General features: G+C 60.0%; 93 protein-coding genes, 5 tRNA genes and 3 riboswitches (1 of these 101 running past the window's edge). Of the genes, 39 read left to right on the top strand and 59 right to left on the bottom strand.

Annotated features, from left to right (window positions below; translation table 11 throughout):
* Together AB5Y86_RS19890 and AB5Y86_RS19885 are read right to left on the bottom strand one after the other, a co-directional pair.
* Positions 1–2028, bottom strand: partial view of an ABC transporter permease gene (locus AB5Y86_RS19890; protein ID WP_368193940.1) — the 5' portion only. Its footprint begins 420 nt before the window's first position; 2028 of the gene's 2448 nt are visible here — the first part of the coding sequence; the start codon lies at positions 2026–2028; its stop codon lies off the left edge, out of view.
* 36 nt (positions 2029–2064) lie between these two features.
* The gene (locus tag AB5Y86_RS19885; protein ID WP_021229711.1) at positions 2065–2760 is read right to left on the bottom strand and encodes an ABC transporter ATP-binding protein; all 696 of its coding nucleotides are present in this window, start codon (positions 2758–2760) and stop codon (positions 2065–2067) included.
* Between the two features lie 56 nt (positions 2761–2816).
* Between AB5Y86_RS19885 and AB5Y86_RS19880 the strand changes: the two genes are divergently transcribed.
* Positions 2817–3428 carry an arylesterase gene (locus tag AB5Y86_RS19880; RefSeq protein ID WP_368193882.1) on the top strand — a complete coding sequence of 204 codons (612 nt, stop codon included), beginning with the start codon at positions 2817–2819 and terminating at the stop codon, positions 3426–3428.
* A gap of 182 nt (positions 3429–3610) precedes the next feature.
* Here AB5Y86_RS19880 and AB5Y86_RS19875 read toward each other — a convergent pair whose 3' ends face one another.
* Both AB5Y86_RS19875 and AB5Y86_RS19870 read right to left on the bottom strand, forming a co-directional pair.
* Entirely contained in the window at positions 3611–4555 is a 945-nt protein-coding gene (locus tag AB5Y86_RS19875) for a chemotaxis protein CheV (RefSeq protein WP_005335238.1), read from the bottom strand.
* Positions 4556–4694: 139 nt separating this feature from the next.
* Entirely contained in the window at positions 4695–7691 is a 2997-nt protein-coding gene (locus AB5Y86_RS19870) for a glycosyl hydrolase family 18 protein (RefSeq protein WP_368193939.1), read from the bottom strand.
* A 149-nt stretch (positions 7692–7840) separates the two neighbouring features.
* A riboswitch (cyclic di-GMP riboswitch) is annotated at positions 7841–7923 on the bottom strand.
* 293 nt (positions 7924–8216) lie between these two features.
* Between AB5Y86_RS19870 and AB5Y86_RS19865 the strand changes: the two genes are divergently transcribed.
* Positions 8217–10406 carry an ExeM/NucH family extracellular endonuclease gene (locus AB5Y86_RS19865; RefSeq protein ID WP_368193881.1) on the top strand — a complete coding sequence of 730 codons (2190 nt, stop codon included), beginning with the start codon at positions 8217–8219 and terminating at the stop codon, positions 10404–10406.
* 171 nt (positions 10407–10577) lie between these two features.
* Here AB5Y86_RS19865 and AB5Y86_RS19860 read toward each other — a convergent pair.
* The 8 genes from AB5Y86_RS19860 to AB5Y86_RS19825 all read right to left on the bottom strand — a co-directional run bounded on the left by AB5Y86_RS19860 (position 10578) and on the right by AB5Y86_RS19825 (position 19586).
* A tRNA-Ala gene (locus tag AB5Y86_RS19860) sits at positions 10578–10653 on the bottom strand.
* Between the two features lie 34 nt (positions 10654–10687).
* Positions 10688–10763 (bottom strand) — tRNA-Ala (locus tag AB5Y86_RS19855).
* A gap of 48 nt (positions 10764–10811) precedes the next feature.
* Positions 10812–10887: transfer RNA gene (locus tag AB5Y86_RS19850), tRNA-Ala, on the bottom strand.
* A gap of 65 nt (positions 10888–10952) precedes the next feature.
* Positions 10953–11028, bottom strand: a tRNA-Ala gene (locus AB5Y86_RS19845).
* Between the two features lie 28 nt (positions 11029–11056).
* Positions 11057–11132: transfer RNA gene (locus tag AB5Y86_RS19840), tRNA-Ala, on the bottom strand.
* A 790-nt stretch (positions 11133–11922) separates the two neighbouring features.
* The gene (locus AB5Y86_RS19835) at positions 11923–13839 is read right to left on the bottom strand and encodes a glycoside hydrolase family 19 protein (protein WP_368193880.1); all 1917 of its coding nucleotides are present in this window, start codon (positions 13837–13839) and stop codon (positions 11923–11925) included.
* Between the two features lie 79 nt (positions 13840–13918).
* The gene (locus AB5Y86_RS19830; protein ID WP_368193879.1) at positions 13919–16900 is read right to left on the bottom strand and encodes a M66 family metalloprotease; all 2982 of its coding nucleotides are present in this window, start codon (positions 16898–16900) and stop codon (positions 13919–13921) included.
* Between the two features lie 73 nt (positions 16901–16973).
* On the bottom strand, positions 16974–19586 hold the full coding sequence (locus AB5Y86_RS19825; protein ID WP_368193878.1) for a glycosyl hydrolase family 18 protein: 2613 nt from the start codon (positions 19584–19586) through the stop codon (positions 16974–16976).
* A gap of 99 nt (positions 19587–19685) precedes the next feature.
* A riboswitch (cyclic di-GMP riboswitch) is annotated at positions 19686–19773 on the bottom strand.
* Positions 19774–20145: 372 nt separating this feature from the next.
* On the opposite strand from AB5Y86_RS19825, the gene AB5Y86_RS19820 reads away from it, so the two are divergent.
* A complete protein-coding gene (locus AB5Y86_RS19820; protein ID WP_368193877.1) occupies positions 20146–20766 on the top strand; it encodes a hypothetical protein in 621 nt (206 codons plus the stop codon).
* The gene (locus AB5Y86_RS19815; protein ID WP_368193876.1) at positions 20660–21328 is read left to right on the top strand and encodes a diguanylate cyclase; all 669 of its coding nucleotides are present in this window, start codon (positions 20660–20662) and stop codon (positions 21326–21328) included. Before AB5Y86_RS19820 ends, AB5Y86_RS19815 begins: the two co-directional genes overlap by 107 nt.
* 130 nt (positions 21329–21458) lie before the next feature.
* Here the strand turns inward: AB5Y86_RS19815 and AB5Y86_RS19810 are convergent, their stop codons facing one another.
* Positions 21459–24053 (bottom strand): glycosyl hydrolase family 18 protein, encoded by a 2595-nt coding sequence (locus tag AB5Y86_RS19810; protein ID WP_368193875.1) that lies wholly within the window; start codon positions 24051–24053, stop codon positions 21459–21461.
* A gap of 102 nt (positions 24054–24155) precedes the next feature.
* Positions 24156–24243, bottom strand: a riboswitch (cyclic di-GMP riboswitch).
* A gap of 234 nt (positions 24244–24477) precedes the next feature.
* A complete protein-coding gene (locus AB5Y86_RS19805) occupies positions 24478–27933 on the bottom strand; it encodes a NahK/ErcS family hybrid sensor histidine kinase/response regulator (RefSeq protein WP_368193874.1) in 3456 nt (1151 codons plus the stop codon).
* A gap of 215 nt (positions 27934–28148) precedes the next feature.
* Here AB5Y86_RS19805 and AB5Y86_RS19800 point away from each other — a divergent pair, with 215 nt between their 5' ends.
* Genes AB5Y86_RS19800 through AB5Y86_RS19790 form a run of 3 tightly spaced genes read left to right on the top strand, consistent with a single transcriptional unit; the run spans position 28149 to position 30139 of the window.
* Positions 28149–28697 carry a DUF2975 domain-containing protein gene (locus AB5Y86_RS19800; RefSeq protein WP_368193873.1) on the top strand — a complete coding sequence of 183 codons (549 nt, stop codon included), beginning with the start codon at positions 28149–28151 and terminating at the stop codon, positions 28695–28697.
* A 7-nt stretch (positions 28698–28704) separates the two neighbouring features.
* Positions 28705–28914 carry a helix-turn-helix transcriptional regulator gene (locus AB5Y86_RS19795; protein ID WP_005335250.1) on the top strand — a complete coding sequence of 70 codons (210 nt, stop codon included), beginning with the start codon at positions 28705–28707 and terminating at the stop codon, positions 28912–28914.
* Positions 28915–28921: 7 nt separating this feature from the next.
* The gene (locus AB5Y86_RS19790; protein ID WP_368193872.1) at positions 28922–30139 is read left to right on the top strand and encodes a hypothetical protein; all 1218 of its coding nucleotides are present in this window, start codon (positions 28922–28924) and stop codon (positions 30137–30139) included.
* A gap of 76 nt (positions 30140–30215) precedes the next feature.
* Here the strand turns inward: AB5Y86_RS19790 and AB5Y86_RS19785 are convergent, their stop codons facing one another.
* Entirely contained in the window at positions 30216–31370 is a 1155-nt protein-coding gene (locus AB5Y86_RS19785) for a 3-phenylpropionate MFS transporter (protein WP_139436754.1), read from the bottom strand.
* 423 nt (positions 31371–31793) lie between these two features.
* Between AB5Y86_RS19785 and AB5Y86_RS19780 the strand changes: the two genes are divergently transcribed.
* Positions 31794–32225 (top strand): universal stress protein, encoded by a 432-nt coding sequence (locus AB5Y86_RS19780; RefSeq protein ID WP_368193871.1) that lies wholly within the window; start codon positions 31794–31796, stop codon positions 32223–32225.
* Between the two features lie 77 nt (positions 32226–32302).
* Here the strand turns inward: AB5Y86_RS19780 and AB5Y86_RS19775 are convergent, their stop codons facing one another.
* The 4 genes from AB5Y86_RS19775 to crp form a co-directional block, all read right to left on the bottom strand.
* Positions 32303–32938: a murein L,D-transpeptidase catalytic domain family protein gene (locus AB5Y86_RS19775; RefSeq protein WP_100645221.1), complete on the bottom strand. Its 636-nt coding sequence runs from the start codon at positions 32936–32938 to the stop codon at positions 32303–32305.
* A gap of 174 nt (positions 32939–33112) precedes the next feature.
* Positions 33113–34219 (bottom strand): porin, encoded by a 1107-nt coding sequence (locus AB5Y86_RS19770; protein ID WP_043820833.1) that lies wholly within the window; start codon positions 34217–34219, stop codon positions 33113–33115.
* A gap of 337 nt (positions 34220–34556) precedes the next feature.
* On the bottom strand, positions 34557–35357 hold the full coding sequence (locus tag AB5Y86_RS19765) for a putative RNA methyltransferase (RefSeq protein ID WP_158111354.1): 801 nt from the start codon (positions 35355–35357) through the stop codon (positions 34557–34559).
* 125 nt (positions 35358–35482) lie between these two features.
* Positions 35483–36121, bottom strand: coding sequence for a cAMP-activated global transcriptional regulator CRP (gene crp / locus AB5Y86_RS19760; protein ID WP_005335304.1), 639 nt, complete (start codon positions 36119–36121; stop codon positions 35483–35485).
* Between the two features lie 300 nt (positions 36122–36421).
* Here crp and AB5Y86_RS19755 point away from each other — a divergent pair, with 300 nt between their 5' ends.
* Both AB5Y86_RS19755 and AB5Y86_RS19750 read left to right on the top strand, forming a co-directional pair.
* Positions 36422–36826 (top strand): OsmC family protein, encoded by a 405-nt coding sequence (locus tag AB5Y86_RS19755; protein WP_368193938.1) that lies wholly within the window; start codon positions 36422–36424, stop codon positions 36824–36826.
* 93 nt (positions 36827–36919) lie between these two features.
* Positions 36920–37216, top strand: a complete 297-nt coding sequence (locus tag AB5Y86_RS19750; protein WP_368193870.1) for an MliC family protein — start codon at positions 36920–36922, stop codon at positions 37214–37216.
* Positions 37217–37357: 141 nt separating this feature from the next.
* Here AB5Y86_RS19750 and AB5Y86_RS19745 read toward each other — a convergent pair whose 3' ends face one another.
* From AB5Y86_RS19745 to AB5Y86_RS19735, 3 genes are read right to left on the bottom strand one after another with little or no spacing between them, the layout of a single operon-like run.
* On the bottom strand, positions 37358–37891 hold the full coding sequence (locus AB5Y86_RS19745) for a DUF4136 domain-containing protein (RefSeq protein WP_368193868.1): 534 nt from the start codon (positions 37889–37891) through the stop codon (positions 37358–37360).
* Between the two features lie 16 nt (positions 37892–37907).
* Positions 37908–38777 (bottom strand): phosphoribulokinase, encoded by an 870-nt coding sequence (locus AB5Y86_RS19740; RefSeq protein WP_005335299.1) that lies wholly within the window; start codon positions 38775–38777, stop codon positions 37908–37910.
* A gap of 52 nt (positions 38778–38829) precedes the next feature.
* The gene (locus tag AB5Y86_RS19735; RefSeq protein WP_005335298.1) at positions 38830–39054 is read right to left on the bottom strand and encodes a YheU family protein; all 225 of its coding nucleotides are present in this window, start codon (positions 39052–39054) and stop codon (positions 38830–38832) included.
* A 97-nt stretch (positions 39055–39151) separates the two neighbouring features.
* Between AB5Y86_RS19735 and AB5Y86_RS19730 the strand changes: the two genes are divergently transcribed.
* Complete coding sequence (locus AB5Y86_RS19730) at positions 39152–40303, top strand: membrane-associated sensor domain-containing protein (protein WP_368193867.1); 1152 nt, start codon at positions 39152–39154, stop codon at positions 40301–40303.
* Here the strand turns inward: AB5Y86_RS19730 and AB5Y86_RS19725 are convergent.
* From AB5Y86_RS19725 to AB5Y86_RS19715, 3 genes are all read right to left on the bottom strand, one after another.
* The gene (locus AB5Y86_RS19725) at positions 40282–41268 is read right to left on the bottom strand and encodes a hydrolase (protein WP_159158309.1); all 987 of its coding nucleotides are present in this window, start codon (positions 41266–41268) and stop codon (positions 40282–40284) included. The two genes, AB5Y86_RS19730 and AB5Y86_RS19725, sit on opposite strands and share 22 nt — an antisense overlap.
* A gap of 66 nt (positions 41269–41334) precedes the next feature.
* Positions 41335–42234 carry a chemotaxis protein gene (locus tag AB5Y86_RS19720; protein ID WP_005335289.1) on the bottom strand — a complete coding sequence of 300 codons (900 nt, stop codon included), beginning with the start codon at positions 42232–42234 and terminating at the stop codon, positions 41335–41337.
* A 153-nt stretch (positions 42235–42387) separates the two neighbouring features.
* A complete protein-coding gene (locus tag AB5Y86_RS19715; RefSeq protein WP_213390553.1) occupies positions 42388–43047 on the bottom strand; it encodes a hypothetical protein in 660 nt (219 codons plus the stop codon).
* Positions 43048–43086: 39 nt separating this feature from the next.
* On the opposite strand from AB5Y86_RS19715, the gene AB5Y86_RS19710 reads away from it, so the two are divergent.
* Positions 43087–43290, top strand: a complete 204-nt coding sequence (locus AB5Y86_RS19710; protein WP_005335287.1) for a YheV family putative zinc ribbon protein — start codon at positions 43087–43089, stop codon at positions 43288–43290.
* Between the two features lie 143 nt (positions 43291–43433).
* On the top strand, positions 43434–44105 hold the full coding sequence (gene slyD, locus AB5Y86_RS19705) for a peptidylprolyl isomerase (RefSeq protein ID WP_005335286.1): 672 nt from the start codon (positions 43434–43436) through the stop codon (positions 44103–44105).
* A 161-nt stretch (positions 44106–44266) separates the two neighbouring features.
* Here slyD and AB5Y86_RS19700 read toward each other — a convergent pair whose 3' ends face one another.
* The 13 genes from AB5Y86_RS19700 to glyA form a co-directional block, all read right to left on the bottom strand.
* Positions 44267–45208, bottom strand: a complete 942-nt coding sequence (locus tag AB5Y86_RS19700) for an ABC transporter permease (protein ID WP_019445927.1) — start codon at positions 45206–45208, stop codon at positions 44267–44269.
* A 4-nt stretch (positions 45209–45212) separates the two neighbouring features.
* Complete coding sequence (locus AB5Y86_RS19695; RefSeq protein ID WP_005349514.1) at positions 45213–46187, bottom strand: ABC transporter permease; 975 nt, start codon at positions 46185–46187, stop codon at positions 45213–45215.
* 98 nt (positions 46188–46285) lie between these two features.
* Complete coding sequence (locus AB5Y86_RS19690; protein WP_368193866.1) at positions 46286–47842, bottom strand: ABC transporter substrate-binding protein; 1557 nt, start codon at positions 47840–47842, stop codon at positions 46286–46288.
* A 70-nt stretch (positions 47843–47912) separates the two neighbouring features.
* The gene (locus tag AB5Y86_RS19685; protein ID WP_100654430.1) at positions 47913–49637 is read right to left on the bottom strand and encodes an ABC transporter ATP-binding protein; all 1725 of its coding nucleotides are present in this window, start codon (positions 49635–49637) and stop codon (positions 47913–47915) included.
* Between the two features lie 487 nt (positions 49638–50124).
* Positions 50125–50619 (bottom strand): phosphatidylglycerophosphatase A, encoded by a 495-nt coding sequence (locus tag AB5Y86_RS19680; protein ID WP_005349509.1) that lies wholly within the window; start codon positions 50617–50619, stop codon positions 50125–50127.
* Positions 50616–51575 (bottom strand): thiamine-phosphate kinase, encoded by a 960-nt coding sequence (gene thiL / locus AB5Y86_RS19675; protein ID WP_139461171.1) that lies wholly within the window; start codon positions 51573–51575, stop codon positions 50616–50618. The genes AB5Y86_RS19680 and thiL overlap by 4 nt, the downstream gene beginning before the upstream one ends.
* Positions 51576–51632: 57 nt before the next feature.
* A complete protein-coding gene (gene nusB, locus AB5Y86_RS19670) occupies positions 51633–52046 on the bottom strand; it encodes a transcription antitermination factor NusB (RefSeq protein WP_005343514.1) in 414 nt (137 codons plus the stop codon).
* Between the two features lie 14 nt (positions 52047–52060).
* Positions 52061–52531: a 6,7-dimethyl-8-ribityllumazine synthase gene (gene ribE / locus AB5Y86_RS19665; RefSeq protein ID WP_005338866.1), complete on the bottom strand. Its 471-nt coding sequence runs from the start codon at positions 52529–52531 to the stop codon at positions 52061–52063.
* A gap of 203 nt (positions 52532–52734) precedes the next feature.
* The gene (ribBA, locus tag AB5Y86_RS19660) at positions 52735–53844 is read right to left on the bottom strand and encodes a bifunctional 3,4-dihydroxy-2-butanone-4-phosphate synthase/GTP cyclohydrolase II (RefSeq protein WP_368193865.1); all 1110 of its coding nucleotides are present in this window, start codon (positions 53842–53844) and stop codon (positions 52735–52737) included.
* 149 nt (positions 53845–53993) lie between these two features.
* Positions 53994–54647 carry a riboflavin synthase gene (locus tag AB5Y86_RS19655; RefSeq protein ID WP_368193864.1) on the bottom strand — a complete coding sequence of 218 codons (654 nt, stop codon included), beginning with the start codon at positions 54645–54647 and terminating at the stop codon, positions 53994–53996.
* Positions 54648–54702: 55 nt separating this feature from the next.
* A complete protein-coding gene (ribD, locus tag AB5Y86_RS19650; RefSeq protein WP_368193863.1) occupies positions 54703–55812 on the bottom strand; it encodes a bifunctional diaminohydroxyphosphoribosylaminopyrimidine deaminase/5-amino-6-(5-phosphoribosylamino)uracil reductase RibD in 1110 nt (369 codons plus the stop codon).
* A gap of 97 nt (positions 55813–55909) precedes the next feature.
* On the bottom strand, positions 55910–56359 hold the full coding sequence (nrdR, locus tag AB5Y86_RS19645; protein WP_005338880.1) for a transcriptional regulator NrdR: 450 nt from the start codon (positions 56357–56359) through the stop codon (positions 55910–55912).
* A 150-nt stretch (positions 56360–56509) separates the two neighbouring features.
* A complete protein-coding gene (glyA, locus tag AB5Y86_RS19640; RefSeq protein WP_005338884.1) occupies positions 56510–57763 on the bottom strand; it encodes a serine hydroxymethyltransferase in 1254 nt (417 codons plus the stop codon).
* A 324-nt stretch (positions 57764–58087) separates the two neighbouring features.
* On the opposite strand from glyA, the gene AB5Y86_RS19635 reads away from it, so the two are divergent.
* On the top strand, positions 58088–58372 hold the full coding sequence (locus tag AB5Y86_RS19635) for a hypothetical protein (protein WP_043822853.1): 285 nt from the start codon (positions 58088–58090) through the stop codon (positions 58370–58372).
* A gap of 48 nt (positions 58373–58420) precedes the next feature.
* Here AB5Y86_RS19635 and torS read toward each other — a convergent pair whose 3' ends face one another.
* The gene (torS, locus tag AB5Y86_RS19630) at positions 58421–61246 is read right to left on the bottom strand and encodes a TMAO reductase system sensor histidine kinase/response regulator TorS (protein ID WP_368193862.1); all 2826 of its coding nucleotides are present in this window, start codon (positions 61244–61246) and stop codon (positions 58421–58423) included.
* Positions 61247–61316: 70 nt separating this feature from the next.
* Between torS and torT the strand changes: the two genes are divergently transcribed.
* Complete coding sequence (gene torT / locus AB5Y86_RS19625) at positions 61317–62363, top strand: TMAO reductase system periplasmic protein TorT (protein WP_368193861.1); 1047 nt, start codon at positions 61317–61319, stop codon at positions 62361–62363.
* Between the two features lie 37 nt (positions 62364–62400).
* Positions 62401–62805: a GFA family protein gene (locus AB5Y86_RS19620; RefSeq protein ID WP_005338893.1), complete on the top strand. Its 405-nt coding sequence runs from the start codon at positions 62401–62403 to the stop codon at positions 62803–62805.
* Between the two features lie 35 nt (positions 62806–62840).
* On the opposite strand, the gene torR is transcribed toward AB5Y86_RS19620, so the two are convergent.
* Entirely contained in the window at positions 62841–63554 is a 714-nt protein-coding gene (gene torR, locus AB5Y86_RS19615) for a two-component system response regulator TorR (protein ID WP_042080622.1), read from the bottom strand.
* Between the two features lie 145 nt (positions 63555–63699).
* On the opposite strand from torR, the gene torC reads away from it, so the two are divergent.
* The 5 genes from torC to AB5Y86_RS19590 all read left to right on the top strand — a co-directional run bounded on the left by torC (position 63700) and on the right by AB5Y86_RS19590 (position 71127).
* Entirely contained in the window at positions 63700–64866 is a 1167-nt protein-coding gene (gene torC / locus AB5Y86_RS19610; protein ID WP_368193860.1) for a pentaheme c-type cytochrome TorC, read from the top strand.
* Positions 64867–64893: 27 nt separating this feature from the next.
* Positions 64894–67386 (top strand): trimethylamine-N-oxide reductase TorA, encoded by a 2493-nt coding sequence (gene torA / locus AB5Y86_RS19605; protein ID WP_368193859.1) that lies wholly within the window; start codon positions 64894–64896, stop codon positions 67384–67386.
* A gap of 99 nt (positions 67387–67485) precedes the next feature.
* Positions 67486–68154: a molecular chaperone TorD gene (gene torD, locus AB5Y86_RS19600; RefSeq protein ID WP_368193858.1), complete on the top strand. Its 669-nt coding sequence runs from the start codon at positions 67486–67488 to the stop codon at positions 68152–68154.
* Positions 68155–68161: 7 nt separating this feature from the next.
* Positions 68162–68530, top strand: a complete 369-nt coding sequence (locus tag AB5Y86_RS19595; protein ID WP_368193857.1) for a hypothetical protein — start codon at positions 68162–68164, stop codon at positions 68528–68530.
* A 188-nt stretch (positions 68531–68718) separates the two neighbouring features.
* A complete protein-coding gene (locus tag AB5Y86_RS19590) occupies positions 68719–71127 on the top strand; it encodes an EAL domain-containing protein (RefSeq protein WP_228023491.1) in 2409 nt (802 codons plus the stop codon).
* Between the two features lie 57 nt (positions 71128–71184).
* On the opposite strand, the gene AB5Y86_RS19585 is transcribed toward AB5Y86_RS19590, so the two are convergent.
* Positions 71185–71466 carry a hypothetical protein gene (locus AB5Y86_RS19585; protein WP_225315392.1) on the bottom strand — a complete coding sequence of 94 codons (282 nt, stop codon included), beginning with the start codon at positions 71464–71466 and terminating at the stop codon, positions 71185–71187.
* 167 nt (positions 71467–71633) lie between these two features.
* Between AB5Y86_RS19585 and acs the strand changes: the two genes are divergently transcribed.
* The 4 genes from acs to accC all read left to right on the top strand — a co-directional run bounded on the left by acs (position 71634) and on the right by accC (position 76169).
* Positions 71634–73580 (top strand): acetate--CoA ligase, encoded by a 1947-nt coding sequence (gene acs, locus AB5Y86_RS19580; protein ID WP_368193856.1) that lies wholly within the window; start codon positions 71634–71636, stop codon positions 73578–73580.
* A 288-nt stretch (positions 73581–73868) separates the two neighbouring features.
* Positions 73869–74318 carry a type II 3-dehydroquinate dehydratase gene (gene aroQ, locus AB5Y86_RS19575; RefSeq protein ID WP_042060050.1) on the top strand — a complete coding sequence of 150 codons (450 nt, stop codon included), beginning with the start codon at positions 73869–73871 and terminating at the stop codon, positions 74316–74318.
* A 36-nt stretch (positions 74319–74354) separates the two neighbouring features.
* Positions 74355–74813 carry an acetyl-CoA carboxylase biotin carboxyl carrier protein gene (gene accB, locus AB5Y86_RS19570; RefSeq protein WP_139443126.1) on the top strand — a complete coding sequence of 153 codons (459 nt, stop codon included), beginning with the start codon at positions 74355–74357 and terminating at the stop codon, positions 74811–74813.
* A 15-nt stretch (positions 74814–74828) separates the two neighbouring features.
* Complete coding sequence (gene accC / locus AB5Y86_RS19565) at positions 74829–76169, top strand: acetyl-CoA carboxylase biotin carboxylase subunit (RefSeq protein ID WP_005338910.1); 1341 nt, start codon at positions 74829–74831, stop codon at positions 76167–76169.
* 359 nt (positions 76170–76528) lie between these two features.
* Here the strand turns inward: accC and AB5Y86_RS19560 are convergent, their stop codons facing one another.
* The 8 genes from AB5Y86_RS19560 to AB5Y86_RS19525 form a co-directional block, all read right to left on the bottom strand.
* Positions 76529–77449, bottom strand: coding sequence for a L,D-transpeptidase family protein (locus AB5Y86_RS19560; protein ID WP_005338927.1), 921 nt, complete (start codon positions 77447–77449; stop codon positions 76529–76531).
* Between the two features lie 511 nt (positions 77450–77960).
* Complete coding sequence (locus tag AB5Y86_RS19555; protein WP_368193855.1) at positions 77961–79202, bottom strand: tetratricopeptide repeat protein; 1242 nt, start codon at positions 79200–79202, stop codon at positions 77961–77963.
* An 11-nt stretch (positions 79203–79213) separates the two neighbouring features.
* The gene (locus AB5Y86_RS19550; RefSeq protein ID WP_005343441.1) at positions 79214–79849 is read right to left on the bottom strand and encodes an energy transducer TonB; all 636 of its coding nucleotides are present in this window, start codon (positions 79847–79849) and stop codon (positions 79214–79216) included.
* 16 nt (positions 79850–79865) lie between these two features.
* Entirely contained in the window at positions 79866–80273 is a 408-nt protein-coding gene (locus AB5Y86_RS19545) for a biopolymer transporter ExbD (protein WP_005338933.1), read from the bottom strand.
* A 67-nt stretch (positions 80274–80340) separates the two neighbouring features.
* Positions 80341–80868 carry a MotA/TolQ/ExbB proton channel family protein gene (locus tag AB5Y86_RS19540; RefSeq protein WP_005338936.1) on the bottom strand — a complete coding sequence of 176 codons (528 nt, stop codon included), beginning with the start codon at positions 80866–80868 and terminating at the stop codon, positions 80341–80343.
* A 10-nt stretch (positions 80869–80878) separates the two neighbouring features.
* Positions 80879–82252 carry a MotA/TolQ/ExbB proton channel family protein gene (locus tag AB5Y86_RS19535; RefSeq protein ID WP_042054929.1) on the bottom strand — a complete coding sequence of 458 codons (1374 nt, stop codon included), beginning with the start codon at positions 82250–82252 and terminating at the stop codon, positions 80879–80881.
* A complete protein-coding gene (locus AB5Y86_RS19530) occupies positions 82249–83013 on the bottom strand; it encodes a DUF3450 domain-containing protein (protein ID WP_368193854.1) in 765 nt (254 codons plus the stop codon). The genes AB5Y86_RS19535 and AB5Y86_RS19530 overlap by 4 nt, the downstream gene beginning before the upstream one ends.
* Before the next feature lie 108 nt (positions 83014–83121).
* A complete protein-coding gene (locus AB5Y86_RS19525; RefSeq protein ID WP_368193853.1) occupies positions 83122–85647 on the bottom strand; it encodes a TonB-dependent receptor in 2526 nt (841 codons plus the stop codon).
* 739 nt (positions 85648–86386) lie between these two features.
* Between AB5Y86_RS19525 and AB5Y86_RS19520 the strand changes: the two genes are divergently transcribed.
* The 5 genes from AB5Y86_RS19520 to AB5Y86_RS19500 all read left to right on the top strand — a co-directional run bounded on the left by AB5Y86_RS19520 (position 86387) and on the right by AB5Y86_RS19500 (position 92650).
* The gene (locus AB5Y86_RS19520; protein WP_031227629.1) at positions 86387–87412 is read left to right on the top strand and encodes an ABC transporter permease subunit; all 1026 of its coding nucleotides are present in this window, start codon (positions 86387–86389) and stop codon (positions 87410–87412) included.
* A gap of 109 nt (positions 87413–87521) precedes the next feature.
* The gene (locus AB5Y86_RS19515; protein ID WP_021230406.1) at positions 87522–88565 is read left to right on the top strand and encodes an ABC transporter permease; all 1044 of its coding nucleotides are present in this window, start codon (positions 87522–87524) and stop codon (positions 88563–88565) included.
* 149 nt (positions 88566–88714) lie between these two features.
* Positions 88715–90532, top strand: a complete 1818-nt coding sequence (locus AB5Y86_RS19510; RefSeq protein ID WP_368193852.1) for an extracellular solute-binding protein — start codon at positions 88715–88717, stop codon at positions 90530–90532.
* A gap of 31 nt (positions 90533–90563) precedes the next feature.
* The gene (locus AB5Y86_RS19505; RefSeq protein WP_368193851.1) at positions 90564–91622 is read left to right on the top strand and encodes an ABC transporter ATP-binding protein; all 1059 of its coding nucleotides are present in this window, start codon (positions 90564–90566) and stop codon (positions 91620–91622) included.
* Positions 91619–92650, top strand: a complete 1032-nt coding sequence (locus tag AB5Y86_RS19500) for an ABC transporter ATP-binding protein (RefSeq protein WP_368193850.1) — start codon at positions 91619–91621, stop codon at positions 92648–92650. Before AB5Y86_RS19505 ends, AB5Y86_RS19500 begins: the two co-directional genes overlap by 4 nt.
* A 101-nt stretch (positions 92651–92751) precedes the next feature.
* Here the strand turns inward: AB5Y86_RS19500 and AB5Y86_RS19495 are convergent, their stop codons facing one another.
* Positions 92752–93363: a YitT family protein gene (locus AB5Y86_RS19495; protein ID WP_005349421.1), complete on the bottom strand. Its 612-nt coding sequence runs from the start codon at positions 93361–93363 to the stop codon at positions 92752–92754.
* A gap of 243 nt (positions 93364–93606) precedes the next feature.
* On the opposite strand from AB5Y86_RS19495, the gene AB5Y86_RS19490 reads away from it, so the two are divergent.
* From AB5Y86_RS19490 to AB5Y86_RS19470, 5 genes are all read left to right on the top strand, one after another.
* A complete protein-coding gene (locus AB5Y86_RS19490; protein ID WP_368193849.1) occupies positions 93607–94986 on the top strand; it encodes a UDP-glucose/GDP-mannose dehydrogenase family protein in 1380 nt (459 codons plus the stop codon).
* The gene (locus AB5Y86_RS19485) at positions 94983–95996 is read left to right on the top strand and encodes an NAD-dependent epimerase (protein ID WP_368193848.1); all 1014 of its coding nucleotides are present in this window, start codon (positions 94983–94985) and stop codon (positions 95994–95996) included. The genes AB5Y86_RS19490 and AB5Y86_RS19485 overlap by 4 nt, the downstream gene beginning before the upstream one ends.
* A 110-nt stretch (positions 95997–96106) precedes the next feature.
* The gene (locus AB5Y86_RS19480; RefSeq protein ID WP_368193847.1) at positions 96107–96712 is read left to right on the top strand and encodes a DUF2076 domain-containing protein; all 606 of its coding nucleotides are present in this window, start codon (positions 96107–96109) and stop codon (positions 96710–96712) included.
* Between the two features lie 204 nt (positions 96713–96916).
* On the top strand, positions 96917–97105 hold the full coding sequence (locus tag AB5Y86_RS19475) for a hypothetical protein (protein WP_043822919.1): 189 nt from the start codon (positions 96917–96919) through the stop codon (positions 97103–97105).
* Between the two features lie 155 nt (positions 97106–97260).
* Positions 97261–98118, top strand: a complete 858-nt coding sequence (locus AB5Y86_RS19470) for a lytic transglycosylase domain-containing protein (RefSeq protein WP_069556333.1) — start codon at positions 97261–97263, stop codon at positions 98116–98118.
* An 8-nt stretch (positions 98119–98126) separates the two neighbouring features.
* Here AB5Y86_RS19470 and AB5Y86_RS19465 read toward each other — a convergent pair whose 3' ends face one another.
* Complete coding sequence (locus AB5Y86_RS19465) at positions 98127–98690, bottom strand: YgjV family protein (protein WP_368193846.1); 564 nt, start codon at positions 98688–98690, stop codon at positions 98127–98129.
* Between the two features lie 57 nt (positions 98691–98747).
* Entirely contained in the window at positions 98748–99323 is a 576-nt protein-coding gene (locus tag AB5Y86_RS19460) for a Crp/Fnr family transcriptional regulator (protein ID WP_368193845.1), read from the bottom strand.
* Positions 99324–99565: 242 nt separating this feature from the next.
* Between AB5Y86_RS19460 and ettA the strand changes: the two genes are divergently transcribed.
* The 4 genes from ettA to glnE all read left to right on the top strand — a co-directional run bounded on the left by ettA (position 99566) and on the right by glnE (position 106325).
* Entirely contained in the window at positions 99566–101233 is a 1668-nt protein-coding gene (ettA, locus tag AB5Y86_RS19455; protein ID WP_368193844.1) for an energy-dependent translational throttle protein EttA, read from the top strand.
* Positions 101234–101326: 93 nt separating this feature from the next.
* Entirely contained in the window at positions 101327–101656 is a 330-nt protein-coding gene (locus tag AB5Y86_RS19450) for a hypothetical protein (RefSeq protein ID WP_005343410.1), read from the top strand.
* Between the two features lie 264 nt (positions 101657–101920).
* Positions 101921–103264 (top strand): NCS2 family permease, encoded by a 1344-nt coding sequence (locus AB5Y86_RS19445; protein ID WP_368193843.1) that lies wholly within the window; start codon positions 101921–101923, stop codon positions 103262–103264.
* Between the two features lie 187 nt (positions 103265–103451).
* Positions 103452–106325, top strand: a complete 2874-nt coding sequence (gene glnE, locus AB5Y86_RS19440) for a bifunctional [glutamate--ammonia ligase]-adenylyl-L-tyrosine phosphorylase/[glutamate--ammonia-ligase] adenylyltransferase (RefSeq protein ID WP_368193842.1) — start codon at positions 103452–103454, stop codon at positions 106323–106325.
* An 88-nt stretch (positions 106326–106413) separates the two neighbouring features.
* On the opposite strand, the gene AB5Y86_RS19435 is transcribed toward glnE, so the two are convergent.
* From AB5Y86_RS19435 to AB5Y86_RS19405, 7 genes are all read right to left on the bottom strand, one after another.
* On the bottom strand, positions 106414–106944 hold the full coding sequence (locus AB5Y86_RS19435) for a GNAT family N-acetyltransferase (protein ID WP_368193841.1): 531 nt from the start codon (positions 106942–106944) through the stop codon (positions 106414–106416).
* 95 nt (positions 106945–107039) lie between these two features.
* Entirely contained in the window at positions 107040–109241 is a 2202-nt protein-coding gene (locus AB5Y86_RS19430; RefSeq protein ID WP_368193840.1) for a glycoside hydrolase, read from the bottom strand.
* Positions 109242–109349: 108 nt separating this feature from the next.
* Positions 109350–110114, bottom strand: coding sequence for a DUF2861 family protein (locus tag AB5Y86_RS19425; protein WP_368193937.1), 765 nt, complete (start codon positions 110112–110114; stop codon positions 109350–109352).
* Positions 110114–110761 (bottom strand): response regulator transcription factor, encoded by a 648-nt coding sequence (locus AB5Y86_RS19420; protein WP_201911167.1) that lies wholly within the window; start codon positions 110759–110761, stop codon positions 110114–110116. Before AB5Y86_RS19420 ends, AB5Y86_RS19425 begins: the two co-directional genes overlap by 1 nt.
* Positions 110758–112140: a DUF3404 domain-containing protein gene (locus AB5Y86_RS19415; RefSeq protein WP_368193839.1), complete on the bottom strand. Its 1383-nt coding sequence runs from the start codon at positions 112138–112140 to the stop codon at positions 110758–110760. The genes AB5Y86_RS19420 and AB5Y86_RS19415 overlap by 4 nt, the downstream gene beginning before the upstream one ends.
* Before the next feature lie 145 nt (positions 112141–112285).
* Entirely contained in the window at positions 112286–114448 is a 2163-nt protein-coding gene (locus AB5Y86_RS19410) for an AsmA family protein (protein ID WP_368193838.1), read from the bottom strand.
* Positions 114449–114580: 132 nt separating this feature from the next.
* Entirely contained in the window at positions 114581–115087 is a 507-nt protein-coding gene (locus AB5Y86_RS19405; RefSeq protein WP_368193837.1) for an NUDIX domain-containing protein, read from the bottom strand.
* Between the last annotated feature and the right edge of the window lie 256 nt (positions 115088–115343).

Here is a 115343-nt window from a genome sequence, read left to right as displayed (position 1 = left end):
AAGCCGCGCAATCAGGTCATCCACATCGATAAGGCTCACCGTGGGGTGGCGGCGGATCAACTCCACCTCGGCAGTGCGCCCCGCCTCGGGCAGCCGGTAGCTGCCAAGCCAGGTACGGGAGAAGGGTGCCAGCAGATCCTCGGAGAAGATCATGTAGAAGTTGGGCCGCATATTGTCCCACTTGATGCTGCGCAAACTGGTGACCCTGGCGCCAAAGCTGCGCCCCTCGATGGTAAAGGCGAGCATGTCCCCCAGCTTGATATCGAGTCGCTTGGCCAACTCGTTATCCACCGACACCTCGCCGGGGCCGGCGAGCCATTTCCCGGCAACCAGCTTGTTGTCGGTTGGCAGGGTTGCCGTGGTGGTGAAGTTAAGCTCCCGATCGACCCCTTCGCGGCCACTGCTGGCCCCCTCGCCCACCGCCTCACCGGCGATATGAGTCAGCCTGCCACGCACCATGGGATAGAAGTCGGAGGTGGTGGCCCCGGCCGCCGCCAGTTCGCTCAGGATCCCCTCCCGCTCGTTCTCGGCCACATTGACCAGAAAACGGTTGGGCGCATCGACGGGAAGACGGGCCGAAAACTCATCCAGCAGATCGACCCTGGCCGCCCAGAGCAAGCCAAACAGCATCAATGCCAGCGCAAAGCCCGCCAGCTGAAACAGGCCGCTGCTGCGCTCGCGCGACAGGTGGGCCAGCGCCAGCCGCAAGGCATGAGGCCCGCTCACTTTCGTCCCCAGCCGCAACATCAGCGCCGCCAGCAGGGCCAGCAGCCCCATCAGCAAGCCCATGCCACCCACCAGACCCAGCGCCAGCCGCACATCGGCGGTAAAGCCCCAGACCAGCGCAAACAGCCCGAACAGGCCGACCGGCAGGGCCAGCCAGGGGGGAATACCCGCCTCCAGCTCCCGGCGCAATACCCGCAGCGGCGGCACTTTCAGCAGCCGCAAGAAGGGCACAAAAGCGAGCAGCAGGGTGATAAAGAGCGCCACCGCCACCCCCAGCGCAAAGGGGCGCCAGGAGGGGGGCGGCAGATCCGGCGGCAGCAGGTCCCCCAGCAGTTGCAAGGTGATCCACTGCATGGCTGTGCCCGCCACCAGACCCAGCAACGCACCAATCAGCGTCAGCGACAGCAGCAGGGTTCCCATCAGTTGCCAGAGCGAGCGACGAGATGCCCCCAGGGTTTTGAGCAGCGCCACCATATTGGTCTGGCGCTCGGCAAAGTGGCGCACCGCAATCCCCATCGCCAACGCCCCCAGCAACACCCCGCTTAGCGAGGCAAGCCGGAAGAAACGCTCGGCATTGGCCAGCGAGCGGCCCACCTGGGATTCGCTGTCATCCGGTTTGATCCACTTCTGTCCGGCCTGCAACTGCGGCAGCAGCCACTGTTCGTAACGAGCCAGCGATTCCCGTGGCCCCTTGAACAGATAGCGCCACTGCTGGCGACTGCCCGGCAACAGGGCGCCGGTCGCCTCGATATCGGCACTGTGGATCAGCGCACGCGGCGCCAACAGGAAGGGGCTGAAGCCCTGATCGGGCTCCTCGCCAAGCAGGCCTGCCACCTTGAGCACCGTATTGCCCACCTCCAGCTCATCCCCCGTTTTAGCCTTGAGCAGCTGCATCACCCGGGCGGAGAGCCAGATCTCGCCGGGAGCCGGGGCGCGGGCAGGTTCCAGAGTGAGCTTGCCGTAGAAAGGGAAACCGTCGGGCACCGCCCGAATGGAGGCAAGCTGCAGCGCGTCGCCGTGAAACAGCATGCTGTTGAAGCTGACGGTGGTCTGCACCGCCAAGCCATCCTGTTTCGCTCGGGCCAGCCAGCCATCCGGCAGCGCAGCGGCAGTGCGCAACACCCGATCCGCTCCGATAAAGTCGCGGCCCGACGCCTTGAGTCCGGCATCGAGCCGATCCGCCACCAATGCCACACTCAAGACACACGCCACGCTAAGCGCTAGCGCCAGCACAAACCAGCGCAGCTCGCCGCTGAAACCTTCCCGGCGCAGCAGTCGCCATCCCAATCGCCACTGCATCATCCCTTGCATCTCCCGCCTGACCCGCAGCTCACCCCGTTACACCACATCATGGGCCACCTCGCGATCCAGCCGACCCGCCGTCATGACCACTTGCCGCTGGCAACGCTCGGCCAACTGATGGTCATGGGTTACCACCACCAGCGTGGTGCCGTGCTTGCGATTGAGTTCAAACAGCAGCTCGATCACCTTCTCGCCGGTCTTGCTGTCGAGGTTGCCGGTCGGCTCGTCCGCCAGCAGCAGACTGGGGCGGGTCATAAAGGCACGGGCGATGGCCACCCGCTGCTGCTCACCACCGGAGAGCCGTGGCGGCAGATGGTGCAACCGCTCGCCAAGCCCGACAGCCGCCAGCAGTTCACGGGCTCTTGGCTCGCAATCCCGCTCGCCGCGCAACTCGGCGGGCAGCATCACATTCTCCAGCGCCGTCATGGTCGGGAGCAGCAGGAACGACTGGAACACAAAGCCGATCTGCTCGGCGCGCAATCGGGCCCGCCCCTCCTCATCCAGCTCACCAAGGGATTTGCCGAGGATCTCGATCTCCCCCTGACTCGGCAGATCGAGCCCGGCCAGCAATCCCAGCAGGGTGGACTTGCCGGAGCCGGAGGCACCGACCAGAGCCACCGTCTCGCCACTATTGACTTGCAGATCGATCCCTTCAAGGATGGTGAGGCTTTCCTGGCCGAGGCGAACCGATTTGCCGAGGCCCTTGACGACAATAATGGGGGTTGAACTCATGCTCTGTATCCTTTGTTCCAATCCCTTGATGACAATCCATAGCGGGAGTTGAATTGATGGTGCGTATTCTGTTTGTCTTGTTAGTTGGCCTTGGCAGCCTGCTCTCGTCGGCTCAGGCCCAGACCCTGCTGGTGCTGGGAGACAGCCTGAGCGCCGGCTATCAAATGCAGGTTGAGCAGAGCTGGCCTGCCCTGCTCAACCAGAAATGGCAGGAGGAGGGGGGAAAACACACCCTGCTCAATGCCAGCATCAGCGGTGAAACGACACAAGGGGCGCTGGCCCGTCTGCCCGCTCTGCTGAAGGAGCACAAACCGGACTGGCTGCTGATCGAACTGGGAGGCAACGACGGCCTGCGCGGCTTCGCACCGACCATTACCCGCCAAAATCTGGCCAGCATGATCGCGCTCGCCAAGGAGCAGCAGACCCGTGTGGTGTTGACCCAAATCCAGCTGCCCCGCAACTACGGTGCCCGCTATCTGCGCCAGTTCGAACAGATCTTTCCCGAGTTGGCCCAGGCTAACGATCTGCCCCTGCTGCCCTTCTTTATGGATGATATTGCGCTGCGCCCTGAACTTATGATGAACGATGGTATTCATCCCACCCCGGCGGCCCAGCCCCAAATCCGCGATAAAGTCGCCCGCTTTATGGAGCCGCTGCTCAGCCAATAAGCCCGCCGTCTATCGCCAATATCCCATAACCAAGCATCCCGCCGAAATCGGATGTTTTGGGCAGTCGACGATCTCTGCGTGGCACCTTGATTCAACCAATCCATCGCCAATACCCAATAACAACACATCCCGCCGAAGCGGGATGTGTTGTTATTGATTTAGCATAACCGGCAGGCAGCTTCTCAGCTTTCCAGCACCTGACGCAGCCGCTCCTGGGCCACGCCGACCAGCAAGTCGGGCTGGAATTTGGAGATAAAGCGGTCGCACCCCACCTTCTTGACCATGGCTTCGTTGAAGTTGCCGCTCAGGGAGGTGTTGAGGGTGATAAATAGGTCAGACATACGCGGATCGCTGCGTACCTCGTGGGTCAGGCGGTAGCCGTCCATCTCCGGCATTTCGGCATCGGTGATCATCAGCAGGATCTCGTCGGTCACCTTCTTGCCAGCATCGCACCACCCCTTGAGCAGGGTCAGCGCCTGCAAACCATCCTGACACTCGATCACCTCAAGCCCAAGCTGGCCCAGGGTCTCGCGCACCAGATTGCGGGCGGTGCTGGAGTCATCGACGATCAGCACTTTGCGGCCATGCATCTCGGGCAGGATCTCCCGATCCAGCACCTCTTCGGAGATGCGGATGTCATAGGTGATGATCTCCGCCAACACCTTCTCCACATCGATGATCTCGACGATCTGATCCACTCCATCTTCGGGAATGCGGGTGATGGCGGTGAGGTAGTTGGCACGCCCGGCAGAGCGCGGTGGCGGCAGTATATCCTTCCAGGTCATGTTGACGATGTTGGCCACCTGCCCCACCAGAAAGCCCTGAATGGTACGGTTGTACTCGGTGATGATGAGGTTGGATTCACTGTCGATGGGCATGGGACGCATGCCGATGGCGCTGCGCAGGTTGATCACCGGGATCGAGGTACCGCGGATATTGGCTACCCCGCTGATATTGTGATGGGAGCCCGGCATCTTGCTCAGATGGGGCAACTTGACCACTTCCCGTACCTTGAAGACGTTGATGGCGAACATCTGACGGGTGCCGAGACGAAACATCAACAACTCAAGGCGGTTTTCACCCACCAGTTGAGTTCGTTGATCAACGGAATCCAATATACTCGCCATACGCTGATATCCATCTGATTATTAATCGACTCTATTATAGAGGCTGCCCGCCAGGAAAGGCAGGCGCATTTTCAACCAGAGCGACCAACCAGACAAAAAAAGTGAGGCCGAAGCCTCACTTATCTCATTGATTTTAAAATCAATAGCTACAGACAGACTTCCAGCTGCCATCGGTTGCCTTGGGCTCGCTGCTGGTCCACCAGTTCGCCTGCCACACTACCTTGTTATGGGTAATGCGATCGCCGCCATTGGCATGATCCCCCTGCGGCCAGCTCGGATAGGCCTTGTAGGCCGCCGGATTGACGTTCTGGCTGCTGCAGCTGGTGCCCGGATTCTCGCCGCCACCCGAGCCCAGCACGGCCTCCGGCAGGGTCGGGAACTCGGCCTTGAGACCAATGGTCTGGCTGCCGCTGATGATGCGCATACCGCTCGGTACGCCAGCGGCGGGCAGGTAGTAGGTCATGGCGACTTCAATCTCGGCCCCCGGTGCCAGAGTCTGCCATCCCGGCAGGTTCATGGCGACCTTGTGGAAGTCCTTCTCATTGGCAATGCCTTCCGAATTGTCGTTGCCACCGCTCTCCACCACTTTCAGGCCCATGCCACTCTGATCCGTGATGGTGTCAGAGGTGGAAGTGGGCACCAGAAACTCGATGCGCGCGCCGCCCGGAATAGTCTGGGTCGACTTGTTGACCAGCTTGAGTTTCGGGTTGATCGGGTAGTTGGAGTCCCCTTCCTTGAAGCCGGAGAGGCTGATCTGGATGTCGAGCTGGGTGCTCGGCGCGGCCAGATCGTTTTGCTTGGTGTTGTACGGAGTTGCCTTGGCAAACTTCTCATAAGCCAGGGTGGTCAGGGTACTGCCCATGCCGTACTCGTTCTTGGCCGGATCGAAGGCGTAATCACCCGCCATCTCCCAGAACATCACGCCACCCAGACCGTGCTTGATGATGTAGTCGAGCTTGTGGCCCATGGACTCTTCATCTTCGGTTGAGAGGAACACCTTCTTCTCTTCGTTCCACAGCCAGGGCGCGTGGGCCTTCTCATCGTAGTAACGCACATACTTGCCCTGCATCACGTGAGCCGGATTGTTGGGATCCAGACCCCAGGCAGTGCCATAACTCGGCAGCGTGGTGATGCCGAGGCTGGCTGCATGCTCCAGGTTTTTGGCATGCCACATGGGCACGGCGCCACCGCCGATCTCTTTGCCGTTCTTGTCCAGATCATGCCAGATGTTGTCGATGCCGACCGCCCCGTTGCCGCACGGAATGGTGCTGCCACCAGTGCCCGGCTGGCACTCGTTCTGGCTCGGCAGGGCTGCCTTGCCACCCAACCCGTGACTGCCACCGCTTACCCCCTGCCAACCGCGGGTGTAATAGGGCACGCCAACGTTGATCTTGCCAGCCGCCAGCGCACCGCGGAAGTAGTGGGCAGACCAAGCGGCGTTGAGGTAACCGATACCGCCAAACTGGGTCTGGGTATAGACGCCCCAATGGGAGAGCTCGGGGTCAGCATTGTTGTCGAACAGGGCCGCGTTGTGACCGACAAAGTGGTTCCAGGCGCCGTGGAAGTCATAGGTCATCAGGTTGACGTAGTCGAGATATTGGGTGACCTGGAAGTTCTCCATCCCGCGCAGCAGATAGGCCGAGGCCGGTGAGGCGATGGTCAGCATATACTTGCGGCCATCTTCGTTACCAGCGTTGTCGAGCCGCGCCCGCAAGGTCTTCATCAGCACCTCGTAGTTGGCAAACAGCTTGGCCCGGCACTGGTTGGAGAGCGGGAAGTCGTTGGGATTGCCCGCATCCTTCATCGAGGTGGGGTATTCGTAGTCGATATCGACCCCGTCAAAACCGTACTGGCGGATAAAACTCACCGCCGAGTCAGCCAGGGTGTTGATACCGGCAGTATTGACCGAGCAGTCCCCCTTGGTAGTGGCGGTGTAGAAGCCGCGGGTATCGGCCCAGCCGCCGACCGAGATGAGGGTCTTCACGTCCGGATACTGCTTCTTGTATTTCGACAGCAGGTTGAAGTGGCCCTTGTAGGCAAATTCAGGATCCATCTCGGCACTCGGCACGCCATCCCAGGTCATCTTGGTGGCTGCATCGTCCACCTTGATGGTGTGGCTCTGCTCATCCACCGCCGCGAAGGCGTAGTTGATGTGGGTGATCTTGTTCCATGGAATATCGCTCACCAGATAGGCGGGCAGGCCGTTCTTGCCGGTGCGCCAGGAGGTGAAGTAGCCGATGACCCGGCGGGCATGGTCATCCCCCATGCACTCGTAGCCATCCGGGCGATAGATCTGGCGAATGTCACAAGAGAGGTTGCCACCGGTGGGCGGCAGCGCGGCCTCCTCGACATTGACGGTCACCGCCGCCGACTCACCGCTCAGATTGGTCTTGTCAGTGGCCACCAGCTTGAGGGCGGCACTGCCTTTGGCATCCGGTGTCCAGTTCACCTGCCAGGGGGCAGTGGTATCTTCGCCCACCTTCTTGCCGTCGACATAGAGCTCGACTTTGGCCACATCGTTGTTGGCATCGGTGACGTTACCGCTCACCGCCACACTGCGACCCAGCGTCATCTTGGCTCCATTGGCCGGGCTGCTGATGCTCGCCTTGGGCGCCTCTGGCGCGACCACGGCGGCGACGTTGAAGCTCGAATCCGCTTCGCTCAGCACTTTGCCATCTTTATCCAGCGCGCGAGCCTTGAGGGTATGGGCCCCCACTCCGGCGGCGCTCCAGCTGGCACTCCAGGGCGAGGTGTTCGCCGTGGCGACCAGCGTGCCGTCGACAAGATATTCCACCCGGGCCAAGGCCGTTACCGGGCCGCTCAAGGTCACCGCCAGCGCCACACTGGTACCTTCGTTGAAGCTGGCACCAGCAGCCGGTGAGCTGACTGCCACACCGAGCGCAGGAGGGGGCACCTCGCCACCATAGGGCTTCCAGGCATCGGCCCAGACTACACCTCCCCCCGGCTCATAGTGATAGGGGGATGCCCCGCACCAGCCTGAATAGGGAAATTCTTTGCACTCGTAGAGGGCACCGACGTTGCTGACGATATCGCCAGCCTTGTAGGCAGTACCGGATTTATAGGCGGGATAAGCGGCCTGAGCCCAGGCGGGCGCAGCCGCAAGGGCGACCAGCATGGCAAGCCTGCTGGGTCTGAAGAGCTGTTGCATATTGTTATCTTCCTTGTTTTGTCTTGGCATTGGTCACCAAGGCAAAGAACGATCGCAACCTGCATGATGGGCGCAGACAACTGGCAATGGACCGGCCACAAAAACCACCCCTCACCCAGGGAAACCCCGCTATCTGGATCCACGATCGAGACCGGAAGCATTGCGCCCCGACATCACTGCCGGTTTGCCCTTTACCTGGGTTCCGTGAGGAACGAACCCAGTATAGGAAGGCGACAAGATCCCCTCAATCTTTATTCTCAAAGAGAATTATCCCCTGCCACGAAAGCGTCATGATCACAGGGTTAGAATTGATTGAATTATCAAAAAAATCATACTGTTACTGGGATCATAAAAACGCTTTTCCTCATCTTCCCAGATTCGTTTAATGTGCGTTGGCTCACTGGTATGACATGCCAGAAATGTGACAATGCGCGCCCTTGGTCAACGAGCCAAGGCTATGGAATCACTGGCAAAAATAAAAAAGGAACACCTATGAAAGGTACTCGTACCCTGCTGTCGCTGGCCGTGGGGCTGGCGCTTGCATCCTCAGGCGCCCATGCGGCATTTGTCTGCCCGTCCGATCCGGCTCAACTCACCCCCATCCCGACCATTCAGGGCACAGGCTCCGCCAGCGCGCTGGCCACCCAGACCGTGACCGACAAGAACGGCAATGTGACCGGTAAAATCAGCACGGGCACCTTCAACGTTCGCGGTATCGTGACGACGCTGGGCCAAAGCCTGACCAAGGGTTTCTATCTGACCGACCCGGTGGGCGATGGCAATCCGGCCACCTCTGATGGCATCTTTGTCTATCTGAACGACAAGGACTTCGCGACCAAATATAAAGACATCAAACCGGGGAGCGAAGTCTGTCTGGAAGCACAGGTGCAAGAATTTTACGGCGGCACCCAGCTGACCCCGTTAGTCGACAAGGCCACCAAAAAAGCCCACTTGCAAGTCACCGCACAAGGGCTGAATGTGCCGACCAGCGTACTGCAGGTCAATGAAGGGGAGACGCTGGCTCAAGCGCTCAATCGCCACGAAGGGATGCGGGTACGTCTCGACAGCAGCAGTGACCTGCACCTGATCCGCAACTACGGCTTCGACTACAAGGTCTATCGCAACAACGTAGAGTTGGCCCACAAAACCCCGCTGATCAAACCGACCCAACTTCATGTTGCCAACAGTGCGGACGCTGTCGCACTAGCCACCAAAAATGGCAGCAACCGTCTGGTGGTTGAGTCTGATTACAAAGCACTGGATGGCGTACTGCCCTGGTTCCCGAGCTGGGATGCCGATCAGGGATATCTGCGCATCGGTGATCAACTGACCGGGCTGGAGGGGGTAATCGTCTATAACAAGGATGCCTTCCGTCTGGTAGTACCGAGCGATATCACCCTGACTGCCGGCGCCCTGCTGCGCAGCCCTGAAGAGGATCGTCAAGACGCGCCGGCTCGCCTCTCTGGCAGCGATCTGCGGATCGGCAGCTTCAACGTGCTCAACTACTTCACCAGTCACTCCAGCATCGGCGGCGCACTCAATATCCTGTGCAAGGATCAAGCGGATGCCGACAACGCCAAAGGTTGCAACCGGGGTGCCAAGAGCCAGCCCGAGTTCGAGAAGCAGCGCACCAAGATCGTCAATGCCATCACCGCAATGGATGCCGATCTGCTCGGCCTGATGGAGATGGAGAACAACGGCTTCGAGGATAACTCGGCCCTCCACAATCTGGTGACCCGCCTCAACGAACAGCAGAAGGATGCGAGCAAACACTACGCCTATGTGCGTCTGCCGGTAACTGCCCTTACCGATGGCAAGTTCTTCGGCGGCGACGCCATCATGGTGGCGATGATCTACCGCCCTGCCCTGCTCACCCCCAGCGGAGATGCCAGCGTCATCAAGCTGCCGGAGCAGCGCTACACCACTGGTGGTGTAGCCAAGACAGCTGGTCAGCGCGATTCTCTGGTTCAGACCTTCACCCTCGCCAAGAGCAAGGAGCCGCTGACACTGGTGGTCAACCACCTCAAATCCAAGGGGTCAGGCTGCTACGAAAATGGCGATGGCAAGACAGAACCGGCCGACCTGCAGGGTAAGTGCACCGAGTTCCGGGTCTCTGCCGCCAAGGTGCTGGGTGAGGCGGTCAGCAAACTGCCGGGCCAGGTGCTGCTGGTGGGCGACTTCAACTCCTACGCCAAGGAAGATCCGATCCGGGTGCTGACCGACTACAACCCGGCCACCAGCGAGCGGAAGATCGTATCGGCCTCCCACACCTTTATCGGTGAGCAGTCCTATGAACAGCTCGGTCGCGAAGTGACTCGCAGCTACGGCCTGATCGATCTCAACGTCAAATTCAACAAGGAGAAAGCCATCTCCTACAGCTACGACGGGGAGCTGGGCACCCTGGACTATGCCCTCGCCAACCCGGCGCTGGTCAGCAAGGTGGCAGGTGTCGCCGACTGGCACATCAACTCCTTCGAAAGCTCCCTGTTCGAATACGGCAGCAAGTACACCGGCTCCCTGCTCAAGTCTGACAACCCCTTCAGTGCCTCCGACCATGATCCCATCATCGTCGACCTGAGACTGGAGAGCGATGCCACCAAACCGGACACCTCCTCAGGCGGTGGTGCACTGGGACTCGGCCTGCTGGCCCTGTTACCGCTGGCCTGGCGACGTCGCCGTTAACCACAAGCGCATCTGAATAGTGCAAGCAAAGCCCGCGACTCTCGCGGGCTTTTTCATTCAGGTCATTGGATGTACAAATGAAAGGGGCGGACGTATGGAGAAAATAAATGATGGAGAAAACAAAAAGGCCACCGCGATGCGGTGGCCTTTTTGTTTCTTGTAACAAGAATTTGGTGGAGCTACGCGGGATCGAACCGCGGACCTCTTGCATGCCATGCAAGCGCTCTCCCAGCTGAGCTATAACCCCGATTTGTGTGAATGACCAGCAGTCACTCTTAATTTGGTGGAGCTACGCGGGATCGAACCGCGGACCTCTTGCATGCCATGCAAGCGCTCTCCCAGCTGAGCTATAACCCCAAATTCGGTACTGAATGAATGGTTCTGGCGGCCATTCATCCTAAATAATGGTGGAGCTACGCGGGATCGAACCGCGGACCTCTTGCATGCCATGCAAGCGCTCTCCCAGCTGAGCTATAACCCCACAAAGGTCGGCTTGGGTGATACACACCACACTGCCCTGGGTATTCAATAAAACAATCAAGAATCTGGTGGAGCTACGCGGGATCGAACCGCGGACCTCTTGCATGCCATGCAAGCGCTCTCCCAGCTGAGCTATAACCCCTTTGATTCCAGATTGTTCGAGGAGAATTTGGTGGAGCTACGCGGGATCGAACCGCGGACCTCTTGCATGCCATGCAAGCGCTCTCCCAGCTGAGCTATAACCCCAACTCACCTCGGCGCTGACGAAGTTATCTCCGGCAACGGAGGCGCATGATAGGCATCACCCGCTTTGCTGTCAACCCTAAAATAACCGCGACTGATTCGTTTAGTCAAAATTGCAGCAGTTCGCTGTTTTTACCAGCAAGGCGCGTGCTATCTCTCTGTTTTATGTCACAAATCGGCTCAAGCACCTATACAGGAGAGGCCGTGCAGCAAGCCTCTTTCCCCGTGCAACGCCCCCCGCTCTCAGACCTCTCTATGCTGGCTGGTAATCAGCTTCTCCCCCGTCACCTCGGGAAAGCCTTTCCATAAAGGGCATTGCATTTGAAAACCCTTTCCATGATTTTTGTAAATTTACAACACAGAAAGTTGATCTGGCTCACAAATGACCATAGGATCAAACCGTGACCCAGGTCACACACCATAACCATAAATGACAGAGCGATGAGGTAAACCATGTTTGAGAATCTGGCAGTCCTGTTCCACCTGCGCGGTGCAACCACCAAGAACGGCGTTGTAGAGAAAGATGCCTATGCCCCCTCCACCCGTGAATACTACTTCCGCTACGGCAAGTAATTGCTGAAAGCCTTTCACGGAAAATGTAATAAAAAAACAACACACATCATCACACAGCCCTCTCGAGGCGCTGTCCTGTCCGGGCCAGATGTTCCACGGCCAAACCTGAACTCCACCAAACAAGAATGGGGCCCGCAGGCCCCATCTTTTATTGCTCCGGATTGTCATTGCACTGGATAGTGCGCTGGCTAATCGGCAAGCCTTGTAACCCTGAAACGGCTCAGAGTTTGATCCAGGCATCGGCCCAGGCCGTACCCTTGCCCGGCTCATAAGCCCAGGCAGCACCTGCACACCAGCCGGTGTAGGGGTGCGGTTTGCACTCGTAGCTGGCACCACCGTTGCTGACCCGCTCACCCGCCTTGTAGGGAATCCCCTCTTTATAGGCCGGATAGTCAGGCGGCGTTACGCCCCCCTCCTCCCCTTTCACCAGCAGGCTATGGGTAGTGCTGCGGCTCAGATTGCCTTCATCTGTGACCGTCAGTTTGATGTCCAGTTTGGTATCGCTGGCCGGCGTGGGCAGAGTCAACTCCAGCGTCACCTGATCCAGCGCAGGCGCAGAAGCTCCAGCCGGGATAGTCCAGGCATAGGAGAGCGGCTTGCCTTCCGGATCGCTGGAGTGCTGGCCGGAGAGAGTCACCTTGCTGCCACCTTCGGCCTGCGCCGGGCCAGTGATATTGGCCACTGGTGGCAGGTTGGTGCCACCGCCGTTATCCTCGATCACCACCTCCGGATAGAAGTGCTGAACACAGCGGCTGTAATCCCCTGCCTTGAAGGCGCTGAAGCGGGTCTGGTAGCCCACCAGCTTGCAAGCGTAACTCTTGCCGCCGTTGGGGTTCTCTGCCACATAGCTCCAGTCCTGCTCCCAATAGATGGGCAAGGCACCGGCGCCATTGTCGTCAAACACCTTCATGTTCTTGCAACCCAGCACCTCGTCGGATGGCACCGCCACTCCGAGGTAGTTGGCAAACTCGCGGTAGTAGTTGATGCGGTTCTGGGACTGGGCGTGCTCGACCGGGCCGCCGCACTCCACCCCACCGTTGATGATCTGGGTGGTGACCCCGAAGCCCGGCACCAGACCGTTCTGCTTGTCATGGTCATTCGGCTGCCAGGTGCCATCGATGACATGGAGCATGGAGGGCTTGGGCGGCTGCGGATAGGTATAGAAGAACACCGCGCTGGCGAGGTTCAGCCAGGTGTCGGCCACCAGATCTGGCCGGTCGAGCAGGGTGCGCACCGTACCGAACATCGCCTCGGAGAAGGGGCCGTAGTTGTAGTTGTAGGAGAGCTGCTTGGCGCCGCGGCCAAAGTAGCTCTTGAACTCGCCATTGTCGAACGTACCGCACGGCCACTGCTGACCCTGCCACACATCGGGGCGGCACTCGGCGTTGTAACCGCCGCGCATGGTCTCATTCCATCCCATCTCGCGCACGTAGACCAGCGCCTGACGCCACTCGGCCTCCGGGCGCCAGTTTTCATGGCCGCCGGTCTCCTGGGCGAAGTGAGCGAACATGGTCGCCAACGTCTTGCGGCAGATAGCATCGGCATCGCGGCCATCGCTGTAGTCGCTGCACAGGGCCGAGAACTTGGCCGCCGCCTGCAGCAGGCCGCGATAGGTGTACTCGGGGGCGCGCAGCGGGAACAGGTAGTTGAACTGGCTCTCGCTCAGCAGGCTTTCGACCCGCTTGACGTTGCCCGGGTTGTCGGCACGGCCCGGCTGCACCGCCTCGACTACCAGATTGTCCCGGGTAGCGATGGAAGCCTTGACCGCTTCCATCGCCGGGAAGTCGGTCAGCGCCTTCTCTTTGGCATCCAGCTCGGCCTGGCTCATATAGACGGGGGTGGTGCTGCCATCCGGCGGGGTAGGTGTCGGCGGATTGGGTTTGTCATCGCCACCGGTGTCCGGCGGGGTCACTTCCCCTTCGCCGACAAGCTTCCACGGGGTATCCCACTCATTGGCGGCCGCCATGCCGGGAGTCTGACCCGGGTTGACCCACCACTTGGCCTCGAAAACCTGGCCGTTGTAATTGACCTGGCTACCGCCCGGATAGGATTTGTTGATGTCGTATGCCTCGGCCGCCCACAGGTGGCCGCTCAGCATCATGCTGGCAAGCAGAAGGGTGATGCGGTTTTTTTTCATTATTGTTGCTCTCTATGGTTTTGTGGCAAAAGGCAGAACCCGCCTGAACAGGCTCCGCCATCTTCATCATGGACTCAACCTAGGGGCAGCTTGCCGCCCCGACATCCAGCCAGACATCGTGCTTGCCCGGCTCGTTGCCTTGAGTCCACCACTTGGCCTTCCACTGACGGCCATTGTGGTTGGTCAGCTCACCGCCGTTGTAGGCAACGGTAGCGCTCCAGCCCAGATCAACCTGACTCGCCAGCGCCCACTGATCGGAGGCGCGGCTCGGTTCATTGCCCTGAGTCCAATACTTGGCACGCCATACCAGCTGGTTGTGGCTCACCTTGTCGCCGCCGTTGTAGACCTTGCCGGCCTGCCATGCGGGAACATTCGCCGCTTCCGGATCTGTGGTGTTGCAAGAGCCATCGACCACGGGCGCCAGCGTCAACACGACACGCCCTTCGCTCTGGTGTACCCCGTCCGAGACGCTCACACTCAGCTCATGTTGCTCGCTGGTGGTGACAGCTGGCGGTTGCAGACGCAGGTTGGCACTGGTCTCGCCTTCCGCCTGCCAGCCCGCCGGGAAGTGCCAGCGGTATCTGAGTGCATCCCCCTCGGGATCGCTCGCCTCGGCAGTGATGGTCAGCCACTCACCGCCGATGCCGCCGAGTTGTGCCGGCACGGTTACTACCGGAGGCTGGTTCTCAACCACGCCCTGCTCCAGCGGCCGCCCGTTGACGGTAAAGGAGAGGGTCTGCTGCGGTGGCAACAAGCTCTGCTGTACCAGTGTCTGGCCACGGCACTGGATAGTGGCGCGACCGGGCTCGCTGGCGGTGGGCAGGTTGATGTGGAACTTGTTCATGACGCTACTGGCCGCTCTGTGATTGGCCAGCCTGAAGCGCTGCAGACCATCGCGGGTCTCCACCTGCAACTGGCAGTCATTGCCGGACAGGGTGCTGCTGTCATCCGGGTAGGTGAAGCCGTAGGCGCCGTGCAGCGCCGGATAGATGTAGCTGCGCAGGGCTCCTTGCGGATCGTAATAGCCCACCAGGGTGGTCACCGGCACGCCGAATTGCTCGGGCTTGCGCGCAACCTTGGTATCGATGAGGGAGACCTCCACCCAGCTCTGGCCATCCGAGGTGAAGCTCTTCTTGAAGCCCCGGTTCACCACAATTTCCTTGCCGTTGATAAAGAGGCGACTGTTGTAACCTGCCCCGTGATCGATGGTCAGACTGCGTCCCCGGTTGTCCGCAGAGGCAACCGGCACCCGGATATCACGAGTCCAGCGACCGTCCCACATGGCGACCCTGACCAAGCCGTAATCCGCCAGCAGGGCACTCAGTCCTGCCTCGCTCAGGGCATCCATGGGGGCATCGACCTTCTCGATCCCCTCGATTGTGTGCTGATAGGGCTCCATCCTGGCCGTCGCACTGTTCCACTTGCTAAAGCCGGTGGCCGAGTTGGCATCGAACACCGCCTTGCTCTCCAGAAAACGCTGTATAATGGCGGCCGAATTGGGGGTATAGAGGGTGAAACGGTTGGCGCCGGAGAGAGGGCGGCCGCCCGCCATCGCATCGTGCCCAAACTTGCGGCCATCGAACGGTGGCTGGCACTGGCCATCCAGACAGGCATCCTCATTGGTGCGGGTCGGCGAGAAGTTGGGGATGAAACGGTGTTTGTCACTGTCCCAGCCCCAACTGGAGTTGAGCTGATCGGCACTGCGATGAACCGAGCCGCGGAAACCATCTACATAGTGGCCAAGGCCGAAGTTGTGACCCACCTCGTGGCTGAACTCGTTGCCCAGCGAATCATCCAGCGTGACGATGCCACCGCCACCGGAACCACCGTGCACCTGAACCCCATTGGCATACTTGCCGCGACTGTTGTGCGCCGTCAGCTGGGCCACCACAAAGGGATGGCTCCCCTCCCCTTCACCGGCACTGCTGTTGATGCCGTAGTTAGCATTGTCGATGCCGTGGGAGATAAGCTCCTTGCCGATGCGCTGGCGCATGGTGCCGCCATGCCAACCCCCCTCGCTCGGGTCAAAATCGGTCAGCAGGGTGCCATTGGGCAGCATCACCTCAGGCAGGGAGAGCGGTGCATACTGACTGACGATCAACCGGCTGGCCGGGATGGTCTGGAAGTATTCGCGATGTGCCTCCTTGTCATTGGCAAAGGCAAAGCGATCCCGTGGCGGGGTGAGCATGCCGATGTCGATGGTGTGCAGCAGCAGCTCGCCGGGGGCGCCGACCTTGATGTCACGCAGTTCACCACTGAGATTGCCCTGACGAACGGAGAGGTTCAGTCCGGGCTGGATCCACTCGGCAGGCAGCTCGCCGCTCCAGGTATTCGCTGCATAGGTGATGCGGTTGTTCTCCAGCTCCCCCTCGCGGAACCACTGCCCATTGGCAAACTTGAACTGCAGGGTCTGGCCACGGGAGACGGTCACCTGCCGCTCGCCATAGAAAATTGTCGAGTTGTAGCCTGCGCTGGAACGCAAGCGCACCATCTTGCCCTCCAGCTCCGGGCTCACGGGCAGGTAGATATCCCGAACCCAGCGGCCGTCGGCGGTCTGGATCTCCACCAGCGCTCGACCAGTCAACCGATCCTTGAGGAAGGCGCCGCTCTTGTCGTTCAGTTTGGCCAAATCAGCACTGCTGCTGATGACGGCTGTGGTGCCGCTCTCTGGGATGAAGCTCACTCCCCCTTCGGGAACCCCCGCGAGGTGGTAGACAGTCTCGGGCAGCGCCGATGGCGGTGACAAGGTCAGGGTGCCCAGCAGCGTGCCACTGCCGTCACGGGCCTCCACCGTCATCGGGGTCACCCCATCGGCCTGGAGCGGTTTCACCAGCAGCAGGCTCTTGCGCAGGCTGGTCAGGATGGGTTGGCGATCCCCCTCCTTGGGATGAGACGGCAGGATCTGGCTCTGGGCAAACTGCACGCTGGCAGCCAGACTGCCGGTCAGATCGCTTTGCGGTGTCGTGTCATTGAATATCAGGTGCGAGGTGGTGGCAGACAGGGGGCCAGCCGCCAGGGTTGCCATGATGAGGGCAGCGATTCGGGTCACATTTGTGGTCATTGTCGGGTTCTCGTTCATATTGCTACCGGGAATGAGGGGCATGTCGCCATGCCCCGTCATCGGTGAGGAGGCCTCAGTTACAGCTTGCTGCCCCGATATCCAGCCAGACATCGTGCTTGCCCGGCTCATTGCCTTGAGTCCACCACTTGGCCTTCCACTGACGGCCGTTGTGGTTGGTGAGATCCCCGCCGTTGTAGGCAACGGCTGCGTTCCAACCCAGATCAACCTGACTCACCAGCGCCCACTGATCGGCGGCGCGGCTCGGTTCATTGCCCTGAGTCCAGTACTTGGCACGCCATACCAGCTGGTTATGGCTCACCTTGTCACCGCCGTTGTAGACCTTGCTGGCCTGCCATGCGGGAACGTTGGCTGCTTCCGGATCTGTGGTGTTGCAAGAGCCACCCTCACCGCCTTCGTTGATCGGGGTAACGGTGAGGCGGGTTGCCGCGTTGGCGTCGAGTGCGCCATCGGAGACGGTCACAGAGAGGTCATAACCGGTTTCGACATCCACCGCCGGGCCGGTGACCACCAGGGTGGAGCTGTTCTGGCCGGTCGCCGTGATACCGGCAGGCACTTGCCACTGGTAGATCAGCTCGTCGTCGTTGGGGTCGGATGCCTTGGCGGTGATGGTCACTTGCTTGCCCTCTTCCACCTTGACGCTGGCAGGCAAAGTCACCACCGGAGGCAGGTTGGGCTGCGGCGCCTTGTTGGTCACCACCACCTGATCCCTGGCGGTCAGTTGATGGTCATCGGTCACCGTCAGCTCGAACACCAGATTGATGTCGGCGGACACTGCATCGAGTACAACCCGGGCCTTGGCCTGAGTGGCATCAAGCAGAGCGGCCTGCGGGCCGGAGACCTGCTTCCAGCTATAGGTGAGGGTGCCATTTTCCGGGTCGTGAGAAGCGGAGCCATCCAGCGTCAGGGTAGCCGGGCCGGTCACCGCCACATCGCTGCCCGCGTTGGCTACTGGCGGCTTGTTGGCTGGCGGAGTGACCCCTTCACCGTGACCGAGACCTTCATGCATGGCGTTGAGGATGTCACCGTTGTCGGCATCGATCTCCCAGGAGAAGAGCCCGCCCAGCTTGTTGGCCAGCACGTATTGGCCTTTCGCCTTGACCGAGCGCTCGTCGTCATAGGTGATCAGCTCGCCGGTGGAGGGCTTGAACAGGGTGGCCGCTTCGGCAGTCTCGTCGTAGTTGTACTCCCAGCCTGCGCCCATATGGCTGTTGACGATGTGGCGATAATCCAGCACGCCATCTTCCCAGGTGCCTTTGATCTTGCCGGTGGCGGTGCCGGTGAAGGGATCGTTGCCCTGATATCCGCTCACCCCTTTCCAGCCGCGACCGTAGGCGGCGGCACCGATCACCAGCTTCTCGGAGTCGACCCCTTGCGCCAGCAGTTGCTGTACCGCTGCATCAGTGTTGTAGCGCTTGTTGGCCGAGCCGTTGGTAGCCTGATAGAGGTTGGCCTGATGACCCAGGGAGGTATTGCTCCAGGCACCGTTGTAGTCGTAGCTCATCACGAAGAGGTGATCCATGTACTGCTGGGCAGCCTTGTAATCCACATCCTCAATCTTGTCGTAACCGGCACCGATGGCGGAGGTGAGCTGATAGGTGCGACCGGTCTCGGCCTCCAGCTCGTCGAGCATGGCGCGCAGATCCTTCATGATCAGCACATAGGTTTCCCCATCTTTGGTCTTGTCCCCCAGATTGGGGTTGGCACCGTCGCCGCCCGGGAACTCATAGTCGATATCGACACCGTCGAAGAACTTCCAGGTCTGCAGGAACTCCTTGACCGAGGCGACGAACACGTCACGCTTGGCCTTGTCATGCATGAAGAAGAAGGGGTCGGAGAGGGTCCAGCCACCGACGGAGGGGAGGATCTTCAGGTCCGGATAGGCCTGTTTGAGGGCCATCAGATTACCGAAGTTGCCCTTGTAGGGCTCATCCCAGGCAACCAGTGACCCCTGCCCTTTTTGCAGCGCGGCCCAGGGATCGTGAATGGCGACCTGGAAATCCTTGCGCCCGGCGCAGGCTCGTTGCAACGCCTGGAAGCTGCCGGCAATCTCTTTGAGGCTGTCGTTGAGGCCATCACCGCCACAGATCGGGGTGAAGCCATAGAGGATATGGGTCAGGTTCTGGGCCGGCAGCTTGTCCACGGTGAAGTTGCGATCATAGACCCCCCACTCCACATAGTAGGTGCCGACCACCTTGCCGGACTTGTTGACATAGGGTTTGTTATTCTCCCGCAGGGCAGGCTTGAGCGGTGCAAGGTGGCTGCCATCGGTATCGGCGACCACGATCTCCTTGGCATCAGACAGGGTGCAGCCATCGCCGTTGCACAGCGCGACCTGCATCTGATAGCGGCCCCCCTTGTGCACCTTGAAGGTGGCGGTACCCGCGGCGGAAGAGGGACCGGACCACACCTCCTTGCCATCCAGCAGCACCTTGGCACTCTGGCCGATATCGCCGTTCCAGATATTCCAGGTGACGGTCACATCGGCGCCATCCTTCACCTTGACCAGCTCGTTATAAGCGGTCGCGGACTGGTTGACTTCGACGATGGCAAACTTGGTGGGGCCCCAACCGATGGCGGGTTTGCCGGGAGCTGCCGCATAAGCGGCGGAGGAGGCGAGCAGGGTGCCGACCATCATGGCCAGCAGTGCAGGTTTTGGACTTAGCATATTGCTTTCCTTTTCGTTATTGGAAAAACGAAAGGGCAACGCAACACGACAGGTGACACAAAAACGGCCACCCCTTGGCAAAGGCAGCCTGCATTCTACTGTGGTGGCCCCGCTATCCTAGGTCGTCTTGACCCTTAGACCGGAAGCTTTGCGTCCCGACTTTTCAATCGGTTTGCCCTTGTCACAACGTTATTTCTGGCGATAAATAATCGCTGATTGACTGTAGGGTAATTCTGATAAGTAAGCAAATCGGACCATTGCCAGCCCACCAGTTACCAACCCTGACAATTACCCACTTTCAAGGAATTAATGTTTAAAAAACAGCCGGATATGCAGACCTAATCTCATCACCTCCAACCAGATACCTCACACCATTTTTTTGATCTGCATCACACCAAATTGAGAAAAATCAATGAGTAAGAACAATATGCGACAAAAGACCCATCTGTATCGCAACTAATGAATTTATAATCGTCGCTTTGCATGGCCAGCAGGTGTCTTCATGCCCAGCGAATTGCCCTCACGCACCCGGTTATCCAGATACGACAAATTTGTTCGTTTGACGATTTATGCCTTGCCACTGGCCGGGATGATCTGGCTTATCAACAGCCTCAATGGCTGGCAAAGGGCGCCGCTTGCCAGCACCTTGCTAGTCCAGAGCTACCTTGTCTGCACCTTCTGGCTCTATCGCCACTACCGCTACCATCTGCACCGCCAGTGGCAGCATCTGAGTGAGGCGCTCAAGATCAACGAAACCACCGCCGAACTGGCCCGCAACTCGGCGCAATACCAGACCGAAGAGGCCTTTCTGGAGGATCTGCTCAGACGAGCCGTGATGTTGATCCCGGGGGCCGAGATGGGCTGCCTGATCAAGCTGCTGCCGGGCACAGGCATGTTGAGGTATGAAGCAGCCATCGGCATGGATCTGGTGAAACTGCGGCGAATCAATCTGCCGCTGGAGCACACCTTTCAGTACAAGCTGACTCAGGGGCGCTGCAACAAAACACTGCTGATCAACGACCTGTCGAAGATAAATGCCACCATGCCCCTGTCCGAACAGGACAGAGAGCTGCTTGCTGGTCAACTGCACCGACCTGCCCATCCAGGCCACGCTGGCGACCCCGATCCATATCGATGGTCAGCTCTACGGCATGATCAATATGGACAGCAGCAAACGTAATGCCTTTACCCGCTACGACAGCCACCTGATGGCGATCCTGGCGCGGGATATTCGCCACGCCATCACCATCTATCAGCAGTCCCGCCGCATCTATCAGCTGGCCAATACCGACCAGCTGACCGGGCTCGCCAATCGCCAGCAATTCGAACTCGCTCTGCAAGCACAGCCGGAAGGCACCCTGCTGCTGATCGACATGGATAATCTCAAACAGCTCAATGACAGCAGTGGCCATTTGGCCGGTGATCAGGCCCTGCGCCTTATCGCAGACGGCATACGCCAGCATTTTGGTCAGGGGGTGATTGCCGCCCGCTTCGGCGGGGATGAGTTTGTGCTGCTCACCACTCTGACACCGACCGAACTGCAACAGGCGATGGCCAGGCTGACGGCCATGCTGGCCAACGCCTCCCCCACTATCTCGTGCAGCATGGGGATGGCCCCCTATCGCGGCGACTTTGCCGCCGCGTTTGCCAGAGCCGATGCCGACATGTATCAACACAAGCGGCACCACAAAGAGCAGCGTGCGGCACCGATGCCAGCTATCGGGGAGAGCATTAATCACTAGTTCGGAAGGGCTGCTTTGCAGGCACAAAAGAGAAGCTGGGTGGGGAAACCGGTTGGCAGACCCGCCAGAATGTGGCGAAGCGGGGAGAAAAAACGGGGCATGACTGGCATGCCCCGCCACCATTCAATGCTTATTTACAACTGGCGGCTCCCATATCCTGCCAGACGTCGTGTTTGCCGGGCTCATTGCCCTTGGTCCAGTACTGCGCCTTCCACTGACGGCCGTTATGGGTGGTGAGCTCGCCACCGTTGTAGGCCACATTGGCATCCCAACCCAGTTGCACCTTGCTCACCAGCAACCACTGATCCGCGGTGCGGCTAGGCTCGTTGCCCTGGGTCCAGTACTTGGCCTGCCACACCAGCTGATTGTGGCTCACCTTGTCGCCGCTGTTATAGGTGCTGGCCGCTTTCCAGACTGGCCAATTGACCGCATCCGGATCGGTCGCCGTGCAACCACCGCCGCTGCTGGCCGGTTTGACCGTCAGACGGGTTGCCGCGCTGGCATCCAGCCCGCCGTCGGAGACGGTGACGCTCAGGTCATAGCCGGTGTCGCTGGTTACGCTCGGGCCGGTGACCACCAGAGTGGCGCTGTTCTGACCCGTTGCGGTGATGCCTGCCGGCACGCTCCACTGATAGGTCAACGGATCACCATTCGGATCAGAGGCGGTCGCCTTGATGGTCACCTGCTTGCCCGCCTCCACAGAGGCCGTTGCAGCTACACTCACCACCGGCGCCAGATTGGCCTGCGGCGCCTTGTTGGTCACCACCACCAGATCCTTGGCACTCAACTGCTGGTCATCGGTCACTGTCAGCTCGAACACCAGATTGATGTCGGCAGTCACCGCATCGAGTACAACACGGGCCTTGGCCTGAGTGGCATCAAGCAGGACAACCTGCGGCCCGGAGATCTGCTTCCAGCTATAACTGAGAGCGCTATTTTCCGGATCGTGGGAGGCCGAACCATCCAGCGTCACCTCGGTCGGACCGGTCACCTTGAGGTCACTGCCCGCGTTGGCCAGCGGCGGCTTGTTGGCTGGTGGAGTCGTTCCCTCGCCGTGGCCCAGCCCCTCGTGCATGGCGTTGAGGATGTCGCCGTTGTCGGCGTCGATCTCCCAGGAGAAGAGGCCACCGAGCTGGTTGGCCAGCACATACTGCCCCTTGGCCTTGACCGAGCGATCGTTGTCATAGGTGATGAGATCGCCGGTCGCCGCCTTGAACAGATAGGGCGCCTCGGCCACTTCGTCATAGCCCTTCTCCCAGCCAGCCCCCATCCGGTTGTTGACGATGTCGCGGTAATCCACCACCCCATCCTCCCAGGTGCCTTTCACCTTGCCGGTCGCCTTGCCGGTGAAGGGGTTGTTGCCCTGATAACCGCTCACCCCGGTCCAGCCACGGCCATACATGGCGGCCCCGACCACCAGCTTGCCCGGTTCAACCCCCTGCGCCAGCAGCTGATTCACCGCCTTGTCGGTGGTGTACTTGGTTGCGGGATCCCAGCTTGCCGCATAGAGGTTGGTCTGGTGACCCAGCTCGGTGTTGCTCCATGCGCCGTTGTAGTCGTAGGTCATCATGAAGATGTGATCCATGTAGGGCTGGGCCGCCTTGTAGTCCACATCCTGGATCTTGTCGCCCCCCGCCCCGATGGCCGAGGTGAGCTCATACTGGCGACCGGTCTCGGCCTCCAGCTCGTCGAGCATGGCACGCAGCTCCTTCATCAGGGCCACATAAGTGGCCCCATCGCTCGGGCTGCCCAGTTTCGGGTTGGCGCCCTGTCCGCCCGGGTACTCCCAGTCGATATCCACACCATCGAAGAACTTCCAGGTCTGCAGGAACTCTTTCACCGAGCCGACAAACACATCGCGCTTGGTTTTGTCACCGAGGAAGTAGAAGGGGTCGGAGAGGGTCCAGCCGCCGACCGAGGGGAGGATCTTGAGGTTCGGATAGGCCTGCTTGAGCGCCATCAGGGCGCCAAAGTTGCCCTTGTAGGGCTCGTCATGGGCAGTGAGGTTGCCTTGCGGCATCTGGATGGCGGCCCAGGGATCGTGCATCGCCACCTTGAAGTCCGCCCGGCCGGCACACGCCCGTTGCAGCGCCTGGAAGCTCCCTTCGATCTCCTTGAGGCTGTCGTTGAGGCCATCCCCGCCGCAGATGGGGGTGAAACCATAGAGGATATGGGTCAGGTTCTGGGCCGGGATCTTGTCCACCGTAAACTTGCGACCATAGACCCCCCACTCCACATAATAAGTCCCCACCACCTTGCCGGACTTGTTGGCGTAGGGCTTGTTGTTCTCCTGCAGCGGCGCCTTGAGTGGCGCCAGATGGCTGCCGTCGGTATCGGCAACCACGATCTCCTTGGCATCAGAGAGGGTACAGCCATCGGCGTTGCACAGCGCCACCTGCATCTGGTAGCGCCCCCCTTTCTTCACCTTGAATTTGGCGCTGCCCGCTGCGGCCGAGGGGCCGGACCACACCTCCTGACCATTGAGCAGTACCTTGGCTCTCTGGCCCAGATCGCCGCTCCAGAGGTTCCAGTTCACCTCCACATCGGCGGCATCCTTTACCTTGACCAGATTGTTGTAGGCAGTGGCCGCCTGATCGACTTCAACGATGGAAAACTTGGTGGGGCCCCATCCGATGGTGGGCTTGCCGGGCGCCGCAGCATAAGCGGACGAGGCGCAGCACAGACCGACCGCAAGGGCCAGCATGGTAGGCTTTGGACTTAGCATTTTTATATTTCCCTATTTCGTTATGTTGGCAACGAAAAGGGCTACGCCCTGACAGGTAACGCAGACGGCAGTGCGGCCTCTTGGCAAAGGTGCACAACAACCTGTGGTGGCCCCGCTATCTCAAGTACGGCTCATCCCTGGACCGGAAGCTTTGCGTCCCGATCTTGCGATCGGTTTGCCCTTCGGTTACTTCATTTGCGATGCAAAAAATCGCATCCCGACTATAGAGTGAGCCAATCCGGTCTGCCACTGTCGGCGTTCACCGACAGTGGCAAGTCAATGCACTAACTGGCAGCCATTACGCAGGAAGATGAAGATATCTTCGCCAATAAATCTCTGTTTTCGGCATTCATCCATGACCAGGGTCCACGGGATCATTGCGCGGTTTTGTGAGCAGGTTCACGGCTAGCCGCCCCGGCTGCGGCTAGCGCAGCAGCAGGCTGTTCATCAGGGCCCGCAGTTTGAGCGGTTTGACCGGTTTGCTGATGTAGCCATACCCCCGCTCGCGGATCTGCGCCTGCAACTCGCTCTTGCGATCGGCACTGATGATGATGCCCCCCAGCTCGTCGCCACACACTCGTTGCAGGGCAGCGAGCGCCTCCAACCCGGTCTTGCCATCGTCGAGGTGGTAGTCAGAGAGCACCAGTCTCGGCACAAACCCCTCTGCTACCAGCTCCTCGGCTTCGGCCAGATCGACGGCGCAGCGCACCTCGCAGCCCCAACGGCCGAGCAGTGTGCTCATGGCGGTCAGAATGTCCCGCTCGTTGTCGATACAGAGCACGGCTACACCTTCCAGCTGGCTGTCACGCACCACCGGCGCCGCCAGCTGATGGGCCGTGACCGGCCGGGTCGCCAGATTGAGGGTCACCGCAAAGACCGACCCCTTGCCCGGCCAGCTCTGCAATGTGAGCTGATGACCGAGCACCTGCGAGATGCCGCGGGCGATGGCAAGCCCCAGACCCAGCCCCTGCTCCTTGGCGGTACGGGAGTGATCGAGACGGGAGAACTCGTCAAAAATAGCCTCCTGCTTGTCTTGCGGGATGCCGGGGCCGTTATCCCACACCTCGATGCGGATCTTCTCCCCCATCCGGCGGCAACCAAGCAGCACCCTGCCGCCCGGGTTGTAGCGAAACGCATTGGTGAGGAAGTTTTGCAGCACCCGGCGCAGCAGCCGCACATCGCTGTGTACCGCATGCTTGCTCTCCACCACCGAGAAGTGGATCCCCCCCGCCTGGGCCAGCACGCCAAACTCCGCCTTGAGGTTGTCGAGCAGATCGCGCAGGGCAAAGTCGAGCTTCTTGGCCTTGAACTTGCCCGCTTCGAGCCGCGAGATATCGAGCAGATCGGTGATGAGATCCTCGGTCGCCCCCAGCGCATCATCGATATGGCGGGCAATGCGGGCCTGCTCGCCAGCATCGGGCAACATCTCCAGCAGAGAGGAGGTAAACAGCTTGGCGGCATTGAGGGGCTGGGTCAGATCGTGGCTGACCGCCGCCAGAAAACGGCTCTTGGATTGATTGGCCCGCTCAACCTGCTGGTTCACCAGCAATAGTTGGCGGTTGAGTTCGGAGAGCTCGCGGGTGCGCTCGGCCACCCGAGCCTCCAGATGTTCGTTCGCTTCGCGCAGCACCCGCTCCGCATCGCGAAACGGGGTGATGTCGGTAAAGGTCATGACGAAACCACCGGCGGGCATGGGGTTGCCCTGCATCTCGATCACCCGCCCATCCGGGCGCTCCCGCGCCGAGATATGGGCGCTACCCCGCTTCATAAAGGCGACCCGCCGTGCCACGTGATCCTCGATATCGCCGGGGCCACAGAGCCCCTGCTGGGCGTTGTAGCGGATGATCTCTTCAATGGGGCGCCCTGCCTGAATAAGCCCCGGCGGATAGTGGAACAGCTCGATGTAGCGGCGGTTCCAGGCGACCAGCCGAAGCTCCCTGTCCACCACCGAGATCCCCTGCCCGATATGCTCGATCGCCCCCTGCAACAAGCCTCGGTTGAAGCGAAACACGTCGGAGGCCTCATCGACTATGGTGGCGATCTCCTCGAGCTGCATGTTGCGCCCCTGCAGGGCCGAGGCGAGCACCAACCGCGCCGACGAGGTACCAAACACCCCCGCCAGCAGCCGCTCGGTGTGGGCAATCAGCTCGGCCGAAGCCTGCATCTGGGGCGCAAGGGTGCCGCCCCGCTCTCCGGCGAAGCGACCAAAGGCACGCTTGACCCGGCTTGAGCCGACAAAACGGGCCGCCAGCATCTCCAGCTCCTTGACCGAGACCCGCGCCTGATAGAGGGCGGCGGTATCGCGGCTCGGCTTGCCGACAAAGTTGGCCGCCTGCAGCCGCTCGCTCACCGCAGGGCGCGACAGCAGCGAGCCTGCCACATAGCCGAGCAGGTTGAAGAGCAGGCTCAGGAAGATGCACCAGGCCCCGAGACTCAGCTCGCGAAACGCGGGCCAGTCCGGCGGCGCCAGCAGCTCGGCCAGCGGTGAACCGGCCAGCAGCCCGCTCTCCACCAGCAGGGTCACGAACCAGAGGCTAACCCCGAGGCTCAACCCAAGATAGACCCCCTTGCGATTGCCGTGACGCCAGTAGAGGCCGAGCAGCAGGGCTGGTGCAAACTGGGCCACCGCGCCAAAGGAGAGGTAACCGATGCGCGACAAGCTGGTGAGATCGCCGAGCCAGAGGTAGAGCCCCCAGGCCGCCAGCAAGATCAGCAGGATGGCGCCACGGCGCACCTGCAACAGCAGCCGTACCAGCCGCTCGTCGCGCCCCTGCCGCCAGAAGCGCCGCAGCAGCACCGGCAGCACCAGATCGTTGCTCACCATTATCGCCAGTGCGATGGTGCAGACGATCACCATGCCGGTGGCCGCCGAGGTGCCGCCGAGAAACGCCAGCATCGCCATGCCATCGAACCCGAGTGCCATCGGCAGGCTGATCACATAGGTGTCGGAGGCCATATCGACACCCACCCACTGCTTGCCCGCCAGGGCCAGCGGCCAGATAAAGAGCCCCATCACGAACAGGTAGAGCGGGAAGATCCAGCGCGCCCAGTGCAGGTCCTGTCCCTGATTGTTCTCCACCACAGTCACATGAAACTGGCGCGGCAGGCAGATAACAGCGCACATCGCCAGCACCGTGTAGATGGCAAGCTCCAGCAGGTTGCCGGGGCTCACCGCCACCACCTGCGCAAAGAAGTCGCGGGTCACCTGCTCGTGAGCTTCGCCCGGTTTGCTCAGGATCAGCCAGAGGGCGAAGCCCCCCACCGCGATAAAGGCCAGCAATTTGACCACCGACTCGAAAGCGATGGCCACCACCATCCCCCTGTGGTGCTCGGTGGCATCGAGATGGCGGGTGCCGAACAGGATGCTGAACAGCGCCAGCAGCAGGGTGACCCCGAGCGCCAGCTCGCTGGTATTGCTGGTCGGGCTGATGCCGCCACTGTTGACCATCAGCAGATCCAGCCCGGTGACGATGGCTTTGAGCTGCAATACCAGATAGGGGAGGATCCCCATGATGGCGATGAGGGCGATCACCATGGCGAGCCGCTGGGATTTGCCGTAACGGGCGGCGATAAAGTCGGCGATGGAGGTGATGTGCTCGCGCTTGGCCACCAGAATAAGGCGGGCCAGCAGCCGCCAGCCAAACAGAAAGACCAGCATGGGGCCAAGGTAGATGGGCACCGGCGACCAGGGGGATTCACTCGCCTGCCCCACGGTGCCGAAGAAGGTCCAGGAGGTGCAGTAGACCGCCAGCGACAGGCTGTAGAGCAGCGGTTGCCCCTTGAGACGGTGCCGTTTGTGCTTGTCTGCCACGAAGGCGATCAGAAACAGCAGCCCCAGATAGGTGAGCGACAATCCGATCAGCAGCCATCCCTGGTGCATCGATAACTCCTTGTCCATGTTGAGTTTTTGTATACAGCCTCGCCAGTCTAGAGAGGCAGCAGCCAAAAGTCATCCCCTTCGGACAGATTGAAATTATCGTTTTTCAATAAGTTTTATCTTGACTGTATATCGTAAAACAATAAACATTGCCGATGTGAATATTGATAAACGATAAACTTTACCTTTCAGATAAAACCATCACAGTGAGGAATGAGATGATCTCCAACAAACTCGAACGCTCGAGCATGCTGATCGAATGGCTGCTACTGCTGGCACTGCTGGCGACCCCTTTGATCACCTTGCTCGAGGTGTGGACCCCCTTCGGTGGCGCCGATTTTCTGCAGGAGAAGCTCAACACCATCTTGAGCCGCCCCGGCATCCATCCTGCCGACTATCCCCTTAACTTCTCCACCCGGCTGCTCGGCACCCTGGTGCAGCTGTTGCCGGATCTGGTCTTTATGATGATGCTCTGGCAACTGCGTCAGCTGTTTCGTGGCTACCGCGCCGGTCTGCTCTTCACCTTCGAGCAGATCCGCCGCTATCGGCAGATCGGAGTGCTGCTCTGTGCAACCTTCCTGGTCGAGTTGACCCTGACCCCCTTGCTGGATACGGTGCTCACCATGAGAGGTCCGGAAGTACTCGGTACCATAGCGCTTAGTACCTCAGATTTTCGGGTACTGCTGGCGGGACTGATCGTACTGGCGCTGGCGCTGGTCATGCGCGAGGCCAAACTGTTGGCCGATGAACAGCAACTGACGGTGTGAGGAACGTATGCCCATTATCATCCGCCTCGATGCCCTGCTGGCCGAGCGCAAAATGACCGCCCGCGAGCTGGCCCAGCGCATCGACATCACCGAGGCCAACCTCTCGATCCTCAAGAATGGCCACGCCAAGGCGGTGCGCTTCTCCACTCTGGAGGCCATCTGCCGTGAACTCAAATGCCAGCCCGGCGATCTGCTGGGCTACGAGCAGGAGCGCTAACCCTCTTATGAGTCGTCATATCACCCTGTTTGCCCTGTGGCTGCTGCCGCTGTGGGCCTGCGCTGGCAATGACGCGGACGGCCCCCGCTACCTTATCGAGCAGGGCGCCAGCGCCAATGTGCTGCAAGTGCGCCTCACCATGCAGGGCAAGCCTCCCTTTACCCTGCTCCCCGCTCGTCAGTTGCCGGGCAGTGCCACGCCGGTTTCCCCCACGCTGGTCTGCCTTGCAAACAACCAGCCGGTTGCCCTCAACCAGCCCTTCTCCTGCAAGGAGATCGGCTGGCAAATCACGCTCACACCGGCTCCGACAGTGGGTGCTGATGCCTCGGCCCAACAGTCGCTGCTGTTCGCTCCCAACCAGTGGCTATTGACCGAATGGGGTAACTTTGTGCGCCAGATGGGGAACCACCTAGGGGAGGTCTGTCTGCCGGATGGCAGCTGCCAACCGCTGTCGGATGTCAACCAGCCGCCGTTGATCCTGCCGTTTGGTATGGACACTGTGCCCGTCACCAAGCCGGATCCGCGGCTGGTGCTGAGCCATGACGAGACCGCCAACCAGCTCGATCTGCCGGCCTTGCAGCAGCAACTGAATGAGATCATCGACTATCTGGCCTTCCAGCTCGATGTGGATCCGCCCACTCATCCATGGCAACTGGTGTGGCTGGGGCGGGATGTGGCGACCCGCTCCCTCGGCGGCGCCGCCGGAGATCAGGTGTTTGTCGCCAACTACCCCACCGAGGCTGGCAAGCCGACGCCACAGGCCCCCTTGCGCCTGCTGCGCACCTCGGCCCACGAGGCGGTGCATATCCTCAGCGCTCGCCGCGCGGCTCCACAACCCACCTGGGTCAACGAAAGCCTCGCCGAGTACCTCGCCATCAAGGCGCTGCGCCGCTTTCGGCTGCATCAGGTCACGGCGGTCAACGAGCTGGCCGAGCGGGGAAAACAGCTGCCCCATAGCGAGAGCGGCCTCTATCGGGCAGCTCGCGAGGTGCTGGCGGGCGAGCGCTCCTACTACCCGCTCTTTTACGTTAAGGGGAGCGCCTTCTGGGAAGTGCTGGAGCGGGAGCTGCAGCACAATGACGTGACGCTGGCCCAACTACTGCCCCAATTGGGCTGGCTGCCGGATGGCCGCTTTGATGCTGCATCCAATGAACTGCTTGCTGGCACCATCGGCTCGGATACCTGGCGCCGCCTCAGCCGCCTCTATCTGGGCGAACAGCAGTAACGCGCAAACTGCAGCAACGAAAAAGGGAGAGCCGTGGCTCTCCCTTTTGTTAGGTGATGATTCAAATAGACAAATATCAGGCCGGAGCCCTCTCCTGCGCAGACGGCGCAAAGGGGCGCAGCCGCAGGAAGAACACCGGCAAGACCACCAGCACCATCAGGAAGAAGATGCCGCCGCCGAGAGGCTCGAACAGCACGCCGCAAAGTGCCATCAGGGCCGCCACCGTCATGCCGAGGCCAAGGGCCGCATAGAGCGCCTGGGTCGGGATCAACTGCTCGGCGGGCAGCTGGCGAGTCATAAAACGCACCGCCCCCAGATGACTCATGCCAAACGTCACCGAGTGGAGCAGCTGCCCCAGCACCAGCACCCACAACTCGGTCGAGGCACCCAGCAATACCCAGCGCACAACACAACCGATGGCACCTGCGATAAAGAGACTCTGGGCGCCAAAGCGCTGCAAGAAACGCTTGTCGGCGGCAAACATACAGATCTCCGCCACCACCCCGAGCGCCCAGAGATAGCCGATGATGGTGCCGCTATATCCTTGCGCCTTCCAGTAGATGGCGCTGAAACCGTAATAGGCGGCGTGGCTCCCCTGCAGCAACGCCGTCAGCAATAGGAAACGGCGCACCGGTGCGCTGCGCAGAGTCGCCAGCAAGGACGCCTTGGCCCGCTCGCCCTGACTATCCTGTGGCGCCGGATAGAGCGGCAGCCAGCTGAGCAGCAGCATCAGCGCCAGCCCCGCCACCATGGTGTGCAAAATCCAGTCACTACCGAAGTTGCCCACCAGCGCCCCCACCAGGGTAGAGGCGACAATAAAGGCAAACGAACCGCACAGCCGCACCTTGCCGTAATCGAGGTGCGCCTGCACCACCATGCGGGTCGCCAGCGCCTCCCCCACCGGCATCAGGGTCGGATAGATAAAGTTCGCCAGCAGGGTCAAGCCCACCAGCCACCAGAGGTTATGACTGAGATAGAAGCCGAGAAACGCCAGCAGACTGAGCAGGGAGAGCAATCGGGTAACCGGCAGCAGATGGCCCGCCCCTTTGATCTGCCCCATCACCATCAGGTTGCCGGCAAAGCGGATCGCCATCCCCGCCCCCAGCAGAAGACCAATCATCTCGGCGCTGACGCCCACCCCCTCCAGCCAGAGCGACCAGAACGGCAAGTAAGCACCGTAGACAAAATAGAAGGCGCCGAAAAAGAGCGCTAACCAGGAAAACGCGGGCATAGATCCTCTGCAACCGGATGACGGGAGCAGAATGATAACCCATCCGCCCCCACAGATCCCGATGGAAACCCCGCGAAGAAAACGAAAAAACTTCAATAAAATTGAACTATTACCGAAGAGGTGGGGTCTACTTGGTAACACCTCTTCCTGGTTAGTGTTGCAATCCTTCCACCCGCCCATGGCGGGTTTCTTTTTTGCTGAATGAATATAGTCAGGTCAGACCGATGCGCAGCATGGTCAGCATTATCCTCGCAGGGGTGAGGAGAGCACGTATCACCTGATTTATACCATGCATTGATCGCGGCGGGCGGAGAAAACATCTCGCATCTCCATTTTGCGACAGGGTCGAGGGTTATTTGCGGTCGGATCGTTATGATCGAGTAAAGATTCAATAGCACCCCAATCAGTAGAGGAGACTGCATTATGCCATCGATCAAGACTCTGCTCTGTCCAGTCGATTTTTCCCAAATGTCTCGCGCGGTACTCGACTATGCCGTTTTCATGGCACAGAGCCATCAGGCCCAACTCAAGCTGATCCACGTGGTTGATCAACTGCACGGTTTCGACAGCTACAAGATCCTGCATATGACGGCCATCGAGATCACTCACGAGATGGAGCGTCAGGCCAGAACCCAGCTCAAAGAGCTGGTTGCCACCCTGCCGATCCCAGCCACCTTTGATATTCGCTTTGGTCGCGCAGCCGATGAGATCGTCATTCAGGCCAAGGAGAATGAGGTTGAGCTGATCGTGATGGGCAGCCACGGCCGCTCCGGTATCAGCCATCTGTTGGTAGGCAGTGTCGCCGAGTCTGTGGTGCGTCATGCACCCTGTCCGGTACTGGTGGTGCGCCAATAACGCGCCACGTTTAGTGTGAAAAGCGTAACAAACAAGGCCAGCGATTGCTGGCCTTGCGTTTTCTGGTGTTGTGCCCGCTAGCCGTGGGCGTAGATGACACTCCCCCCCTTGATGGTATCTATGATGGCTCTGGCCTGCTCCTTGGGCAGGGCGGGGCAACCCCAGCTGCGGCCCAGTTTGTCATATTTGCGCAGATGGGTCGGGCTGGCATAGGCGGCGCCGTGTACCACGATGGCACGCTTGCGGGCATTGCAGTTTTTACCCGGTGACAAGCCATCGAGTCGCAGCGAATAGCCATGCTTGCCCTGATAGGTTTCCGCCGTGCGATAGACGCCAAGAGAACTTTGGCGGGAGTTGAGCTGGTTAGAGAAGCGTTCAGCATCCAGTTCACCTGAGTTCCGGCCATGGCTGACCCAGGTGTGATAGAGCAGCTTTTGGCGCTTCATATCGATGACAAACAGTCTGCGCTGGGTGGATGGCTTGCTGTAATCGATGATAGTGAGAATGGGTTTGCGTTTGTGGCGCACGGTTTGATAACTGTTGAGAGCCTGACGAAAGGTCTGTTTATCCAGCTTGCCGGCCAGACCCAGTTGACGATAGAGGCTCTGATCCCAGCTGGCATCTGCCGTGCTGCTCCAGATAAGCGATATCAACAGCAGTGGCAACAACAGCCACCCGCGTTGCCAGTCTATGTTCCCGCGCGCTTGTCTCATCCGTGAATATCTCCTTGTCACTCCCTGTCAACGGCGCGGATATTGTCATCAATCCGCTCGATAGTTATATGCAAGGTGCTGAAAAGGCGCAATAAAAAAACCGGCCGCAGAGCGGCCGGAAGTCATTCAAACAGTAGACATTGGTATCACAGGGTATAACTGACTTCCAATTACTTAGAAGTTGTACTGCAGGGCAACCGCGACTACGTCGTCGGTGTTCTTGCCCAGAGAGTTGGTGGACTTGCCATCTACGGAGTCCAGCAGGTTCAGCTTGTAATCAACATAGGCGTTGAAGTTCTCGGTGAAGTTGTACCAGGCACCGATAGATACGTACTCGGTGTAGGTATCATCGATACCGCGAGCGGAGTCTTTCACGTCAGTGCGCAGGTAGGCCAGAGAAGGCTTGAACTTGCCGATGGTGTACTGGGCAACGGCTTCGTAGCCATCCATCTTCTCGGCGTAGCCGTTGTTGACGAACAGGTGGTCTTCACCGTGGGAGTAGGTTGCAGCCAAGTAGAGGTCGCCAGTTGCATATTTGGCGCCGAAGCCCATCAGCTTGGCATCCTTGTCGCCACCGAAGGCGGCGTAGCGAGCTTGCTCGTCAGTCTTGCCAGCCTGGTTATAGGCAGCACCCAGGCTCAGGCCCATATCGAAATCGTAGTTGGCAGATACTGCGAAGCCTTCAGCAGAACCTTTGCTATTCCAGCTTTCGCCGTTATAGGTGTTGCCGTTGAAAGATTCAGTGATTGCACTGCGACCGGCGTTTTGCGGATCGTTGTTACCGGTGAACTGGGCACCCAGGGTCAGACCCTGATAGGTGTAGATGTACTGGGCCAGACCGTTGGTACGGCCGGTGCCGAATACTTCGGTATCTTTGCCCAAGCCGTCACCGCCCCACTCAGGCAGGACGTCGGTATAGTTGTTGACGGCCTTGGTGAAGAGGCCATCCTGACGACCATAGCTGAATGCGCCGAAACGGTCGTGCTTGATGCCGGCATAGGCATAACGCAGCTCGTCGTTGTCAGAACCGGAAGTCGGCAGGTTGTACTCGGCAAAGCCGAACGCCTTCATCTCGGGAGCAATCTTGGTCTCGCCAGCAACGTGCAGACGGAAGTAGCTCTGGTCACCTTCGGAACCGTTGTCGTCAGTACCGTAGTAAGCACCTTGTGCACGGCCGCCGATTTCCAGCTTGGTATCGTTCTGGTTGTAAACGGTAGCAGCATGGGCGCCGCTCGCCAGCAGCAGGCTGGAGATGGCAATAGTCAGTGCAGACTTCTTCATATGCGTTATTCCTCTGATGTAAACACTTCCGAACTTGTTGTCGGTTCTGTGAAATCGGAAATGGTCCGATAGCCACACGGTAGGCGTCCCAACCTTGACTGGGCCTGAATCCATCGTTGTTTAATTGAGGTGACGAGGTCGTTATCAAGACTGGGTGTGACGGTTTTTGACAAGATAAAAAGAGATTAAATTCAATGAATTATTTTCTAGTGACTTTTTTGACATCAAGGCTGTTCTGAGCAACAAGGTCGATGGCTCAAGTTGTGAGCTAGATCACGTAGGGGAGAATGGGGGCGGGGAAAAAACGTGGGGAGACTTGCAAGGCTCCCCCCAGTGATCAGATGGGCTTTTGCCACAGGGTCAGCAGCAGATCCTGTTCCAGTTCATTCGGGCCCTGTTGAGCGAAAGCGTGACGCTGCTCACCGGTTGCCCGCCAGCCAAGACGGCTGGTCTCCAGAATAAAGCTGCGCATGGCCTGATCCATGGTGAGGCTGAACTGGCAGCGTTGTTGAGTCACCGGATTGAGGCCGCCGAGGGTTGGCCAGCTGAGAGGGTGTTCCATGCTCACCGGATTGAGGCTGACCCGCAGTTGCCACTGATGACGGGGGCCGGGCTGCAGATAGAGCAGATAGCCACCGGGCGCCAGCCAGCTGACCAGCTGCTCGGTCTTGACCTTGAGATCGTTGACCAGCAGCACCTGAGCAGAGCCCGGTTGCAGCGGCGCGCGAGCGGGATCGGCAATGACAAACTGGCCGTCCGGCTGCGCTTTTTTGGCGGCAAAGATGGTGTTCTTGGCGATATCAACCCCAGCAAACTGCCAGCCGGGCAGGCGCTCTGCCAGCGCGCGGCAGTAGTAGCCTTCACCGCACCCAAGATGGATCAGCTCTTGTGGGGCCAGCGGAGCGAGCAGGCTGGCCATGGCCTCGACCAGCGGCAGTTGGTGGCCGGCTTCCAGGAAATGGTGCTTGGCGCGCATCAGGGCGCGGCTGTCGCTGTCTTTGGGGTTTTTCTTGCCGGGGATGAGATCCAGATAACCTTCCGGTGCCGGATCGAAGTGATGCTTGTTGTCGCAATAGCGCCCTTGGGAGGCTTCATGAAGATGGAGCGGACTGCGGCAGCGGGGACATTGAAGGTGCATAGTAACTCTCTGGGCGAATGCCGGAACAGTGAAGGGCGTTCGGGATTATAGGGGAGAGGATCAAAAAAGGCTGCCGTAGCAGCCTTTTTTATCCCAAGGCCTCAGTCAGGCCTGCGGACGGGTCATCAGCGAGTGCCAAATACCACAATGGTCTTGCCGTGAGCAGAGATGAGCTCCTGCTCTTCCAGCATCTTCAGGATGCGGCCCACGGTTTCACGAGAGCAGCCGACGATCTGGCCGATCTCCTGACGGGTGATCTTGATCTGCATGCCATCCGGGTGGGTCATGGCATCCGGCTGTTTGGCCAGGTTGAGCAGGGTCTGGGCGATCCGGCCGGTCACATCCAGGAAGGCGAGGTTACCCACTTTCTGGCTGGTGTGTTGCAGGCGCTTGGCCATCTGGCCAGAGAGACGCATCAGAATGTCCGGGTTGACTTGGATCAGCTGGCGGAACTTCTTGTAGGAGATCTCTGCCACTTCGCAAGAGCCTTTCGCTCGAACCCAGGCGGAGCGCTCGGGGTTCTCGTTCTCCTCGAACATCCCCATCTCGCCCAGGAAATCACCCTGGTTCAGATAGGAGAGGATCATCTCTTTGCCCTCATCGTCCTTGATCAAGACGGCCACAGTGCCCTTGACGATGTAGTAGAGGGTCTCCGCTTTTTCACCCGCATGGATCAGGGTGCTCTTGGCGGGATACTTATGAATGTGGCAGTGCGACAAGAACCATTCCAGGGTGGGATCGCTTTGCGGTTTGCCAATGACCATGAGAATTCCTCTGTAGTGTCTTTTTATGGACTTGTGCGTCCGGGCAAGCTGCCAATCTTGCCATTCCTTGTATTGGTCGCAGTAGGATAAGAGCCTTTGCCTGTGCTGACAAGGCTTTGCGGGCTTTTGACAGAGCCCTTTGAGTAATGCCTGCTGCGCCGCTTCGGCCATTCTAGGGAAGATAGAGGTCGGAGATGTTGATTTTGATCTATTTCCATCCCAACTCCCCCTGTTCGGCAGAGATAAGCGACTGGGTTATGCTAGGGATCCATCATCATGATTAACAGGAGAGAGTGCGAGATGAAAGCCAAGGTCAGCTGGGTGGAAGGGATGAAGTTTGTGGGTGAGAGTGAATCTGGTCACAAGGTGATCCTGGATGGTGCCAACCCCGGTGAGGGGGCCAGCCCGATGGAGATGATCCTGCTGGCGGTCGGTGGCTGCAGCTCCATTGATGTGGTTTCCATCCTCGAAAAAGCGCGCCAGTCGGTGACAGCATGCCATGTCGATGTCAGTGGCGAACGGGTCGATAGCGTGCCCCGGGTTTTCGAGAAGATTAATCTGCACTTCGTGGTGAAGGGCAAGGGATTGGCAGAGAAACAGGTGGCCAGAGCGGTGGATCTGTCGATGGAGAAATACTGTTCTGTTTCCCTGATGTTGGAAAAAGCGGTACAAATTACCCATAGTTATCAAATTGTTGAAGCTTGATAACGATTGTTTCGCTGGTACCCTGGCATAAGGCCGTTACGTAAGGCCACTGCACAAGGCCATGACATAAAGCCATTACATAAGGAAAGTGCAATGAAAAAATTGATCGCTCTGCTTCCCCTTTTGGGCCTGGCGGCGTGCAGCAGCCCGCAACCTACCCAGTATCAATACAGCCAATACCAGTGTGGTGAAGAGATGCTGGCCGTTACCTATGATGCCCAGGCTGAGATGGTGCAGTTCCCCTATGCCGGGGTTTACCACAAGCTGGCGCGTGTGGAGTCAGAGTCTGGCGCCAAATATTCTGACGGCCTGACCACCTTCTGGAATCAGGAGAAACAAGCTCTTCTCACCCAGAAAGGGGTCACACTGCTGACCTGTACGCTTAAATAAGTGACCACAGATAGCTGAAGGTGTGCGGCTTTGTGCCCGAGTCTGGCCTAGGCCGGATTGGGTCAAGAGGTTGAGACCACAAAAAACGGCTTGCCGGGAGGCAAGCCGTTTTTATATCCATCCCTTATCACTAAACAAGCGCTAGTTGGTGGGGACGCGATTGAGCAGCTCGGTCGCGAGCTGCTGGCTAAGCGCCTGACGCTGGTTGTCTGCAATGCTCACGTCGCTGGTCAGCTGGATGATGCTGCTCCAGACAGCTTTCTGGGTTTTGCGATCGAGCAGCACGATGGCCAGCGACCCTTTGCGCTGGTTGGCCGAGGCATATACCCCGGGCGTCATGCCAAGACGGGCGAAAATCTCGCCGTCACTCATATCCTTGCCGCCCGCGACGCCGATGGCGACCCACAGATCCGCCTCGTCAAGCGGTGCACTCTGCCACCCCTTGCCATTGAGCTCCCGGCTTACCGCCTGCTGCATCGGCTCCAGCCACCCTTCCGCCAACTCACCGGCAAATTGATACTGTTCGGCCAGGGCGTAGCGCGGGGTTGCACCATAGGTCCAGTTGCCCATCGGGCGAACCAGCATGGTGCCGGACTCCAGCGTGGGGGCCGCCGGCCCGCTGCTGCAACCGCCAAGCAGGGCGAGCAGTGCCACAGAGAGATAAGCAAGCCGCATCGTGAACTCCTTTGAATCAGGTTATTTTGCCGGTTTCGATCAATTGCTGGATGAGCGGGCGCAGGATCAGCTCCATCGCAAAGCCCATCTTGCCACCCGGCACCACTATGGTGTTCATCCGCGACATGAATGAGCCATCGATCATCGACAGCAGGTAGGGGAAATCCACCTGCTTGATACCGCGAAACCGGATCACCAGCATACTCTCGTCCAGACTCGGGATCACCTTGGCGCTGAAGGGGTTGGAGGTATCCACCGTCGGTACTCGCTGGAAGTTGATATGGGTGCGCGAGAACTGCGGGGTGATGAAGTTGATGTAGTCATCCATGGAGCGAACGATGGAGTCGGTCACTGCCTCGCGGGAATGCCCTCGCTCCGAGGTATCCCGGATCAGCTTCTGGATCCACTCCAGGTTGACGATGGGCACTACGCCTATCAGAAAATCCACGTGGCGCGCCACATTGTGATCCTCGGTGACCACACCGCCGTGCAGCCCTTCATAAAACAGCAGATCGGTATTGCTGGGCAGATGCTGCCAGGGGGTGAAGGTGCCGGGCATCTGGTTGAAGGGCACCGCCTCGTCAAAGCTGTGCAGGTAGCGGCGATACTGGCCATTGCCATCCTGCCCATAGCCCTGGAAAAAGCTCTCCAGCAGCCCGAAGTCATTGGCCTCAGGGCCAAAATAGCTGATATGACGCCCCTGTTCGCGCGCCTTGCGGATCGCTACATCCATTTCCGGTCGGGTGTAGCGGTGAAAACTGTCACCTTCCACCACAGCCGCGGTATATCCCAGTTGATGGAACATGGAGCGAAAGGCGTTGGTGGAGGTGGAGGTGCCGGCACCGGACGAACCGGTAACAGCAATAATGGGGTGCTTGGCCGACATGGGATTCTCTCTTCCTTGGGAATTCCGTTATAAGGTCCGGATTGCGGTTGGGTCAAGACTGCTCGATGAAGCGGTCTTTCATCACGATATTCACCGATTCGTGCAGCTCGCTATAGACGATGACAGCTTTGCCTTGCTGTAATTGTTCTCTCACTGCATCGACTTTGACGCCAAGTGGTACATCCTGTTCTCCATATTCTGTTCCCTCCTGCAACACAAAGTGTTCGATCAGGTTGGTCAGGGTGTCGCCGTCCAGTTCTTGCCAGGGAATGATCATTTAAAGGTCTCACAGCAAAAGAGGTGATCGTCAGGCTATTGTTGTGTTGAATCCCGCGAATGCAATCACTTTTTACCTTTTCACCGGAGTCTGAGAGATGTTGTCTGAAGCGCAGCGCAGCGCGCCGTTAACCCTGACTGAGCATCTGGACAGCGCACGTCGAGAGGCGATTGCCCGAGGCATGGTGTGGTTCTGGTTATTGAACTGGCTGGTGGTGTTGTTTCTTTCGATACGCTATGAGGTTTACAGCCAGGTCGGGCTCGCCAGTGATGACAGCTTGCCCTGGCGCTTTCAGAGTGAGCTGGCCCTGGTCATGGTGGTGCTATTGCTGCTACCTGTTGTTAGCCTCTTTTGTGACCATCTGCAGGACCGTCTCTGGTTACGGATGGCTGCACTGGTGATGGTGCTATGGGGCGGACTCTGGACGCTGCACATCTACACGATTGGTCAGGTGGAGCTGCGGGGAGGAGTCAGCTATGCCAACGGGATCATGCGGCTCAACCTGCTGGCCGCGCTCATCGCGTTTTATCCCGATCGCAAGGTGTTGTATGGCTATCTCTTGGGCCCGATGACGGTGGGTGTGGGGTTGGAACTCTTTTTACGCGTCGATTTTCTCCAGATTTACCTGCTCGGCGTGTTGTTTGGCGTGATTGCGCTGGAGGTCGGCCGTCGCATGCTGCACCGCTGGTTTGAGCTGGCGATCATGCGAGAGCATGAAAATCTGATGCTGCTGCGCCAACTTGATCTGCTCGCCAAGCAAGATCCTCTGACCGGTGTCGCCAACCGGCGGCATTTCAATATCGAGCTGGATCGCGCGTTGGCCCATAGCCAGGAGAGCGGCGCTCCGCTATCGCTCATCCTGATCGATGTGGACTATTTCAAGCGCTTCAACGACCACTATGGCCATCAGGTAGGGGATATGTGCCTCAAGGAGGTGGCACAAGCGCTCAACCGTGCGGTACGCACACCATCTGATCTGGTGGCCCGCTATGGCGGGGAGGAGTTTGTGCTGCTGCTGCCCAATACCGACCGTCAGGCGGCGGCCAGCGTGGCGCAGCGGCTGCAAGATGGCTTGGCCATCCTGCGGCTGGAGCATCTGGCGTCCGATGTTGCCCCCTGGGTGACGGTGAGTCAGGGGATTGCCAGCAATGTGTCCGGCGAAGGGGCGAGCCAGTTGCTGGAGCGGGCCGATCAGGCGCTCTATCGGGCCAAGGAGTCGGGACGCAATCAGTTCTGTGTTGCAGAGTGACTATGTTCGGCAATCCAGCGACTGATCCGTTCATCCAGCCAAAACCGTGGCCGCCAGGGCGTGCCGTGCAGAAAGCCGACATGGCCGCCACGCTGGCTCAACTCATAGCGCACCGTGGGCGAGAGTTGCTCTGGCCGGGGAATGACCGCGCGTGACATAAAGGGATCGTCGGCGGCGTGCAGGATAAGGGTAGGGATGGGGATCTGAGCCAGCAGCGGTAGTCCCGAGCAGCTCTGGTAGTAGTGGTTGGCGCTGTGAAAGCCGTGCAACGGCGCGGTAACCAGCTCGTCAAAATCGCGCAGGGTGGCAATCTGCTCCACTTGTCGAGGTTGCCAGCGTTCACTCGCTTTCTGCTGCTGGCTGATCTTGTTGAGCAGGTTGCGGCGCATGGTGCGTAGCAGATAGTTCTGATAGACCTTCGAGAAGCCCTGATTGACCCGCTCGGCGCAGCTCGCCAGTTGCAGCGGGGCCGAGACCACCACCGCCGCTTTCAATGCCGCAGGACAGCCCCGCGCCAGCAGATTGACCAGCATATTGCCACCCAGTGAAAAGCCGATGGCGATCAGCGGTTTGCCCGGGAAGCGCTGGCTCAGCTCGGCAATCAGCTCCTGCGCATCACCGATGGCGCCGGAGTGATAGGCCTGCAGGTGGCGATTGGGCTCGCCACTGCAACCGCGAAAGTGCATCAGCACGGCCTCTCTGCCCTCTTGCTGCAGGTGGGCGAACAATCCCTTGGCGTAGTGGGAGTGAATGCTTCCCTCCAGCCCGTGAAACACCACTATCAGCGGCCGTTCATCAAGGCTGACTTCCCCGCTCCAGGCGAGGTCGACAAAGTCCCCATCCTGCAGTTCAAACCGCTCCGCCACAAAACGGGCAGGGGGGCGGCGCAGCCATTTGGGCAATATGGTCTGCAGATGAGGATTGCGTGCCCACCAGGGGGCGTGGAAGTGGCTCTCGGTCAGCATGGGGTCAGTCGGTCTGGGTCGAAGATAAGGAGGACGGGAGGCGTGTTCCTCCCGCCAGTCATTGGCTTATTTCAGCAGGCGATCGTGATGTTCGGCACCGCGCAGCATGGCCTGGATCAGCTCATTGGCCTCGAACTTGGTCAGCGCCTCATGAGCACCCACCTGATGGGCTCGCTCCACACTGATCTCGCTGGAGAGGGAGGTGTGCAGGATGATGTAGGCCCCCGCCAGTTTGCTGTCGCTCTGTACCTCGAAGGCCAGCTCGTAGCCATCAAGCCCCGGCATCTCGATATCGCTCACCAGAATGTCGATCGGGGTCTTCTGGCTCGCCCGCGTTTGCATCAGGGTCAGTGCATCCTTGCCATTGGTGCAGACTTCATAGGGGATATTGATGTAGTCGAGGGCGGCCATCAGCTGACGGCGGGCGACCGAAGAGTCATCAACCAGCAGGATCCGCATCGGCTTGATCCGTTCCCGCTGCACATCGGTTAGCACCGGATAGAGGTGGCTCGGATCATCCGGATAGACCCGGGAGAGGATCAGCTCCACATCCAGCAGCTGGATCAGCTGGTCATTGACCCGGGTCACACCGGTTACGAACACATTGTGGCCGAGGGAGGCGGGTGGCGATTCGATATCGCGCCAGTTGCACTCGGTGATCTTGTCGATGCCCCGTACCAGAAAGCCCACCAGGGTGCGGCGGCAGTCGGTAATGATGATGAAGCAGTGGGGCATCTCCTCCTTGCTGATGGGGCGATAGCCCACCGCCATCGCCATGTCGATCACCGGAATGGTGGAGCCGCGCATATTGGCAGCCCCTAACACGGTCGGGTGCGAGTGGGGCATTGCCGTCAGCTGGGTGTAGGGCACTATCTCCTTCACCTTGAGGGTACCGATGGCAAAGGATTGTTTGGCTGAAAGGTGAAACAGCAACATGCCCTGGGATTGATTGGCTTTGCTCGTCATGGCAGATGTCCTGTTGGTCGAAACGTTGGCAGTCACTTCAGGCCTCTAGCATAAAGGATTACGGGGGGAATGGCCCTTCCTTGTTAACGACCATCTGGCAAAAAACTGGACTCATTCAGCCAATTTCGTTGGCGCACTCACATCGGCGTCCGGTTATTGATCACCATCTTCGCCAACGCCCCACTGCTGGCAGGCAGCTTGCAATGCGGTCTCATCGGCATAACCCAGCTTGCTGGCCACCTGCGCGGGTTTGCTGCCGCCCTTGAGCAATCTGAGCGCCTGCAGCAGTTGCCACTGTTGTTGCAATTCACTCCCTTCCACCGGCGCATCGGCTTGTTGTGCCCACAGTTGCAGAGACTCAGGCTGGCCATTGGCCAGCGCTTGCCAGCAGGCTTGCAGCTCACCGTGACCCTGCTGGCTGATGGCACACTGTTGCAGCTCATCCAGGATCACCTGCAGTCGCTGACCGTAGGCCCCTTGCCACTCTTTTGGACGTTGCCACCGGGCAAGCGAGTCGAGCAGGGCATCGAGCAGAGGCGTGGCCTGCAGCCAGCCAGCCTGCTGCGGCTGAGCCACGCGCAAAGAGACGCTCAGCTGATCGTACTCGCAACCGCTGAGGGGGCTGAAGGCAGCGAGGGCATCGGCGCAGAGCCAGAAGCTGCTGCCGGCCGGCAGCAACAGCTCATGTTGGCCCAGTCTCAGCAGCGCAGCGCCCCGGGTGATCCGCAACAGCTGCCCGACCGGAGTTCGTTTGCGGTTGCCGGCGTGCAGGCCCTGGCAGGAAAAATGGTGATACTCGATGGCGTGATGCATGTAAAAACCCTGATATGATGCTGCCTGGAGGTAACAAATATGGAAACCAGACGTAAAAAACGCTTCATTGCCGGTGCTGTCTGCCCGGCGTGCGGCAAGTTGGACAACATGATGCTGTATCTGGAGCATGGAGTCGAGAAGGTGACCTGTGTCGCCTGTGGCGATACCCAGGTACAAACGCCTGCCGAGGTCGACAAGCAGACTCGCGAGGCGGAAGAGGTGATCGGGGTGTTTCGCCCCTGATAAGGGAACGGCGGGTGGAATGCGGGTCTCCTCGCTGACGCTGTTGCCGTTTTTTTCGTCACTCAGTGGCGCCGCACGGCATATGCGCGGCCCGCTTTTTAGGGTATTCTGAGCCCGTTTTTTTCTATCCGCAGGATCCTGACATGAAAGTAGCTCCTCTGAGCGTGGTTACGCTGGAATACACAGTCACCGACGAGCACGGTGAAGTCATCGACAGCACTGTCGGCAAAGAGCCGCTGGTCTATCTGCACGGCACCCGTTACCTGGTCTCAGGCCTGGAAGCCGAGCTGGAAGGTCGCGCGGTAGGTGAAGCCTTCGAAGTGACTCTGGCACCTAGCCAGGCCTACGGCGAATATGACGAGACACTGGTACAAGAAGTACCGGGCGAGCTGTTCGACGGCATGGAAGTCTCCGAAGGGGATACTTTTGTGGCTGAAACCGACGATGGCCACCGTCCGGTGACCGTGGTTGAAGTGTCTGAAGAGTTCGTCAAGGTAGATGGCAACCATCCGCTGGCTGGCGTGACTCTGGGCTTCAAGGTCGAGATCAAGGACGTGCGTGCTGCCACTGCCGAAGAGCTGGCTCACGGCCACGTTCACGGTGCCGGTGGTTGCGGTCACGATCACGGTCATGACCACGATCACGGCGGCTGCTGTGGCGGTCATGGTCACGACCACGATGAGGAGCATGGCCAGGGCGGTTGCTGCGGCGGTGCTGGCCACGGTCACGATCATGGCCATGACCACGGTGATGACCATGGTCACGGCGGCTGCTGCGGTGGCGGCGGTTGTGGTGGCAAGGGCCATCACCACTGATCACGGCCATGCCGATGATAAAAAACCGCATCAAGCGGGCATCAAATAAGAAGAGGGAGGCACTGCGCCTCCCTCTTCTTTAGCTTTTTGCCCTACACAGTTAAGCTCAAATTACCTGAGCTTGTCTGCACAGAAATCTTCCCAACGCTCTGATTTTCTATTCACCCTTTGTAGATCTTGGGGTTAAACACATCCCGCAGCCAGTCGCCCAGCAGGTTGATGACCAGCACCAGCACCACCAGACAGATGCCCGGGAAGGCGGTGATCCACCAGGAGCCGGAGAAGATGTAGTTGAAGCCGACGCTGATAAGCGAACCGAGCGAGGGCTGATCAACCGGCATCCCCAGACCAAGGAAGGAGAGTGCAGCTTCACTCATGATGGCGTTGGCTACCTGCACGGTGGAGATGACCAGAATGGGCGACAAACAGTTGGGCAGAATGTGGCGGAACATGATGCGCGGGGCGCGGAACCCCATCACCTTGGCCGCCTCCACATACTCCTTCTTCTTCTCCGCCAGCACAGAGGCGCGCACAGTACGGGCGTACTGCGGCCACTCTGCAATACCGATGATCACCACCAGCATCATGATGGCGAACTTCGAGTAGAACTCGGAGCCAAAGGTTGCCTGAAAGATGGCGGAGATGATGATCGCCACCATCATGGTGGAGAACGACAGCTGCACATCGGCAAAGCGCATCAGCAGGTTGTCGATACGACCACCGAAGTAACCGGCAATCAGACCGATGACGATACCGAGCACCAGCTGCAGCGCCACCGCAAACAGGCCGATGGTGAGGGAGATACGGGCGCCATAGAGGATGGTGCTCCAGATATCCCGCCCCTGGTTGTCGGTGCCGAGCCAGAAACGCTCCTCGCCGCCTTCGAGCCAGGAGGGGGGCAACTCGGCATCCATCAGATCAAAACTGGTCTGGTCATAGACGTTGTGCGGGGCGAGCCAGGGCGCCAGCAGCGCCGCCAGCACAAATACCACGAACACCGCAAAGCTGAACATGGCTACCTTGTCCCGCAGGAAGTAGTAGACGATGTCAGAGTTCTTGAAACGTGCCCAACGGCTTGGGCTTGCAGTTACAGCATTAGTCATGCGCTTACCCCTTGGCAGTCAGGTTAACGGTCGGGTTGATCAACCCGTAGAGCAGGTCGACCAAGGTATTGGTCACCACGAAGATCAGTCCCACGAAGATGACGTAGGCGGTGATGAGGGGCGTATCGACCCGGTGGATCGCTTCAAGAAACAGGAAGCCGGTACCCGGCCACTGGAACACACTCTCGGTCAGAATGGTGTAGGCCACCATGGTGCCGATCTGCACCCCGCCGACGGTAATGACCGGCAGCATGGTGTTCTTCAGAGCATGCTGATAGTAGACCTTGTTGTTGTCCAGCCCCTTGGCGCGGGCGAACTTGACGTACTCGGAGGAGAGCTGCTCCAGCATCTCAGAGCGCACCAGCCGGATAAACAGCGGCAACATGATGGAGGAGAGGGACACCGCCGGCAGGATCAGGTGCAGGATGCCATCCCAGGTAAAGAAGCCCGACTCCCAGCCCAGCAGGTTACGGGTCTCGCCGCGGCCATAGGCAGGCAGCCAGCCCAGCTGGATGGAGAAGAGGTACATCAGCATGATGGCGGTCAAAAATACCGGGATCGAGATGCCGATACTGCTCCCCGCCATGATGATCTTGGTGGGAATGCTGCGCGGGCGGATCGCCGAATAGACACCGAGTGGAATGGAGACCACCACGATGATGAGCGCGGCAGCAAACACCAGCTCAAGGGTAGCCACCAGCTTGTCGAGGATCACCTCGAGAGCGGGTCGCTTGAAGAAATAGGAGGTGCCCAAATCCCCATGCACCGCATTTTTCAGAAAGCGGCTGTATTTGATGAGGAAGGGATCGTTAAGGCCCATCTTCTCGCGCAACTCGTGACGCTGGGCTTCGGAGACGGATTGTCCCACCAGCTCGCGCAACGGGTCACCCAGGTTATCCTGGATGGAGAAGGCGACCAGGCTGATGACGAACATCACTATCACGGCCTGATAGAACCGTTTCAGCAGGAATGTAAACATGCTTGTCCTTCTACGTGGCCTGTGTCGTGGCACAGGCTTCTGTTAGTGGACGGAGTGGCCAGCTGACCACCCCGCCCCGTCCTTCCTTAGCGCTTCTCTTACTTGCTGACCACCAGGTCACCCAGGTAAGGGAAGTTCATCACGTTGACCACCGGCTTGATGTCGACGTTTTTCTTGGCGCCATAGGCCAGATCTTCCCAGTGCAACGGCACGTAGGCAGCATCTTCGATCAGCATGGCTTCGACCTTTTTCAGCATCTCGGCACGCTTGGCCGGATCGGTCTCGGCGTTGGCATCCATCACCAGCTTGTCAGCTTCGGCGTTGGCATAACCAGCGCAGTTGTACTGACCCATACCGGTCTTGGCATCCTTGGTGAAGGTCAGGAACTCGAAGAAGTTCGCGGTATCTTCGGTGTCGGAGTGCCAGCCAATCAGCTGCATGTCCGCGGCGCACTTGTCAAACTCGGGCCAGTACTGGGCCACCGGCATGGTCTTCAGATCCACCTTGATGTTGATCTTGGCCAGCATGGCGGAGACAGCCTGGGCAATCTTGACGTCGTTGACGTAGCGGGCAGCCGGGGAGATGAAGGTCATCTTGAAGCCTTTCTCGTAACCGGCCTCCTTCATCAGCTCCTTGGCCTTGGCCAGATTATACTGGGGCACCAGCGCCTCGTTGTGACCGGCATAGCCTTTCGGGCTCAGCTGGCCAGCAGGGGTACCGAAGCCCTTGTTGATCTTCTCGACAATGCCCACCTGGTTGATGGCGTAGTTGATGGCCTGACGTACACGCTTGTCTTTCAGCGCCGGGTTGGTGTTCTGGTTCAGCTCGATGATGATGGCGCGGGTACCGGACAGGGTAACCAGCTGGGAGTCCTTGCCATTCTTCACGCGCTCCAGATCGTTCGGCGCAACCGGATAGATCATGTCCACGTCGCCACCCAGCAGGGCTGCAACACGGGTCGCATCTTCCTTGATGGGCACCACGGTCAGGTTCTCAACGTTACCCTTGGAGGCCTTGTCCCAGTAGTTGGCGTTGCGGGCATAATCCAGCTTCACACCCTGCTCGCGGAACTTGACGGTGAACGGGCCAGTACCGGAGACGTGGGTAGAGGCATAGGAGTCGCCGTTTTTGACGATCTCGGCCTTGTCTTTGCCCGCTTCGGTCTTGCCGGTGTAGAACTTGGAGTCCATCGGGAAGATGTAGGTGACGGTCTGCAGCACCAGCGGGAACGGCTTGGCGGTAATCAGATCGACGGTGTAGTCATCGACCTTCTTCACTTCGCTGATGGGATCGAAGATCGCCTTGAAGTCGACGGAGGATTTCAGGCGGTTGACGGTCCACACCACGTCGTCGGCGGTGAAGTCGTTACCGGAGTGGAACTTGACCCCTTTGCGCAGGTGGAAGCGGACGGTCTTGTCATCGACACGCTCGAACTTCTCGGCCAGACGGGGCTCGAACTGCAGGTCCTGGGTGTAACGCATCAGGGGATCGAATACCAGGTGCGACATCTCCAGGGTCTGACCGGAGAGCTGCTCCTGCGGATCCAGCGAAGTGGCGTCAGAAGCGACACCTACCTTGATATCAGCGGCTGAGACACTGAAGGCGAAACCGGCGGCAAACAGCGCCAGGGCAATCTTGGACAATCCTTTCTTCATCTTGTTCTCCATGCTTTTGGCTTTCTTATGACACTTTTTTTGACAAGCAGACCGGCGCACCGGCGCTCTCCTAGCTTGCGATTTCCAGCCCCTCGCGGGACATTCCCTTGAACTCCGGCATGAGGGAGATCAGCTTGCGGCTGTACTCATGCTCGGCATTGGTAAAGAGTTTCTCGGTCTCGGCCACTTCCACCAGATGACCATGCTGCATCACCCCGATGCGGTCGCACATCTGACGGATCACCGGCAGATCGTGGCTGATAAACAGCATGGTGAGCTTGAGCTCCTGCTGCAGATCCTTGAGCAGGTTGAGGATCTGGGCCTGCACCGACACATCCAGCGCCGAGGTCGGCTCGTCGCAGATGAGGAAGCGCGGGCGAGTGGCCAGGGCGCGGGCAATGGAGATACGCTGACGCTGGCCGCCGGAGAACTCGTGGGGGTACTTGAGGCCAGCACCACGACCGAGACCCACATGATCCAGCAGATCGCCGACGATCCCCTCGATCTGGCTCTCGCTGCTTGCCAGCTGATGGAAGCGGATCGGCTCGGCAATGATGTCGCGTACCTTCATCCGCGGGTTCATCGAGGAATAGGGGTTCTGGAACACCATCTGCATCTGGCGACGCAACGGGCGACGCTCGCGCTCGCTCTTGAGAGCGGTCAGATCGATCCCCTCGAAGAAAATCTTGCCGGTATCAGGCGGATAGAGACCGGTGATGGCGCGGGCAATGGTCGATTTGCCGGAGCCCGACTCCCCCACCAGACCGAAGGTTTCACCCTCGAAGATCTCGAAGCTGATGTTGTTGCAGGCGCGTACATACTGGCGGCGGCTCGGGAAGATGGAGTCCTTGGTGACGAACTTCAGATCGACGTTCTCCACCCGCAGCAGCGCCCCTTCATAGGCACGCTCGTCCTGACTCTGGCCGAGCCAGTGGGTCTTGAGGTCGATATTGGTATCCGGCGCACTGGCATCCTCGATATAGGAGACCAGCGGGAAGCGCACCAGCTTCACATCGGAACGGGGGACCGCCGAGATGAGGCTGCGGGTATAGGGGTGATTGGGGCTGCCCAGCACCTGTTCGGTCAGGCCGAACTCTACCAGATCGCCGCGATACATCACCGCCACCTTGTCGGTAACGTTGGAGACAACGCCCATGTCGTGGGTCACCAGCATACAGCCCACCTGACGCTCTTTGCAGAGGGCGCGGATAAGCTGGAGGATCTGATCCTGAATGGAGACGTCGAGCGCCGTGGTCGGCTCATCGGCGATGATCAGCTCCGGATCGCAGGAGAGCGCAATGGCGATAACCACCCGCTGACGCATGCCACCGGAAAACTGGTGCGGATACTGCTTGATGCGCAGCTCCGGCTGCGGAATACCCACCGCCCCCATCAGCTCCAATGCCTTGGCAAAAGCGGCTTCGCGAGAGAGGTCGGTATTGGCCAGAATGGTCTCCACCAGCTGATGCTCAACGGTGAACAGCGGGTTGAGGGAGGTCATGGGGTCCTGGAAGATGAACCCGATACGGGAGCCACGGATGGCCCGCATCTCGTTCTGGCTCTTGCCGGAGATGAGTTCGCCATTGAGATAGATATCGCCACGGGCGATGCGACCCGGCGGGCTCAGGAGATCGATAACGGCGTTGCCGATGGTGGACTTGCCGGCGCCGGATTCACCGACCACTCCGACAATCTCACCCTTTTCGATAGAGAAAGAGAGATCCTTCACCGCGGCCAGCACCCCGTAGCGGGAGGGGTACTCGATCCGCAAGTTCTTTACTTCGAGCAAGGACATGTTTACCTCTGCGGGGGACATCCGTCCCAAATAATTCGTCCGTAAATCAGCCGCAGATGCCGGTTGTTACCTTGGGCAATATTTGCTCAATCCATGAGGCAGCGAAACCAGCGATCCGGGCGGGTTTTTTGCATTTTTTTGGAATAACCCGCGAGTAACTTAGACGGTTTGACCACGGGTGTAAATGATTGAGTTATACAATTCCGCAATGTTTTGTGCAGATAACCACCAATTCGGCAGAGATAAATGATGATTTTCATCACACAAATGGCCGGTGCGTCCGTACATCTATTGGTATCATTACTTTAATTTCAACAACAACGCAACAAGCAGCATTTATCACTATTTCCAAAACAATCACCAGCCCCGAATGAGTAGTGAATATTTATGTGAAATGGATGATAAACGGCAGCATATGCCGATGAATGAAAATTAAGCAGATATAAATCGGGGGATGCCAGAACGGTCATCCCCCGGAAGGTGGCTCTCAGCCGAGCCAGAATGCCAGTAATTGCATACAAAACAGGGCGAACAGGCCGGCGATCAGATCGTCCAGCATGATGCCCAGACCACCGTGGATCCGGCGATCAAACCAGGAGATGGGCCAGGGCTTGAGCACATCAAACAACCGGAACAGCGCGAAGCCCGCCACCACCCACTCCCAACCGGCTGGCGCTGCGATCATGGTGACGCCAAAGCCGATCACCTCGTCCCAGACGATGGCGCCGTGATCCGGCATGCCGATGGCATCGGTGGCGCTCTGGCAGATACGGATCCCCACAACAAAACCCACCGCCAGCAAGGCGATGAACCAGTGGGTCGGCAGCCCGCTCACCAGCAGGTAGAGCGGAATGGCCGCCAGGGTGCCCATGGTGCCCGGCGCTTTGGGGCTGAGACCGGAACCAAACCCCACCGCCAAAAAGTGAAGCGGATTTTTCAGATCCAGTCGTGTCAGCTCGGGCTTTATCCTGAACAAACTCATGCGAAGTGATCCCACCCTTTCAGTTGCAACTCGACCGCCTGGTCGCCACGCAGGTAGTCGATGCCCGGCTCGCCCGCCACGATGCGGCCAATGCGGCTGAACTTGACCCCGCTGTGGGCCAGCGCCGTATCGAGCGCGCCGCGGTGCTCCTCCGGTACGGTAAAACAGAGCTCGTAGTCATCGCCACCGGCCAGTGCCAGTTGCCACGCCTCCTGCTCGCTCACCGCATCCTGCAACACCGGAGAGAGCGGCAGCAGATCGAGATCGAGCTGGGCCCGCACGCCGGAGGCCTTGAGGATATGGCCGAGATCCGATGCCAGACCGTCGGAGAGATCCAGCGCACTGCCCGCCAGCCCGCGCAGCGCCTGACCGGCCAGAATGCGGGGATGGGGATGGTCGAGCCGTGGCAGCACAGCTGCCAGCTGGTTCTCGTTGAGGGTGCGTTTGCCCAGCAGGTGGGAAAGCGCCAGCGCGGCATCCCCCAAAGTGCCGGTGACATAGATGCCGTCACCCGCTTTGGCGCCGCTGCGCATCAGGGCGCGACCGGCAGGCACCGATCCCTTCACCGAGATGGTGATGGAGAGCGGCCCGCGGGTCATGTCTCCGCCCACCAGCGCCACATTGTAGTACTCGGCAAGCTCCAGAAACCCTTCGGCAAAACCGGCGACCCAGCCTTCGTTGATGGCAGGCAGGGTCAGCGCCAGCGACACCCAGCGCGGCTCGGCCCCCATCGCAGCGAGATCGGAGAGATTGACCGCCAGCGCCTTGTAGCCGAGATCCACCGGATCCATGTCGGGAAAGAAGTGTACGCCGCTCACCAGAGTGTCGGTGCTCACCGCCAGCTGGGTATCGGGGGGCAGGGTCAGCAGGGCACAGTCATCTCCAGGGCCCATCACCACGTCCTTGCGGGCGTGGGGGACCTTGAAGTACTTATCAATCAGCTCAAATTCACCCATACAGTAAAAAGCCAGCAATAAGCTGGCTCCTCTCTTAGATGCTGACGGACAGCAGGATCAACGCTTGTTCAGCGACTTGATCACCTTGTCCAGTACACCGTTGACAAACTTGTGGCTGTCATCGGCAGCAAAAGCTTTGGCCAGCTCGATCGCTTCGTTGATGACCACGCGCGGCGGTACATCATCACGACGGGTCAGCTCGTAGGTCGCCAGACGCAGGATCGCCTTGTCCACCATGTCCACTTCTTCCAGCGGACGGGAGAGGAAAGGTGCAAACACCTTGTCCAGCTCGCTGCAGTGGAGGGCTACCCCGAACAGCAGATCGCGGAAATAGTTCAGGTCTACACCCTTGGTGTCCTGATCGATCTTGAACTGCTCTTCGATGTCACCCACGTTAGCCTTGGTCATCTGCCACTGGTAGATGGCCTGGGTGGCGCAATGGCGGGCTTTACGGCGCTCAGACGGTTTCAATGTACTTCTCCTCGTTACACGTCCAGTTCTTTCAGGACGTTGATCATTTCGAGCGCTGCCAGTGCAGCCTCTGCACCCTTGTTACCCGCCTTGGTACCTGCACGCTCGATGGCTTGTTCAATGTTTTCAGTGGTCAGCACACCGAAGGCAACGGGAATTTCATATTCCATCATTACCTGGGCCATGCCCTTGCTGTTCTCGTTTGCCACCAGGTCGAAGTGGTAGGTGCCGCCACGGATGACAGTACCGACCGCCACGATGGCATCGTATTGACCACTCTTGGCCAGCTTCTTGATGACCAATGGCATTTCAACCGCGCCCGGCACTTTTACCAGTGTCAGGTTGCTGTCCTGCACTTGACCTTGACGCTTCAGTACGTCCACCGCGCCGTTCACCAGACTGTCGTTGATGAAGCTGTTGAAACGGGCAACAACAATAGCAACGCGCGCCTCAGGAGCGGCGATATTTCCTTCGATAACCTTCATTGGAAATCCTGTATCTGTGCAATCAAAAGGGCCGGAGTCAAAAGTGCGCACATTCTAGCACAACAGACCCACGACAAAAACCATGGCCGCAATAGACGGCCATGATCGCGATTTAACCAGTCCGGCGCGCTTACTCGCCGGTAAATTCCACGACTTCCAGACCGAAACCGCCCGGAAGGGGATGGTACTTCTCTGGTAGTACGTTACTCGCCAACGTACTCAACCACTTCCAGACCGAAACCACCGAGGGCATGGTACTTCTTCGGCGAGCTCAACAGGCGCATCTTGCTCACGCCAAGGGCCTTGAGGATCTGGGAGCCCACACCAACCCGGCGCGAGGTGCCCTGCCACTTGGCTCCTTCCGGTGCTAGTCCCTTGTCGGCGGCTTCAAAACCCTTGACCCTAGCCAGCAGCTCGGCGCCATGGGATTCCGCCCCCAAAATCACCAGCACGCCGCCCTCGTCAGCGATGCGGGCCATGGATTTGGGCAGCGGCCAGCTGCGGGCGGCGTGGCGGTCGGTCAGCAGCAGATCGCTCAGCACATCGTGCAGATGGACGCGCACCAGGGTCGGCTGGTCGGCCTGCACCTCACCCTTTTTCAGGGCGAAGTGAACCTGATTGTCGATGGTGTCGCGGAAGGTGATGAGGTCGAACTCGCCAAACTCGGTGGGCAGCTTGCACTCGGCCACCTTCTCGACCGTGGTCTCGTGCTGGTTGCGGTACTCGATAAGGTCGGCGATGGTGCCAAGCTTGATGCCATGCTCCTCGGCGAAGATCTCCAGGTCAGGACGGCGCGCCATGGTGCCATCTTCGTTGAGGATCTCGACGATGACGGCGGCCGCCTCGAAACCGGCCAGACGGGCCAGATCGCAGCCCGCTTCGGTGTGACCGGCACGGGTCAGCACGCCGCCATCCTGCGCCATCAGCGGGAAGATGTGGCCCGGCTGCACCAGATCGGCCGCCTTGGCATTGGGCGCAACAGCGGCCTGCACGGTCACCGCACGATCCGCGGCGGAGATACCTGTGGTCACCCCTTCTGCCGCCTCGATGGAGACGGTGAAGGCGGTGGAGAACTGGGCATTGTTGCGATCCACCATCAGCGGCAGCGCCAATTGCTTGCAGCGATCCCGGGTCAGGGTCAGGCAGATGAGGCCTCGGCCGTAGCGGGCCATGAAGTTGATATCCTCCGGACGGATGCAGGAGGCGGCCATGATGAGGTCCCCTTCGTTCTCCCTGTCTTCGTCATCCATCAGGATCACCATCTTGCCAGCCTTGATGTCGGCAATGATTTCCTGGGTTGTGCTCAGCGCCATGGGCTACTCCATCAGTGTGCTTGGGGGTTGAGCCAGCAGGCTCAACGCAAATGCGAGTGTATGTTGCTCTAGATTGGGGCTAGCGGCTCCATTTCAATCAGAGCGGGATCACAGAAAATCGTTTTGGTGGCCAGATTCAGCACACACCGTCAGAGAAAACCGGCCTTGGCCAGCGTCTCCATGGTCAGGGTCGAGGCGCTGCTCTCCTGACTTTTCCCCATCATCAGCCGCTCCAGATAGCGGGCGATCTGATCCACCTCGAGGTTGACCTTGTGGCCCGGCTTCCAGCTGGCGATGGTGGTCTCCTGGGCGGTGTGGGGCACGATCGTCAGGCGGAAAAGGTCGCCCTGCACCGCGTTGACGGTGAGGCTGATGCCATCCACCGCAATGGAGCCCTTCTCGGCGATATAGCGGGAGAGCTCGCCCGGCGCCTTGATCCAGTACTCGATGGCGCGGCCGCTGCTGGAGACGCTTTTCACCTCCCCTACCCCATCCACGTGGCCGGAGACCAGATGGCCGCCAAGACGTGAGGTAGGCATCAGCGCCTTCTCCAGGTTGACCCGATCGCCCACTCTGGCGGCGGCAAAACCGGTACGGGAGAGGGTTTCCAGCGATACATCTGCGGTATAGCTCTTGTCGCCCAGCGCCACGACGGTGAGGCAGACGCCGTTGGTAGCGATGGAGTCGCCCAGTTTGACGCCACTGAAGTCGAGATGCGGCGCATGGACGATGAGGGCCATGTCGTCGCCCTGACGGCGCAGTTCGGCCAGGGTTCCCACCGCTTCGATAATTCCGGTAAACATGCAGATCACCTTGCTGATGACGGAGGCTGATTATGCCCCCTTGAACATTGATAAATCAGGCTATTTTGGCGGTAATACGAATATCCGGCCCCACCATGCGCACATCCTTGATGGCGAGCTTGGGCGCCTGGAACAGCCGGGTCAGGCCCGGCAGATGGAACAGCCCGCGCCCTTCGTCGCCCATCAGTTTGGGCGCCTGATAGAGCACCAGCTCATCCACCAGCCCTTTTTCCAGCAGAGCGCCGCACAGCCGCGGGCCCGCCTCGACCAGCACCGAGTTGACGTTCTGCTTGGCCAGCAGCATGAAGAGGCTGACCAGATCCAGCTTGCCATCCAGCAGCGGCAGCTCCAGCTGCTGCACCCACTCGGGCCACTCGCCGGACGCCTTGTGACGGGCCAGCAGCACCGGGCTCTCGTTCTGGAACAGCGGCAGCTCTGGGGTAAGCCGGTTTTGCGAATCGACGATGACCCGCAGCGGCTGGCGCAGGGTCTCCTTGGGATAACTCGCCTTGACCGAGGGGGGCAGCTCGTCCCAGCGCACGGTCAGGGAGGCACCATCGGCCAGCACGGTTTCAGCGCTGGAGAGTACCGCATCGTGACGGGCCCGCAGTCGCTGCACGTCGCGGCGCGCATCGGGGGAGGTGATCCACTGGCTCTCGCCGCTCGCCATGGCGGTGCGGCCATCGAGGCTGGCCCCCAGCTTGACGGTCACTCGCGGGAAGGCGGTACGCATCCGCTTGAAAAAGCCCGGGTTGAGCGCCTCAGCTTCGCTCGCCAGCAGGCCGAAATCGGTCTTGATCCCCGCTTCGGAGAGCATACGCAGGCCACGCCCACCCACCTGGGGATTGGGGTCAACCATGGCCGCCACCACCCGGGCCACGCCGGCGTTGATCAGCGCCTCGGCGCAGGGGGGAGTACGACCGTGGTGGGAGCAGGGTTCGAGGGTTACATAGGCGGTAGCGCCACGGGCGTTGTCACCGGCGGCGCGCAGGGCGTAAACCTCGGCATGGGGCTCGCCCGCCTTCTGATGCCACCCTTCGCCAACCACCACGCCATCCTTGACCAGCACGGCACCGACGCAGGGGTTGGGGGCCGTGGTGTAACGGCCGCGGCGGGCCAGTTCGAGGGCCCGACTCATCCATTGGTAATCATCTTGACTAAACATTCGGGCTCCTTTGACAACACATCTCGACTTTACGCAGTATCGTAGGTTCGATTAGCGCAGCGTAATCGGACGCGGCAACATGGGTGAGCATGGAGGTTTACTTCTCCAGCTTGGCAATCTCTTCGCCGAACTCGCGAATATCTTCGAAGCTGCGATAGACGGAGGCAAAGCGGATATAGGCCACCTTGTCCAGACTCTTGAGCTCATCCATCACCAGATTGCCCACCAGCTCGGAGGCGACTTCGCGCTCACCGGTGGCACGCAGGCGGGATTTGATATGGTTGACCGCCTTTTCGATGGCCTCCATGCTCACCGGCCGCTTCTCCAGCGCCCGCAGGATGCCGGCACGCAGCTTGTCTTCGTTGAACGGCTCGCGGGAGCCGTTGGACTTGATGACGCGGGGCATCACCAGCTCGGCCATCTCGAAGGTGGTAAAACGCTCGTGACAGAGCAGACACTCACGACGGCGGCGCACCTGATGGCCTTCTGCCACCAGACGGGAATCGATCACCTTGGTATCAACCGCACTACAGAATGGGCAATGCATCGGACCTCCGGCGTTAATGAAACAGGGACCGGCCCGGCGGGCCAGGATCTAGGTCGGCCAGTGTAGCACGGCCATCCAAAACCGGTAAAAGCCAGAAAAAACAATGCCACCCGCAGGTGGCATTGGTCTCAAACCGAACGGTCTGGTTTATCAGCCATAAACCGGGAAGCGGCGGCAGATATCCAGCACCTTCTCGCGTACGGTGGCCAGCACGGCATCGTTGTCGTGGTTGTCCAGTACGTCGCAGATCCAGTGGGTCAGCTCGATGGACTCGGCTTCCTTGAAACCGCGGCGGGTGATGGCCGGGGTACCAATCCGCACACCGGAGGTGACGAACGGGGAGCGCGGGTCGTTGGGCACGGAGTTCTTGTTGACGGTGATGTTGGCTTTGCCCAACGCAGCGTCAGCATCCTTACCGGTCAGCTCGCGGCCGATCAGATCAACCAGCATCAGGTGGTTGTCGGTACCGCCGGAGACGATCTTGTAACCGCGCTCGATAAAGGTAGCCGCCATCGCCTTGGCGTTTTTGACGACCTGAGCCTGATAGGTCTTGAACTCCGGCTCCAGCGCCTCTTTGAAGGCAACGGCTTTACCGGCGATGACGTGCATCAGCGGACCACCCTGACCACCCGGGAAGACGGCGGAGTTGAGCTTCTTGTAGAGCTCCTCGTCGTCAGCGGCGGAGAGGATCAGACCACCGCGCGGACCGGCCAGGGTCTTGTGGGTGGTGGAGGTAACCACGTGAGCGTGTGGAACCGGGTTCGGGTAGACGCCAGCGGCGATCAGGCCAGCCACGTGAGCCATGTCGACGAACAGGTAAGCACCGACCTTGTCGGCGATTTCGCGCATGCGGGCCCAGTCAACGATGCCGGAGTAGGCAGAGAAGCCACCGATCATCATCTTCGGCTTGTGCTCGACAGCCTGACGTTCCATGTCGTCGTAGTCGATCTTGCCGGACTCATCGATACCGTAAGGCACGATGTTGTAAAGCTTGCCGGAGAAGTTGACCGGAGAGCCGTGGGTCAGGTGACCGCCGTGGGCCAGGTTCATGCCCAGTACGGTGTCGCCCGGCTGCAGCAGAGCCATGTAAACGGCGCTGTTGGCCTGAGAGCCGGAGTGCGGCTGCACGTTGGCGTAGGTGGCACCGAACAGCTCTTTGGCGCGCTCGATGGCCAGGGTTTCGACCACATCCACATACTCGCAACCACCGTAGTAACGCTTGGAGGGGTAACCTTCGGCGTACTTGTTGGTCAACTGGGAGCCCTGGGCTTCCATGACACGGGGGCTGGTGTAGTTCTCAGACGCAATCAGCTCGATATGCTCTTCCTGACGACGGGTTTCGTCTGTGATGGCCTGCCACAATTGCGGATCATAATTGGCGATGGTCATGTCACGTTTCAACATCCGTTTCTCTCCTGAAAATCGTTTGCGCGTTAGGTGAAGTGGGCGCGGGCATTGTAACGTGAGCTGGATCAAAGAGACAGTCCAACCACCTAAAAAAATGTTGAATTTATGTTGTAAAAAACAATATTCCCTCCCCGTTCAATACCCTGGCCGCTCAGCCAAATGGCACATTTTTCATCCCGCTGCAGGCGGGCAAAACCCGAAGGGGATCACAACGCCCTCTTTATCCATCCTGTAACATATTCATTCGAAACAAATTTAATGATGATGGAGCTGATTGCAGCCATGCATCCGAGGGGCTGCACCTAACCGGAGGAGTTCAAGATGGACCATCTGCTGACATTCGTGATCCTGGCTGTCTTTTTTCTGTTCTACTGGGTCTACTACACCAGCCAACGCAAACATCTCCCCACCACCTCGTGGGATCAACTCCCCACCAAAGCCGAATATCTGGCGGCCCACCCTGAATCCGTCGATGGCGACATCATCTTCTGTTATCACTGCGGCCACCACGAGTTGCTGGAGGTAGGCATGGTGCACCTGACCGATTTTCGCCGGGAATGGGTCTGTGCCAAGTGCAAGCAGGTGCTGTTTCGCGAGAGCGAATAACGGCGCAGGGGCTGGCCCCCTCTGAACGTTGTGCATCCCCAGCAGGGATCAGGGCTGCGCATCCCTGTTGGCCGCCAACCACTGCTGCAACCCGCTCACCGCCGCGTCAAATTGCGCCCCGATTGCCGCAGGCTCCCCGCCTCCCGCCTCAAGAGCCGCACAGTGGCTGGCAAATTCGGTCAACCCCAGCGCCAGCGCACTCCCCTTGAGCTTGTGCGCCAGCTGACGTTGCTCTTTCCCCTCACCCTGAGCCAACTTATCTATCAACACCCGCCCTTGCGACTCAAACAGCGCGACCAGCTGGCGGATCCGCGCCATGCCGAGCAGGGGCAGATCGGCATCCAGTACCGGATTGGCCCACCCGGGCTGGTTAGTTGGGGGCACGGCTACTGATAACTGCACCTGCGGCTCGATAGAGGCCCCTTCTTGCCGAAATAGTTGATCTATGGCGTTCGCCAGTACCGCCAGCCGCACCGGCTTGCCGACAAAATCGACAAACCCGGCGGCAAGGCAATGGCGGATATCCTCCGGATACATCTGGGCCGAGATGGCGATGGCGGGCAGCGACCGCTCATGCATCTCTTCACTGATGGCGGCCAGATCCTCGCGCAGGGTCATGCCGTCCATATCGGGCAAATTGATATCGAGTAGCGCCAGCTCGAAGGAGCGCTCGGTTACCTGCGCCAGCGCGCTGCGACCATCCTCCGCCAGAGTGACGCGATGGCCGAGGCGGGTCAGCATGCCGTGCGCCACCAGCCGGTTGATCTCGTTATCCTCCACCAGCAGGATGTCACGGGACTGGCCAAGGTGCAGCGGTTGCGCCTCGGCAGGCAGCTGGGCGCTCGAACGCTGCAACGGCAAACTGAAGCTGAATTCACACCCCTTGCCCGGTTCGCTTACAAGGCTCAGCTCGCCCCCCATGGCGGCCACCAGCTTGCGGCTGATCGCCAGTCCCAGCCCGGTGCCGCCCTGATGGCCCATATCGCGCTTGCGCTGGCGAAACGCCTCGAACACCGACTCCTGCTCATCGGCCGGAATGCCGGGACCGGTATCGCGCACCACGAAGCGGATGCAGGGCTCGGCGCAAGGGCCTTGGCAGGCAAGAGGCGCCACCGTCAGGGTAATCTGGCCACGGGCGGTAAACTTGACCGCATTGCCGAGCAAGTTGCCGAGTACCTGCCGCAGCTTGCCCAGATCCCCCTCGACCACAGGCGCCAGCTCGGGCGCATATTCCAGCGCCAGGGTGACCCCCTTGGCCGCAGCCTTTGGCCGGAACAACGCGCTGAGCTCATCCACCAGCTGGAACAGGGGGAAGGGTTCGCGGCGCGCCTCCACATGGCCCGCTTCTATCTTGGAGTAGTCGAGAATGTCGTTGAGGATCTCCAGCAGGGATTCGCCGCTGTGCTCGATGGCGGCCAGATAGCGCTGCTGGGTCTCGCTGAGATGGGTATCTTCCAGCAGCGTCAGGCCCCCGAGAATGCCGTTCATGGGGGTGCGGATCTCGTGGCTCATGGTGGCGAGAAACACCGACTTGGCGCGGTTGGCCTGTTCTGCCTCGGCGCGGGCCTGCCGTTGCTTCTCCACCTCCTCATTGAGCCGCTCGTTGGCGTGGCTGAGCTGGCCGGTGCGCTCCTCGACCCGCGACTCCAGCTCGCGCTGATAGCGGCCCAGCTCAACCGCATTGTCACGAAACACCTGCAGGGCCCGCCCCAGCTCCGCCAGCTCATCGCGCCCGGTACTGGCGATCGGCTCAAGATGGGCCAGATCCCCGCGCGCCAACCGGCTCATCCCCGCCACCGCCCGTTGCAGCGGCCAGACGATCCGGCCGTAGACCATACGCCACATCAACAGCATCAGCAGTACCAGCGTGAGCAGGCCAATGCCCATCAACGCCTGCTCCAGCAGCCTGAGACGCTGGCTTAGCGCCTGCTGGCTCTGCCCCAGCGAATCGCGGGCACGGCTGACCAGCTCTCCGACCTGCTGGTTGAGGCTGCTCATCAGAGCTTCATTGGCATTGGCCAGCACCCGCAGCGCCTCCCCCTTGCCGAGCCAGTCACTGCGCAGTTGCACCAGCTTGTCGCTTTGCGCCAGCACGGTCAGCGCCTGCTCCACCGCCTGCCGGCGGGCAGGATCGGTCACTGCCCCGGCCCGCAGTTGCAAAATAGCCAGCTCCCGCTGCCCCTCTTGCAATAGCGTTTGCAACTGTTCCTGCCGTTCGCTGCGCCACATCTCCTCGATGCGCTGCTGCTGCATCAGGGTACGATGACGCAGCTCGGTCATCTGCTCCAGCCAGTCGAGATCCTGCTCCAGCAGGCGGTCCAGCGTCCGGGTCGCCTGCGCACCTTGCTGTTGGTAGAGGGAACCCAACCCCGCCACCATCACGGTTTCGGCGTTCTCCATCTGGCTTCTCGCCAGCTCGGCGATCTGCCCAGCCGCCGCCACCAGACGGGCCCGCTGCGCCTCCCCCTGCGCCATCAGGGTCAACCTTTCCCCCACCAGCCAGCCCTGCTGACCCAGATTACCGATAATGCTCTGACTGAGCTGATCGAGGCTTGTTGAACCCTGCCCACGGCCAAGTTGCGCCAGCACCTGTTGTAGCTGTTGCCCCTGCAGAGTGAGCAAGCGTCCCTGATGCTCCCGCTCCTGCTCGCTGGTTGCTGTGGCCAGCAGCCGCGACGCGCTCTGGATCTCGCCGCTGAGGCGAGAGAGCGTGCGGGCCAGCTCCTGATCGGCCAACGTCTGCTGCACCCCTTGCTCCAGCTGGCGCAGATGGCTAAGCCCCACCCAGCCCAGCAGGGAGGCACTCAGGGTCAACAACGCCATCAGGGAGAAGGCCAGCAGCAACTTGCCACCCAGGCCGGAAAAGATTCTCACGGGAAGTCCCTTGGTTGTGGTCGGCTTTGACCGGATAATATGGCCCAACACTTTAACAAAACCCCTGGCCATGCGAAGCGTCTATCTCTCCCCGTTGTTGCTCATGTGGTTGCTCACGCTGCCTAGCGCCGCCCTCGCCTTTGCGGTCGATATCTGGCCCGGCGGCGAATTCAGCGGCCAACCGCTGCGCCAGCAGTGGCCGGAACCCGCTGCCGCAACCAAACCGCTGACCCTCTGTGCCCTCTACCCCCATCTGCGCGACGCCTACTGGCTTTCGGTCAATCAGGGCATGGTGGACGAGGCGAAGCGGCTGGGAGTCAAGTTGCAGATCCACGAAGCGGGGGGCTATGGCGCCCTCGCCGAGCAGCGCCAGCAGTTGCAGCGCTGCGTGCAGGAAGGGAGCGACGCCATCTTGCTCGGCGCGGTGAGCTATCAGGGCTTGCGCGAGGCCATCAAGGTCACGCCGCTTCCGCTCTTTGGGCTGGTCAACGATCTGCCCAGCGGTCTGGTGCAGGCCAAGGTGGGAGTCTCCTGGTACCAGATGGGCTGGCAGATTGGCCACTGGCTGGCGCAGCGCCACCCCGCCGGCAGCAAACCGGTCTCGGTCGCCCTCTTCCCCGGCCCGCAGGCAAGCGGCGGCAACAACTTCGTCGAACCGGGCTTTGCCGACGCCATCAAGGGGAGCGCCATCAAGCTGGTCACCACCGAGCGCGGCGACAACAGCCGGGAAATCCAGCGCACCCTGGTGCAGCAGACGCTGGCCCGCTATCCCGACCTCGACTATCTGGTGGGAGGCGCCATCGCCGCCGAAGTGGCCGTCAACGAACTGTCACAGCGCCATCTCGACAGGCCCCAGGTGCTGAGCACCTACTTCAGCCACGGCGTACAGCGGGGCTTGCGCCGGGGCAAGATCCTCGCCGCCAACAGCGATCAGATGCGGCTGCAGGGGCGTCTTGCGGTCGCTCAGGCGGTCTGCCTGCTGCAACACTCTGATGCCAGTGCCGAACAGTGCCCGCGGGTGATGGGGCCACCCATTCTGACGCTCTCTGCGCCACTGGCCGACCCCGCCGATTCCCTCTCGGATGGCGCCTTTCGTCCCGTCTATCGGGTCGAATAGCCGTTCCAAATCCGATTAACACACTCAAGGAGAAGAGATGAAAGAGTTACATGCCAGCTGCCTGTGCGGCGCCGTCGCCCTGACCCTGCCGGATCAGTTCGACTATATGGGGAACTGCCACTGCAGCGAATGCCGCAAGTTTTCAGGGGGAGATTATGCCTCGGTCGGCGGACTTGATGGCAACAAGGTCACCATAGTGAAGGGGGAAGAGGCCATCGGCCGCTACCGGAAATCGGCAGAGACCACCCTGGCCTTCTGCCGTCACTGCGGCTCCAGCCTGTTCAGCCAGAAGAGCAGCAGCGGCAAGATCAATCTGCGGTTGGGGGTACTGGACGACGTGCCGAGCCAGCGACCCGCGTTTCACATCTTTGTCGGCTCCAAGGCGCCCTGGCACCAGATTGGCGACGACTGCCCGCAATTTGATACCCGCCCGCCGGTCTGATACCTCTCAAACAGGTCAAGGCCACCGCAACGGGGTCAGGAGGCTATCTCGCCGGCAAACAGATAGCCTTCACCATGGACGGTGACAAACAGCTGGGGATCCCGCGGATCCGCTTCCATCTTGCCGCGCAGCCGCCGGATCAACACGTCTATGGTGCGATCGCTCGGGCCATCGCCGCGATGGCTGATAAGGGTCAGGATCCGCTCCCGACTGAGCACCCGCCCGGCATGGGCGACAAAGGCCACCAGCACTTCATATTCGGCCTTGGTCAGACGCACCGGCACCCCGTCCTTGCTGAGCTGGCGGCGGGGAATGTCAAAACGCCAGGGGCCGAAGCGCACCGCATCGTCAGCCACCGCAGGCTCGCTCGGCGCGGCGGCCGCCAGCGAGATCCGCCACAGCAGATTTTTGACCCGCACCAGCAGTTCCCTGAGCTCGAACGGCTTGGTGACATAGTCGTCGGCCCCCATCTCGAGGCCGACAATCCGGTCCACCGCATCACTGCGGCCGGTGACCAGAATGATCCCCACCGTGCTGCGCGCCCGCAATTCACGGGTCAGCAGCAGACCATCTTCTCCCGGCAGATTGATATCCAGCATCACCAGATCGACCGTCTGCTCCGCCAGCACGGCGCGCATCTCCTGGCCATTTTCGACCGCCGTCACCCGATAGCCCTCCCGCTCGAAATAGCCGGTCAGCTTCTCGCGGGTAACCGCATCATCTTCAACAACCAGAATGTGGTAGCTCATGGGCAGGGTTCACGATGGTCGACAAGGGAGGATTATTCTATTCACATTTTGTCATAAATACCCCCATTTCATTAATTTGTGGCGGCAGCCCTGTTCACAACACCTCCCTATCATGGCTCCCATCAAAAAAGTGATGTGAGAGAGCATGATGAAAAAACTGTGGCACTTCCTGCGCACCCCCAGCCGTCGCTGGTCGGTACTGGCGCTGCTTCTGGTGGGCGTCGGCGTTACCCTCGCGGGCACCGTCGGTCTGCACTATGGCTTTGAGAAAACAAGCAGCCTCGAATTCTGTATCTCCTGCCACTCCATGAAAGACACCGTCTATCCGGAGTACAAGGAGTCCATCCACTTCAAGAATGCCTCAGGGGTACAGGCGGTCTGTACCGACTGTCATCAGCCGAAGGATTTCGTCGGCAAGGTGGCCCGCAAGATGGAGGCGGCCAACGACCTCTATCAGGAGTACATAGGCCACAGCATCGACACCCAGGAGAAGTTCGAGGACCGACGCCTGCATCTGGCCGAGAAGGTGTGGGCACGGATGAGCAGCCAGAACTCCAAGACCTGCAAGTCCTGCCACAGCTACGACAACATGGATCACGCCAAGCAGTCCCCGGCGGCAGCGCTGGCGATGAAAGATGCGGCGGCGAAGAACATGAACTGCATCGAGTGCCACAAGGGCATCGCCCACGAACTGCCCAACATGGCGGGGGGCTTCCGGGCCACTTACGCCACTCTGGTCAACGACGCGCAAGAGGCGCCAGCCGCCGAGACCCTCTACAACCTGGGTGAAAAAGATCTCTATGCCAGCGAACAGAGCAGCGACCCGGTCGGCAAACTGCTGCCCGCCTCCCGCATCGACGTGGTGGACCGCAGCGGCGATCGCCTCAAGGTGACCATCGAAGGGTGGCGCGAGAGCGATGGCAAGGGCCGGGTGCTGAGCGAATACATGGGCAAGCGGGTCTTCGTCGCCACCATCCGTGACGAACTGAAAGCGAACGAGAAAGTGCTCAAGCAGGAGACCGACAGCGCCACTCATATCAAGTGGGAGAAGGTTCAGGTGCAGGCCTGGGTCGATGGCAAGGGCTTTGAGTCCTCGCTCAAGCCAATCTGGGATTACGCCGGCGAGATGTACAAATCCACCTGCAACTCCTGCCACGGCGCGCCGGATCCCGCTCACTTCACTGCCAACGGCTGGATTTCGGGACTCAAGGCGATGTCTGCCTACTATCGCCTGAGCAAGGAAGAGGAGCGCACCCTGCTCAAATACCTGCAAAACCATGCCGCCGATACCGGTGGTCAGGGCAGCCACTAAGTCCGGATTCGAAAGAGGAATAACAAGATGATCAATATTTCCCGTCGTGGTTTTCTGGGTGGCTTGCTGGCCAGCGGTGCCTCTGCCCTGATCGGCCCCTCCCTGCTCGGTCGCGCCGTGATGGCCGCCGAGTCCAGTGAAAAACTGGTGCAGTCCGGCTCCCACTGGGGCGCCTTCCGTGCCCGGGTGGTCGATGGCCGCTGGGTCGAGACCCTGCCGTTCGAGCATGACAAGCACCCCACCGACATGCTCAAGGCCTTGAGTGAGGTGGTCTACAACCCCTCCCGCATCCGCTATCCCATGGTGCGGCTGGACTGGCTGCGCAAGGGGCACCAGTCCGACACCAGCGAACGCGGCCAGAACCGCTTCGTGCGGGTCACCTGGTCTCAGGCGCTCGATTTTTTCTATCACGAGCTGGAGCGGGTGCAGAAAACCTATGGCCCGAGCGCCCTCTATGCCGGCCACTCCGGCTGGCAGTCGGTGGGCAAACTGCACTCCGCTGGTGCCATGCTGGGACGCGCCATGAACCTGCACGGCACCTATCTGGCCAAGGCCGGTGACTACTCCACCGGTGCCGCCCAAGTGATCCTGCCACACGTGGCGGGCGCCATGGAGGTGTATGAGCAGCAAACCTCCTGGCCGCTGGTGCTGGAACACAGCAAGACTATCGTCATCTGGGGCTCCGATCCCATCAAGAACCTGCAGGTGGGCTGGCTGGTACCGGATCACAGCGTCTACGACTACTGGGCACAGCTGAAAGAGAAGGTAGCCAAGGGCGAGATCCGGGTGATCAGTGTCGACCCGGTCAAATCCAAGACCCAGAAGTACCTCAATTGCGATCAGGTGACCCTGAATCCGCAGACCGACGTACCGCTGATGCTGGGCATCGCCCACACCCTCTACAGCGAGAAGCGTCACGACGAGGCGTTCCTGAAGAACTACACCACCGGCTTTGACAAGTTCCTGCCCTACCTGCTGGGCACCAGCGATGGTCAGGTGAAGGACGCCGAGTGGGCCGCCGCCATCTGTGGCGTCCCTGCCGAGACCATCCGCGAGCTGGCCCGCGCCATGAGCAGCGGCCGTACCCAGCTTATCGGCGGCTGGTGCGTGCAGCGCATGCACCACGGCGAGCAGTACGCCTGGATGCTGGTGGTACTGGCCTCGATGATTGGCCAGATCGGCCTGCCGGGGGGCGGTTACGGCTTTGGCTGGCACTACAACGGAGCGGGCACCATCACCTCCAGCGGCCCCATCATGTCCGGTTTCAGCTCGGTCATTCCCGGGGTCAAGCCGCTCCATGACGGCGACTGGAAGGGCTACTCCAAGTACATTCCGGTGGCCCGTTTCGTCGACTGCATCCTCAATCCGGGCAAGCAGATCGCCTTCAACGGCCAGACCATCACCTACCCCCACATGAAGATGGCAGTGTTCTGCGGCAACAACCCGTTCCACCACCAGCAGGATCGCAACAAGATGGTCGCGGCCTGGCGCAAGCTGGAAACCGTGGTCAGCATCGATCACCAGTGGACGGCCAGCTGCCGTTTCGCCGATATCGTGCTACCCGCCACCACCACTTATGAGCGGGACGACATAGAGCAGTGGGGCTCCCACTCCAACGCGGGCATTCTGGCAATGTACAAGGTGGTGGAGCCGCTGTTCGAGGCGCGCGATGACTACGACATCTTCGCCGATCTTTGCCGTCGCTTCGGTCGCGAGGCCGAGTTCACCGGCGGCAAGAGCAAGCTGGAGTGGATCCAGAGCATCTATGACGACGCCCGCCTGCAGGGTCGCGGCATCGGCATTCGACTGCCCCGTTTCAGCCAGTTCTGGCACGGGGAAGGCTTCGTCACCTTCCCGGCGGGCCAACCCTGGGTGCGCCACGAGTCGTTCCGTCAGGAGCCGGATCTGGAACCGCTCGGTACCCCGTCCGGTCTTATCGAGATCTACTCCAAGACCATCGCCGACTACGGCTATGGGGATTGCCCGGGCCACCCGGTCTGGATCGAGCCCTACGAGCGCTCTCACGGCGGGCCGGGCAGCAAACAGTACCCGCTGCACTTGCAATCCTGCCACCCGGACAAGCGGCTGCACAGCCAGCTCTGCTCCTCCGACAACTATCGCGCCACCTATACAGTGCAGGGTCGCGAGCCTGTCTACATGAATCCGCAGGATGCCAAATCCCGCGGCCTCAAGGACGGCGATCTTGTGCGGGTGTTCAACGGCCGCGGTCAGGTATTGGCCGGTCTGGTGGTGAGCGATGACTACGCCCCCGGCGTGGTGCGCATTCAGGAAGGAGCCTGGTATGGCCCGCAAGAGGGTGGCAAGGTAGGGACTCTCTGTACCTACGGCGATCCCAACGTGCTGACCGCCGACATCGGCTCCTCCAGCCTGGCGCAGGCTACCACGGCCCATACCGCGCTGGTGGAGATCGAGAAGTTCCGCGGGCAGGCACCCGCCGTCACTGCCTTCGGCGCGCCGGAATCGGCCAAGGGCATCGACCCCATGTTCCCGGCACTCTGACCCCTGGGGGACGAAAGCGCCCCCTTGAGTTTCCTTTATTTTTAAAGTCGTTAGAATCGGGAGCCATCAAGGCTCCCGATTGCCATCCACGGAGGAAAAATGCAGGAATTTATGGCTACCAGCGAACGCCGGGCCGAACTCTACTGGTGGTTCTCCACCCTGTTCGCCGCCGAACTCAGTGATGAGCAGATCACCGAATATGACACCTATGATGTGCGAAGCTTCCTGAAAAGCCTCTCCACCCTGGATCCGATGCGCGAAGCCGTGGCCGAACTCAACGACGCCATCGCCCGCCTGCTGGTGCGCCCGGATCGCCAGCTGGAACTGGCCGCCGACTTCGCCGGCCTGTTTCTGGTGGATCCCAAACAGGGCGCCCTGCCCTACGAATCGCTCTACCGCGGCGATGCCAAGCTACTGATGCAGGCCCCGATGGCCGAGATGCAGGCCCGCCTCGATCGCCTTGGTATCAATGTCAGCGATAAATACAAAGAGCCTGCGGATCATCTAGCCATCGAGCTGGATCTGATGGGCAATCTCATCATCCGTGCGGCGGAAGCCAAGAGCGCAGCCGAGCGGGAACGCTGGCTCGACGAGCAGGAAGCGCTGCTGCACGGCCACCTGCTGGGCTGGTTCGACAAGTTCGAGACGGCCTGTCGCGCCGCCGACCGGTTTGGCTTCTACGGTGCCAGTGCCCGTCTGCTGGGGGTATTCCTCAAGATGGATGCCAACTACCTCTCTCTGGTCAAACCGGCACCGTCTGCCGACTGAGGCCGCGATGAAGACAGCCCTGCTTCTGATTGTATGCTGGCTGCTGGCCCTGATCCCGCTGGATCAGGGCATTACTCCCCTGATTGCGCTGCTGTTCAACCCGGATCGCGAGCTCTACGGCACCGCCCAGCTCACCGGATTTGCCGGCATCCTGCTCACCCTCTACCTTGCCAATCTCGGCGTCGAGGTGGTGTTGCGCCGCCGCTTCCAGATTGCCGGCATGCTGGCGCTGCTGGCCGCCTGGATCGACTTCATCAACAGCAGCGGCTGCGAGTCGCACTTCCTGCTGCTCTATCTGCTTGCCCTCCCGTTCCATCTGCTCGGCTGGCTGGTATTTGTGCGCGGTATTCAGGCGTTTGGTCGCCAGAAGGGATAACCACTCGCCCCTTTTTCCATCCTTTTTATCAGGTTTTTCTGCCTATTCTTGCCGTCAAAACAACCAGATAACTCCGCTTGACTCCCGGCCAAACAGTTCGTGCCATACTGACAACTGATGCAAGTGATAAAACAATCAATGCCGAGGTCATCATGGATGGGAAGCTTTTCAACGCCGACACCGAGGCAATGTTGACCCAGCTGTCAGATCACACCGTCCTGGAACAGCTGATGGATAATGCCCCTCTGGGCATCGGCGTCTTTGACTGCGAATTTCGCTACCGTAAAGTCAATCAGGTGCTGGCCGACATCAATGGCAAAAGCATCGAGGAGCATCAGGGCAAGCACCTCAGAGAGGTGGTTCCCAAACTGGCCCCGACCCTGGAGCCCATGTTTCAGCAGATCATGCGCAGCGGCATGCCCTACGTGGATATCGCCATCACGGGCCAAACCGCGGCGTACGACAGCAGCTCACGCCGCTTTCAGGCCACCTACAGCCCGATGCGTGATGAGAAGGGGGAGCTGAACGGCATCCTCGCCATCGTACGGGACATCACCGAGCAATACGAAACCGAACAACGGCTGCAACTGGCAATGCGAGCGGCCCAAATCGGGGTGTGGGAGTGGCACGTGGCGGAGGACAGATTACTGTTCGACGGCCAGATTGAGCCGCTGCTGGGTATCGAAGCCAACCAATTCCACGGCGGGCTGCAAGCGTTCGTCGACTGTTTTGAACCGGAATCCGGCAGCCAGCTCAAGGCCGCCTTGCAAAGTCATGACCCCATCCATCTCACCCTGAGCTACCTCACCGCACTCAACGAGCGGCACTGGGTCGATATTCATGCCGACCATGTCCCCGCCACCGAGTCGGTCGGTCATCGGGTCATGGGAGTCATTCACAATGCCACCGCCCGTCGCCGTCAGGAGGAGCGGCTCCATCAGGCCAACGTGGTATTCGATACCACGGCCGAGGGGATCATCATCCTCGACAGCGAGCACCATATTCTGTCGGTCAACCCGGCCTTCACCATGCTGACCCAATACAATGCCGAGGAGGTGATAGGCCGCACCCCGGATATCATCATGCATCCCAGGCGCTACACCGACCTCGACTATCCCTGGTATCACCTGCGTCCCGGCAACAACGCCTGGCATGGCGAGATGGTTTGTCTGCGCAAGGATGGCAGCTACTTCTCCTCCTGGCAGCAGATCAGCGCTGTCTATGACAACTTCAACAACACCACTCACTATGTGATCGCCCTTTCCGACATCAGCGCCATTCGCAAGGTGGAAGCCGAGCTGAACCACCTTGCCTATCACGATCCCCTGACCGAGCTGGGCAATCGCCATCTGTTGCAGGAGCGGCTGGCCCTTGAGCTGAAAACCGCGCAGCTCAATCGCAAACGGTTGGGGCTGCTCTTTATCGATCTGGATGGCTTCAAGCTGATCAACGACAGCCTGGGCCACGGAGTTGGCGATGAGCTACTCAAGCGGCTGGCAGAGCGGATCCGCGGCTGCCTGCAGCACAACGATCTGGCGACCCGCCTCGGGGGAGACGAGTTTCTGGTGCTGATCCCCTATCTGGAGGAGCCTGACGAGCTGGCAACCCTGGCCAATACCCTGCTGACCGTGTTGCGTGAACCGGTTGAGCTGGCCCATGAGCTGGTGGCAATCTCGGCAAGTATCGGTATCGCCATCTATCCGGATCATGCAGACAGCCCGGAAACCCTGGTCAGCGCCGCCGACAGCGCCATGTACGAGGCGAAAAGTCAGGGGCGCAACGGATTCCAGTTCTATACCCCCTGCATGGCGGCTCGAGCCCGCGAGCGGATGCAGATTGAGCAGGGTCTGCTCAAGGCCCTGGAGCTCGAACAGCTCTGCATCTTCTATCAACCCATGACCAATCTGGCCAACGGCCACCTGAGCGGACTGGAAGCCCTGCTGCGCTGGCAGCATCCGAATGAGGGGATGATAGCGCCGACCCGTTTTATTCCGGTGGCAGAGGAGTGCGGCCTGATCGAGAAGATTGGAGAGTGGGTGATGCGCAACGCCTGCGAGCAGGGACAAAACTGGCTGGCTGCCGGACTGCCGGTGCCCCGCTTGTCGGTTAATGTGTCGGTGCGGGAGATGCGATCCCCCGGCTACGTTGAGCGGGTCGCCGCCATTCTGGCCGAGACCGGATTTCCGCCAGAACGGCTGGAGATAGAGGTGACGGAGAGCATCATCCAGCGGGTCGAACAGAGTCTGGATCTCTTTACCCGCCTGAAAAATCTCGGCGTGCAGATTGCCATCGATGACTTTGGCACCGGCTTCTCGTCGCTGAGTCTGCTCAAGACCCTGCCGATCGATCGCATCAAGATCGACCGGGCGTTTGTGCAAGCATTACCGGAAGACAAGAACAGTCGGGAGCTCTGCCGCACCATCATCAATCTGGCCGACAGTCTGGATATGGAGGTCACCGCCGAAGGGATTGAAACCAAGGCACAACACGCCTTCTTGCAATCACTCAACTGCGGCGAAGGACAGGGCTATCTGTTCAGCAAACCACTGCATGTCGAACATATGGGAGATCGCCTGCATCAACGCTACGTCTCATAGCGGCAGGCAATCATCATCACCAGCCGGGAGGCATCCGCCTCCTGGCTGCCGACCGGATTACCACTCGATCTGCAAGCGGGATTCCCAACCATCATCACGATCATTGAGCATGCGCGTCAGCGGTGATTCGCCAGCATAACGGGGGGCTGGCTCGCTGAAGGTAAGTCTGGTACCAGGCTCTTTGGCCTGCCATGCATGACCAAGCTGATCGGCCACCCGATCCCGCAGCGCGGGTGAGGCCTCCTGATGGGTGATCGCAAACTCTTTCGGAGGTTCGCCAGCGGGCACTGGCGCATCAAACTGCCAGAGGGATGCACAGAGCAACAGAGAAAACATCATGACCTCCAATTAATCGACACGGCCCCCTTTTACTCAATCACCAATTAATTGTCACTCTTTGTCCTGTAACCAACTGTTGCCGCCTATCCAAAAGTCTAATTGCCCCCCGCAACCAAAGGTATAAGTTGTTAAGAAACCATTAAAAGATCTATTCAAAGGAGTGAGTGATGAGCGAGAGCAAGGTCTACCCGGTCAAACCCCACATCAGCAGCAATGCACTGCTAGACAAGGGCGACTACGCCGCCATGTATCAGGCCTCCGTCGAGGATCCCGATACCTTCTGGGGAGAGCAGGGAAAAATTCTCGACTGGATGAAACCCTATAGCAAGGTCAAGAACACCTCCTACGATCCGGGCCATGTTTCCATCAAATGGTTTGAAGATGGCCAGCTCAACGTCTCGGCCAACTGTCTCGATCGCCATCTCGCCGAACGGGGTGACAAGGTCGCCATCATCTGGGAAGGGGACAACCCCGCCGAAGATCGCAAACTCACCTACCGCGAATTGCACAGCGAAGTATGCAAGTTTGCCAACGTCTTGAAAGCCCAAGGGGTTCACCGCGGCGACGTGGTCTGCCTCTATATGCCCATGGTGCCCGAAGCTGCCATCGCCATGCTGGCCTGTACCCGCATCGGCGCGGTACACAGCATTGTCTTCGGCGGCTTCTCGCCGGAAGCGCTGGCCGGCCGCATCATCGACTCGGGCTCGCGCATCGTGATCACCGCCGACGAGGGGCTGCGTGGTGGCCGTCCGGTACCGCTCAAGAAGAATGTGGATGAAGCGCTCACCAACCCGGAAACCCAGGTCAACAAGGTGATCGTGCTCAAGCGCACCGGCGGCAATGTCGCCTGGCACAACCACCGCGACATCTGGTGGCACGAAGCGACCGCCACCGTCAGCAGCGACTGCCCGCCCGAGGCGATGAACGCCGAAGATCCGCTCTTTATCCTCTATACCTCCGGCTCCACCGGCAAACCCAAGGGGGTGCTGCACACCACCGGCGGTTATCTGGTTTATGCCACCCTCACCTTCAAATATGTGTTCGACTACCACGAAGAGGATATCTACTGGTGTACCGCCGATGTGGGCTGGGTGACCGGCCACTCCTATCTGGTCTACGGGCCGCTCGCTAACGGTGCCACCACCATCATGTTCGAAGGGGTGCCCAACTACCCGGCCACCAACCGCATGAGTCAGGTGGTGGACAAGCACCAGGTCACCATCCTCTATACCGCCCCAACCGCCATCCGCGCCCTGATGGCCAAAGGCAACGACGCGGTCACCGGCACGTCACGCCAGAGCCTGCGCATCATGGGGTCGGTGGGTGAACCCATCAACCCGGAAGCCTGGGAGTGGTACTACCGCACCATTGGTGACGAGCGCTGCCCCATTGTCGATACCTGGTGGCAAACCGAAACCGGCGGCATCCTGATTACGCCGCTGCCCGGCGTCACCGACCTGAAACCGGGCTCGGCGACTCGTCCCTTCTTCGGGGTGCAACCGGCGCTGGTCGACAACATGGGCGAGCCGCTGGAGGGGGCCACCGAGGGCAATCTGGTGATCACCGACTCCTGGCCAGGTCAGATGCGCACCGTATTCGGCGATCACGAGCGCTTTGAGCAGACCTACTTCTCTACCTTCCCGGGCCGCTACTTCACTGGCGACGGTGCCCGTCGCGATGCCGATGGCTACTACTGGATCACCGGACGAGTGGATGATGTACTGAACGTCTCCGGCCACCGCATGGGTACCGCCGAAATTGAATCGGCGCTGGTGGCTCATCCCAAGATCGCCGAAGCCGCGGTGGTGGGGGTTCCTCACGAGATCAAGGGTCAGGGTATCTATGCCTACGTCACCCTGATCGCCGGGGAAGAGCCGAGCCGCGAGCTGCACAAAGAGGTGAAGGAGTGGGTGCGCAAGGAGATTGGAGCCATCGCCACGCCGGACGTGATCCACTGGGCAGAGGGGCTGCCGAAGACCCGTTCCGGCAAAATCATGCGCCGCATCTTGCGCAAGATCGCCACCGGCGAGACCGACAGCCTGGGGGATATCTCCACCCTGGCGGATCCGGGGGTGGTAGACAAACTCATTCGCGAGAAGTCGGAAGCAGCCTGATCCCGCTTCGTTTGTTGCTCGACAAAGCCGGCCCTGTGCCGGCTTTGTCGTTTCTCATCTGCCAGCAAACAGCAAGGTGGCAGCGACGAAGTATCTCAGGTCGAAACGTGCAATAAATAGCCAGATGTAGAGATTAGACCAGTAAAATGCTGCTAATTTTCACGAAATCAATATAATTGCGAAATCTGTGTGCCAGGGCACACCGATTTGCGCAGAAAATGGCTAGATTTCTGGTAGTCCACAAGATAGCTGATAGATAGCAGCATTATCATCGAGGATGTACTCAATATGTCGCAAAATCACCGCATTCTCCTGCTCAACGGACCAAACCTGAATCTGCTGGGCAAACGGGAACCGGGTATCTACGGCAGCAAGACGCTTGATGAGATCGTCGCCGATCTGAAGCTTAACGCCAGCGAACTCGGTGTCACTCTGGAACATCTGCAATCCAACGCCGAACATGAGTTGGTCAGCCGCATCCATCAGGCCATGGGCCAGGTGGATTTTATCATCATCAATCCGGCCGCCTTCACCCACACCAGTGTCGCCATTCGCGATGCGCTGCTGGGAGTTGCCATCCCTTTTATCGAGGTTCACCTGTCAAACGTCCATGCCAGGGAGCCGTTCCGTCATCACTCCTATCTGTCTGATGTCGCCAAAGGGGTCATTTGTGGTCTGGGGGCCGATGGCTACCAATTCGCTTTAACCGCGGCCGTGCACCATCTGCGCGCGGCTTGATAATCACTGATCAGATAAAGAAGAAAGAGAATGCTAATGGATATCCGCAAAATCAAGAAGCTGATTGAACTGGTTGAAGAGTCCGGCATCGCCGAACTGGAGATCTCCGAAGGTGAAGAGTCCGTTCGCATCAGCCGCAACTTCTCCGGTCAGGTGACCACCGCCATGCCGCAGATGATGATGCAGCAAGCCGCTCCGGTTGCCGCACCTGCCGCTGCCGCACCGGTTACCGCCGCACCGGCCGCCGATGCAGCACCGAGCGGTCACCTGATGCGCTCCCCGATGGTTGGCTCCTTCTACCGCTCCTCCAGCCCGGATGCCAAGCCGTTCGCGGAAGTGGGTCAGCAAGTCAATGTCGGCGACACCCTGTGCATCGTCGAAGCCATGAAAATGATGAACCAAATCGAGTCTGACAAGGCCGGTGTGATCAAAGCGATCCTGGTTGAAAATGGTCAGGCCGTCGAATTTGACGAGCCGCTGTTCATCATCGAATAAGGGAAATCGCCACCCATGTTGGACAAAGTAGTCATCGCCAACCGCGGTGAAATTGCCCTGCGGATCCTGCGCGCCTGTAAAGAGCTCGGGATCAAGACAGTGGCCGTTCACTCCACCGCCGACCGGGAGCTCAAACATGTGCTGCTGGCCGACGAATCCATCTGTATCGGCAGACCGGCCAGTACTGAATCCTACCTCAACGTCCCGGCCATCATCGCCGCCGCCGAGGTAACCGGTGCAGTGGCCATCCACCCGGGTTACGGCTTCCTCTCCGAGAACGCCGATTTCGCCGAAGTGGTCGAAAAATCCGGCTTCATCTTCATCGGCCCGCGCGCCGAGACCATTCGCCTGATGGGTGACAAGGTCTCCGCCATCGAAGCGATGAAGAAAGCGGGCGTACCGTGTGTACCGGGCTCTGACGGCCCCGTCGACAACGACGCCAAGCACAACGCCGCCATTGCCAAGCGCATCGGCTATCCGGTGATCATCAAGGCCGCCGGTGGCGGTGGTGGTCGCGGTATGCGTGTGGTGCGCAATGAAGCGGAACTGGCGGGCGCCATCGCCCTGACCAAGTCCGAAGCTGGCCAGTTCTTCAAGAACGACATGGTCTACATGGAGAAGTACCTGGAAAACCCGCGCCACATCGAAATTCAGGTGTTGGCAGACGGCCAGGGCAACGCCCTCTATCTGGGCGAGCGTGACTGTTCCATGCAGCGTCGCCACCAGAAAGTGGTGGAAGAGGCGCCGGCGCCCGGCATCACCGCCGAAATGCGCAAGTTCATCGGCGAGCGCTGTGTGCGCGCCTGTATCGAGATCGGCTACCGCGGTGCGGGTACTTTCGAGTTCCTGTACGAGAACGGCGAGTTCTATTTCATCGAAATGAACACCCGTATCCAGGTTGAGCACCCGGTCACCGAGATGGTCACCGGTATCGATCTGATCAAGGAGCAGCTGCGCATCGCCGCCGGCCAGCCTCTGTCGATCACCCAGCAGGATATCCGCATCCGTGGCCATGCCATCGAGTGCCGGATCAACGCCGAAGATCCGGCCACCTTCATGCCCTCTCCGGGTCTGGTGCAGCGCTTCCACGCGCCGGGTGGTCTGGGCGTGCGTTGGGACTCCCACATTTATGCCGGTTACAAGGTACCGCCCCACTACGATTCGATGATCGGCAAGCTGATCTGCTACGGCGAGAATCGTGACATTGCCATCGCCCGCATGCGTCATGCGCTGGACGAGCTGGTGGTGGAAGGGATCAAGACCAACGTACCGTTGCAAAAAGAGATCATGAAAGACGAAAACTTCCAGCACGGTGGCACTAACATCCACTATCTGCACAAGAAGCTGGGTCTGTAAGAATTTTGCTGGTAGAACATCTGCTTTTGGTATGGCGCTATCGAGTAGCTGCTCAGCCGGAAGGATGACGTGGACAGCCACAAAAATACCCGATGCGCAGCATCGGGTATTTTTTTATCTCAACAACTGAGATTCGCTCTTTGTGTAATGGATAAGGACAGTTCCTACTTAAATCACATCTTTACCCTTCTTCCAGTGATCTACTATTCGGAACAGCTAGTTAGATATCCAGTGTTGTTTGTATGCCCCCCCAAAAAACCCGGCACAACAAAATTGGTTTTTATCCATAAAAAACGGCGACCATCTGGTCGCCGTTTTCTTTATTCAGCCAGTGCGCGCGGCACCGCCAACTTGCTCAATCAGGGATTGAGGCGGGTCGGCATACCGGTACGCTGTTCCAGCACCTGCTTGACCACGTTGGAGTCAGACTCGGCGTGAGCGATGAAGCGGGTGATAGCCGGTGTCATCGGGAGCGGCACGGAGGCGGTGGAGTTGAACTCCTCCTCGGTGCGCGACAGCGGCTCGTGTACTTCCATGTAGCGACCGCCATCCGGCTCGACCGTGGTCTTGACCGGCTGGTTGACGAACTGGACGCGGGTGCCGACCGGCACGTTGTCGAACAGATACTTGATGTCGTCAGCGCGCAGACGGACGCAACCGCTGCTCACCCGCAGACCGATACCGAAGGTGGCGTTGGTGCCGTGGATGGCATAGAGGTTGCCGATGTAGAGGGCGTGCAGACCCATGGGGTTATCCGGACCAGCTGGCCAGACTGCCGGCAGAGTCTTGCCCTGGGCGGCATAGCGACGACGGATGTTCTCGGTCGGGGTCCAGGTCGGGTTGGCGCGCTTGCGCTCTACCTTGGTGATCCAGTTCTCCGGGGTGTTTACCCCCAGCTGACCGATGCCGATGGGCAGCACTTCCACCACGTTCTTCCCTTTCGGGTAGTAGTAGAGACGCATCTCGGCAACGTTGATGACGATCCCTTCGCGGGGCGCGTTGGGCAGGATCAGCTGGTGGGGAATGATCAGGGTGCTACCCGCTTTCGGCAGATAGGGGTCAACGCCCGGGTTGGCTTCCATGATGTTGGTCAGACCCAGCTGGAAGTCAGCAGCGATCTGCTCCAGCGGACGGTTGTCCGCAGGCACCACGTATTCCTGGTTTTCACCGATCAGGCGGCTGTTGGCCGCAGGCAGACGGTACTCGACGGCGGCAGCCTGCTGGCTGACCAGCGCAAAAGTGCATAAAAGGGCCGAAGCGGCAGTGCGAAGGGGATTCATAAAATTCCTGTGTGGTTTCCTGTACCAAATGGGCCGGGGGCCGTCTCATCCTCGGTCTGCCGGTGGCGGGTCAACCTGCCCCACGACGCCAATAACCGAGCGCGCATTCTTTCCTGAGTCGGCCAAAATTTCAACTTCCATATGTTGCTTTTCTTGTTAAAAGTAGCCGTTTTCGGTGTGACGCTTATCAACAGGGCAAAAGCCACACTGGCAAGTCGCAGCAAAGAGAAAGATGAATGGCACGGCCCGCCTGGCAGCGAGCCACTCCAGCCCCAGTCAACCACAGCGCAGCGCCACCTTGCTTCACGGTTGCAGCAGTGGTTAAAACGTTTGTCACATCCGGGGAGATAGACCAATGTCGACGGAGGCTCTGTATTGGCATGAAGAGGGATAAAATCGTGCATCGGCCACCCGCCGGTGCTGGCAGCCACCATAAAAAAACCGCTCCGAAGAGCGGTTAATGGAGCCACCAGGCAACCATAAAAGGGACTACAGGTAGTTGTCATTGGAATTACTGGACGGCTGCCTCCCCTGCACCGCTCTGCTCTTTGAGGAAGCTGATCCAGGGGGATGCCCGACCGCTGACGTTGCCATTCTGAGCCGCCTGGGTGAAGGCGTTGAGGGCCTCCTTCGGCTTTTGTTGCTCAAAATAGGCGACACCGGTCAGGAACTTGAGATCCGCCCGCTGTTCACCATTGGCATTGGCTGCCGGTTTGGCGGCCAGCGCCACCAGATCCTGATAGCGCTTGCTCTGGATCATCATGCGCGCCATTTTCAGCTGCAATTCGGCGCTCGGGGCCAGCTGGTAGGACTTGGCCAGGGTGTCGATGGCCGGATCCAGTTCCTTGGCCTGATGCCAGTAGTTGGCCAGGGTCTTGTAGTTGCTGGCGCTCTGCTCAATCACCCCATCCTTCATCCCCTTCTCCATCACCCGTGCGGCGCGATGGGGAATGCCGGTGAAGGCGAGGTAGTTGGCGAGGCGCTGCAGCTCGGCGGCCTCGGTCAACATGCCGAGGTTGTAGGCCGACTCCAGCGCCGCCAGCGCCTTGGCATCGTTGCCTGCCTGCATATGCATGGCCGACAGCTGGGTCCAGTACTTCTTCTTCTCCGGGAACATGTTGACCAGAGAGGTCAGCACCTCGGTCGCCGGTTTGTACTGTTTCAGCTCGTAGTGAGCCCCCATCTTCAGCAGATACCAGGACTCCGGCGCTTTACCTGCCGACAGCTTGATCGCCTGATCCACCGCCGGAATCGCGTCACGGTACTGCTTGAGCTGCACGTGGGCGTTGGCCAGCGTGATATAGGCATGGGAGTTGGGCTTGTCATCCTTGCCCTGGTTGGCAAACCACTCCTTCATGGTCTTGATCGACTCCTGGTAATTGCCCTCAGCCATATAGAGCTGGGCCAGGTTGTAGCGCACCTGCTGGGCCACCGGTGGCGGCAAGCCGCCTGTCGCGATGGCATCGGCAAAGTACTTGGTTGCCTGACCGTATTTCTCCTGCTGGGCGGCCACAAAACCGAGCGTCTGCAATATGACCCCCTTGTCGTAGACCCGCTCGCCCGCGCCTGAAAGCGCATCTTGCAGCTTGGCATTGGCCTCACCGTATTTCTTCTCGGTGATCAGCTCCTGCGCCTTGTTGACCGCCCGATAGGCCCGATCCGACAGGGCCGGCTGCTCGGCTGCCCAACTGGCGGTGCTGAGCAGCACCGCCATGGCGACCGGGGCGAGGATCATCTTGTGTAACTTGTTCATCGCCACCTTCCTTAGTTGACCGCGAACTCGATCTCTTGCTGCATACGGCTCGCCTGCGGCTTGCCATCCACCATGGCCGGTTTGAACGTCCACTTGGCGATGGTTTTGCGCGCCTCTTTGCCGAGGTCATAGCTGCGCGGCTCTTCCTTGACGATCCGCACGTTGCTGACGGTACCGCGCTCGGTGACGGTGAACTCCACCAGCACCTTGCCGGAGGCCAGCCCCGCCAGTGCCGCCTTGCGGGGCATCATGGGCTCGAAGGTTGCCAGCGGAATAGCGCCGTTGTTGCCACCGACGCCGCCACCACCGCCGCCGGTGCTGTAGGCACCCAGCGCGTTGCCACCACCGATATTGACCGGGATGTCGAGCTTGGGCATGTCCATCGGTGCGCTCTCCATCTTCGGCCGATCCGTGCTGGCCACTTCCATCTCGGGAGGCGGCGGCGGACGCTTGGGCGGCGGCGGTTTGGGCAGCTCCCGCTGTTTCTCTTGCAGGGTCTCCTGGGGCTTGAGGCGGATGAAATCGGTCATGGTGACGTCATCCTTCTCCACCAGCTCCCGGTGATCCGGTGTGATCAGCTTGTTCATTCCCAGAAACAGAAAGAACACCACCACACAGGAGACCGCCAACGATATCAGGTATCTCATAGGTCTCTCTCCGGCATCAGCTGCTCTTGTCTGCCGCGATGGAGATGTTCTGGACACCGGCCATGCGGATCTGATCCATGACCTGCACCACCAGACCGGAACGGGATTCGTTATCGGCCTGGATCACCACGGCGCTCTCCGGGTTTTCGGCCCGCAGCCGCTCGATGTTGGCGCGCACCGCCCCCACCTCGACCACCCGCTTGTCGACCCAGACCTGACCGTTTTCGCGCACCGCGACCATGATATTGCCCTTCTTCACCGTCTCGGCCGTGCTGGCACTGGGACGGTTGATCTCGACACCGGACTCCTTAACGAAGGAGGTGGTGACGATGAAGAAGATCAGCATGATGAACACTATGTCCAGCATGGGGGTCAAATCGATAGCCGCCTCGTCAGCACCGCTGTCGCTGTAACGTTTTCTCATAGCAGAAACTCCTTGCTTGTTCTGTGCCCCCGGCAGGCCATGCCTCGCCGGGGGTATGCATCCTGCATCAACCGTGTTTCAGGTTGTCTTCCAGCTTTTGCACCGCCAGTTTGGCCTTGTGATCGAGCTGGTTGACAAAAAACAGGCCGGAAAGGGCGGCGATCATGCCCGCCATGGTCGGTACCGTTGCCTTGGAGATCCCCGATGCCATCGCCCGCGGCGAACCGGTGCCGGTGATGGCCAGGGTGTCAAACACCTGCACCATCCCCACCACGGTGCCGAGCAGCCCCATCAACGGGCAGAGAGCGATCAGCACCTTGATGACCGGCATCCCCTTGTCCACCGCCATGGCGACCCGTGAGACCAGCTCGCGCCGGATCTGCTTGGCAGACCAGGAGAGATGATCGGTGCGGGCCAGCCAGGTCGCCTTGGTCTGCTTCACCTGCTTGGGGTAGACCGCCATGAAGTAGAACCAGCGCTCCAGCAACAGGGCCCACATCATCAGGGTCAGGAAGAACAGGGCGACCAGTACATCGCCCCCCAATCCCAAAAACCGGCGGACCGACTCGACTTCTTCAATCAACCAGAACCACATGGGTGACTCCTTACGCTGCGGCTTTGGAGGCGTGCAGACGTTCCTGGTAACGGGCGACAAAACCGGCGCTCTGCTCTTCCAGCACCTGGATCAGACGACGGCTCTGGGTCTGCACAATGGTGTAGAGGAACAGCATGGGCACCGCGACGACCAGACCCTGCATGGTGGTCACCAGCGCCTCGGAGATACCGCCCGCCATCAGCTTGGGATCGCCAGTGCCGAACAATGTGATGGCCTGGAAGGTGGCGATCATCCCCACTACGGTGCCGAGCAGCCCCAGCAGCGGCGCGACGGAGGCGATCAGCTTGATGATGCTGATGCCCTTCTCGAACTTGGGCACGTTGCGCAGGATGATCTCGTCGAGCTTGGACTCCAGATCCTCGATGTTGTCACCGCGATGGTTCTGGTAGGCCCCCAGCATGTCACCAATGGGGTTACCCTTGATGATCTGATCGGATTTCAGCTGCTTGCGCATGGACGAGCCGATCAGCGAGAGGCGGATACCGCAGAAGATGGCCAGCAGGGTACCGATGACCCCCAATGCCAGGATCACATAACCCACGGAACCACCCTGATCGATACGCTCCTTGAGGGTCGGTGACTGCACCAGCAGGGAGAGGATCACGCCGCGAGACGGGTCGATAAAGATGGGCTTGACCCCGTCACCGCCCTGTTCAAACTCGGCGATGGGAGCCAGCACGCTCTTCTCCGGTTGACGGGAGAGCTGCTCGAACTTGCCGGTCTCCGGCACGAAGGTGAGGTACTTGCCTTCGGAGACAGTGTTGAACTCGCCGATCTGGGTGACGGTCTTCTCGGCCTGGTTGCCCTCGCCGTAAACCACGGTCGCCGGGATCTGGCTCACCTTGCCACCGTCCACCATGCGGCTGAGGGTGGTGGTCCAGAACGCTTCCAGATCGTCGCTGGAGGGGAGCTCTTTACTCTCGGCCAGACGGGTCAACAGGGCGGATTGCTCCGGATGCTCGACCCGACGAGCGGAGGCGTTGAAGATCCCCTTGAACTCACCGGCGAACTGACGCAGTACACCAAACATCTCGCCCATGTTGCCGGAACGCTGGCGCAGGGTTTCGGTCAGCTCGGTCAGCTGCTTGTCGTTGGCATCGAAGGTCGCCTTGAGCTGCTCGCCCTTGGCGGTTTCGGCTGCCAGCTCGGCCTTGGCCTTGGCCAGCAGCGCCCCCTGCTCGTTCTTGTCAGCCAGGAAGCGGGCTTCCCGCTCCTTGTTGAGTTGGGATTCGCTCAGGCTGGAGGCCTTGACCTGGTTCAGCAGCGCATTGAGATCCACCGGTTTTTCGGCGGCGGTCACCGGCAGGGTGACCAGGGTTGCTCCCGCAATCAGGGAGGCAATAGCAAGTTTGATTCCTTTCATGATGCTTTCTCCGCAGTTTGAACCGGCAGCTTGATCAGCGCGGGAGGCGCCTGCTTCTTGGCGATGCGAAGGCCCTGTTCAACCGCACTGCGATACTCCTGAGGCAATTCTTCCCACTGGCGGGTCTGCTTGTTCCACATGCCGGTCTCCTGACCATCCGGGGACTGGTAAAGCAGCGCGATGCGACCAACGCGCAGGAACTCGTAGGTCTTCTCGCTGCCATCCTTGTCCAGGCTCGCCTTGTAGGCCTCGATGGTGCGACTGAAGCCCTCCTCGATCTGGTATGCCTCCAGGATCTTGCGGTACTTCTCGGAGATGGTGACATCGGCCCGGTTCATCAGGTCGGTCAGAGCCGCCACGCGGTCCTCCCGCTCGACCTTCTGGAACGGCAGATCCAGTGACACAAACTGCTCGAGGGAGTCGATCATCTTGAGCATCAAGGGCACCACTTCGGTGCTGGTCTGGTCGATCTGGGCGATCTGCTTTTGCATCGATGCCAGCTCGGCGCTCTGGGACTCGACCATCTTGCTCACCTGCTCGTTGTAGGTACGCAGACTGTCGACCTGACGCAGGGCGGCCTTGTACTGGGCCAGTGCGGATTCGGCAGATTCGGCATAGCTGTCGATCTTCTGCTGGGAAACTTTGGATGCGTTGTCGGTGGTGGCTTGAGCGTCCACGGCCTGACCGGCAGTGGCGGCACTCAGATTGAAGCTGGTCAACAAGGCGGCCGAAACCAGGCTGCCAAGGAGCGCTTTCTTCATTGTAATGGTCCTTGTCTTCATAGGATTACCCTATCTCCGTAACTTCCTTGGACGTTGGGCACAGCCGACCCGACCGGGCCGGCTGAGGTTGTATATCAACAGGGTTGATTAGAATTTCTGGGTGTAATCGATGTAGTAGATGCGACCGTCGATGCTGTAGAGGTCTTCATCGTAAGTGAAGCCATCATTGGACAGGGAAGGCCCGCGGTTGAACATGTTCTTCACACCGGTCTGGATCTTGCCATTCCAGCTGGTATCGACCGCCACGTTCAGGTTCCAGACGGTGTTGGAAGCGATATGACCCTCTTCCTGACCATTCACGTAATCCTGACTCTGGGAATCGATATAGTTGGCGCTCAGGTAGGTATCCAGATTCCACAGCTGCGGGAAGTTGGCACCGATCCCGGAGTTGAGGCGCAAGTCGGGTTTACCATTCCAACCCTTCTTGTCGATCATCGGACCACCGGCAAACAGACCCTCTTCGTACTGCAGGATGTAAGTACCACCGAAGTCATAACGCAGGGTGAAGGTGTTGAAGTCGTACTTGTAATCGGCTTTAAAATCTACACCACTGGTCTTGAGTTGCCCCAAGTTGACCATGCCAGCCTTGATCTCCTTGATGGTGCCGTTGGGGAGACGAATTACGTTCGGGTTGCTGCCACTGTTCAGCTCCTGATAAATCTGGGTTTGTGCTGTGGCTAGCTGGATCACATCATCAATCTTGATGTAGTAGTAATCGAGTGACAGATTCAAGTTGTCCAGCGGGTTGTAAGCAGCCCCGATAGTGAAGGTATCAGCCGTCTCCTCCTTCAGATTTTTATTGGACTGACGGGTAACGTCATACTGTTTCTCAGGACAGTTAGCTGTGCCGGTAGCATTGCAGCGTACATAGTCCTTGGCATAGTCAGCAGAGAATGAGTCTGCGGCATAGAGATCATCCAGCCCCGGCGCCCGGAACGATTGTGACCAGGAGGTCCGGAACATCAGGTTGTCTAGCGGCTGGTAACGCAAGCTCGCTTTGGGTGAGAAGGCGCTGCCAAAGTCGCTGTACTTGTCATAACGACCCGCAAGGTTCAACTCGACCTGCTCTGTGATGGGGATCAGACTCTCGATGTAGGTGGCAAACACATCGCGCACACCACCACCGGAGTTGCCGGATGAACCTATGACGTTGCCTGCTTCAGACTGACTGTCATAGGTATCGGAGTAAGTCCAGTCGTTATACTCGGAGCCCCAGTACCAACCGATTGGACCGGCAGGCAGTTCGCCCATTTCCCAACCCAAACCGCCATACCACTGGAAAAAGTCCATCTTGGAAGTACGCGAGGTGTCATAAGACAGCAGATCATTTACTGACTTATCAAACTCACCATTGGTGAACTTGCCATCTTTGATTGCATTACGGGCAGCACTTTTGAGGATATAACCGCTACCATCACTGGTATTGTCAGTCTTGGAGTACATGTAACCGGCGTTCCATTCAACATCCCCAACGGCTTCGGTAGGTAGTACACCGTCAAAGCCCAGGTTCATGCTGCCGGTAAAGTCAGTCACATCGTTATCACGGGGGCCAATATTGTTGAATCGATAGAAAATTGCAGCCTGACCGCCAGTGATTCCGTTCGCAGCCAACAACGCTGGATCATCAGTCACAAACGAGCCCGCGGCAGGGGCAAAGCGGCCAAAACTGGTCACCCGAGAGCCGATAAACTGAGGAACAAAATCCACGCTGTCATTGATGTGATAGCGACCATTCACATAGACAGTATCGCGAGAACGAGAGGCTGTTTTAGCAGCAACCTTGGCGAAATCAAAGTTGCACAAACCATCCTGTTCAACAAAGCCGGTCCCGACATTGGCACAGTTGATACCTGCAAGCTGCTTCAGATCGCCTGTATCTAAATCCATGATATTACGGCCAGCCACGCTGGGGGACATTGCACCTTGTAAAGCCAGATAGTCACGGTCACGATAGTAGATCACGTCCTTCTCATCGTGCTCGTAAACCATCATCAGGGACCCTTTCTCCCCATTGACGCCCGCAACCACAGATCCACTCTTCTCATCACCGCCCTCTTCGGTTGGTGAGCCAAGGCGCCCTTGGAATGTCAACCCTTCGAAACCCTCCTTGAGGATCACGTTGATAACACCGCCGATAGCATCAGAACCATAGAGTGCGGAGCCGCCATCCAGGTTCACTTCCACCCGCTCAACAGCAGCCATGGGGATGGTATTGAGGTTGATGGAAGTGCCCCCCATGGAGGGGGATCCAGCAACACGTTTGCCATTGAGAAGCACCAGGGTCCGTTCTGAGCCCAAGCCACGCAGCCCTACAGTGGCTTGTGACTGAGCAGAACTACCGGAGGATGGGGAGAAACCACCAAAGGAGTTGTAGGAGGCCTGTTTCAGATAATCCGCCACAGTCTGCTGACCAGACTGTTCAATTTGGGCCTTGCTGACAGAGACAACCGGAGTCGCCCCCTCAACATCAACACGGGAGATACGAGAGCCAGTGACTTTGATTTTCTGCAGTTTTTCGACGTTCTGCCCTTCTTCGGCAGATACGGATGGGGACGCCGCAAGGCTCGCCAAGGCGAACGCAATCGCAGCAGAGATTCTGCTCTTCCTAAGCATCGCTTATATCCTTCCTGGTTGTTTATTGTTTGCTTCCTGATACCGCCCTCTTTGGAGCGATGTGTAAGGCTTATCAATCTTTGACTAGCGACGTCAATGGAGCAGGGGTATGGCGAGGTCAGGCGTAGAATAAGCGGAGTGTATTAATTTTGACCGGCATAATTAGTGAATAATTCTGCCAAAAACAACCTGCGCAATGTAAAAACATTGTTAAATGGCATAAATGGCGCTGAATTAAAATTTGATGAACTTATTAGTTAACGTGCTGTCCGTTTATATCTTATTTTGATTTATTGGCATTAATAAGAATAAAACACTAACTTCATGAGGGTTGCACCTGACCGTTCTCATGGGGATAACAGATAAAATTGTCGAGATGACATCGTTTTCCTTCAATTTCACGCCACAAACAAAAACATTACAAATCAACAAGTTAAAGGCACTCAAAACTCAAACAAACAGCTGTTTATATTTTTTAAAATAATGTTGAGCAGTAGCGTTTTGTTTTGATTTTCACTTTTCAGATAAAAAACGTCATTTTTCGGTGCTTTTGGTCTCAGCGGGTCATTTGTCCCAGTTTTCCATTTCCTTGTACTTGATTTTTGTTGCAGAGCTTTTACAGTGGCCAAGCGGATTGTCTGCTGTTTGGCAACCAATCCAGCGCGTAATGCCAGGAAGGACAGGCCCGTCACCGGATTTGACTGGCCGCAAAAAAGAACAACAAGGACGAGGTTCCATCATGCTGTCGTATTTCCTACGCCGGATGCTTTTGATCATCCCGACGTTTCTCGGTATCACCCTGCTCGTCTTCACCATCACCCGTTTCGTGCCGGGCGGACCGGTCGAACGCATGCTGCTGCAAGCCCAGGTTTCCCAGAATGAATCTGGCCGCTCCAGCGGCAGCAAGGGGGCGCAGGCCCTCTCCGATGAACAGATCGAGGAGCTCAAGGCCTTCTATGGGCTCGACAAGCCCATGCTGGTCGCCTACTGGGAGTGGCTGCAGAAGCTGGCGGTGCTGGACCTGGGCGAATCGACCCGCTACTACGAGCCGGTGTGGGATCTCATCAAGGAGCGGCTCCCCGTTACCGCCTTCTTCGGACTGGCGACCTTTCTGCTGAGCTATGCGGTCTCCATTCCGCTCGGGGTGGCGAAGGCGCTCAGGCACAACAGCCGCTTCGACTCGTTAAGCTCCATGCTTATCTACATGGCCTATGCCCTGCCCGCCTACGTGGTGGGGATCTTCCTCATCACCGTCTTCGCCTTCCATCTGGAGTGGCTGCCGATGGGCGGTTTTCCGGGAGACGACTTTGAGTACATGGAGAGCAGCTGGGATCAGATCCGCACTGTCTTTGCCCACGCCCTGCTGCCGCTTATCGCCTACGCCATCGGCGATTTCGCCATCCTCACCATGACTATGAAAAACAGCCTGATGGAGAACCTGTCGGCCGATTATGTGCGTACCGCCGTGGCCAAGGGACTGCCGTTTCGCAAGGCGGTCACCGACCACGCCATGCGCAACAGCCTGATCCCCATCGCCAGTCACCTGGGGTCTGTGCTCACCGTTTTCTTTGGCGGCTCCTTCCTCATCGAGACTATCTTCAACATCGACGGCATCGGCCTGCTCGGTTACGAGGCTATCGTCGAGCGGGATTACCCCACCGTCATGGGCATTCTGGCCATCACCTCCATGCTGATGCTGATTGGCAATATCGTCTCCGATATCTGCGTGGCCCTGGTTGATCCGCGCGTGCGGTTTGGAGATTGACCATGAACCAGACCTCTATTGCCATGCCGATGCTGATATCACGCTATATCGTCTCCGATATTTGTGTTGCACCCTCTGTTGACCCCCGCGTGCGGTTTGGAGACTGACCATGAAGCTCAATCCGGTTACCTTGAAAAAACTCAAGCGCTTCAAGTCGATCAAGCGCGGTTACTACTCCTTCATCATCTTCACCACCCTGGTGCTGCTCTCCCTGCTGGCGGAGCTGCTGGTCAACAGCCGGGCACTGATGGTGAGCTATCAGGGCCAGCTGCACTTCCCCACCTATGGCGATGTGATCCCCGGTCAGCAGTTTGGGCTCGATTACGAGTACGAAACCAACTACCGCCAGCTCAAGGCAAAATTTGCCGCAGAGGGCCAGGGCGACTGGGTGCTGCTGCCGCCAGTGCCCTGGAACCCCTACGAGCAGGATTTCAAAGAGGATGCCTACCCGCCTTACGCCCCCAGCGTGGCCGAGCGCCACTTCCTCGGCACCGACACCAGCGGCCGCGACGTGCTGGCGCGACTGGTTTACGGCTTTCGCATCGCCATCGGCTTTGCCTTTATCGCGCTGGCGGCCAGTTACGCCATCGGAGTCACCATCGGCTGTCTGATGGGCTTTCTCGGCGGCCGCTTTGACCTCATCCTGCAACGCTTTATCGAGATCTGGTCCCAGGTGCCATTTCTCTACGTCATCATGATCCTGGTGTCGCTGGCCAAGCCCAACTTCGGCCTGTTTGTTGCCATCAACGTGCTGTTCGGCTGGATGGGGATCACCTGGTATATGCGTACCCTCACCTACAAGGAGCGGGCGCGGGACTATGTGATGGCAGCGCGAGCGCAAGGGGCCACCACCGGGCGGATCATCTTCAACCACATCCTGCCCAACACCCTGATGATGATCGTCACCCTGGCGCCGTTCGCCGTGGTGGGCAATATCTCCACCCTGACGGCACTCGACTATCTGGGCTTCGGGCTGGCACCGCCGACCCCGAGCTGGGGGGAGTTGCTCTCCCAGGGCATCAACAATCTGGATGCCATCTGGATCGTCAGCTCGGTGGTGGCAGCAGTGAGTCTGGTGCTGATCATGGTCTCCTTTATCGGCGAGGCGATCCGCGAGGCGTTCGATCCGCGTAAATTTACCCGTTACCAATAAGCCAGCCGATGCCAGCGCATCGGCAGGCGCCGGATAACGAACAGTGATTAATGAAGGACGGGCCGCCGCCATCGGCGGTCCCGGGAGCAAGGGATAATCCCGTTATCAATCAAGACCCCCAGTGCAGGGGTCAGACCTGGAAGTCAAACATGAAAAATAAAATCAAATGGATGGGTGCTCTCTTTGTGCTGGTAAACGGATCCTGGGTCTGGGCGGCCAGCCTGCCCGCGGATCTCAAATGGGAGACCAACGACACGGATCCTGTGTTCGCCTCCCCCAAGGCGCTGCCGGGCGGCAGCCTCAATATGTTTGTGGAGAGCTTTCCGCTGACGTTCCGCACCGTGGGGCCTGACTCCAACGGATCGTTCCGCTCCTTTATTCTCGATAACCAGTTGCGACTCATCAGCTTCCACCCCAATACCGGCAACCCCATCCCCTCGCTGGCGACCCACTGGGCCATCGCGCCAGACAGCCAGACCGTCTACTTCAAGCTGGATCCGCGAGCCAAATGGTCGGATGGCAAGCCGGTCAATGCCGATGACTACACCTTCGGCTACGAGATGATGCGCTCCAAGCACATCAAGGGGCCCTGGTTCAACAATTACTACACCACTGAAGTGGTCGCGGTAGAGAAGATCGATGATCACACCATTCTGGTCAAAGCGGGCAACCGCAAGGCCAAGATGGACCTGCTCAACACCACCGAGCTGTGGCCCCAGCCCAAGCACTACTACAAGCTGACCCCCAACTGGGTGAAGCAGTACAACTGGGCCGTGGTGCCCACCACCGGCCCCTACGTGATCAGCGACGTCAAGAAGGGCAAGTCGGTCACCTTCAGCAAACAGAAGGATTGGTGGGCAAAAGACGATCGCTACAACCAGCACAGATTCAACATCGACACCATCAAGGTGCAGGTGATCCGCGACCACAACATCGCCTTCCGCCACTTCCTGAAAGGGGAGCTCGATACCTTCGAGATGATCCTGCCCAACTGGTGGCATGAAAAAGCGGTCACCCCGGAGTACAAAAAAGGCTACGTGCAGAAGGTAATGGCCATGACCGACACCAAACAGGGCGGTCAGGGTGTGCACCTCAATGTGGCCAACCCCAAGCTGGCGGATGTGAACGTGCGCCTCGGCATCCAGCACGCCTTCAACATCGACAAGATGATCGAGACCGTGCTGCGCGGCGACTATGACAGAGCCACCACCTTCGACTCGGGCTTTGGCGAGTTCACTGACATCACGCTGCCACAGCGGGCTTATGACATAAGCAAGGCGCGGGAGTACTTTGCCAAGGGCGGCTACAACAAGCCGGGGCCGGACGGCATCCTGCAAAATGAGAAGGGTGAGCGGCTGACGCTGGCGCTCACCTACACCAGTCAGGAGCACTCCAAGCGACTGACCGTGCTGAAAGAGGAGGCCAAGAAGGCAGGTCTGGAGCTGGAGCTCAATCTGGTGGATGGCGCCACCGGCTTCAAGGTGATGCTGGAGAAGAAACACGAAGCGGCCTGGCTCGGCTGGGGCGGCGGCGGTCTCTATCCGCAATATTGGGAGTTTTTCCACTCCGCCAACGCCAACAAGCCGCAGACCAACAACCTGTTCAACGTAGCGGACAAGGAGCTGGACGCGCTGATCGACGCCTACAACGTCGAATTCGACATGGCCAAACGGGCCAAGCTCTCCCAGCAGATCCAGCAGCGCATCTATGACCTCGCCATCTTCGTGCCCGGGGTGCAGCTCAACTATGTGCGGGCCAGCAGCTGGCGTTATGTGATGCTGCCGGAAGTGCCTGCCACCAAGAACACGCCGGATCTGCTCTACTGGCCGATGGACGGTTATCCTCACAGTAGTGGCGGTCTGCTCTGGCTCGATCCCAAGGTGAAGGAAGAGACCCGCAACGCCAAGGAGGCAGGGGAGGCGCTGGCGCCCATCAACCTGCTCGACAAGACCTATGCACGTCATTGATATTCAGGCCATTGCGAAGGGAGCAGCCGTTATGCCCAACACCCAGGCCCCCATTCTTGACGTACCGGATAACGGGGGGGAGTTCGCCGCTGATAACGGCCAGCACCCAGCTCCAATCCTCGAAGTACGCGATCTTGAGGTGGAGTTCGCCGTCGATGACGGCAAGATCAAGGTGCTCGACGGGGTCAGCTTCAAGGTGGCTCCAGGTCAAACGCTGGGGATCGTCGGCGAGTCCGGCTGTGGCAAGAGTGTCACTTCACTCGCCATCATGGGGCTGCTGCCCAAGCCCCACGGTCAGGTAGTCGCCGGTTCCATCCGCTTTCAGGGGGAGGAGCTGCTGTCGCTTGCGCCGGATCAGATGTACAAGGTGCGCGGCAACCGCATCTCGATGATCTTTCAGGAGCCGATGACGGCCCTCAACCCGGTGCAGACAGTGGGGGAGCAGCTGATGGAGGTGTTTCGCCTCCATCGCCCCGAGTATGACAAAGCCCAACGCAAAGTTGCGGCCATCGGCATGCTGCAGAAGGTGGGGATCCCGGAACCGGCCCAGCGCTTTGCGGTCTATCCCCACAACCTCTCCGGCGGTATGCGCCAGCGGGTGATGATCGCCATGGCGCTCTCCTGCGAGCCGGACCTGCTTATCTGCGACGAGCCGACCACGGCGCTGGATGTCACCATTCAGGCCCAGATCCTCGAACTGATGAAAGAGCTACAGGCCCAGACCGGGATGGCCATCATCTTTATCACCCACGATCTGGGGGTGGTTGCAGAGCTGTGTGACGAAGTGGTGGTGATGTATGCCGGGCGGGCGGTAGAGCAGGCCGACGTGTTCGAACTGTTTGACCACCCCCGTCACCCCTATACCCACGGCTTGATGAGCTCAATCCCGCGCCTTGAGGATGAGCCCAAGAGCCTGCTCAAGACCATCAAGGGACAGGTGCCAGCCCTGCACGAGATGCCCGCTGGCTGCCGCTTCTCCAACCGCTGCCCCCATGCGACCGATCTCTGCATCAGCGCCATTCCGGCGGTGGAGCAACTCAATCCGCGCCACCATGTCGCCTGTCACTACTGGAAGGAGTTGACCCCATGAGCACTCTGTTATCGGTCAGGGATCTGAAACAGCACTTCCGGCTGGGAGGCGGCTTCCTGCGCAAGCAATATACGGTTCACGCGGTGGATGGCATCAGTTTCGACCTGAAACAGGGGGAGACGCTGGGGCTGGTGGGTGAGTCGGGCTGCGGCAAGTCCACCCTCGGGCGCAGCCTGCTCAAGCTGTTCGAGCCGACCGCGGGCACCATCACCTTCGAGGGGCGCGACATCACCGCCCTTAGCCCGAAGGAGATGCGCTCCCTGCGTCAGGAGATGCAGATGGTGTTTCAGGACCCTGCAGAATCCCTAAATAGCCGCCATACCGTGGGCCAGATTTTGGAAGAACCCTTCATCATCCACGGTAAAGGCAACACTGAGCAGCGCCGCGGCTGGGTGCAGGAGTTGCTGGCGAAAGTGGGCCTGCCGGGCAGCGCGGTGGATCGCTACCCCCACGAGTTTTCCGGCGGTCAGCGCCAGCGGATCGGCATCGCCCGCGCCATCGCCCTCAAGCCCAAGCTGCTGGTGTGCGACGAGGCTGTCTCGGCCCTCGATGTCTCGGTGCAGTCGCAGATCGTCAACCTGCTGCTCAGCCTGCAGCGGGAGATGAATCTCTCCATCATCTTCATCGCCCACGATCTGTCGGTGGTCAAACACATCTCGGATCGCATCGCGGTGATGTATCTGGGACGGATCGTCGAGCTGGCGAATGCCCAGTCGCTCTATCTGGCGCCACGCCACCCTTACACCCAGGCGTTGATCTCTGCCATTCCGGTGCCGGACCCGCGCAGGCGCAGCCAGCGCATTCTGCTGACCGGCGATGTGCCCTCCCCCATCTCGCCGCCAAGCGGCTGCCACTTCCACCAGCGCTGCCCCCATGCGACCGAGCTGTGCAAAAGCAAGGCGCCAAGGCTTGAGGCGTGTGATGAGGCCCATCATCAGGTGGCCTGTCACACTCCGCTCGCCATCGGTGGTCACGCCATCAGTGACAACGCTATAAGCAGCGACAGCAGGCTGGAACAGGCGAGCTAGGCGCAGCGAACAAACCCCAGGGTAGAAACAGACGAGGCGGCCATCAGGCCGCCTCGTGCTATCGGATCACTCTCGCAATATCGAGCCACGGCTGCCGCTTGTCAGGCAATCTGGTAGCGGCCGGGCTTGTGGTTGAGTGTCAACACCAGATTACAGATAACTGCCGCCACGATGGAGAGCGCCAGGATCCAGGGCTGCACCACGAAAAACGAGGCAACAACAATGGCGCAATCGAGCCCCATCTGCAGCTTACCCGCCCGGATGCCAAAGCGATCCTGAATAAAGAGCGCCAGAATGTTGAAGCCCCCCAGACTCGACTTGTGACGGAACATAATAAGCAGCCCCATGCCAATCAAGGTACCGCCGATCAGCGCCGCATAGAGAGGCTCTATCTTGCCGATCTGCAACACCCCGTTGAGGTGATCGGTCATGTAGGAGACCGCCGCCACCGAGACAAAAGTGTTGAAGGTAAAACGTGGCCCCATCCGCAGCCATGCCAGCGCATAGAAGGGCAGGTTGATGCCGAAAAACAGCAGGCCGAAGCTGATACCGGTCACCTTTTGCAGCAGCAGCGCCAGCCCGGCCGTCCCGCCAGTGAGCAGGCCAACCTGATGAAACAGAAAGATGCCGAGGGAAACAAAGCCGGCCGCCGTCAGCAGGGCCAGCACATCCTCATAAATAGGATGGGCAGTGCGAATCGAGGTGTTGTCCATAACCTGTATCCAAGCGAAGTAAAGAGAGAGTGTCTGTCGCCTGCCGTTGCGGGCGGGCTGCGAGCCCTGTCTACAGGGCTTCGTTATGGGGTCCAGTCTATTTTTTGTGAAAAGGATCACAACAGTCGGCTTGAACGCCCCATTCTGGTGCCTGTCATCTGGCATTGACACCCGCTGCACCAAGATGCAGCATGCCGCGGTTTCACAGCACCATCACTCCATCCACAGCACGAGGCACTTTTCATGAAGGTCACCATTTTTGGCACAGGCTATGTCGGGCTGGTGCAGGCCGCCGTTCTGGCCGAGGTGGGCCATCAGGTCTGCTGCGTGGATGTGGATGGCGAGCGGATCGCCGCCCTCAGGCTGGGGCAGATCCCCTTCTATGAGCCGGGGCTGGCCACGCTGGTCGAGAGTCATCTGGCCAGAGGCCGCTTGAGCTTCACGGTCGATCCCGCCATTGCCGTGGCACACGCCGACCTGCTGCTGATCGCCGTGGGCACCCCGGCTGACGAGGATGGCTCGGCCGATCTGCAACATGTGCTGGCGGTGGCCGACACCATAGGCCGACTGATGAGCCACCCCAAGCTGGTGGTGACCAAGAGCACAGTACCGGTCGGCACAACGCAACAAGTAAGAGAACACATTGAGCTGCAGTTGGCCGAACGGGGGCTGACCCTCGCCTGCGAGGTGGCGGCCAATCCCGAGTTTCTCAAGGAGGGGGCGGCGGTCAACGACTGCATGCGGCCGGATCGCATCATCATCGGCTGTGACAGCGAGCGGGCGCTTGAGCAGTTGCGCGCCCTCTACGCCCCCTTCAACCGCAATCACGACCGGATCGTGGTAATGGATCTGCGCAGCGCCGAGCTCACCAAATACGCCGCCAACGCCATGCTGGCCACCAAGATCTCCTTTATGAACGAGATGGCAGCCCTCGCCGAGCAGCTGGGTGCCGATATCGAGGCGGTGCGCCAGGGGATGGGTGCCGATCCCCGCATCGGTTACCACTATATCTACCCGGGCTGCGGCTACGGCGGCTCCTGCTTCCCCAAGGATATCAAGTCGTTGCGCCATACCGCGGCGAGTGTCGGCTGCGACGCCCCGCTTTTAGCGGCGGTCGAGCAGGTCAACCAGCGCCAGCAACAGAAGATGGCGCAAACCCTGCGGACCTGCTTCGGGCCGGATCTGCGCGGCCGCACCTTCGCCCTGTGGGGGCTGGCGTTCAAACCCGGCACCGACGACATGCGCGATGCGCCGAGCCGCCCGCTGCTGGCCGCCATCTGGGCTGCCGGTGGCAGGGTGCAGGCCTTTGATCCCAAGGCAATGGGGCGTGCCCGCCAGATCTACGGCCAGCGGCCGGATCTGCTGCTCTGCCCCACTCAGGAAGCGGCACTGGAAGGGGCCGATGCCCTGCTCATCTGTACCGAGTGGCAGGCGTTTCGCGCCCCCGATTTCCAGCAGCTAAAGGCCCTGCTCAACCAGCCCGTCATCATCGATGGCCGCAACCTCTATGATCCGCGCCAGCTCAGCGAGCTCGGGTTTGACTATCACGCCATCGGGCGGCCACATCTACCCGCCAAAAAGCAGCCAGCCAATGCGAACTGCTATCCGGAGACTAAACCATGATCTATCTGGTTACCGGCGTCGCCGGTTTTATCGGTTTTCACGTGGCTAGCCAGCTGTGCGCCGCAGGCCATCGGGTGGTGGGGATCGACAACCTCAACGACTACTACGAGGTGAGTCTGAAAGAGGCGCGGCTGGCCCAACTGGCCAGTTTCCCCCATTTTCAATTCGAGCGGCTGGATCTGGCGGATCGCGAGGCGATGGCGGCTCTCTTTGCCCATCATGGTTTCGAGCGGGTGATCCATCTGGGGGCGCAGGCGGGGGTGCGTTACTCCATCGACAATCCGTTCGCCTATGCCGACAGTAACCTCACCGGCATGCTGACGGTGCTGGAGGGGTGTCGTCACCACGGGATTCAGCACCTCATCTACGCCTCCTCTAGCTCGGTCTATGGCATGGGGGATCAGATGCCCTACTCCACCGCGCAGCAGGTGGATCACCCCGTCTCCCTCTACGCCGCCACCAAGAAGAGTGGCGAGCTGATGGCCCACGCTTACTCGGCGCTCTATGGCCTGCCCACCACAGGGCTGCGCTTCTTTACCGTCTACGGCCCCTGGGGGCGGCCCGACATGGCCATCATCAAGTTCACTCGCGCCATCCTCGCGGGTGAGCCTATCGATGTGTACAACCACGGCGATCTCAGCCGCGACTTCACCTACATAGATGACATAGTCGCGGGGATCCTCGCCGTGGCCGACCAGCCGCCCCGCCCCAATCCCGATTGGCACGCCAGCGAGCAGAGCGCGGCCGAGAGCGCCGCCCCCTACCGCATCCTCAATATCGGCAACGGCCAGCCGGTACGGCTGCTCGATTTTATCGAGGCGCTGGAAGAGGCCATCGACAAACCCGCTATCAAGCGGATGCTGCCGATGCAGGCAGGCGACATGCACGCCACCTGGGCCGACAGCGAGCCGCTGCACACCCTCACCGGCCTGCGCCCCGCCACGCCCCTCAAGCAAGGTGTTGCCGAGTTTGTCCGCTGGTATCTCGACTACTACCGGCCCGCCCGCTGACGAGCGCGGGTAACCCCTCGGTCATTGATGAGTTAATCAGATACCACTGATGCCCCGCGGGTTTTAGGATGGCTAAACGCACTGTCTGCGCACCATAGCGAGGATTTGAGATGCAATCACAGGAACAGGGTCTGATCGATGGACTGTTCGACCGCCTCAAGAAAGCGCAAGCCAGGGATAGCAAGCGAGACCAACAAGCGGATCAGCTGATCCGCCAGCATCTGGCCCAGCAGCCCGATGCCCCCTACTACATGGCCCAGGCGCTGCTAATTCAGCAGGCAGCCCTTACTCGCCTCAACGAGCGGGTCAAGGAGCTGGAAGCCAGCCAGAGCACCCCAAGTGGTGGCAGTTTTCTCTCCGGCCTGTTTGGTAGCGAAAGCAGCCCGCCCCCGCGCTTTACGCCGCCACCGGCAACCGCTCCTGCCCAGCCCGCGTCCCGTACCAGCTCCTTTTTGGGCGGCGCCCTGCAAACCGCCGCCGGTGTGGCCGGTGGCGTGATGCTGGCCGATATGATCGGCGGACTGTTTCACAACAATCGCCCCGAGGAGATCATCGACATCATAGAGCCTGCCCCCATCGCCAATCCGGTCGATGCGGAACCGGTACGCTGGGACGGCTGGGATTCACCTCCCGATGCTGGCAGCAATTTTCTCGACGACGATAGCCAGAGTGGCGGCTGGGCCGACAGTGACGATAACAACGGCGGTTTCTTCTGACCGTCAAACCATTACTGGCCCCGCATCTGGCGGGGCCCAACTCGATACGAAACCCATGACTACGGAAAGTGTGATGACACCACGGATCGGCAGCGGCATGACGCGATATACTCAGCGCGCTTCGTGCCACCCGGGGACAACTCCCGACCCCAGGCGCTCTGTCCGTGGCCACGCAACACCCCCATGATGACAAGGAGCCACCTCATGATCCGAACCCTGCTTTTGACCGGTGCCGCCATTGCGGCCTATGCCCTGACCCAGAGCCACTCTCTGCTTCCCCTGCTCAGCCTGCTGGCCCTGCTTTCGCTCTGGGTTGTCAGCGAAATTGGCAGCTTCTATCGCGCGCTTCCTCCCGCCGTGCTGGATGAGCAAGAGTATCACCACGACTTCTAACCGGATGAAAAATGGTGTGAAACTGTCGAGATGCCGTTAGTTCCATACCGTTTTGCTCTCTGAAATCAACCGGCTATAACAACAGGATCCACTGGGTTCGTGGCGATAGCAGCCATGTTCCTCTATATCTTCTGTACTCAAACAGGAGATAACCCATGAGGCACATCAGCGAAAACGGACTGTTTTTGCTGCTTTTTTTATCGTTGTTACTGGCAGGTACGCCGCGCGCGATGGCACAAGGCAGGGATTTCAGACAGGCCCCCAAGGCGCTGACGGCGATCAAGCAGGGTCAAGTGGCCCAGCAACACGGCAATCTGCAAAAAGCCATCGCTCTCTACTGTGTCGCCGCCAGCACCGGCAATCCCGAAGGTTATTTCCGGATCGGCCGCCTGCTCGCCACCGGCCCCACCTCGATACGCAGCGCCAAGCTGGCCAACAGCTACCTCGCCATGGCAATGCGCCTTGGTAACCGACAGGCTGCCCGCTACTACAACGCTCGCATCGGCAATGCCCCCATGGGTGATCAGTGCGGCATCGGGATCCGTGGCGGTCAGGGTGGCTATCTGGCCGGGCTCCCTTCCACCCCCTTCAATGTCGACACCTGGGTTGCCCGCCAGCCTCCTGCCAAGCAAAAACTGGTCACCATGCTGCGCCACGCCGCCAAACACCATAAGGTGGATGCCCGGCTGGTGCTGGCGATTGCCATCGCCGAATCCAATCTCAACAGCCGCGCCGTTTCACCCAAGAATGCTCAGGGGCTGATGCAACTCATCCCCGAAACCCAGCAACGGTTCGGGGTAACCCGGCCATTCGATCCGGCCCAGAACATCAAGGGTGGCGTCAGTTATCTCAAGTGGCTGGACCGCCGCTTCGATGGCGACTGGGTACTGATCTCGGCAGCCTACAACGCAGGTGAGAAGGCAGTTGAGCGCTATGGCGGTATACCGCCCTATGACGAGACCCGGGAGTATGTCAAACGGGTGCTCTACTTCGCTGGCCACAAACAGCCCTGAGCGGAAGGTCAGGAGCTCGCCCGACCGGAAGGCGGCACACGCCCCTTTCTGCGGCCACTGTGGCGGCCACGCCACCAATAATCGAAGCCATAGTGGCGGTAGTAACCCACCAGATTGCTGACCAGAAACAGCCCCTCCATCAGCACGGCCACCGGTGAGCCCACCAGCAGGTTGTTGGCCAACCAGCAGAGGGTGCCGAGCAGCATCCAGCGCCGCAACAGGCGATCATCCGGGCAAAACGCGGCCCGGGTTTGCAGCAGGCTCGCCAGCAGCCCGATCAATGAGAGCAGGCCCTGATAGGTCGCCAGCGCTGCCGCACAGGCCAACCCCATGAAAAACCACATCAAGATGCGGCGAACCAGCCAGATGCTCACCAGAAAGCGCATGCTGGCCAGCAGCAACAGGCTGGCGGCAGACCACTGTCCGAGCAGGGCAAAGTGACCGGCATTGAGGGCGCAGGAGAGGGCCAGACAGGCCAGGATCCTGCGGCGATCCCGCAATTGAAACGACAACAGATCGAGCAACAAGGCCAGGCTCACCACCAGCTGCGACCACAGAAACAGCGACATCATCCACACCTCATCCGTCATTTGGATGGCGCAGCTTGAGGGGATGGTCGGAGAGCGGCATTAACCCGTGTTAATGCGCCTGCGGATCCGTGACAGGGTGACCGGACTGATACCGATATAGTTGGCGAGCTGCACCTGAGTGAGCCGCATCGGCCAGTGGGGGAAGGTGTGGCAGAGCTCCCGATAACGTTCCTCGGGGGAGTGGAGCAGCAAAAACGCCTCCTTGCGCTCCTTGTAACCGAGCTGCTGGCGCAGCAGGGCCATGCAGACCGGCTGCCTGGCGGGCTCTTCCAGCAGGGCGAGCGGCACCCGAACTACCTGCAACTCCGTCAGCGCCTCCAGCTGGTAGCGGGCGAGCGATCCCGTGAGCCAGCTGTCATAGAGCAGGCTGAGCTCCCCCTCGAAGTAGAACTCCTTGCAGCGCTCCTGTCCGTCCCGGGTGTAGTGGCAGGCGCGAGCGATGCCCGCTTCGATATAGAAGGCAGCTTCCTGCTCTGACCCCTGCGCCAACAGTGCATGACCGGCGCGCAGTGTCTGCCGTGGCAAGCGCAGGCTGATGGCTTCGCTCAGCGCGGCGTCCAATCCCATTGTGCAGAGAAAGGCGGCCAGTAAGGGGGCTTGAGGAGATGGATTCATGACGGCTCCGGAACAAAACGGCAGCCCACATCATGCCCAAATTGCACGGCTGATGCAGCAAGGCGTGACCGCTGCGGCAAAGGGGGGACATAGCCGGGTGCCACCTTTGCCCCCCCTCGTCCGTTGGTTTACAATCGACGGGTTTTTTGGAACCCGGTTGACCTGTGTCGACCTGGCCCCACCACGACATCAGTCTGTTAATGCCATGACATTAACCTGCTGAAAAGGAAGAGAATTAGCCAATGGCTCAATTTATTTACACCATGAACCGGGTCGGCAAGGTAGTGCCGCCCAAGCGTCATATTCTCAAGAACATCTCCTTGAGCTTCTTCCCGGGCGCCAAGATCGGCGTGCTGGGTCTGAACGGCGCCGGTAAATCGACCCTGCTACGCATCATGGCGGGCATCGACACCGAGATCGAAGGGGAAGCCCGTCCACAGCCCGGCATCAAGATCGGCTACCTGCCGCAGGAGCCGAAGCTGGAGCCGGAGCAGACCGTACGCGAAGCGGTCGAAGAGGCCGTTGGCGAGGTGAAGCGCGCCATGGCCCGTCTGGACGAGGTCTATGCGGCCTACGCCGACCCGGATGCTGACTTTGACAAGCTGGCCCGCGAACAGGGCGAGCTGGAAGCCATCATCCAGGCCCAGGGCGGCCATAACATGGAAAACCAGCTGGAGCGTGCGGCCGATGCCCTGCGCCTGCCAGCCTGGGAGGCCAAGATCAAGCACCTCTCCGGTGGTGAGCGCCGCCGTGTGGCACTCTGCCGTCTGCTGCTGGAAAAGCCGGACATGCTGCTGCTGGACGAACCGACCAACCACCTGGATGCGGAATCCGTGGCCTGGCTGGAGCGCTTCCTGCACGACTACGAAGGCACTGTTGTGGCCATCACCCACGACCGTTACTTCCTCGACAACGTGGCAGGCTGGATCCTGGAACTGGACCGCGGCGAAGGTATCCCGTGGGAAGGCAACTACTCCTCCTGGCTGGAGCAGAAGGACGCCCGTCTGGCGCAGGAAGCAAGTTCCGAAGCGGCCCGTCGCAAGTCCATCGAGAAAGAGCTGGAGTGGGTTCGTCAAAACCCGAAAGGGCGTCAGGCCAAGTCCAAGGCCCGTATGGCTCGCTTCGAAGAGCTCAACACCAACGACTACCAGAAGCGCAACGAGACCAACGAGCTGTTCATTCCGCCCGGACCGCGCCTCGGCGACAAGGTGGTGGAAGTGGCCAACCTGCGCAAATCCTATGGTGATCGGATGCTGATCGACGATCTGTCGTTTGCCATTCCGAAGGGTGCCATCGTCGGCATCATCGGCCCGAACGGTGCCGGTAAGTCGACCCTGTTCCGCATGATGTCGGGTCAGGAGCAGCCGGATTCCGGCGCCATCACTCTGGGTGAAACCGTGGTGCTGGCCTCTGTCGATCAGTTCCGCGACAGCATGGATGACAAGAAGACGGTATTCGAAGAGGTCGCTGACGGTCAGGATATCCTGCGCATCGGCAACTACGAGTTCCCGAGCCGCGCCTATATCGGCCGCTTCAACTTCAAGGGTTCCGACCAGCAAAAACGGGTTGGCGAGCTCTCCGGTGGTGAGCGCGGTCGTCTGCACCTGGCCAAGCTGCTGCAGACCGGCGGCAACGTGCTGCTGCTGGATGAACCGACCAACGATCTGGATATCGAAACCCTGCGCGCCCTCGAGAACGCTCTGCTGGAGTTCCCGGGTTGTGCCATGGTCATCTCCCACGACCGCTGGTTCCTCGACCGTATCGCCACTCACATCCTCGACTATCAGGATGAGGGCAAGATCGAGTTCTTCGAAGGTAACTTTACCGAATACGAAGAGTGGAAGAAGAAGACCTACGGCGCCGAGGCGATCCAGCCCCATCGCGCCAAGTACAAGCGCATCGCCAAATAAGGCTGACTGCGTGTTGAGGGGAGCTTCGGCTCCCCTTTCTCTTGCCTTTTGACTTACAATCCTAGACGGATGCCTTTGCATGGATGTAGCACGATGACGACCCCCATAGAGAAAAAACTCACCATCCAGATCCGGGTTGAACCGGGTTGCCTCGGGCCGGATGGCAAGGAGCACATAGAGACCTTCTGTGCCGCCGCCGCCAAGATTTTTGCCGCCGTGGAGCCCGAGCTGGTGAGCTGGGTGCTGATCCCCCGCTACGACAAGCAACTGCCTGAGCAGGAGTTCTTTATCGAGGGGCGCAAGCTGACCGAAGAGCAGGCCAGCCTCTTTCTGCGCCGCTTCGGCCGTGAACTGGGTGAAGTGCAAGACCGGCTCGACTCGGTGCTGGCCCAGCTGGTCGAGCGCTACTTCAAAACCCTTTAAGCCCCCAATTTTCGATAAAAGGTTCTCTGCTGAGAACCTTTTTTAATGCTCAAAAAGCAAACGTTTGAATTTTTACTCTATTCATTGATCTGCTTCGCAGATCCGGGGTTTGTAAACGGCGCCGCCTGTGTAAAAATGTGCGCGCTGTCACGGTATCAGGACGAGTCTGGTTACTTAACCGCCAGAAACAGGGCAATTTACCCCGCATGGATGGGATAGCCCGTTCCCCTGCTGCTTATTTCACGTCACCTATTGGAATCCAACATGAATCAACAACACCAAGCTGCCAATCAGGCTGCCGGGCAAGGATTGCTTGAGCGCCTGTTTGCCCTGCAAGGCCATGGCACTACCGCCCGCACCGAAGTGATCGCCGGTATCACCACCTTCCTGACCATGGTCTACATCGTGTTCGTCAACCCGCAGATCCTCTCTGCGGCGGGCATGGACACCCAGGCCGTGTTCGTCACCACCTGCCTCATCGCCGGTATCGGCAGCATCCTGATGGGCCTGTTGGCCAACCTGCCGATCGCGCTGGCCCCCGCCATGGGCCTCAATGCCTTCTTCGCCTTCGTGGTGGTTGCAGGTATGGGCTACTCCTGGCAAGTGGGCATGGGCACCATCTTCTGGGGCGCCATGGGTCTGTTGATCCTCACCCTGCTGCGGGTACGCTACTGGCTGATCGGCAACATCCCGCTCACCCTGCGGGTCGGCATCACCGCCGGTATCGGTCTGCTGATCGCCCTGCTCGGCCTGCACAACGCCGGGATCGTGGTGGCCAGCCCCGCGACTATGGTAACCGTGGGCAATCTCACCTCCCTGCCCTGCCTGCTGGGTCTGCTCGGTTTCTTCCTGATCTGCATCTTCTCCGCCCGCGGCATCCACTCCGCCGTGCTGATCGCCATTGTGGTCACCACCACCCTCGGCTGGCTGTTTGGTGATGTCACCTTCAAGGGCTTTGTCTCCATGCCCCCCAGCATCGAACCGGTGTTCGGCCAGCTGGATCTGATGGGCTCGCTCGATATAAGCCTCGCCGGGATTATCTTCTCCTTTATGCTGGTCAACCTGTTCGACTCCTCCGGCACCCTGATCGGCGTCACCAACCGCGCCAAGCTGGCCGATGACAAGGGCCACTTCCCGCGCATGAAACAGGCGCTGATGGTGGATAGCGTCAGTTCCGTCGGCGGCGCTTTCATGGGCACCTCCTCGGTCACCGCCTTTATCGAGAGCAGCTCCGGCGTCGCCGTCGGCGGCCGTACCGGTCTGACCGCCATCGTGGTCGGCCTGCTGTTCCTGCTGGCGATCTTCTTCTCTCCGGTCGCCGCCATGGTGCCGGCCTACGCCGCCGCTGGCGCCCTTATCTATGTGGGCGTGCTGATGTGCTCCGAGCTGACCCGGGTGAAGTGGGAAGATCTGACCGAAGCGGTACCGGCCTTTATGACCGCCGTCATGATGCCGTTCAGCTTCTCCATCACCGAGGGGATCGCCGTGGGCTTTATCTCCTACTGCGTGATGAAGGCAGGTACCGGCCGCTGGCGCGAGATCAACCCCTGCGTGCTGGTGGTAGCCCTGCTGTTCGTCCTCAAGTTCGTCTGGGTAGACAGCCACTGATAATGACCAGTGCAATCCGATGGGCTCCCGACAGGGAGCCCATTTTTATTTGCCGGATCATGCTTCTCGCCCCTGCGCTGTGACGCGGGGGCCTGACAGTGCTAGATTGGCAGCCACCATTTTGAATCGGCAGCGTTGTTAACCTCGTGTCGTTAACCCGCTGTCGTGAACCACAAGGACGGCAACCGTGGCCCAGCATTCTCCCTCTTTCTCTGCCCTCTCCCCCTTGCTGCAAGAACAGGCCGAGCGCCAATGGCAACGGCTGATCGAACTGGCCCCCGACTATGGCAACCAGCCCGAGCCCGTTCGCCAGCCCCTGCTGACCCTGCTTGGCCTCTCCGATTTTGTCGCCGACTCCCTCTTCAAACAGCCCGAGTTGCTGACCGAGCTGCTCGCCTCCGGAGAACTGGATCAGGCAGAACGCTGGCCCGCCTACCAGCGCGATCTGACCGCCCTGCTCGCCGAGGTAAGCGATGAAGAGGCGCTCAAGCGTATCCTGCGCCAGTTCCGCCGCAGCCGCATGCTGGTGATCGCCTGGCGCGAACTGCTGGGCCATGCGGCGGTGGAAGAGAGCTTTATCCACCTCACCAAGCTGGCGGATGCCCTCATCTGCTCCGCTCGTGACTGGCTCTACGCCAAACAGTGCAGCGAGCTGGGCACCCCGATGGATGGCAACGGTAATCCGCAACCGCTACTGATCCTCGGCATGGGCAAGCTGGGGGGCGGCGAGCTCAACTTCTCCTCGGATATCGACCTTATCTTCACCTTCCCCGAGAACGGCTACACGGTCGGCGGGCGGCGCGAGCTCGCCAACCAGCAGTTCTTTATCAAGCTGGGCCAGCGCATCATCAACGCCCTCCACCAGCCCACCCAGGATGGTCAGGTGTTCCGGGTCGATATGCGCTTACGCCCCTTTGGCGATGCGGGGCCGCTCGCCATCTCCTTCGCCGCCATGGAGGATTACTACCAGCATCACGGTCGCAACTGGGAGCGCTACGCCATGGTCAAAGCGCGGGTACTGGGGCCCCAGTGCGAACACGCAGTGGAGCTGGCCGAGATGCTGCGCCCCTTCGTGTTTCGCCGCTATATCGACTTTGGCGTTATCGACGGCCTGCGCCAGATGAAGGCGATGATCGCCGCCGAGGTGCGCCGCAAGGGGCTGGAGGGCAACATCAAGCTGGGGGCTGGCGGCATCCGTGAAGTGGAGTTTATCGCCCAGGCGCTGCAGCTTATTCGCGGCGGTCGTGAACCGGCACTGCGGGTGCGTCACCTGCCCGAAGCGCTGGCTGCCATCGCCCAATGTGGCGCCCTCGAATCCGCCCATTGCGACCGCTTGCTGGAAGCCTATCGCTTCCTGCGCCGGGTCGAAAACATTCTGCAGGAGATCGGCGATCAGCAGACCCAGACCCTGCCCACCGAGGAGCGGGATCGCCAGCGGCTGATCGCCGCCCTCGGTTTTGCCGACTGGGGCGCCTTTATGGCTCATCTCGATGAGGAGATGGCCGCCGTCCATCAAGAGTTCGCCGCCGTGGTGGGGGAAGAGAAAGAGGCACCCGCCCATCTGGAGCAGCTCTGGCTCGATCTCTGGCGCACCGAGCTCGACGCCGCCGAGCTGGAAAAATTGCTGACTGCGCAGGGGGTGGCCGAGCCCGCCCCACTCTGCGCCGCGCTGCTGCGTTTCAAGGAGGAGTACAAGCGCCGTCAGGTAGGGCCGCAGGGACGCATAGCGCTGGACTGGCTGATGCCGGAGCTGCTGCGGCTGGTGGTCGCCAGCGAGCAACCTGCCCGCCTGTTCGAGCGGGTCTGTGAGCTGCTGACCCGCATCTTCACGCGCAGCGCCTATCTGCAGCTGCTGGCGGAAAATCCGGGCGCCCTGCGCCAGCTGGTGCGGCTGTGCGACGCCAGCCATCTGGTGAGCGAGCAGCTGGCCCGCTACCCCATTTTGCTGGACGAGCTGCTCGATCCCCAGCACCTCTATCACCCCACCCCGCTCGATCAGTACAAGCCCCAGCTGCGCCAGTTCCTGCTGCGCATCCCCGAAGAGGATGTGGAGCAGCAGATGGAGGCACTGCGCCAGTTCAAGCAGGTGCAGCTGCTGCGCATCGTGGCGGCCGACATCGCCGGCGCCCTGCCGCTGATGAAGGTGAGCGACCACCTCACCTGGCTGGCGGAGGCGATCACCGAGGAGGTGGTCAATCAGGCATGGGCCCAGATGAGTGAGCGCTACGGGGTGCCGCCCGAGGTGGCGGTGAGCGGCCAGCGGGGCTTTGCGGTGGTGGCCTACGGCAAGCTGGGCGGCATTGAGCTCGGCTACGGCTCGGATCTCGATCTGGTATTCCTGCACGGTGGCGACCCCAACAGCTATACCGACGGGCGCAAACCCATCGACAGCCGCCAGTTTTACCTGCGCCTGGCCCAACGGATCCTGCACCTGTTCAGCACTCGAACCCCGTCCGGCATCCTCTACGAGATCGATATGCGGCTGCGTCCCTCCGGCGACTCGGGGCTGCTGGTCTCATCGCTGTCGGCCTATGAGCAGTATCAGCAAAACGAGGCGTGGACCTGGGAGCATCAGGCGCTGGTGCGGGCCCGCCCCATCTATGGCGATGACGCCATCGTTGCCGAATTTGCCCGTATCCGCCGCGATGTGCTGGCTAAGGAGCGGGATCTGCCGACCCTGGCCCGCGAGGTGCGCGAGATGCGCCACAAGATGCGGGACCATCTGCTCAAAGCCGGTGCCGGCGAATTCGACCTCAAGCAGTCCCCCGGTGGTATGGTGGATATCGAGTTTATCGCCCAGTATCTGGTGCTGGCCCACGCCTGCGGCGAACCCGATGCCCTCACTCGCTGGTCCGATAACGTGCGCATCTTCGACGAGTGCGTGATGGCAGGGGTGCTGACCCTGGAGCAGGCGGAAGGGCTGAAGCAGGCCTATCTGGAGATCCGCAACCTCGGCCATCGCCTCAACCTCTCGGAGATCTCCCGCAAGGTGAGCGACGATCAGTTGCAAAACGAGCGGAGCCATGTGCTCGCCGTCTGGCACAAGCTGCTGGGGGAGTAATTACCGCCAGCGGCAATGAAAAAGGGCCCGCCTGAATTGCTTCAGGCGGGCTCCTCTATTATCGGCAAGTCGGCATCCTTACGGCTGATCAGCCGTGATCCATCACCGTCTCCACCAGCATGCTGTTGAAACGCTGATAGGCCTCTTCCTCAAGGAGCCCCGGATAGCTCAACACCCGCAGCGCATGACCTTGATAGTCAGGATGATAGGGCGGGTGGACATGGGCATAGTCGTTGAGACAAAAACCCAGCCCCTGATAGAAGCGCAGACGGCGAATGGCAATCTCATCTTCTGGCGGCTCGATCTCGAGAATGACGGTTTTGCCTGCCCGCTCGCAAAATTCGGCCAGCAGGCGCCTGCCATAGTTGCGGCCGCGCAGCGCAGGATTGATGGCCAGATGTTCGATATAGATCTGCTCGCCGCACGCCCACCAGAAGATGAAACCGAGCAGCAGGCCGTCCTGATAAAAGATTTGGCAGTGATAGCGAGGATCCCGCATCTTCTGTGGCTGATGCTGTGACTGGCGCTGCTCGTAGCGGGGAAAACTCTCGCCATAGATCTGCCAGACCAGCGGCCACGCCGGATGGTTTACCTCTCTAATCACTTCACTCTCAATCATCAGAACTACCTCTCGTTTATTTTGCAGAACGTTCATCTATACATGAAAAGTTCTGCCACATCATCATCTGATGAAATAAAAGCCAGAACGCCAGATTAGCGGGCGCCATCCGGTTGCGAGACAAACTGCTGCTGGCTGCCATCGGGCAGCAGCGCCAGCACGCTTTGAGCGGCCAGTTTTATCCCAGCCAGCTCGGTGCCCGAACCGAAGTTGGCTATCAGTCGAGTGCCATCGGCAAACTCGCTCTGCTGCACCACTCCTTTTTTGTCGAGCCAGCGAAAACCGGTGAGGGGCTGGTTGTAGAGCCGCTCATGCAGCGGGCGGAAGAAGGCATCGAGCCCCTTGAGGTAGGGAATGCGCGCACTGGCGCTATCCAGACTGAGGTTGAGTAGGGGCGGCACGTTGTAGAGCTGCTGCAACAGTTCGGTGACCTGACGACTATCCCTGAATTTGATGCTGTCCATCGTCCAGTGGTGGGTGGTCACTATGCTGTCGTGAAAGACGCTCTGGAACAGCGGCAACCGCAGCGCCGGATCGAAGTAGAGTCCCTGATACTCGGGCTTGAGGCGGCTCTGGCGAAAGAAGAACGCAGGCTGATAGTCGGGATACCAGGCCCCCAGATAGTAGGGAGAGCGCTTGTTGCGGCGCATATCGGGATCCTGCCAGCCAAAGCCGCTGGTCTGGGGGCCATGGGCGAAAGCCGCGGTGCGGTTGGCTACCGCCCCGCCCTCCTCGGAGCCCACCAGCACCCCCTGACTCCTGGCAATCCACGTCATCCCGGCCATCCGGTTTTGCGCATCCTGCGCCTGAGTGGTCGGCTTGGCCGGATCGAAGTCGTCAAACACCATACCGGTCGCCGCCACATCGAGGAACCAGCTGTTGTAGTGGCTCGCCTGCTGCAATTTGGGCACTCGCTGCTCCATCACCGGGCGCACGCAGGCCTGATTGGTGTAGACGCCGCTGTTTTGAAAGCCGCTCTTGCGCCGCCCGTTCTCCTGCATGATGCCGCAGCGCAGGTAGATATCCTGCCCCATCTGGGCGGTGAGCCAGCTCTGCTGCCGATTCCCCTCCGGCAGCGCAGTATCGTAGGAGTCGTAAGGGGCGATGAGATAGCCCGCCGCTTTGGCAAGTGCAATCCCCTCTGGCGCAGCAAAACCGGCGGTCCACTGGGGCAGCCCCAGCCAGAGTCTGGGTAGTCCAGCCTGCTTGAGAGCGGCGATCATCTTGGTCGAGCTGCCATCACCCCAGCTTTGCGGCTCGTTAAGTGCAGCGCCCAGTTGCCTAGCCGCCAGCGCACGTCGGGCGGTGAAATCGGCCGGTTGCTGACCCGGATGGCGCTGCGCCAGCGCCTGCTCCACTCCGGCCAATACCAGATTTTGCAGATAGCGGTTGCGGGCCAGATCGGGGGCCTGCAGCGCCGTCTTGCTCTCCCCCTTGAGCCAGTCGGCGGGGATCAGGCGGCGCAACGCGGGCCAGCTTTTCACATCCTGTGGCACCAGCAGTCGCTCGCCCCAAAGGTAGAGGTGAGAGGCGCCGATCAGCCGTTTGCCATCCTTTACTGCCGCCAGCTTGCTCTCGAGCGAGACCAGCTCGCCCCGCTCCTGCAACCAGCTGCGATAGGCCTTGGCCGCCGCCAGCCAGTCGTTGCCCGGTTGCAACGACACTGCCACCTCATAGGGGTCGGCCAGATTGAGGCGATTGACGCTGTGGGTCGCGGTGAGGGCAATGCCATCTTTCTTCGGAGCAAAGGTGAGCCGGTTGTTGAAGGGGTTGGCAAAGAGGATCGCCAGCTGCTGATCGCCGTGATCCAGCCCAACCACCGGCAGGGTCAGATTATCCGTGGTGTTGCTCCCCTGATACTCCTGCGCCAGCGCCTTGCGCCACGCAGTGTGCGTAGCCGGAATGCGAAATCCCTCGTGGATCGGCAGCATCAGCGCCTGCGCCCCTGCCGGTACCCGCGGCCACACCAGCTCGCCAGCAGTTTCACGGCTGAGGGTAAGGATCAGACGGTTACCCTCAAGGCGAGCCAAGGCACGCACCTCGCCATCGGCGCGGGTCAGCCAGCTGGCGTGCGCCCCCTCCTGCTGCAGAGCGGTGACCGGCTGGCGCGGGCTGGGGGAAGAGATGGCAAGGTGCTTGCCCGATGGCAACACAGCCTCGGCAGCCAGAGTGGAGGGATCCAGCTCGATGCGCCACTGATCGTTGGCAAGGGTCAGCGCCTCGGCAGGCAGGGAGAACAGCGGCACCAACAGCAGCAGCGGGCGGATCCGGCTCGTTAGCACGGGAAGAAAAGTCATGGTCGGTGATTCCTGATAACACACGGGAATCGCCATTTCAGCAGATTGGCCGCCTGCGATTGTCAGGCCAATGTCAGGATTGCGTGCAACTGACCATCACGACGACCATTACTCAACCGGCCCCGCCTGACTGTGGCTTAGCTGCAACACCAGCTGGCCACGCTGGCTGGTTTGCACCAGCGAGAGGGTGCGCCAGCTGTCGGGAGTGGCAGCAGGCCACGTCACCGGCTCATCGGGCGCAATCCGGTGCCACCAGAGCAGGGTGTATTGCGGGCGGGCCAACACCGCCTGATCGAGCCAGAGCGGCGTACAGGAAGCGGGATTAGAGGGGGGATTGGCCACCGCCTGCGGCGAGCGGGAGAGCCAGTCCAGATCCTGCACCGCAGGCAGCGGCAACGCCACCTGCCACTCCTTGCCCGCCACCGTCAGCCACAGCTGATAGAGTCCGGCTGGTAAAGGCGTCGGCAGATCGGCACCCACGACCCTGACCCCTTTACTCTCTTCCGCCTCCCACTGGGCACCTACCAGTCGGTCACGGCCAGCGGGATCGATAAGTTCCGCGGTGGTGATGGGCCCCTCGCCGGTCAACTGCACCCGATAGTCCCGCAGCAGCGGCGCATCGCGCTGGATCAACTCAAGACGCAGCTCGCTCACCCTATCAGGCAAGGTCAGCGGGAAATCCTTGCCGCAGTGCTGGGCACTGAGCGCAGCCAGCATCCCCTGCCAACTACGGCGCTCGGCATCGCTGTTAAGGCCAGGCCATGCCTGCTGCAAAGATTGCCAGGCGTGCCGGTTATCCCCCTGCAACAGCGCCAGGGTGGCCGGTTGCAGCGGATCGGCGCGATCGGTTTCCAAGAGGCGTTCGGTTGCCATCACGCTGGCACCTCCAGCCGGTAGCCGATGCCGCGCACCGTCTCGATGGCCAGTCCGGGCAGCTTCTGGCGCAGCTGCAGAATATGGGTATCAACGGTGCGGGTGGAGGGGAACGCCTGATAGCCCCACACCCGATTGAGGATCTCCTCCCGGCTCAGCACCCGCCCCGCCATCCGCACCAGCAGGGTCAGCAGGGCAAACTCGGTGGGGGTAAAGCTCACCTCCGCATCCTGCCAGCTCGCCTGCATCCGGGCGGGGTGGAGCTGCAAGCCGCCCACCGCCTGAGTGCCATCCCCCAGCTGACGCAACTGGGCCCGGATCCGCGCCAGCAGCTCGTCGTGGGAGAAGGGTTTGGTCAGGTAGTCGCGCGCCCCCGCATCGAGCCCGGCCACCCGATCGCTCACCTCCACCCTTGCGGTGAGCACGATCACCGGCATCGCCTTGCGCGCCAGCCACTGGGGTAGCCAGTCGAGGGCATCCCCCTCCGGCATGGTGCGATCCAGCAGCACCAGATCCGCCGCCAGCCACTGCTGCTCCGCAGCAGCCAGAGTGTCGCACCAGAGGCAGCGATACCCTTCGCGGGTCAGATAGCGTTGCAGGTTCTCCGCCAGCAGCGCCTCGTCTTCGACAAGCAAGATGGTCTTCATGATTCGGGGTCGCTCCAGAGTTGGCAGGGCAGCGTCAGGGTAAAGGTAGTGGGCGGGCCGGATAGGGTGAGGCGCCCGCCAAGACGGCGCAGCAGATGGCGCACGATGGCAAGCCCCAGACCCAGACCATCGGCACGGGCACCGCGGTGCAGCAAGGTGGCGAGCCGGTAATTTGGCAGCTCGCCGCCATCGCTGACCGCGAGGATCAGACGACCCGCCTGCCAGCTGGCAAAGATCCGAACCGGTGCACGGCCATGCAGGCTGGCGTTGCGCAGCAGGTTGTCGAGGGCGAGATCGAGCCAGTAGAAGGGGAGCGCCAGAGTCATCTCCCGTTCAAGGCAGAAGGTGGCGTCATGCCGCTCGCAAGCCAGGGTGAGCCACTCGGTGAGACTGACCGCCACCCGCTCATCTTCGAGAGTCTCTGCCGCCAGATAGTGGCGACTGGCCTGCGCCAGCTGATGCAGGCGGGCGACACTGCCCAGCAGTTGCCCCACGCTCTGCTGGGCGGAAGCGGGCAGCCGGTCGAAATCGTGGCGCAGCTCCTCGCTGATGCCGGAGAGCGCCATGATGGGAGTGCGCAGCTCGTGGGTCAGCATCTGCAATGCGACACGCCGCTCCCGTAGCAGGCGCCAGCGCTGCCAGCTGGCCCACCCCAGCAGCAGGATAAAACCAAGCGTGCTGGCCAGCGCCAGCCACTGCCAACCAAGCGTGGGGCGAGTATTGAAGCAAATTGCTCCGACTCGCTCTTCACAGGGGCCATCGACTCGGCTATCCAGCATCACGCCGAGCCGCTCGGCCTGCGGTTGCCACTGCCCGGCACCATAACGGCGCCACTGCCCATCGGCAAGCAGCCAGAGCTGACCCGCTTGCAGCAGCCAGCGCTCGCCCCGCAGCAGGGCATCGAGGTTGTCATCATCAAGCTCGCCAAGCAGCCCCAACCGGTCGCGCCGCTCCCGCACATGGAGCAGATCGTCGAGCTCGGCCGCCGGATGACCAGCCAGCCAGCGGGTAGCGCTGGAGCCACCCAACGGATAGATGGGATGAGCGGCAAACCAGCGGGCCGAGGGTACAGCCCCTTGGCCGCAAAGCGCCCTCAGCAGCGGCAGCCACTCGGCGGGCAACTCATTCTCTGTCCCGCACTCCTGCTGATAGCGATAGATGGCCTGCAGCTGACGCAGTGGATAGCGCTGCCAGGCGGGATAGAGGGAGTCGGGAGCAATCAAGCGCCGGTCGAGCCGCTGCACCTCGTCAAGAGGCAGCGCCTGTTCGGGAGCCTGCTTGGCCAGCTCGCCCGCCAGACGATCCGCCAGCGGCCCGGCCAGCACCGGAGAAGCCATGCTGTAGCAGATCAGGGAACAGAGCAGCAGGATCAGGCGCATGGGTTCAACTCGAGATGACTCCGGATCAAGGCGCAGCAGATCACTGCGCCATAAAAAATATCAGCGCCATTTTTCAATGGCGCTGACATCCGGTCAACCGCTAACGGCATTGGCGCGGCTCCCGCCAGCCCATATGAACCGTCACCTATTTGAACAGTCCTTTGAGCAGCTGGTCAGCCACCCCTTTGACGGCTTCATTGTCGGCCTTGTCCCCCAGCAGCTTCTTGAGGCCGCGTTCGGCCTCCTTGCGGGCCTTCTCCTCCAGCAATTTGTTGTTGCTGAGCAGTGCCTTCACGTCGAGCTGATAGCTGGGGGCTTGCCAGTGGCCGCCGATCCGCACCGGAATGGTGATCTCTTTGAGCTCATCCACATCCTTGCCTCCCTGCCCCTTGCTGCTCTCGACGATGGAGGTGAGGAACAGGAAGTCGAGGCTCTCCGGCACCAGCGCCGTCTGCCCCTCGCCCTTGACCCGCAAGGCCGGGGCAAAGAGCTGGATGTCGTTGCTGCGGGCGATGCCGTCGGCAATCTGGAAGCTGGCGGTCAGAGCGCTGAAGTCGGTCTTCCGTGCCTCTTTCACCTGCTCGGCCCCCTTGCCGGTGAGGGTGGCCCGCGCCTCGCGGATCATCTCCGCTAGGTTGATGCCATGCAGGGCGCCGTCGCTCAGCTTCAAGGTCACCTTGCCCTGCATTCCGTTGCGCAGTGTCAGAGGAGAGAGACCACGCCCCTGCACCTGCACATCGAGATCGCCCTTACCCTCCAGCAGATCGCTCTGGGCCAGAGTCTGCAGCAAGGGACGAATGTTCACTCCGGCCACCTGCTTGTGCACCTTGTAGGTGGCGGGTTGCTGGCGTGCGTCGAGAACCCCTTTCGCGCTTACCTGACCGCCCGCCACGGTCGCGCTGAACTGTTTGAGCGTCAGCAGTCCCTTGGCCAAAACCACCTGCAGATCGACAGCACCGAGATCCAGCCCTTTCAGACGCAGGCTGCCGAGTTGCAACCGACCATCCAGATCCAGTCCCTTGAGCGCGCCCAGATCCGGTTCAACCGCGGAGAGGGCTTGGCTCTTGCCGGTTACCGCTTTATTGTCACTTGCAGCGGCATTGGAAGCACCGGCTGCCGGTTTGTCCTCTTTCGCCTGCGCTGGTGTGGTCGGTACCGATTTGGCGAGCCATTTGTCGAGATCCAGCTTCTCCCCCTTGAGATCGAAGGTGATTGCCGGAACGGCACCAAGCTGCACGGTTCCATCACCACTCAGCAGCGCCTCATCGGCACTCATCACCAGCTTGCTCAGGGTAATCAACTGCTTGTCGAGCTCGGCACGGGCAAACCCGGCCAGTTTCAGCTTCATATGCGGGCGTGGCAGCGCATCACCTTCCAGCGCTGCCGTCAGCAGCACATCGGAGAGCTCGGCCAGCTTCATCTCTTTATCGAGCCGTCCCTTGAGTGTTCCTTCCAGCGAGCCAGCCAGTGAAGCTTGCTGCCCCTCTACCTTGGCCCCTTTCAGCGCCAACGTGAGGTTGCTCCACTCACCCAGGGCCAATCGGTCTCCCTTGATGGAGAAACTGTCGAGTCGCAGGGACGGGTCACTCAGGCTGCCACTGAGGCTCAAGTCTTTCAGTTCACTCGCCATCACCTCCTGCGCCAGCTTGATCTGGGTCTGCCCTTTAACGTTGAAAGCGAGCTTGTCGGCACTCCCCTTGGCGGCCAGCGTCACGGGTACCCACTGACTGGTGGCCAGCTGCCCCATATCGAGATCGAGGCGATCCAGTCGCAGCGAGGTGCCGCTGCGATCATCCTGTACCAGCGCGCTGGCCTGGGAGAGCGCGACACCCTGCAAGCTGATCTGCCAGGGCTTGCTATCAGCGGTTGGCGCAGGGGTTGCGGGGACGACCGATTCGCTTGCATCAGCAGTGGCATCTTTGATCAGTCCGCTCAGATTGGAGCTGCCATCCGCCTTGGTCTGGATAAAGAGATGGGCGCCACTCAGCGTCACCTTTCCAATCTCCAGACGATGGGAGAGCAGCGGCAACAGAGCCACCGAGGCCTCCCCCTGTTCGAAACGAACCAGATCCGGCTCGGCAAAACCGGCCGGATTGCGCAGAGCCACCTTCTCCAGCGAGAGCCCGAGACTCGGCCAGAAACGCCAGTCAATCTCCCCCGCCATCACCAGCTCCCGGCCCGTGCTCTTGCGCACCTGTTCAGCCAGTTGGGGCTTGAATTGATTGGGGTCGATAAGGCTTATCAACGTCACGATGGCCAGCAAGGCCGCCACGGCGATGCCGAGCAAGATGAGAACTATCTTCTTCACGATATGCTCCTTGAATCCGGATCCACTGCAGACTATACCACTCACCGTTTGACGAATGGCGTCTACGGGACAAAAGCGGACAAGGATGAGACAGGGATGGTCGCAGCCAATCCCCATCGTCATCAGCAGGGATCAGGCTTGCAAAGGGGATTGCTGCAACCGCGCCATCGCGGAGCGCGTCGACTCGAAAGCAAAACGGGGCAAGGGGATATCGCTGATCTTCAGCCACTGACAGGCGGCCACATCGTCAGCCGGCTGGATGACCGGTTTTTCACTCAGCTTGATGGCGAAAAAGGTGTCACAGGTGTGATAGGTGATGCCATCGCAGGGATAGATATTGGGGAATGAACCGAGATAGGTAAAAGGTTGGGCGCTGACATCGAGTCCCAGCTCCTCCAGCAACTCGCGCACCAGCGCTACCTCCAGCGACTCGCCGGGATCGACAAATCCGCCTGGCAGATCCAGCAACCCCTTGCCCGGATTGCGGGCACGCACCGCAACCAGCACCTCATCCTGCCAGCAAAGCGCCACCATCACCGCCGTCGCCACATTCTGGAAAAAATGAAAACCGCAGCCACAGCGAAACTCTTTGGGGCTGACGCTCTGCAGGGGTTGACCGCCGCATTTTGGACAAAACATGGGCTATCTCCGACGAAATAAATCGCCATTTTAAGCTGTTGCGACCGTTTTTTTATGAGTAAAACAGACGGGGAAAACGAGGAATTCAAAGGGAGAGGAATAAAACGGAGCAATTATCAGGCTATTTGCTGAATTTCAGCCAATAAAAAACCCCGCTCGATGAGCGGGGTTCTTAAATTTGGTGCCTGGCAGTGTCCTACTCTCGCATGGCGAATGCCACACTACCATCGGCGCTACCGCGTTTCACTTCTGAGTT

The organism is Aeromonas sp. s8 (assembly GCF_040907785.1).
Classification (GTDB): Bacteria; Pseudomonadota; Gammaproteobacteria; order Enterobacterales; family Aeromonadaceae; genus Aeromonas; species Aeromonas veronii.
Note: the sequence above shows the minus strand (reverse complement) of the source record. Positions and strands in the feature narration are given on the sequence as shown.

Coding starts and splice junctions, on each gene's coding strand:
- AB5Y86_RS19420 (WP_201911167.1), bottom strand. CDS start 110,761: ATGAAGACCATCTTGCTTGTCGAAGACGAGGCGCTGCTGGCGGAGAAC.
- AB5Y86_RS19875 (WP_005335238.1), bottom strand. CDS start 4,555: ATGGCGAGTATATTGGATTCCGTTGATCAACGAACTCAACTGGTGGGT.
- ribE (WP_005338866.1), bottom strand. CDS start 52,531: ATGAAGGTTATCGAAGGAAATATCGCCGCTCCTGAGGCGCGCGTTGCT.
- AB5Y86_RS19555 (WP_368193855.1), bottom strand. CDS start 79,202: ATGAACAAGTTACACAAGATGATCCTCGCCCCGGTCGCCATGGCGGTG.
- glyA (WP_005338884.1), bottom strand. CDS start 57,763: ATGTTGAAACGTGACATGACCATCGCCAATTATGATCCGCAATTGTGG.
- AB5Y86_RS19465 (WP_368193846.1), bottom strand. CDS start 98,690: ATGATGTCGCTGTTTCTGTGGTCGCAGCTGGTGGTGAGCCTGGCCTTG.
- AB5Y86_RS19590 (WP_228023491.1), top strand. CDS start 68,719: ATGTTGACCCAGCTGTCAGATCACACCGTCCTGGAACAGCTGATGGAT.
- AB5Y86_RS19520 (WP_031227629.1), top strand. CDS start 86,387: ATGCTGTCGTATTTCCTACGCCGGATGCTTTTGATCATCCCGACGTTT.
- AB5Y86_RS19730 (WP_368193867.1), top strand. CDS start 39,152: ATGTTGTCTGAAGCGCAGCGCAGCGCGCCGTTAACCCTGACTGAGCAT.
- AB5Y86_RS19685 (WP_100654430.1), bottom strand. CDS start 49,637: ATGTCCTTGCTCGAAGTAAAGAACTTGCGGATCGAGTACCCCTCCCGC.
- AB5Y86_RS19830 (WP_368193879.1), bottom strand. CDS start 16,900: ATGACCACAAATGTGACCCGAATCGCTGCCCTCATCATGGCAACCCTG.
- AB5Y86_RS19435 (WP_368193841.1), bottom strand. CDS start 106,944: ATGATTGAGAGTGAAGTGATTAGAGAGGTAAACCATCCGGCGTGGCCG.
- AB5Y86_RS19560 (WP_005338927.1), bottom strand. CDS start 77,449: ATGAATCCCCTTCGCACTGCCGCTTCGGCCCTTTTATGCACTTTTGCG.
- AB5Y86_RS19655 (WP_368193864.1), bottom strand. CDS start 54,647: ATGTTTACCGGAATTATCGAAGCGGTGGGAACCCTGGCCGAACTGCGC.
- AB5Y86_RS19865 (WP_368193881.1), top strand. CDS start 8,217: ATGAAAGGTACTCGTACCCTGCTGTCGCTGGCCGTGGGGCTGGCGCTT.
- AB5Y86_RS19700 (WP_019445927.1), bottom strand. CDS start 45,208: ATGACTAATGCTGTAACTGCAAGCCCAAGCCGTTGGGCACGTTTCAAG.
- AB5Y86_RS19430 (WP_368193840.1), bottom strand. CDS start 109,241: ATGACTTTTCTTCCCGTGCTAACGAGCCGGATCCGCCCGCTGCTGCTG.
- AB5Y86_RS19460 (WP_368193845.1), bottom strand. CDS start 99,323: ATGAATCCATCTCCTCAAGCCCCCTTACTGGCCGCCTTTCTCTGCACA.
- AB5Y86_RS19690 (WP_368193866.1), bottom strand. CDS start 47,842: ATGAAGAAAGGATTGTCCAAGATTGCCCTGGCGCTGTTTGCCGCCGGT.
- AB5Y86_RS19510 (WP_368193852.1), top strand. CDS start 88,715: ATGAAAAATAAAATCAAATGGATGGGTGCTCTCTTTGTGCTGGTAAAC.
- slyD (WP_005335286.1), top strand. CDS start 43,434: ATGAAAGTAGCTCCTCTGAGCGTGGTTACGCTGGAATACACAGTCACC.
- AB5Y86_RS19530 (WP_368193854.1), bottom strand. CDS start 83,013: ATGAAGAAAGCGCTCCTTGGCAGCCTGGTTTCGGCCGCCTTGTTGACC.
- AB5Y86_RS19725 (WP_159158309.1), bottom strand. CDS start 41,268: ATGCTGACCGAGAGCCACTTCCACGCCCCCTGGTGGGCACGCAATCCT.
- accC (WP_005338910.1), top strand. CDS start 74,829: ATGTTGGACAAAGTAGTCATCGCCAACCGCGGTGAAATTGCCCTGCGG.
- AB5Y86_RS19720 (WP_005335289.1), bottom strand. CDS start 42,234: ATGACGAGCAAAGCCAATCAATCCCAGGGCATGTTGCTGTTTCACCTT.
- torR (WP_042080622.1), bottom strand. CDS start 63,554: ATGAGCTACCACATTCTGGTTGTTGAAGATGATGCGGTTACCCGCGAG.
- AB5Y86_RS19595 (WP_368193857.1), top strand. CDS start 68,162: ATGAAGACAGCCCTGCTTCTGATTGTATGCTGGCTGCTGGCCCTGATC.
- AB5Y86_RS19740 (WP_005335299.1), bottom strand. CDS start 38,777: ATGTCGGCCAAGCACCCCATTATTGCTGTTACCGGTTCGTCCGGTGCC.
- AB5Y86_RS19445 (WP_368193843.1), top strand. CDS start 101,921: ATGAATCAACAACACCAAGCTGCCAATCAGGCTGCCGGGCAAGGATTG.
- AB5Y86_RS19785 (WP_139436754.1), bottom strand. CDS start 31,370: ATGCCCGCGTTTTCCTGGTTAGCGCTCTTTTTCGGCGCCTTCTATTTT.
- AB5Y86_RS19825 (WP_368193878.1), bottom strand. CDS start 19,586: ATGCTAAGTCCAAAACCTGCACTGCTGGCCATGATGGTCGGCACCCTG.
- AB5Y86_RS19470 (WP_069556333.1), top strand. CDS start 97,261: ATGAGGCACATCAGCGAAAACGGACTGTTTTTGCTGCTTTTTTTATCG.
- AB5Y86_RS19515 (WP_021230406.1), top strand. CDS start 87,522: ATGAAGCTCAATCCGGTTACCTTGAAAAAACTCAAGCGCTTCAAGTCG.
- AB5Y86_RS19810 (WP_368193875.1), bottom strand. CDS start 24,053: ATGCTAAGTCCAAAGCCTACCATGCTGGCCCTTGCGGTCGGTCTGTGC.
- ribBA (WP_368193865.1), bottom strand. CDS start 53,844: ATGGCGCTGAGCACAACCCAGGAAATCATTGCCGACATCAAGGCTGGC.
- AB5Y86_RS19885 (WP_021229711.1), bottom strand. CDS start 2,760: ATGAGTTCAACCCCCATTATTGTCGTCAAGGGCCTCGGCAAATCGGTT.
- AB5Y86_RS19475 (WP_043822919.1), top strand. CDS start 96,917: ATGATCCGAACCCTGCTTTTGACCGGTGCCGCCATTGCGGCCTATGCC.
- acs (WP_368193856.1), top strand. CDS start 71,634: ATGAGCGAGAGCAAGGTCTACCCGGTCAAACCCCACATCAGCAGCAAT.
- torT (WP_368193861.1), top strand. CDS start 61,317: ATGCGAAGCGTCTATCTCTCCCCGTTGTTGCTCATGTGGTTGCTCACG.
- AB5Y86_RS19415 (WP_368193839.1), bottom strand. CDS start 112,140: ATGCGCCTGATCCTGCTGCTCTGTTCCCTGATCTGCTACAGCATGGCT.
- AB5Y86_RS19770 (WP_043820833.1), bottom strand. CDS start 34,219: ATGAAGAAGTCTGCACTGACTATTGCCATCTCCAGCCTGCTGCTGGCG.
- AB5Y86_RS19755 (WP_368193938.1), top strand. CDS start 36,422: ATGAAAGCCAAGGTCAGCTGGGTGGAAGGGATGAAGTTTGTGGGTGAG.
- accB (WP_139443126.1), top strand. CDS start 74,355: ATGGATATCCGCAAAATCAAGAAGCTGATTGAACTGGTTGAAGAGTCC.
- AB5Y86_RS19835 (WP_368193880.1), bottom strand. CDS start 13,839: ATGAAAAAAAACCGCATCACCCTTCTGCTTGCCAGCATGATGCTGAGC.
- AB5Y86_RS19425 (WP_368193937.1), bottom strand. CDS start 110,114: ATGGCAACCGAACGCCTCTTGGAAACCGATCGCGCCGATCCGCTGCAA.
- torD (WP_368193858.1), top strand. CDS start 67,486: ATGCAGGAATTTATGGCTACCAGCGAACGCCGGGCCGAACTCTACTGG.
- AB5Y86_RS19480 (WP_368193847.1), top strand. CDS start 96,107: ATGCAATCACAGGAACAGGGTCTGATCGATGGACTGTTCGACCGCCTC.
- AB5Y86_RS19525 (WP_368193853.1), bottom strand. CDS start 85,647: ATGCTTAGGAAGAGCAGAATCTCTGCTGCGATTGCGTTCGCCTTGGCG.
- torC (WP_368193860.1), top strand. CDS start 63,700: ATGATGAAAAAACTGTGGCACTTCCTGCGCACCCCCAGCCGTCGCTGG.
- AB5Y86_RS19540 (WP_005338936.1), bottom strand. CDS start 80,868: ATGTGGTTCTGGTTGATTGAAGAAGTCGAGTCGGTCCGCCGGTTTTTG.
- ettA (WP_368193844.1), top strand. CDS start 99,566: ATGGCTCAATTTATTTACACCATGAACCGGGTCGGCAAGGTAGTGCCG.
- AB5Y86_RS19775 (WP_100645221.1), bottom strand. CDS start 32,938: ATGAGACAAGCGCGCGGGAACATAGACTGGCAACGCGGGTGGCTGTTG.
- ribD (WP_368193863.1), bottom strand. CDS start 55,812: ATGTTTAGTCAAGATGATTACCAATGGATGAGTCGGGCCCTCGAACTG.
- AB5Y86_RS19490 (WP_368193849.1), top strand. CDS start 93,607: ATGAAGGTCACCATTTTTGGCACAGGCTATGTCGGGCTGGTGCAGGCC.
- AB5Y86_RS19485 (WP_368193848.1), top strand. CDS start 94,983: ATGATCTATCTGGTTACCGGCGTCGCCGGTTTTATCGGTTTTCACGTG.
- AB5Y86_RS19505 (WP_368193851.1), top strand. CDS start 90,564: ATGCCCAACACCCAGGCCCCCATTCTTGACGTACCGGATAACGGGGGG.
- AB5Y86_RS19870 (WP_368193939.1), bottom strand. CDS start 7,691: ATGCTGGTCGCCCTTGCGGCTGCGCCCGCCTGGGCTCAGGCCGCTTAT.
- nrdR (WP_005338880.1), bottom strand. CDS start 56,359: ATGCATTGCCCATTCTGTAGTGCGGTTGATACCAAGGTGATCGATTCC.
- AB5Y86_RS19545 (WP_005338933.1), bottom strand. CDS start 80,273: ATGAGAAAACGTTACAGCGACAGCGGTGCTGACGAGGCGGCTATCGAT.
- AB5Y86_RS19710 (WP_005335287.1), top strand. CDS start 43,087: ATGGAAACCAGACGTAAAAAACGCTTCATTGCCGGTGCTGTCTGCCCG.
- AB5Y86_RS19715 (WP_213390553.1), bottom strand. CDS start 43,047: ATGCATCACGCCATCGAGTATCACCATTTTTCCTGCCAGGGCCTGCAC.
- AB5Y86_RS19735 (WP_005335298.1), bottom strand. CDS start 39,054: ATGATCATTCCCTGGCAAGAACTGGACGGCGACACCCTGACCAACCTG.
- AB5Y86_RS19495 (WP_005349421.1), bottom strand. CDS start 93,363: ATGGACAACACCTCGATTCGCACTGCCCATCCTATTTATGAGGATGTG.
- AB5Y86_RS19550 (WP_005343441.1), bottom strand. CDS start 79,849: ATGAGATACCTGATATCGTTGGCGGTCTCCTGTGTGGTGGTGTTCTTT.
- AB5Y86_RS19795 (WP_005335250.1), top strand. CDS start 28,705: ATGCCCATTATCATCCGCCTCGATGCCCTGCTGGCCGAGCGCAAAATG.
- AB5Y86_RS19635 (WP_043822853.1), top strand. CDS start 58,088: ATGGACCATCTGCTGACATTCGTGATCCTGGCTGTCTTTTTTCTGTTC.
- AB5Y86_RS19695 (WP_005349514.1), bottom strand. CDS start 46,187: ATGTTTACATTCCTGCTGAAACGGTTCTATCAGGCCGTGATAGTGATG.
- AB5Y86_RS19880 (WP_368193882.1), top strand. CDS start 2,817: ATGGTGCGTATTCTGTTTGTCTTGTTAGTTGGCCTTGGCAGCCTGCTC.
- AB5Y86_RS19805 (WP_368193874.1), bottom strand. CDS start 27,933: ATGCACCAGGGATGGCTGCTGATCGGATTGTCGCTCACCTATCTGGGG.
- AB5Y86_RS19780 (WP_368193871.1), top strand. CDS start 31,794: ATGCCATCGATCAAGACTCTGCTCTGTCCAGTCGATTTTTCCCAAATG.
- AB5Y86_RS19405 (WP_368193837.1), bottom strand. CDS start 115,087: ATGTTTTGTCCAAAATGCGGCGGTCAACCCCTGCAGAGCGTCAGCCCC.
- AB5Y86_RS19450 (WP_005343410.1), top strand. CDS start 101,327: ATGACGACCCCCATAGAGAAAAAACTCACCATCCAGATCCGGGTTGAA.
- AB5Y86_RS19790 (WP_368193872.1), top strand. CDS start 28,922: ATGAGTCGTCATATCACCCTGTTTGCCCTGTGGCTGCTGCCGCTGTGG.
- AB5Y86_RS19500 (WP_368193850.1), top strand. CDS start 91,619: ATGAGCACTCTGTTATCGGTCAGGGATCTGAAACAGCACTTCCGGCTG.
- AB5Y86_RS19800 (WP_368193873.1), top strand. CDS start 28,149: ATGATCTCCAACAAACTCGAACGCTCGAGCATGCTGATCGAATGGCTG.
- AB5Y86_RS19620 (WP_005338893.1), top strand. CDS start 62,401: ATGAAAGAGTTACATGCCAGCTGCCTGTGCGGCGCCGTCGCCCTGACC.
- aroQ (WP_042060050.1), top strand. CDS start 73,869: ATGTCGCAAAATCACCGCATTCTCCTGCTCAACGGACCAAACCTGAAT.
- AB5Y86_RS19585 (WP_225315392.1), bottom strand. CDS start 71,466: ATGATGTTTTCTCTGTTGCTCTGTGCATCCCTCTGGCAGTTTGATGCG.
- thiL (WP_139461171.1), bottom strand. CDS start 51,575: ATGGGTGAATTTGAGCTGATTGATAAGTACTTCAAGGTCCCCCACGCC.
- AB5Y86_RS19765 (WP_158111354.1), bottom strand. CDS start 35,357: ATGCACCTTCAATGTCCCCGCTGCCGCAGTCCGCTCCATCTTCATGAA.
- AB5Y86_RS19680 (WP_005349509.1), bottom strand. CDS start 50,619: ATGAGTTTGTTCAGGATAAAGCCCGAGCTGACACGACTGGATCTGAAA.
- AB5Y86_RS19745 (WP_368193868.1), bottom strand. CDS start 37,891: ATGCGGCTTGCTTATCTCTCTGTGGCACTGCTCGCCCTGCTTGGCGGT.
- AB5Y86_RS19750 (WP_368193870.1), top strand. CDS start 36,920: ATGAAAAAATTGATCGCTCTGCTTCCCCTTTTGGGCCTGGCGGCGTGC.
- AB5Y86_RS19535 (WP_042054929.1), bottom strand. CDS start 82,252: ATGAAAGGAATCAAACTTGCTATTGCCTCCCTGATTGCGGGAGCAACC.
- torA (WP_368193859.1), top strand. CDS start 64,894: ATGATCAATATTTCCCGTCGTGGTTTTCTGGGTGGCTTGCTGGCCAGC.
- crp (WP_005335304.1), bottom strand. CDS start 36,121: ATGGTCATTGGCAAACCGCAAAGCGATCCCACCCTGGAATGGTTCTTG.